At 72.6% G+C, this 114080-nt stretch carries 100 protein-coding genes and 1 pseudogene (1 of these 101 cut by a window edge); 56 read left to right on the top strand and 45 right to left on the bottom strand.

Features of this window, described 5'->3' with window-relative positions; all coding sequences use genetic code 11:
- Together ACZ6S0_RS22290 and ACZ6S0_RS22295 are read right to left on the bottom strand one after the other, a co-directional pair.
- On the bottom strand, window positions 1-224 hold the 5' end (the start) of the coding sequence (locus ACZ6S0_RS22290; RefSeq protein ID WP_465920713.1) for a UDP-N-acetylmuramoyl-tripeptide--D-alanyl-D-alanine ligase. The gene continues 1162 nt to the left of window position 1, outside the view; the window shows 224 of its 1386 coding nt (coding positions 1-224); the start codon lies at window positions 222-224; the stop codon falls past the left edge of the window.
- Window positions 221-1177: a D-alanine--D-alanine ligase family protein gene (locus ACZ6S0_RS22295; RefSeq protein ID WP_465921176.1), complete on the bottom strand. Its 957-nt coding sequence runs from the start codon at window positions 1175-1177 to the stop codon at window positions 221-223. Before ACZ6S0_RS22295 ends, ACZ6S0_RS22290 begins: the two co-directional genes overlap by 4 nt.
- A gap of 191 nt (window positions 1178-1368) precedes the next feature.
- On the opposite strand from ACZ6S0_RS22295, the gene hemC reads away from it, so the two are divergent.
- The gene (gene hemC / locus ACZ6S0_RS22300) at window positions 1369-2304 is read left to right on the top strand and encodes a hydroxymethylbilane synthase (protein WP_465920715.1); all 936 of its coding nucleotides are present in this window, start codon (window positions 1369-1371) and stop codon (window positions 2302-2304) included.
- 108 nt (window positions 2305-2412) lie between these two features.
- Here the strand turns inward: hemC and ACZ6S0_RS22305 are convergent, their stop codons facing one another.
- The 7 genes from ACZ6S0_RS22305 to ACZ6S0_RS22335 all read right to left on the bottom strand — a co-directional run bounded on the left by ACZ6S0_RS22305 (window position 2413) and on the right by ACZ6S0_RS22335 (window position 8780).
- Window positions 2413-3180, bottom strand: coding sequence for a class I SAM-dependent methyltransferase (locus ACZ6S0_RS22305; protein ID WP_465920718.1), 768 nt, complete (start codon window positions 3178-3180; stop codon window positions 2413-2415).
- A 28-nt stretch (window positions 3181-3208) separates the two neighbouring features.
- The gene (locus tag ACZ6S0_RS22310) at window positions 3209-4381 is read right to left on the bottom strand and encodes an RNA polymerase sigma factor (RefSeq protein ID WP_465920721.1); all 1173 of its coding nucleotides are present in this window, start codon (window positions 4379-4381) and stop codon (window positions 3209-3211) included.
- Window positions 4378-4785 (bottom strand): YciI family protein, encoded by a 408-nt coding sequence (locus ACZ6S0_RS22315; RefSeq protein WP_344885727.1) that lies wholly within the window; start codon window positions 4783-4785, stop codon window positions 4378-4380. The genes ACZ6S0_RS22310 and ACZ6S0_RS22315 overlap by 4 nt, the downstream gene beginning before the upstream one ends.
- Before the next feature lie 229 nt (window positions 4786-5014).
- Window positions 5015-5380, bottom strand: a complete 366-nt coding sequence (locus ACZ6S0_RS22320; RefSeq protein WP_465920724.1) for a hypothetical protein — start codon at window positions 5378-5380, stop codon at window positions 5015-5017.
- A 295-nt stretch (window positions 5381-5675) separates the two neighbouring features.
- Window positions 5676-6632, bottom strand: a complete 957-nt coding sequence (locus ACZ6S0_RS22325; protein ID WP_465920726.1) for an endonuclease/exonuclease/phosphatase family protein — start codon at window positions 6630-6632, stop codon at window positions 5676-5678.
- Window positions 6633-6702: 70 nt separating this feature from the next.
- Complete coding sequence (locus ACZ6S0_RS22330) at window positions 6703-7983, bottom strand: MFS transporter (RefSeq protein WP_465920728.1); 1281 nt, start codon at window positions 7981-7983, stop codon at window positions 6703-6705.
- A gap of 338 nt (window positions 7984-8321) precedes the next feature.
- Entirely contained in the window at window positions 8322-8780 is a 459-nt protein-coding gene (locus tag ACZ6S0_RS22335; protein WP_465920732.1) for a MarR family winged helix-turn-helix transcriptional regulator, read from the bottom strand.
- A 57-nt stretch (window positions 8781-8837) separates the two neighbouring features.
- Between ACZ6S0_RS22335 and ACZ6S0_RS22340 the strand changes: the two genes are divergently transcribed.
- Together ACZ6S0_RS22340 and ACZ6S0_RS22345 are read left to right on the top strand one after the other, a co-directional pair.
- Window positions 8838-9617 (top strand): alpha/beta fold hydrolase, encoded by a 780-nt coding sequence (locus ACZ6S0_RS22340; RefSeq protein ID WP_465920733.1) that lies wholly within the window; start codon window positions 8838-8840, stop codon window positions 9615-9617.
- A gap of 225 nt (window positions 9618-9842) precedes the next feature.
- On the top strand, window positions 9843-10604 hold the full coding sequence (locus ACZ6S0_RS22345) for a TSUP family transporter (RefSeq protein ID WP_465920737.1): 762 nt from the start codon (window positions 9843-9845) through the stop codon (window positions 10602-10604).
- On the opposite strand, the gene ACZ6S0_RS22350 is transcribed toward ACZ6S0_RS22345, so the two are convergent.
- Both ACZ6S0_RS22350 and ACZ6S0_RS22355 read right to left on the bottom strand, forming a co-directional pair.
- Window positions 10551-11804, bottom strand: a complete 1254-nt coding sequence (locus tag ACZ6S0_RS22350) for an MFS transporter (protein WP_465920739.1) — start codon at window positions 11802-11804, stop codon at window positions 10551-10553. The two genes, ACZ6S0_RS22345 and ACZ6S0_RS22350, sit on opposite strands and share 54 nt — an antisense overlap.
- Window positions 11801-12553 carry a DeoR/GlpR family DNA-binding transcription regulator gene (locus ACZ6S0_RS22355; RefSeq protein WP_465920741.1) on the bottom strand — a complete coding sequence of 251 codons (753 nt, stop codon included), beginning with the start codon at window positions 12551-12553 and terminating at the stop codon, window positions 11801-11803. The genes ACZ6S0_RS22350 and ACZ6S0_RS22355 overlap by 4 nt, the downstream gene beginning before the upstream one ends.
- A gap of 44 nt (window positions 12554-12597) precedes the next feature.
- Between ACZ6S0_RS22355 and ACZ6S0_RS22360 the strand changes: the two genes are divergently transcribed.
- The 3 genes from ACZ6S0_RS22360 to ACZ6S0_RS22370 all read left to right on the top strand — a co-directional run bounded on the left by ACZ6S0_RS22360 (window position 12598) and on the right by ACZ6S0_RS22370 (window position 14569).
- The gene (locus ACZ6S0_RS22360; protein ID WP_465920743.1) at window positions 12598-13569 is read left to right on the top strand and encodes a helix-turn-helix transcriptional regulator; all 972 of its coding nucleotides are present in this window, start codon (window positions 12598-12600) and stop codon (window positions 13567-13569) included.
- 93 nt (window positions 13570-13662) lie between these two features.
- Entirely contained in the window at window positions 13663-14292 is a 630-nt protein-coding gene (locus ACZ6S0_RS22365) for a LysE family translocator (RefSeq protein ID WP_465920745.1), read from the top strand.
- Between the two features lie 64 nt (window positions 14293-14356).
- Complete coding sequence (locus tag ACZ6S0_RS22370; protein ID WP_080040151.1) at window positions 14357-14569, top strand: hypothetical protein; 213 nt, start codon at window positions 14357-14359, stop codon at window positions 14567-14569.
- Window positions 14570-14597: 28 nt separating this feature from the next.
- Here ACZ6S0_RS22370 and ACZ6S0_RS22375 read toward each other — a convergent pair whose 3' ends face one another.
- Window positions 14598-15830, bottom strand: coding sequence for an aminotransferase class I/II-fold pyridoxal phosphate-dependent enzyme (locus ACZ6S0_RS22375; RefSeq protein WP_465920748.1), 1233 nt, complete (start codon window positions 15828-15830; stop codon window positions 14598-14600).
- Window positions 15831-16055: 225 nt separating this feature from the next.
- Between ACZ6S0_RS22375 and ACZ6S0_RS22380 the strand changes: the two genes are divergently transcribed.
- From ACZ6S0_RS22380 to ACZ6S0_RS22395, 4 genes are read left to right on the top strand one after another with little or no spacing between them, the layout of a single operon-like run.
- Complete coding sequence (locus ACZ6S0_RS22380) at window positions 16056-16304, top strand: acyl carrier protein (protein WP_465920751.1); 249 nt, start codon at window positions 16056-16058, stop codon at window positions 16302-16304.
- On the top strand, window positions 16304-17530 hold the full coding sequence (locus tag ACZ6S0_RS22385; protein WP_465920753.1) for a beta-ketoacyl-[acyl-carrier-protein] synthase family protein: 1227 nt from the start codon (window positions 16304-16306) through the stop codon (window positions 17528-17530). Before ACZ6S0_RS22380 ends, ACZ6S0_RS22385 begins: the two co-directional genes overlap by 1 nt.
- Window positions 17502-18653: a hypothetical protein gene (locus ACZ6S0_RS22390; RefSeq protein WP_465920756.1), complete on the top strand. Its 1152-nt coding sequence runs from the start codon at window positions 17502-17504 to the stop codon at window positions 18651-18653. Before ACZ6S0_RS22385 ends, ACZ6S0_RS22390 begins: the two co-directional genes overlap by 29 nt.
- A 31-nt stretch (window positions 18654-18684) precedes the next feature.
- A complete protein-coding gene (locus ACZ6S0_RS22395; protein WP_465920758.1) occupies window positions 18685-19641 on the top strand; it encodes an NAD-dependent epimerase/dehydratase family protein in 957 nt (318 codons plus the stop codon).
- Here ACZ6S0_RS22395 and ACZ6S0_RS22400 read toward each other — a convergent pair.
- Complete coding sequence (locus ACZ6S0_RS22400) at window positions 19601-20413, bottom strand: phosphatase PAP2 family protein (RefSeq protein WP_465920762.1); 813 nt, start codon at window positions 20411-20413, stop codon at window positions 19601-19603. The genes ACZ6S0_RS22395 and ACZ6S0_RS22400 overlap by 41 nt on opposite strands.
- A gap of 177 nt (window positions 20414-20590) precedes the next feature.
- Here ACZ6S0_RS22400 and ACZ6S0_RS22405 point away from each other — a divergent pair, with 177 nt between their 5' ends.
- The gene (locus ACZ6S0_RS22405; protein WP_465920763.1) at window positions 20591-22066 is read left to right on the top strand and encodes a wax ester/triacylglycerol synthase domain-containing protein; all 1476 of its coding nucleotides are present in this window, start codon (window positions 20591-20593) and stop codon (window positions 22064-22066) included.
- On the opposite strand, the gene ACZ6S0_RS22410 is transcribed toward ACZ6S0_RS22405, so the two are convergent.
- The 3 genes from ACZ6S0_RS22410 to ACZ6S0_RS22420 form a co-directional block, all read right to left on the bottom strand.
- Complete coding sequence (locus ACZ6S0_RS22410; protein WP_465920764.1) at window positions 22035-24062, bottom strand: MMPL family transporter; 2028 nt, start codon at window positions 24060-24062, stop codon at window positions 22035-22037. The two genes, ACZ6S0_RS22405 and ACZ6S0_RS22410, sit on opposite strands and share 32 nt — an antisense overlap.
- 177 nt (window positions 24063-24239) lie before the next feature.
- A complete protein-coding gene (locus tag ACZ6S0_RS22415) occupies window positions 24240-26609 on the bottom strand; it encodes an ABC transporter permease (RefSeq protein WP_465920766.1) in 2370 nt (789 codons plus the stop codon).
- Entirely contained in the window at window positions 26606-27316 is a 711-nt protein-coding gene (locus ACZ6S0_RS22420; protein WP_465920769.1) for an ABC transporter ATP-binding protein, read from the bottom strand. The genes ACZ6S0_RS22415 and ACZ6S0_RS22420 overlap by 4 nt, the downstream gene beginning before the upstream one ends.
- Window positions 27317-27444: 128 nt before the next feature.
- On the opposite strand from ACZ6S0_RS22420, the gene ACZ6S0_RS22425 reads away from it, so the two are divergent.
- Together ACZ6S0_RS22425 and ACZ6S0_RS22430 are read left to right on the top strand one after the other, a co-directional pair.
- On the top strand, window positions 27445-28284 hold the full coding sequence (locus ACZ6S0_RS22425) for a sensor histidine kinase (protein WP_465920771.1): 840 nt from the start codon (window positions 27445-27447) through the stop codon (window positions 28282-28284).
- 65 nt (window positions 28285-28349) lie between these two features.
- The gene (locus ACZ6S0_RS22430; RefSeq protein ID WP_465920775.1) at window positions 28350-29009 is read left to right on the top strand and encodes a response regulator; all 660 of its coding nucleotides are present in this window, start codon (window positions 28350-28352) and stop codon (window positions 29007-29009) included.
- A gap of 91 nt (window positions 29010-29100) precedes the next feature.
- Here the strand turns inward: ACZ6S0_RS22430 and ACZ6S0_RS22435 are convergent, their stop codons facing one another.
- Complete coding sequence (locus ACZ6S0_RS22435; protein WP_465920776.1) at window positions 29101-30678, bottom strand: alpha/beta fold hydrolase; 1578 nt, start codon at window positions 30676-30678, stop codon at window positions 29101-29103.
- A gap of 150 nt (window positions 30679-30828) precedes the next feature.
- On the opposite strand from ACZ6S0_RS22435, the gene ACZ6S0_RS22440 reads away from it, so the two are divergent.
- The 3 genes from ACZ6S0_RS22440 to ACZ6S0_RS22450 all read left to right on the top strand — a co-directional run bounded on the left by ACZ6S0_RS22440 (window position 30829) and on the right by ACZ6S0_RS22450 (window position 34757).
- The gene (locus ACZ6S0_RS22440; protein WP_465920779.1) at window positions 30829-31332 is read left to right on the top strand and encodes a MarR family winged helix-turn-helix transcriptional regulator; all 504 of its coding nucleotides are present in this window, start codon (window positions 30829-30831) and stop codon (window positions 31330-31332) included.
- A 198-nt stretch (window positions 31333-31530) separates the two neighbouring features.
- Entirely contained in the window at window positions 31531-32448 is a 918-nt protein-coding gene (locus ACZ6S0_RS22445) for an LLM class flavin-dependent oxidoreductase (protein WP_465920780.1), read from the top strand.
- A complete protein-coding gene (locus tag ACZ6S0_RS22450) occupies window positions 32445-34757 on the top strand; it encodes an LLM class flavin-dependent oxidoreductase (RefSeq protein ID WP_465920783.1) in 2313 nt (770 codons plus the stop codon). The genes ACZ6S0_RS22445 and ACZ6S0_RS22450 overlap by 4 nt, the downstream gene beginning before the upstream one ends.
- Window positions 34758-34875: 118 nt before the next feature.
- Here ACZ6S0_RS22450 and ACZ6S0_RS22455 read toward each other — a convergent pair whose 3' ends face one another.
- Complete coding sequence (locus tag ACZ6S0_RS22455; protein ID WP_465920787.1) at window positions 34876-42219, bottom strand: LamG-like jellyroll fold domain-containing protein; 7344 nt, start codon at window positions 42217-42219, stop codon at window positions 34876-34878.
- 280 nt (window positions 42220-42499) lie between these two features.
- Here ACZ6S0_RS22455 and ACZ6S0_RS22460 point away from each other — a divergent pair, with 280 nt between their 5' ends.
- Entirely contained in the window at window positions 42500-43678 is a 1179-nt protein-coding gene (locus ACZ6S0_RS22460) for a cytochrome P450 (RefSeq protein ID WP_465920790.1), read from the top strand.
- A gap of 107 nt (window positions 43679-43785) precedes the next feature.
- On the opposite strand, the gene ACZ6S0_RS22465 is transcribed toward ACZ6S0_RS22460, so the two are convergent.
- Window positions 43786-44532 carry an SAM-dependent methyltransferase gene (locus tag ACZ6S0_RS22465; protein ID WP_465920792.1) on the bottom strand — a complete coding sequence of 249 codons (747 nt, stop codon included), beginning with the start codon at window positions 44530-44532 and terminating at the stop codon, window positions 43786-43788.
- A 257-nt stretch (window positions 44533-44789) separates the two neighbouring features.
- Between ACZ6S0_RS22465 and ACZ6S0_RS22470 the strand changes: the two genes are divergently transcribed.
- On the top strand, window positions 44790-46103 hold the full coding sequence (locus ACZ6S0_RS22470; RefSeq protein WP_465920795.1) for an FAD-binding oxidoreductase: 1314 nt from the start codon (window positions 44790-44792) through the stop codon (window positions 46101-46103).
- An 82-nt stretch (window positions 46104-46185) separates the two neighbouring features.
- On the opposite strand, the gene ACZ6S0_RS22475 is transcribed toward ACZ6S0_RS22470, so the two are convergent.
- Together ACZ6S0_RS22475 and ACZ6S0_RS22480 are read right to left on the bottom strand one after the other, a co-directional pair.
- Window positions 46186-47658: a catalase gene (locus ACZ6S0_RS22475; protein WP_465920797.1), complete on the bottom strand. Its 1473-nt coding sequence runs from the start codon at window positions 47656-47658 to the stop codon at window positions 46186-46188.
- A 44-nt stretch (window positions 47659-47702) separates the two neighbouring features.
- Window positions 47703-48017: a luciferase domain-containing protein gene (locus ACZ6S0_RS22480; protein WP_465921181.1), complete on the bottom strand. Its 315-nt coding sequence runs from the start codon at window positions 48015-48017 to the stop codon at window positions 47703-47705.
- A gap of 137 nt (window positions 48018-48154) precedes the next feature.
- On the opposite strand from ACZ6S0_RS22480, the gene ACZ6S0_RS22485 reads away from it, so the two are divergent.
- The 3 genes from ACZ6S0_RS22485 (at window position 48155) to ACZ6S0_RS22495 (ending at window position 50889) form a co-directional block, all read left to right on the top strand.
- Window positions 48155-48730: a TetR/AcrR family transcriptional regulator gene (locus ACZ6S0_RS22485; protein WP_465920798.1), complete on the top strand. Its 576-nt coding sequence runs from the start codon at window positions 48155-48157 to the stop codon at window positions 48728-48730.
- A gap of 74 nt (window positions 48731-48804) precedes the next feature.
- Complete coding sequence (locus ACZ6S0_RS22490; protein WP_465920800.1) at window positions 48805-49623, top strand: NAD(P)H-binding protein; 819 nt, start codon at window positions 48805-48807, stop codon at window positions 49621-49623.
- A gap of 36 nt (window positions 49624-49659) precedes the next feature.
- A complete protein-coding gene (locus ACZ6S0_RS22495; protein WP_465920803.1) occupies window positions 49660-50889 on the top strand; it encodes an epoxide hydrolase family protein in 1230 nt (409 codons plus the stop codon).
- A 629-nt stretch (window positions 50890-51518) separates the two neighbouring features.
- On the opposite strand, the gene ACZ6S0_RS22500 is transcribed toward ACZ6S0_RS22495, so the two are convergent.
- Window positions 51519-51962, bottom strand: coding sequence for a winged helix-turn-helix transcriptional regulator (locus tag ACZ6S0_RS22500; RefSeq protein WP_465920805.1), 444 nt, complete (start codon window positions 51960-51962; stop codon window positions 51519-51521).
- A gap of 130 nt (window positions 51963-52092) precedes the next feature.
- On the opposite strand from ACZ6S0_RS22500, the gene ACZ6S0_RS22505 reads away from it, so the two are divergent.
- Entirely contained in the window at window positions 52093-52965 is an 873-nt protein-coding gene (locus ACZ6S0_RS22505; protein ID WP_465920808.1) for an aldo/keto reductase family oxidoreductase, read from the top strand.
- A gap of 54 nt (window positions 52966-53019) precedes the next feature.
- Window positions 53020-53205: pseudogene (locus ACZ6S0_RS22510) on the top strand (hypothetical protein); the annotation flags it as partial.
- 338 nt (window positions 53206-53543) lie between these two features.
- Here ACZ6S0_RS22510 and ACZ6S0_RS22515 read toward each other — a convergent pair.
- Both ACZ6S0_RS22515 and ACZ6S0_RS22520 read right to left on the bottom strand, forming a co-directional pair.
- Window positions 53544-56723: an ATP-binding protein gene (locus ACZ6S0_RS22515; protein WP_465920812.1), complete on the bottom strand. Its 3180-nt coding sequence runs from the start codon at window positions 56721-56723 to the stop codon at window positions 53544-53546.
- A 678-nt stretch (window positions 56724-57401) separates the two neighbouring features.
- Window positions 57402-57653 (bottom strand): hypothetical protein, encoded by a 252-nt coding sequence (locus tag ACZ6S0_RS22520; RefSeq protein ID WP_465920814.1) that lies wholly within the window; start codon window positions 57651-57653, stop codon window positions 57402-57404.
- Between the two features lie 430 nt (window positions 57654-58083).
- On the opposite strand from ACZ6S0_RS22520, the gene ACZ6S0_RS22525 reads away from it, so the two are divergent.
- Window positions 58084-59517, top strand: coding sequence for an FGGY-family carbohydrate kinase (locus tag ACZ6S0_RS22525; protein ID WP_465920816.1), 1434 nt, complete (start codon window positions 58084-58086; stop codon window positions 59515-59517).
- Window positions 59518-59625: 108 nt separating this feature from the next.
- Here the strand turns inward: ACZ6S0_RS22525 and ACZ6S0_RS22530 are convergent, their stop codons facing one another.
- Complete coding sequence (locus ACZ6S0_RS22530) at window positions 59626-60615, bottom strand: LacI family DNA-binding transcriptional regulator (RefSeq protein ID WP_465920818.1); 990 nt, start codon at window positions 60613-60615, stop codon at window positions 59626-59628.
- A gap of 323 nt (window positions 60616-60938) precedes the next feature.
- Entirely contained in the window at window positions 60939-61559 is a 621-nt protein-coding gene (locus ACZ6S0_RS22535) for a TetR/AcrR family transcriptional regulator (protein ID WP_465920820.1), read from the bottom strand.
- Window positions 61560-61650: 91 nt separating this feature from the next.
- Here ACZ6S0_RS22535 and ACZ6S0_RS22540 point away from each other — a divergent pair, with 91 nt between their 5' ends.
- Entirely contained in the window at window positions 61651-62385 is a 735-nt protein-coding gene (locus ACZ6S0_RS22540; protein WP_465920821.1) for an SDR family NAD(P)-dependent oxidoreductase, read from the top strand.
- 109 nt (window positions 62386-62494) lie between these two features.
- Here ACZ6S0_RS22540 and ACZ6S0_RS22545 read toward each other — a convergent pair whose 3' ends face one another.
- Window positions 62495-63256: a DinB family protein gene (locus ACZ6S0_RS22545; protein ID WP_465920823.1), complete on the bottom strand. Its 762-nt coding sequence runs from the start codon at window positions 63254-63256 to the stop codon at window positions 62495-62497.
- A 152-nt stretch (window positions 63257-63408) separates the two neighbouring features.
- Between ACZ6S0_RS22545 and ACZ6S0_RS22550 the strand changes: the two genes are divergently transcribed.
- On the top strand, window positions 63409-64461 hold the full coding sequence (locus ACZ6S0_RS22550; RefSeq protein ID WP_465920825.1) for a hypothetical protein: 1053 nt from the start codon (window positions 63409-63411) through the stop codon (window positions 64459-64461).
- Between the two features lie 139 nt (window positions 64462-64600).
- Window positions 64601-66631: an NHL repeat-containing protein gene (locus tag ACZ6S0_RS22555; protein WP_465920828.1), complete on the top strand. Its 2031-nt coding sequence runs from the start codon at window positions 64601-64603 to the stop codon at window positions 66629-66631.
- Here ACZ6S0_RS22555 and ACZ6S0_RS22560 read toward each other — a convergent pair.
- Complete coding sequence (locus tag ACZ6S0_RS22560) at window positions 66610-68607, bottom strand: ligand-binding sensor domain-containing protein (RefSeq protein ID WP_465920830.1); 1998 nt, start codon at window positions 68605-68607, stop codon at window positions 66610-66612. The genes ACZ6S0_RS22555 and ACZ6S0_RS22560 overlap by 22 nt on opposite strands.
- Window positions 68608-68846: 239 nt before the next feature.
- On the opposite strand from ACZ6S0_RS22560, the gene ACZ6S0_RS22565 reads away from it, so the two are divergent.
- From ACZ6S0_RS22565 to ACZ6S0_RS22575, 3 genes are all read left to right on the top strand, one after another.
- Window positions 68847-69731 (top strand): Gfo/Idh/MocA family protein, encoded by an 885-nt coding sequence (locus ACZ6S0_RS22565; RefSeq protein ID WP_465920831.1) that lies wholly within the window; start codon window positions 68847-68849, stop codon window positions 69729-69731.
- A gap of 78 nt (window positions 69732-69809) precedes the next feature.
- Window positions 69810-70841: an NAD-dependent epimerase/dehydratase family protein gene (locus tag ACZ6S0_RS22570; RefSeq protein WP_465920833.1), complete on the top strand. Its 1032-nt coding sequence runs from the start codon at window positions 69810-69812 to the stop codon at window positions 70839-70841.
- A 68-nt stretch (window positions 70842-70909) separates the two neighbouring features.
- A complete protein-coding gene (locus tag ACZ6S0_RS22575; protein ID WP_465920835.1) occupies window positions 70910-71932 on the top strand; it encodes a dihydrodipicolinate synthase family protein in 1023 nt (340 codons plus the stop codon).
- 123 nt (window positions 71933-72055) lie between these two features.
- Here ACZ6S0_RS22575 and ACZ6S0_RS22580 read toward each other — a convergent pair whose 3' ends face one another.
- Window positions 72056-73261 carry a hypothetical protein gene (locus ACZ6S0_RS22580; RefSeq protein WP_465920837.1) on the bottom strand — a complete coding sequence of 402 codons (1206 nt, stop codon included), beginning with the start codon at window positions 73259-73261 and terminating at the stop codon, window positions 72056-72058.
- Window positions 73262-73320: 59 nt separating this feature from the next.
- Here ACZ6S0_RS22580 and ACZ6S0_RS22585 point away from each other — a divergent pair, with 59 nt between their 5' ends.
- From ACZ6S0_RS22585 to ACZ6S0_RS22605, 5 genes are all read left to right on the top strand, one after another.
- Window positions 73321-74472: a DegT/DnrJ/EryC1/StrS family aminotransferase gene (locus ACZ6S0_RS22585; protein WP_465920840.1), complete on the top strand. Its 1152-nt coding sequence runs from the start codon at window positions 73321-73323 to the stop codon at window positions 74470-74472.
- An 89-nt stretch (window positions 74473-74561) separates the two neighbouring features.
- On the top strand, window positions 74562-75809 hold the full coding sequence (locus ACZ6S0_RS22590; RefSeq protein WP_465920842.1) for an ABC transporter substrate-binding protein: 1248 nt from the start codon (window positions 74562-74564) through the stop codon (window positions 75807-75809).
- 20 nt (window positions 75810-75829) lie between these two features.
- Window positions 75830-76696, top strand: coding sequence for a carbohydrate ABC transporter permease (locus ACZ6S0_RS22595; protein WP_465920843.1), 867 nt, complete (start codon window positions 75830-75832; stop codon window positions 76694-76696).
- Window positions 76693-77559 (top strand): carbohydrate ABC transporter permease, encoded by an 867-nt coding sequence (locus tag ACZ6S0_RS22600; protein ID WP_465920844.1) that lies wholly within the window; start codon window positions 76693-76695, stop codon window positions 77557-77559. Before ACZ6S0_RS22595 ends, ACZ6S0_RS22600 begins: the two co-directional genes overlap by 4 nt.
- Before the next feature lie 10 nt (window positions 77560-77569).
- A complete protein-coding gene (locus tag ACZ6S0_RS22605; RefSeq protein ID WP_465920846.1) occupies window positions 77570-78475 on the top strand; it encodes a dihydrodipicolinate synthase family protein in 906 nt (301 codons plus the stop codon).
- Between the two features lie 12 nt (window positions 78476-78487).
- On the opposite strand, the gene ACZ6S0_RS22610 is transcribed toward ACZ6S0_RS22605, so the two are convergent.
- From ACZ6S0_RS22610 to ACZ6S0_RS22620, 3 genes are read right to left on the bottom strand one after another with little or no spacing between them, the layout of a single operon-like run.
- On the bottom strand, window positions 78488-80470 hold the full coding sequence (locus ACZ6S0_RS22610) for a PQQ-binding-like beta-propeller repeat protein (protein WP_465920847.1): 1983 nt from the start codon (window positions 80468-80470) through the stop codon (window positions 78488-78490).
- Between the two features lie 43 nt (window positions 80471-80513).
- On the bottom strand, window positions 80514-81251 hold the full coding sequence (locus ACZ6S0_RS22615) for an amidohydrolase family protein (RefSeq protein ID WP_465920849.1): 738 nt from the start codon (window positions 81249-81251) through the stop codon (window positions 80514-80516).
- Window positions 81248-82174: an amidohydrolase family protein gene (locus ACZ6S0_RS22620; protein WP_465920851.1), complete on the bottom strand. Its 927-nt coding sequence runs from the start codon at window positions 82172-82174 to the stop codon at window positions 81248-81250. Before ACZ6S0_RS22620 ends, ACZ6S0_RS22615 begins: the two co-directional genes overlap by 4 nt.
- Before the next feature lie 86 nt (window positions 82175-82260).
- On the opposite strand from ACZ6S0_RS22620, the gene ACZ6S0_RS22625 reads away from it, so the two are divergent.
- From ACZ6S0_RS22625 to ACZ6S0_RS22640, 4 genes are read left to right on the top strand one after another with little or no spacing between them, the layout of a single operon-like run.
- Window positions 82261-84225, top strand: a complete 1965-nt coding sequence (locus ACZ6S0_RS22625; RefSeq protein ID WP_465920853.1) for a PQQ-binding-like beta-propeller repeat protein — start codon at window positions 82261-82263, stop codon at window positions 84223-84225.
- 17 nt (window positions 84226-84242) lie between these two features.
- A complete protein-coding gene (locus ACZ6S0_RS22630) occupies window positions 84243-84914 on the top strand; it encodes an amidohydrolase family protein (RefSeq protein ID WP_465920854.1) in 672 nt (223 codons plus the stop codon).
- Complete coding sequence (locus ACZ6S0_RS22635; protein ID WP_465920856.1) at window positions 84911-85738, top strand: amidohydrolase family protein; 828 nt, start codon at window positions 84911-84913, stop codon at window positions 85736-85738. The genes ACZ6S0_RS22630 and ACZ6S0_RS22635 overlap by 4 nt, the downstream gene beginning before the upstream one ends.
- On the top strand, window positions 85735-86913 hold the full coding sequence (locus tag ACZ6S0_RS22640; RefSeq protein ID WP_465920858.1) for a DegT/DnrJ/EryC1/StrS family aminotransferase: 1179 nt from the start codon (window positions 85735-85737) through the stop codon (window positions 86911-86913). Before ACZ6S0_RS22635 ends, ACZ6S0_RS22640 begins: the two co-directional genes overlap by 4 nt.
- Window positions 86914-87008: 95 nt before the next feature.
- On the opposite strand, the gene ACZ6S0_RS22645 is transcribed toward ACZ6S0_RS22640, so the two are convergent.
- Entirely contained in the window at window positions 87009-88028 is a 1020-nt protein-coding gene (locus tag ACZ6S0_RS22645; RefSeq protein WP_465920861.1) for an aminotransferase class V-fold PLP-dependent enzyme, read from the bottom strand.
- Window positions 88029-88153: 125 nt separating this feature from the next.
- Here ACZ6S0_RS22645 and ACZ6S0_RS22650 point away from each other — a divergent pair, with 125 nt between their 5' ends.
- The 7 genes from ACZ6S0_RS22650 to ACZ6S0_RS22680 all read left to right on the top strand — a co-directional run bounded on the left by ACZ6S0_RS22650 (window position 88154) and on the right by ACZ6S0_RS22680 (window position 95053).
- On the top strand, window positions 88154-88888 hold the full coding sequence (locus tag ACZ6S0_RS22650; protein ID WP_465920862.1) for a GntR family transcriptional regulator: 735 nt from the start codon (window positions 88154-88156) through the stop codon (window positions 88886-88888).
- Window positions 88889-89043: 155 nt separating this feature from the next.
- Window positions 89044-90096, top strand: coding sequence for an ABC transporter substrate-binding protein (locus tag ACZ6S0_RS22655; RefSeq protein WP_465920864.1), 1053 nt, complete (start codon window positions 89044-89046; stop codon window positions 90094-90096).
- A complete protein-coding gene (locus tag ACZ6S0_RS22660; protein ID WP_465920866.1) occupies window positions 90093-91124 on the top strand; it encodes an ABC transporter substrate-binding protein in 1032 nt (343 codons plus the stop codon). The genes ACZ6S0_RS22655 and ACZ6S0_RS22660 overlap by 4 nt, the downstream gene beginning before the upstream one ends.
- Window positions 91121-92239, top strand: coding sequence for an ABC transporter ATP-binding protein (locus ACZ6S0_RS22665; protein ID WP_465920868.1), 1119 nt, complete (start codon window positions 91121-91123; stop codon window positions 92237-92239). Before ACZ6S0_RS22660 ends, ACZ6S0_RS22665 begins: the two co-directional genes overlap by 4 nt.
- Window positions 92203-93093 (top strand): ABC transporter permease, encoded by an 891-nt coding sequence (locus ACZ6S0_RS22670; protein ID WP_465920871.1) that lies wholly within the window; start codon window positions 92203-92205, stop codon window positions 93091-93093. Before ACZ6S0_RS22665 ends, ACZ6S0_RS22670 begins: the two co-directional genes overlap by 37 nt.
- Window positions 93090-93899, top strand: coding sequence for an ABC transporter permease (locus ACZ6S0_RS22675; protein ID WP_465920872.1), 810 nt, complete (start codon window positions 93090-93092; stop codon window positions 93897-93899). Before ACZ6S0_RS22670 ends, ACZ6S0_RS22675 begins: the two co-directional genes overlap by 4 nt.
- Window positions 93900-93910: 11 nt before the next feature.
- On the top strand, window positions 93911-95053 hold the full coding sequence (locus ACZ6S0_RS22680) for an NAD(P)/FAD-dependent oxidoreductase (RefSeq protein WP_465920874.1): 1143 nt from the start codon (window positions 93911-93913) through the stop codon (window positions 95051-95053).
- A 43-nt stretch (window positions 95054-95096) separates the two neighbouring features.
- Here the strand turns inward: ACZ6S0_RS22680 and ACZ6S0_RS22685 are convergent, their stop codons facing one another.
- From ACZ6S0_RS22685 to ACZ6S0_RS22700, 4 genes are all read right to left on the bottom strand, one after another.
- Complete coding sequence (locus tag ACZ6S0_RS22685) at window positions 95097-95534, bottom strand: glutaredoxin domain-containing protein (protein ID WP_465920877.1); 438 nt, start codon at window positions 95532-95534, stop codon at window positions 95097-95099.
- Window positions 95535-95623: 89 nt separating this feature from the next.
- Complete coding sequence (locus ACZ6S0_RS22690) at window positions 95624-96682, bottom strand: aldo/keto reductase (RefSeq protein WP_465920879.1); 1059 nt, start codon at window positions 96680-96682, stop codon at window positions 95624-95626.
- Between the two features lie 73 nt (window positions 96683-96755).
- Complete coding sequence (locus ACZ6S0_RS22695) at window positions 96756-98039, bottom strand: PP2C family protein-serine/threonine phosphatase (protein ID WP_465920881.1); 1284 nt, start codon at window positions 98037-98039, stop codon at window positions 96756-96758.
- Window positions 98040-98106: 67 nt separating this feature from the next.
- Window positions 98107-98742: a TetR/AcrR family transcriptional regulator gene (locus ACZ6S0_RS22700; protein ID WP_465920883.1), complete on the bottom strand. Its 636-nt coding sequence runs from the start codon at window positions 98740-98742 to the stop codon at window positions 98107-98109.
- Between the two features lie 105 nt (window positions 98743-98847).
- Between ACZ6S0_RS22700 and ACZ6S0_RS22705 the strand changes: the two genes are divergently transcribed.
- Window positions 98848-99774 (top strand): zinc-binding dehydrogenase, encoded by a 927-nt coding sequence (locus tag ACZ6S0_RS22705; RefSeq protein WP_465920886.1) that lies wholly within the window; start codon window positions 98848-98850, stop codon window positions 99772-99774.
- A gap of 15 nt (window positions 99775-99789) precedes the next feature.
- Here the strand turns inward: ACZ6S0_RS22705 and ACZ6S0_RS22710 are convergent, their stop codons facing one another.
- The 3 genes from ACZ6S0_RS22710 to ACZ6S0_RS22720 all read right to left on the bottom strand — a co-directional run bounded on the left by ACZ6S0_RS22710 (window position 99790) and on the right by ACZ6S0_RS22720 (window position 101852).
- A complete protein-coding gene (locus ACZ6S0_RS22710; RefSeq protein ID WP_465920889.1) occupies window positions 99790-100431 on the bottom strand; it encodes a class I SAM-dependent methyltransferase in 642 nt (213 codons plus the stop codon).
- A gap of 108 nt (window positions 100432-100539) precedes the next feature.
- Window positions 100540-100944, bottom strand: coding sequence for a YybH family protein (locus ACZ6S0_RS22715; protein ID WP_465920891.1), 405 nt, complete (start codon window positions 100942-100944; stop codon window positions 100540-100542).
- 335 nt (window positions 100945-101279) lie between these two features.
- Window positions 101280-101852: a TetR/AcrR family transcriptional regulator gene (locus ACZ6S0_RS22720; RefSeq protein WP_465920894.1), complete on the bottom strand. Its 573-nt coding sequence runs from the start codon at window positions 101850-101852 to the stop codon at window positions 101280-101282.
- 145 nt (window positions 101853-101997) lie between these two features.
- Here ACZ6S0_RS22720 and ACZ6S0_RS22725 point away from each other — a divergent pair, with 145 nt between their 5' ends.
- Window positions 101998-102831, top strand: coding sequence for an alpha/beta fold hydrolase (locus tag ACZ6S0_RS22725; protein ID WP_465920898.1), 834 nt, complete (start codon window positions 101998-102000; stop codon window positions 102829-102831).
- A 69-nt stretch (window positions 102832-102900) separates the two neighbouring features.
- Here the strand turns inward: ACZ6S0_RS22725 and ACZ6S0_RS22730 are convergent, their stop codons facing one another.
- Window positions 102901-103377, bottom strand: a complete 477-nt coding sequence (locus ACZ6S0_RS22730) for a VOC family protein (protein WP_465920901.1) — start codon at window positions 103375-103377, stop codon at window positions 102901-102903.
- Window positions 103378-103491: 114 nt separating this feature from the next.
- Complete coding sequence (locus ACZ6S0_RS22735) at window positions 103492-104415, bottom strand: AEC family transporter (protein ID WP_465920904.1); 924 nt, start codon at window positions 104413-104415, stop codon at window positions 103492-103494.
- 256 nt (window positions 104416-104671) lie between these two features.
- On the opposite strand from ACZ6S0_RS22735, the gene ctaD reads away from it, so the two are divergent.
- The 5 genes from ctaD (at window position 104672) to ACZ6S0_RS22760 (ending at window position 108745) form a co-directional block, all read left to right on the top strand.
- Window positions 104672-106336 (top strand): aa3-type cytochrome oxidase subunit I, encoded by a 1665-nt coding sequence (gene ctaD / locus ACZ6S0_RS22740; RefSeq protein WP_465921185.1) that lies wholly within the window; start codon window positions 104672-104674, stop codon window positions 106334-106336.
- Window positions 106333-106569: a DUF3040 domain-containing protein gene (locus tag ACZ6S0_RS22745; RefSeq protein WP_344887449.1), complete on the top strand. Its 237-nt coding sequence runs from the start codon at window positions 106333-106335 to the stop codon at window positions 106567-106569. Before ctaD ends, ACZ6S0_RS22745 begins: the two co-directional genes overlap by 4 nt.
- A gap of 66 nt (window positions 106570-106635) precedes the next feature.
- Complete coding sequence (locus tag ACZ6S0_RS22750; protein WP_465920909.1) at window positions 106636-107715, top strand: protein kinase family protein; 1080 nt, start codon at window positions 106636-106638, stop codon at window positions 107713-107715.
- A gap of 16 nt (window positions 107716-107731) precedes the next feature.
- On the top strand, window positions 107732-108064 hold the full coding sequence (locus tag ACZ6S0_RS22755) for a YnfA family protein (RefSeq protein WP_465920912.1): 333 nt from the start codon (window positions 107732-107734) through the stop codon (window positions 108062-108064).
- 117 nt (window positions 108065-108181) lie between these two features.
- The gene (locus tag ACZ6S0_RS22760; RefSeq protein ID WP_465920915.1) at window positions 108182-108745 is read left to right on the top strand and encodes a dihydrofolate reductase family protein; all 564 of its coding nucleotides are present in this window, start codon (window positions 108182-108184) and stop codon (window positions 108743-108745) included.
- 17 nt (window positions 108746-108762) lie between these two features.
- Here the strand turns inward: ACZ6S0_RS22760 and ACZ6S0_RS22765 are convergent, their stop codons facing one another.
- From ACZ6S0_RS22765 to ACZ6S0_RS22775, 3 genes are all read right to left on the bottom strand, one after another.
- Window positions 108763-109665: a hypothetical protein gene (locus ACZ6S0_RS22765; protein ID WP_465920917.1), complete on the bottom strand. Its 903-nt coding sequence runs from the start codon at window positions 109663-109665 to the stop codon at window positions 108763-108765.
- A 254-nt stretch (window positions 109666-109919) separates the two neighbouring features.
- Window positions 109920-110246 (bottom strand): STAS domain-containing protein, encoded by a 327-nt coding sequence (locus ACZ6S0_RS22770; protein WP_465920919.1) that lies wholly within the window; start codon window positions 110244-110246, stop codon window positions 109920-109922.
- Entirely contained in the window at window positions 110243-110782 is a 540-nt protein-coding gene (locus ACZ6S0_RS22775) for a DUF5994 family protein (RefSeq protein ID WP_465920921.1), read from the bottom strand. The genes ACZ6S0_RS22770 and ACZ6S0_RS22775 overlap by 4 nt, the downstream gene beginning before the upstream one ends.
- 905 nt (window positions 110783-111687) lie before the next feature.
- On the opposite strand from ACZ6S0_RS22775, the gene ACZ6S0_RS22780 reads away from it, so the two are divergent.
- The 3 genes from ACZ6S0_RS22780 (at window position 111688) to ACZ6S0_RS22790 (ending at window position 113960) form a co-directional block, all read left to right on the top strand.
- Complete coding sequence (locus ACZ6S0_RS22780; RefSeq protein WP_344887594.1) at window positions 111688-111894, top strand: cold-shock protein; 207 nt, start codon at window positions 111688-111690, stop codon at window positions 111892-111894.
- A 266-nt stretch (window positions 111895-112160) separates the two neighbouring features.
- Window positions 112161-113402, top strand: coding sequence for a DUF5994 family protein (locus tag ACZ6S0_RS22785; protein WP_465920923.1), 1242 nt, complete (start codon window positions 112161-112163; stop codon window positions 113400-113402).
- A 324-nt stretch (window positions 113403-113726) separates the two neighbouring features.
- The gene (locus ACZ6S0_RS22790) at window positions 113727-113960 is read left to right on the top strand and encodes a hypothetical protein (protein ID WP_465920925.1); all 234 of its coding nucleotides are present in this window, start codon (window positions 113727-113729) and stop codon (window positions 113958-113960) included.
- The last annotated feature ends 120 nt before the right edge of the window (window positions 113961-114080 follow it).

A 114080-nucleotide genomic window follows, 5' to 3' on the forward strand; every position in this document is an offset into this window, starting at 1 on the left:
ACGGGCCGCGTGGCCAGCACGGCGACGGCGCCGTCCGCGACGGCACGGGCCGCGTAGTCGTGACCGTCGACGCGGGCGCCGGCCGTCGCGGCGAACAGGCCGCCGGGCGTCACCTCGCGGGAGTCGACCGCCGAGGGCGCCGTCACCAGCGCCTGCGGGTCGCGCACGTCGCACAGGTTTGCGCCGAGGACCTGCGCGATCTCGTTCAGCGTCATGGGGATCATGAGCCGCTCCTGGTGAAGGCGAGGTCGATGAGGCGGCGCAGCAGGTCCGGGTACGGGATGCCGCTCGCGGCCCAGGCCCTGGCGTAGACGGAACGGGGGGTGAAGCCGGGCATGGTGTTGATCTCCAGCACGTACAGGCGTCCGGTGTCCTCCTCGTAGAGGAAGTCGGCGCGGGACAGGCCGTAGCCGCCGATCGCCCGGAAGGCGCGCAGGGACAGCTCGCGCACGTCCTCGGCGACCCGTTCCGGCAGGACGGCGGGGATGGTGGCGATCTCGGCCCGGCTGAGGTACTTGGCCTCGTAGTCGAGCCAGTCGCCGGGCACGATCAGCTCGCCGGGCACCGAGGCGTCCGGGGTGTCGTGGCCGCCGAGCACGCCGCAGATGATCTCGCGGGCGGTCACGCCCTGCTCGACGACGACCATCCGGTCGTGGGCCAGCGCCAGCTCCACGCCGGCGCGCAGCTCCTCCATGGAGGTGACCCGGGAGATGCCGATGGAGGAGCCCAGGCCGGCCGGTTTGACGTACATCGGCCAGTCGAGCGACTTCACCAGACCCCAGTGGTCGGTGGTGGTGCGCCATTCGTGCTCGGTGAACCACACATGCGGGGTGACCGGAATGTCCTCCGCCAGGAACGCGCGCCGCATCGCGACCTTGTTCATGGCCACGGCGGAGGCCAGGACGCCGCAGCCCACGTACGGGATGCCCAGCGTCTCCAGGTGACCCTGGACGACGCCGTCCTCGCCGAACGGCCCGTGCAGCACGGGGAAGACCACGTCCGCCAGATCGCGTCGCAACTCCACCGGCCACCTGCCCTGCCGGTCGATGATGACGGCGACGGGCTCGTACAGATCCCTCGGCAGAGCGTCGAGCACGGCCTGCGCCGACTGCAGCGACACCTCATGCTCGGCGGACGGCCCACCCGCCAGCACGGCCACGCGTACGCGTTCAGTCACGATCAATGAGCCTTCCTCGGTGGCACGGCGTTCGCCGTCGCAGGACGAGCCTGCCGAGTGTCGGCTCTCCGGCTGACCGGTTCCCAGGCCATTCGCTGTCCACTTCCTGACCGAGGCGCATTGCTCAACGTCTGCGGCAGGCATCGGGATTACTCACCGAGGTGGTGCGGTGACGGTCTACGATGCCAGGCATGGCCGTCCCCGAGCTGATCCGCATCGTCACCCGTTCCTCGCCCATGGCGCTCGCCCAGGTCGAGCGGGTCCGCCACGAGCTGGCCGGGCTGCACCCCGGCATCCGGACGGAAGTCGTCCCGGTCACGACCTCGGGCGACAGGTGGCAGGGCGCCCTGTCGGCGCTCGGCGGGAAGGGCGCCTTCACCAAGGAGGTCGATGAGGCGCTGCTCGCGGGGCAGGCCGACGTGGCCGTGCACTGCATGAAGGACGTGCCGGCCGACCGGCCGCTGCCCGCCGGGACGGTCTTCGCCGCCTACCTCAAGCGCGACGACCTGCGCGACGCCCTGGTCCACCCCGGCGGGCTCACGCTGGACGAGCTGCAGGAAGGGACCCGGGTCGGCACCTCGTCGGTCCGGCGCATCGCCCAGCTCGCCTCCTCCCATCCGCACCTGCGGTGCGTGCCGATGCGCGGCAACGCCAACCGCCGCCTGGACAAGCTCGACGACGGCCAGGCCGACGCGCTCCTGCTGGCCGTGTCCGGGCTGGAGCGGATCGGCATGCGGGGCCGGATCAGCGAGGCGCTGTCGCTGGAGACGATGTGCCCGCCCATCGGCGCCGGCGTGCTCGCCCTGCAGTGCAGGCAGGACGACGCGGCGACCATCGACGCCGTGGCCGGGCTGGGGCACGCCGACACCTGGCGCGAGGTCACGTCCGAGAGGATGCTGCTGCACGTCCTCCAGGGGCACTGCAACAGCCCGATCGCCGGATACGCCCGCGCGGAGCGCGACGGCCGCCTGTCGCTGCGGGCCCGCGTCTTCACGCCGGACGGCAAGACGGTCCTGGACGCCCACGAATGGGCGGGCCCGCTCGACCCGGCGACCCTGGGCACGTCGGTGGCCGTCGCCCTGCTGCGCCAGGGCGCGCGGGACCTCATCGACGCCATCCCCCACTGATCGCCGCCGACGTCGCACGCCCCGAGCCGGAGAGAGCGGCCGAGCCGGGGAGAGCGGCCGAGCCGGGGAGAGCGGCCGGGCCGGGCTGGGTCCGGGCCCGGCCGGGTGTCACCGTTCCCGGCCTCGGCGCGCCAGATGGACGATGACGTCGGCGGAGATCTCGACCGTCGCGGGCAGCACCCGCCCGATCCGGCCGAACACCTGCTCCCGCGCCAAGGGCGGCAACATGAGATAGGCCGAGACGGTCGAGAGATGGCCGAGGTAGTCGCGGGCGCTCATCGTCAGGCGCCGCTCGATCGCGCACTGCCGGACGTCGGCGAACCATTCCGCTCGCTGGAGCTCCGTACCCGGCCACTGCATGGCCCGCTCCGGGGGCGTCCCGTCCGGGGACGGGATCTCGTCACTGGCCAGGAACGGCGACCGCGCCGCCCGGACAGCCTCCGCCACGGCCGGGTCGGCGAGCTGGAACGGCCCGCCGAACGAGGCGAACACCCCGCCCGGCTCCAGCAGCGCGGCCATGCGGGACCACCGTTCCTCCGGGCTCGTCCAGTGCAACGCCGCGGCCGCGTAGACCAGCCCGTACCGCTCGCCGGGTCGCAGGTCCTCGAACGCGGCCCGCACGGTCCTGACGTCCGCAGGGACGTGCTTGCGCAGCTCGGCGAGCATGGCCCCATCGGGCTCGGTCGCGGTGACCGCGACCCCTCGCCGGGCGAACAGCCGGGTTGCCTTTCCCGTCCCGGCGCCGATCTCCAGAGCGGTCCGTACGGGCTGGGCCGCGTAGGCCGTCACCACGTCGAACAGCTCGTCGGGATAGCCTGGCCGGAACCGTTCGTAGGCTTCCGCGATCTCTCCGAAGCTCAGCGCGCGACTGGACATGCCGAGCATCCTGACACGATCCGCACCGTCAGCGCTCGGTCCGCCGTGACGGCCCGCTCAAGGGTGCGGCTTGCCGTACGCGGGCGGCCTCCCGGGTGAGGTGGTCGCGTTCAGGAACGCTGGTGGCGGCGCCGGCGGCCGCGGCGTACAGTTCGGCGGCGCGTTCGAGGTCGCCGGCGCGCTCGCGCAGGTACGCCGTCACCGCCGCGTGCCGGGGCACGTCGGGGGGCACGTCGGCCAGCGCCGCCAGACCGGCCTGCGGCCCGTCGGCCTCGCCGACCGCCACCGCGCGGTTGAGCCGTACCACTGGGCTGCCGTTGAGGCGCAGCAGTTCGTCGTACCACTCCACGATCTGCACCCAGTCCGTCTCGCAGGTCGTACGGGCGTCCGCGTGCAGGGCGGCGATCGCGGCCTGCGCCTGGTACTCGCCCAGCCGGTCACGGGCCAGCGCGCCCTGCAGAATCGCCACCCCCTCGGCGATCAGGCCGGTGTCCCAGAGCGACCGGTCCTGCTCGGCGAGCGGCACCAGGCGGCCACCCGGCCCGGTACGTGACGCGCGGCGCGCATGGTGCAGCAGCATGAGCGCGAGCAGCCCCGCGACCTCGGGCTCGCCGGTCAGGGCGACGAGCTGGCGGGTCAGGCGGATCGCCTCGGCCGCCAGGTCGACGTTTCCGCCGTACCCCTCGTTGAAGACGAGGTAGAGCACGCGCAGCACCGTCCCGAGATCGCCGGGCTGGTCGAGCGGCAGCCCCGCGATCCGCCGCTTGGCCCGGCTGATCCGCTGCGCCATGGTCGCCTCGGGGACGAGGTACGCCGTCGCGATCTGCCGCGTCGTCAGGCCGCCCACCGCGCGCAGCGTCAGGGCGACGGCCGCGGCCTGCGGCAGGGTGGGGTGCGCGCACAGGAAGTACAGCCGCAGCGTGTCATCCGCGGCGGGCGCGGGACCGGCGGGCGGCTCGGCCTCCACGGCGAGTTCCCGGCCCCGCCGCGACGCCTCTGCACGGGCGGCGTCGAGGAACTTGCGCCACGCGACCGCGACGAGCCAGCCCTTCGGATCGCGCGGTGGGTCGTCGGGCCAGGTGTCCACCGCCCGGATCAGGGCCTCCTGCACGGCGTCCTCGGCCGACGCGAAATCGGCGCCGCGCCGGACGAGGACACCGATCACCGCGGGTACCAGCTCCCGCAGCAGCGAGTCGTTCAATCGGTCACCGTGTGCGACTCGGTGAGGAACGGCCGGACCTCGAGCCACTCGTGGATCGGCTCGCCCCCGGCCCCCGGAGCCGCGGACAGCTCCCCAGCCAGTTGGACCGCGCGATCCCAGGACTCCACGTCGATGATCATCCAGCCGGCGATCAGGTCTTTGGTCTCGGCGAACGGGCCGTCGGTCACCGGCGGCCGCCCTTCGCCGTCATAGCGGACGAACGCGCCGCCGGGCGCCAGCGCCTGACTGTCGACGAACTCGCCCGTCTCCTCCAGCCGGGCCGCGAAGTCACGCATGTACTGCATGTGCGCGTCGACCTCCTCCGGCGTCCACCGGTCCATCGGCGCCCAGTCGGAAGCGGGGGCCGGGGCGCCTCGGTAGTGCTTCAGCAGCAGGTATTTCATGGTCGTTCTCCCTTTCGCCGTGCGGCCCGTCGTGGCCGCTCGTGTCCCTGGGACGGAGCCGGCGCCGCGTTCTCGACACCGTCTGGGACACTCGACGAAATTTCTCAGCGTGCTCCCGCCTCGGTCTGGTCCCCGAGGCTTCTCCGCGCGGTCAAAGCCGACCGTATCGGATCGCCCCCCGCGACGCGGCCCCCGCGCGGTCGGGCGGCGGGGGCCGGTCAGGCGGTGGTCAGTCGGCGCAGATGGCGAAGACGCTGATGCCGACGTCGTTGTAGCCGATCTGGCGGCCGATGCCGATCCAGCCGCGTCCGTCGTCGGTGGGGAACGACCCCACCAGGATGGCCCCGTTGCCGCGCGCCTCCGCGCCGCCGCCGAGGACGCGCTTGGAGCCGGGGCAGAAGAGCGTGCGGCGTTGGAAGTTGGGGACGTTGGCGTTGGGCAGGGTGACGAGCTGGTAGCCGGGAGGCAGGGTCGCCGCTTGGTGAGCGGCTGCCGCGACCGGGGTGGACGCCTGGGCGGCGACGACGGCGCCCGTCACGCACGCCGCCGTCGCGAGAGCGGTGATGGACAGGATCAGGGACTTCTTGGACTGCATGATTTCTCCTTCTGTCCTGTTCCCTGGCGGGCACGGCTTCCGGACAGCAGGCGGCACGTGGGAGGGTGCGTGTGCTGGGGGCGACGTGAACTCAGGGAGTATGAGCCTGACACGCTGAGTATCTGGTCAGTTGCACTCCGTGTCCATAGGTCGCCGAGTCAAATGACGCGAACCGACTCCGGGGCGGGGATCAGTGGCGGCCGGGGCGCGCGGGGGCCACGACCGCACGGCGGCGGTGCGGGCCGTGGCGTGGCGTGCGCGGGCTCCCCCTCGGGTGGAGGCGGGAGCCCGCGGTTTACTGGCCCGCCACCGTCACTGTGGCGAAGGCGTTGACGATGCGGTGGTCGGAGCAGGCCCGGTCGCGGTTGGCGCCGCAGATGTGCCCGATCGGCTGGGAGTCCTCCCGGTAGCCGGTGAGCTTGTCGGCCTCGGCGAACACGAGGTCCACCTTGCCCGGCTGGCCGCACGAGCCCGGGGTTCCGCCCTCCGTGGTCTGCTCTCCCCAGCCGGGGCAGATCGGGTCCTGGTCGTCGAGTTCGTGATAGCGGCCGTGGTTGCCGGTGTTGTTCACGGTGTCGACCGTGGGGGAGTACCAGTCGTCGAGCAGCGGGCTGTGCGGCTGGAGGTTGAAGTCCCCGGCGATCAGCACCGTGTCGCCCTGGGCGCGGTAGCGCTCTATGACGTCGTGCACGTAGGCGAGCTGCGCCGCCTGGGCGTCCTTGACGTACGTGAGGTGGGTGGTGCAGAAGCGCAGGTGCGGCTGGGCGGCGACGGGCGCGCACAGCAGCTTGCGCTGTTTGTCCTCGGCGGCCTGCGGAAGCGTGAACCGGTCGGTGGGGCCGAGGGCGAAGCGGCTGAAGATCGCGACACCGTAGCCCGTTCCCGCGCAGTACTTCGGGTCGTCGGCGGGGGTCACACGTTCGTAGCGGGCGAAGTTGAGCGGGTTCTGCGGCCAGCCGATCCGCTGCAGATAGTCGATCACCGCGCCGTACTGGTTGTGGCACATCTCGTTGACCGACACGAAGTCGGGCTTGCGGGCGCTGATCGAGCCGCCGATCGCCTGGATGATGCCGTTGGTCGTGGAGCCGAGATGGGTGCCGTGGCCGCCGATGTTCCAGTGCCAGATCTGGTACGTCGTGGCCGTGCTCGTGCGGGCGTGGGACGGTGTCGTCGTCGTCACGGCGATCGTGACCGCCATCGCGATCATCATCCACAGCCGTCGCGAGGCGCCTCGCGATAAACCGATCTTCATATGATCAATGTGCACCACTTCTCCTGTCATGACACCTGTCAGGTGACCGGTCCGCCGAAAACCGGCGGGCTCAGTGCGGCCCGGCGGGGCCGTCCGCCGTACCGGGCAGGTTCCGGCCCAGGCGGGCGAGCGGGGACGTGGCCATGAAGAGCGGGGACAGCGCCAGCGCGACGGCCGTCAGCAGCAGGCTCGTCCGCGGCCCGGCCACGCCGGCCAGATGGCCGCCCAGAAGGGAGCCGAGCGGGGTCAGGCCCATGCCGAGGAAGTTGACCGTCGCGACGACCCGGCCCTGGAGGGGGATGGGGGTGATGGCCTGGCGTACCGTCACGACGGTGACGTCCACCACCTGGCTGAAGACGCCGAACAGGAAGTTCACGGCCATGAGCGCGGCGATCGTGAGCGTGGACGAGCCGTGCAGCGCGGGGACGCACAGCATCACGCCGTCGGCCAGCACCGCGGCGGACACCATCACGACGCCGTAGCCGTACCGCGCGGGCAGTGTGGCCGCCAGCACGGAGCCCACCAGCGCGCCCGGCCCCATCGCCGCCAGCACCAGCCCGACGGCGACGCCGGGCAGGTGCAGCGTACGCGGCAGGAAGAGCAGGTAGACGGTCATGAACGCGGCGAAGGAGAACTGGAAGAGCGCCGAGGAGATGCCCACCGCCCGCAACGAGGCGTTGCCGGCGACGAGGCGCAGCCCTTCGTGGATCTGAAGCCACACGCCTGGCGCAGAGGGTCCGGAGGGCGGCTCGGGCATCGGCTCGGGACGGCGGATCCGCTGGATCGACAGGAACGACAGCGTGAAGCAGAACGCGCTCGCCGCGAGCGCGATAGGCGCGGTGAGCAGCGACACCAGCGCGCCGCCGAGCGCGGGCGCCGCGATCCGGGCCGCGGAGCCGCTGCCTTCGAGCACGCTGTTGCCCTGGGCGAGCTGCCCGCGTCCGACCAGACGTACGAGGCAGGCGTGGTAGGCCACGTCGAAGTACACGGTGAGGACGCCGACGAGGAACGCGACCAGGAGCAGCAGCGGAACGTCCAGCAGACCGAGGAGGTACGCGGCGGGGACGACCGCCAGCACCACGGCCCGGCCGGAGTCGGCCAGCACCATCACGGTGCGGGAGCGCCGGCGGTCCACCCAGGCGCCGACGAGGAGCGAGAGCAGCAGGATCGGCGCCTGCTGGACGGCGCGCAGGGCGCCGGTCTGCTGGGGGTCGGCATTGAGCGCGACCACGGCGACGAGCGGCAGGATGACCTGGCAGGCGTGAGCCCCCAGTTGGGAGGTGGTCTGGCCGGCCCAGAGCCGGCGGAAGTCGTCATCGCGCCACAGGCTCGGCGGGCGCGGGTCGTTCATCGACGGCCTCGCACGGGCGGGCGCGCGGGCACGTCAGGGGGAGCGAACGGCACAGGGGTTCCTCGAAGTCGGGGAGAACGATGCCCGCCGAGGGGAGCGCGGGCAGGGGAAGGCTGCTGTGCCGCAGGTCGGATGCGGCACGCGGTGACAGGTCAGGAATTGCCTGAGGACGTCAGCGCGTGCTCGGTTGGCCGGGCATCTCCGCTCCTCCATGGATCGTTCGCTGTCCGGAGCCTAACCGCCGGGCATCGCGGCGTACAAGGCGATAATTCCCCTGCCCTGCCCCGCGACCGCACCGAGGCCCGCCCGCCCGCTCGCCGGACGGCGGGAAGCCCTGATCAGTCCATGTCGATGGCGTCGAGGTGCCGGAGCAGGCGCGAGAGAACGCGCACGCAGGCGTCGATCTCGGTGTCCGTGAGGCCCTCGCCGACCTGGCGCAGCACCGCGCGCTCGCGGTCGATCACCGCGGTGATGGCGGCCCGGCCCTCCCCGGTCAGCCGGATGAGCGAGGACCTCTTGTGGGCCGGATTGGGCGCGAACTCCACCAGCCCCCGCGCGGCCGCGTCGTTGATCATGCGCTGGACGAACTGGCGGCTCAACGCCTGCGCCCGGCCCATCCGCGGGACCGTCATGGGCCCGTGCCGGAGGAGGAGGTTGAGCACCGCCCGCACTCCCACCGACAGCCCCTCGATGGGCGCGTCCTGCTCCACCTGGCGATAGGCCCGCCGATACAGCGGCCCCACCAGGTCGAACACCTCGGAGAGCCGGTCGGCCGGCTCGGGGTCCTTCTCGTTCACCCCACCATGATGACACCTGGGTTGTCATGTTCAAGCGAAAATGACACCCTGGTTGTCATGAAGGACCTCTTCTGGATCGACACCGGCACCGGCCGGCCCCTCGTCCTCCTGCACGGCGGCTTCGTGGACCACCGCATGTGGGACGCCCAGATTCCGATCCTCGCCTCGCGATACCGGGTGATCGCCCCCGACGCCCGCGGCCACGTCCGCTCCGCCAACCCCACCGGGCCGTACCGGCTCGCCGACGACCTCGCCGCGCTGCTGCGCCATCTGGACGCCGGGCCCGCGGTCCTGGCCGGGGTGTCCATGGGGGCGGGCATCGCGGTCGACACCGCGCTGGAGCACCCGGAGCTGGTGGCCGCCGTGGTCGTCAGCGGCGCGGGGACCAGCCAGCCCTCCTTCTCCGACCCCTGGACCACCCGGGCCCTGGCCACGTGGCACGCGGCGATGGCCGCCGGTGACCTGGACGCCTCGGTCGAGGGGTTCATGCTCTTCGCCGCGGGGCCGTACCGGACCCTGGACGACCTCGACCCGGAGTTCGCCGGACGCCTGCGCCGGATGGCCAGGGACACCATGTCCAAGCACACCGTCGGCGAGCCCCAGCACCTCGTCCCGGTGCTCGACACCTGGGACCGCATCGCCAAGATCGACGTCCCGGTGCTGGCCGTCAACGGCGCTCTCGACTCGCCCGACCACCTCGGCATGGCCGAACGCCTCGCCAGAACCGTCGCCGACGGCCGCACGGTCTCGATCGACGGCACCGCCCACTACCCCAACATGGAACGCCCGGACCGCTTCAACGACCTCCTCGAAGACTTCCTGCACACCCTTTCCTGAGGACGGCGGGCAGGCACCGACCTTCCCGGGGCGGAGATCAGGGGCGCCGTGGGTGCGGTCTCCGCGATCGCCGAGACCAGGGACGGGACCTCCGTCCTGTGCCGATAGACCGGCATCCTGTGCGGACGGGCCGGGCCCTCGACGGGGGGCAGGGGGCGGCCGGGCGGCTGAGATCCAGGCTTGTACACTCTTGTCGTTTCTCGGGGGATTTCGGGGGAGTGGCGCGTGCCGCTGGAGCAGGTCCTGGTGTTGCTGACCGCGGCGGCCGGAGCGGGGTGGGTCGACGCCGTCGTGGGCGGCGGCGGACTGTTGCAGCTCCCCGCCATCCTGATGACCGGCATGCCGACGGTCGAGGCGATGGCCACCAACAAACTGTCGTCGGTGTTCGGCACCGCCTCGGCCGCCGTGACGTACACGCGCTCGACCAAGGTGGACCGCCAGGTGGCGATCCCGGGTGCGGCGCTGGCCGTGGTGAGCGCCGGGCTGGGCGCGTGGGCGGCGGCGGCGATCTCGGCCGACGTGCTGCGGCCCGCCGTCATGGTGGTGCTGCTGGCGGTGGCCGCGTTCGTGACGTTACGCCCGGCGATGGGCGCCGTGCCCGTCCCGCACCTGCGTACCGGGCCCAGGGTGGGGGTGGCGGTGGCGACGGCGGGCGTGGGCATCGCCTTCTACGACGGCATCATGGGGCCGGGCACCGGGACGTTCCTCATCATCGCCTTCACCACCATCCTCGGGCTGGACTTCGTCTCGGCGTCGGCCTCCGCGAAGATCATCAACGTCGGGACCAACGTCGGGGCGCTGGTGGTGTTCGGGGCGCAGGGGCACGTGCAGTGGGCGCTCGGGCTCGGCATGGCGGTGTGCAACGTGGCCGGGGCCCAGCTCGGCGCGCGGATGGCGCTCAAGCGGGGCGCCTCGTTCGTACGGATCGTGCTGCTATGCGTGGTGGTGGCGATGGTGGTCAGGCTCGGCTGGCAGCAGTTCGCCTGAGCCCGAGCCCGAGCCCGAGCCCGAGCCCGAACCTGAGCCGGAGCCCGAGCCCGACCCCGAACCTGCGCCCGAGCCGCCCCGCGCACGCAGCGCCGTCGCCGTCAGGGCGACGAACGCGGCCAGCAGCGCCGGGATGGCCAGCGCCCGCGGCAGCCCCGCCAGCTCAGCGACCCCCCCGATGAACACCGGCCCGCTCAGAAAGCCCAGGTAGCCGATCGAGGCCACCCGGGCTAACGCGCGCCCGGCGAAGGCCGGATCACGGTGCCCGGCCGCCGAGAACACCTGCGGCACGATGCACGACAGCCCCGCCCCGAAGCAGGCGAACCCGAGCACGCCCGCCACCGGATTCCCGCCCAGCAGCGCCAGCCCCAGCCCGGCCGCCGCGAGCAGCCCGCAGCAGCGCACCAGCGCCACCGGCCCGAACCGGGCGGCCAGCCGATCGCCCGCCAGCCGCCCCGCGGTCATCATGATCGAGAACGCCGCGTAACCGGCGGCGGCGAAGCCCGGCGAGGCCGCCAGGTCCTCCCGCAGGTAGACCGAGCTCCAGTCGGCCGAGGCCCCCTCGCCCACCATGCACGAGAACGCCAGCACGCCGAGGAACAGCGTCCCCTTCGGAAGCCGGGCCCGCCCACCGGCCGTGGGCGCCGGAGCGGGGGAGGAGCGCAGGGCCCAGCGCGCGCCCCACACGGCCAGCACCGCGATCACCGCGCCCGCCGACCAGAACGTGACCGCCGGAGTCAGCTCCTGGTGCGCGAACAGCCCGCCTGCCGTCGCCCCGGCGAACCCGCCGACGCTGAAGACGGCATGGAACGACGACATGATCGGCCGTCCGTGTGCCCGCTCCACCTCCACGGCGTTGGCGTTCATCGCCACGTCGAGCACGCCGTGCACGATCCCGAACACCAGCAGCGCCGCCGCCAGCGTCCCGAGGTCCCCGGCGTAGGCGGGCGGCACCAGCACCACGCCCTGCAGCAGGGCCGCCGGGACCAGGACGCGGTTGCTGCCATAGCGGTCGACCAGCCGGCCCACCGCCGTCATCCCCGCCATCGCCCCGGCCGCGATGGCCAGCAGCGCCAGGCTCAGCTCGCCGTCGCCGAGCCCCAGGCTCTCCTTGACGGCCGGGATGCGCGCCGTCCACGTGCCCACGGCCGCGCCGGACAGGAAGAACAGCAGGCTGACGGCGACGCGCTCGCGTCTCACCCGGCCTCCCTGACCAGCACTCCGGCCGCCACCAGCGCGTCGCGCTCCTCCGGGGGGATGCCGGGGTCGGTCACCACCACGTCGAGCCGGTCGATCGGGCACACCGCGCCGAACGCCGTACGGGTGAACTTGCCCGAGTCGCACGCCACGACCACCCGCCGCGCCGCGCCGATGGCCGCCTGCTTGACCGCCACCTCGGGCAGGTCGTGCGCGGTCAGGCCGTGCTCGGCGGACAGGCCGCAACAGCCGATCACCGCCGTGTCGAAGCGCAGCGCCCTGATCGAACTCTCGGCGAGCGGGCCCATCACGTTCAGCTCGCCCTTGCGCACCTCGCCGCCGGGCAGCACCAGCCGGACGCGTGGCGCGGCGGCCAGCACCCGTACGGCCTGCAGCGCCAGCGGCAGCACGGTCACGCGCCGGTCGACCAGGGCACGGGCGACCTCCAGCACGGTGGTGCCGCCGTCGAGCACCACCGCCTCGCCGTCGGCGATCAACGCGGCCACCTCCGCGCCGATGCGCCGCTTGGCCTCGACGGCCTCCTGCTCGCGCACGCCGAACGGCGGCTCCTCGCCGCGCAGCAGCAGCGACAGCGCGCCGCCCCTGACCCGGCGCACCACCCCCTGCTGGGCCAGCTCGTCGAGGTCGCGCCTGATCGTCATCTCCGAGACGCCGTGCTCGACGGCCAACTCGGCCACGGACACGCTGTCGTGCGTACGCAAGGTGTTCATGATGGCTCGCACACGATCCATGTGTTCATACAAACACAAGGTATGTGCGGAATACAATGAGGGTCATGCGCGCCAGCCGCCTGCTCTCGCTGCTCCTGCTCCTGCAGACGCGCGGCCACATGACCGCGCCCGAGCTGGCGGCCGAGCTGGAGGTGTCGGTACGCACCGTCTACCGCGACGTCGAGGCGCTGTCGGCGGCCGGGGTCCCCGTCTACGCCGACCGTGGCCCCGCGGGCGGCTACCGGCTGCTCGACGGCTACCGCACCCGGCTCAACGGGCTGACGGCCGAGGAGGCGTCCTCGCTGTTCCTGGCCGGGCTGCCGGGCCCGGCGGCCGAGCTGGGCCTGGCCGAGGTGGCGGCCAACGCGGAGCTAAAGCTGCTGGCCGCGCTGCCGCCCGAGCCGCGCTCCCACGCCGCCCGGATGCGCGAGCGCTTCCTGCTGGACGTGCCCGGCTGGTACCGCTCGGCCGACGACGTGCCGCACCTGAGCGAGGTGGCCGAGGCGGTGTGGGACCAGCGGCCGCTGCACATGACCTACCGGCGCTGGGGCCGTAAGGAGGTGGACCGGGTGGTCCACCCGTACGGGCTGGTGCTCAAGGGCGGCTCCTGGTACCTGGTGGCCGCGCCGCCCGACGGCTCGCCGCGTACGTACCGGGTGGCGCGCATCCTCACGCTGGAGACGTTGCCGGGGCGGTTCACGCCGCCGGAGGGGTTCGACCTGGGGGAGTTCTGGCGGGCGTACGCCAAGGAGTTCCGCGAGCGGATGTACACCGCCGAGGCCGTCATCAAGCTCGCACCCGGGCGGGGCGACCTGCTGGCGTACACCATGGGCGCGGACGTGGTCGGCGCCGCGCTGGCCGCCGCCGGGGAGCCCGACCAGGAGGGCTGGCTCACGCTCACCGTGCCGGTCGAGTCGATCACGCACGCGCGCTGGCTGCTGCTGCGCATGGGCGCGGACGTCGAGGTGCTCGGCCCGCCGGAGCTGCGGGCCCTGATGAGCGAGGCGGTCACGGAGCTGGGCAAGCTCTACGGCTGACGGTGGGGTGCGGCGGTGGGGCGCGGCGCTGGATGGCGATGGCGGCGCGGTAAATCGGGCGATTTCTGGACGCCGGTCTGTCAGCATCCCGGCATGTACCTTCTCGCTTTCGTCGGCGCGTGCGTCCTGGTGGCCATGGCGCCCGGGGTCAGTACGGCCATCATCCTGCGCCAGACCGTCCGCGCGGGCCGCGGCTCGGGGCTGGCCGCCACCCTCGGCAACGAGACCGGCATCCTGCTGTGGGGCCTGGCCGCCGCGTTCGGGCTGTCGGCCCTGCTCGTGGCCTCGCAGCTCGCGTACGACATCATGCGCGTGACCGGCGCCGCCGTGCTCGTCGTGATGGGCGCCCAGGCGCTGTGGCAGGCCCGCAAGGGCGCGCACGCGGCGAACGCGGACCCGGCGGCCGAGGGGGAGGCGCTGCCGGGCCTGCGCGCCCCGTTCCTGGCCGGTCTGGGGACGTGCCTGGCCAACCCGAAGGCGGCGGTGTTCGCGATGTCGTTCCTGCCGCAGTTCGTCCCGGCCGGGCAGAACGTGACGGCGACGCTCGTGACGCTGGCTGTGGTCTGGGTGGCGGTGGACCTGGTCTGGTACGGCCTGCTCGTCTGGGCGGTGGCCAAGGCCAGGGAGTGGCTGGGCCGGCCCGTCGTCAAGCGGCGGCTGGAGCAGGTCTCCGGCGTCGTGCTGATCGGGCTGGGCGTGCGGATGGCGGCCGAGAGCAGGTGACGATCCGTCCACGGCACTGGCGACAGAGGAGGTCCAGGGGCGGTCGCTGGATTACCTTTGGTGCATGACGAACGACCTGGCGACCCTCATGAGACAGGCTCAGGACGACGATCCGCTGCTCGCCCTGCACGCCACCACCGCGTTGCGCCGGGAGATCGAACGTCTGGAGGCGGTCCAGGTGCGGCGGGCCCGCGTGGCGGGGCTGGCCTGGGCGCAGATCGCCGACGCGATCGGCGTGAGCAAACAGGCCGTGCACAAGAAGTACGGCCGCCGCTGACCCCCGGCCATGAGGGCCGCGTGATGCCCTAGGCGGGCACCGGCGCCGAGCCGCCCCCGACGCCGCCCCCGACACCGCCCCCCAAGCCGAGGCGGCGGGTCACCGTGGCGACCGCCTCCAGCATCCGGTCGACCTGGGTGGAGGTGTGCGCGGCGGTGACGCTCAGGCGGATCAGCGCCGACCCCTCGGGCACGCCGGGCGGCAGCATCACGTTGGCCAGCACCCCCTCCGCCAGCAGCCCCGCCCAGAACCGGCAGGCCGCCAGCGCGTCGCCCACCCGCAGGGACACGGTGGGCGTGCCGCCCGGCGGGATCGCGAACCCCATCGCGACCAGCCCTGACCTCAGGCGCTCCGCGGCCGACAACGCGGCCCGGCGGCGCTGCGGCTCCGTACGGATGATGTCGAGCGCGGCCAGCGCCGCCGCCGTGCAGGCCGGCGGCAGCGACGCCGAGAACAGCGCCGAGCGCGCCGTGTGCCGCAGGTAGTCGATGACGTGCCGGGGCCCGGCCACGGCCCCGCCCAGCGTGCCGAAGCACTTGGAGAAGGTCACCGTCTGCACGTCGACCGCCGCGCCCAGGCCGTAGTGCTCGGCGGCGCCCCGCCCCCCGGCCCCCAGCAGCCCCGCGTCGTGCGCGCTGTCGAGCACCACCCGAGCCCCGTGCCGGGCCGCGAGCTTGGCGATACCCGGCAGGTCGCACAGGTCGCCCCCGACCGAGAACATGCCCTCGGTCAGCACGAACACCCCCTCCTCCGGCCCCGCCTCCTCCAGCAGGGCGCCGAGCTGGGCCATGTCGTTGTGCCGGAAGCGCCGCAGGCGGGCCTGGCCGAGCCGGGCGGCGTCGAGCAGCGAGGCGTGCACGTGCCGGTCGGCCAGCAGCACGTCACGCGGCCCGAACAACGCGCTGAGCGCCAGGTTGGCCTGGTAGCCGGTGGAGACCACCATCGCCGCCGGCTGTCCGAGGAACTCCGCCAGCTCCCGCTCCAGCCGCTGGTGCAGGGCCAGCGTGCCGTTGAGGGCCCGCGAGCCGGAGTTGCCCGAGCCCAGCCGGCACAGCGCCGCCGTGCCCGCCTCCTTCAGCCGGGGATCGTCCGACAGCGCCAGATAGTCGTTGGACCCGGCCAGCAGCACCCGCCGCCCCTCCACCACGGCCTCGCCGCCGCCCGGCCGCTCCTCCACCGGCAGGTAGAAGGGGTAGAGGCCGGGGGCGGCCAGCGCCTCGATCTCCTGCGGGAGCCGGCATTTGACGAACGGGTCGGTCACGCGGCACTCACTTTCCGGCTCAGTCCGAAGCATTCCGGCGACTCACTCCGCATCGGACGATCGTAGCTGACAGTGTCCGAGCGTAAGGGTAGAGTAACCGCCGCCGGTCCGGACCGCGCATTCCGACCGCGCATTCCGGACCGGGCACTTTCGTGCCGGGCGGCGGCCTCGGCCCGCGCCCCGACCCCAGCCCGGCAACCCCTACATCCGACGAAGGACGTACGTATGACAGAGGAAGAGATCTTCCACCAGCTCCGCGCCATCTGCGCCCGGATCCTCTCGGTGGACCCGGCGCTCATCACCCCCGACACCGACCTGCGCGAGGAGCTGGAGGCCGACAGCCTCGACATGGCCGAGCTGGCCGCGGCCAGCGAAGACCGCTTCAAGCTCGTGGTCGACCTCGACACCGCCAAGCAGGCGCGCACCCTGGCCGACGTGACCACCCTGGTCCGCGCCGGGGCCCAGGCCGGCTGATGCGCGGACGGGTCCGCGTCGCCGTCACCGGCCTGGGGGTGCGCACCCCGGCCGGAAACGACCTGCGCACGTTCTGGGGCACGCTGGTCGACGGGCGCTCCACCGCGCGCACCATCACCTCCTTCGACGCCGGCGGCCTGCCCGTCGGCTTCGCCTGCCAGGTGCCCGACTTCGACGTCTCCCCCTACGTGAGCGGCAAGCAGGCCCGCCGCATGGACCGCGCGACGCTGCTGGCCGTGTGCGCGGCCGACGACGCGCTCGCCGACGCGGGCGGCGCGCACGTCCCGCCCGAGCGCCGCGCGGTCGTCACCGGCACCGCGCTGAGCGGCACCGAGACCACCGAGGCCACGCTGCTCGGCCACGCCGAGCCCGGCGACGTCCGGCCGACCGCCCTCTACATCCCGCGCACCATGCCCAACGCCGCCGCCGCCTTCGTCAGCATGCGCCACCGGATCCTGGGGCCCAGCCTGACCGTCTCCACCGCCTGCGCCTCCGGTGGCCACACGATCGGCGAGGGGCTGCGCCTGCTCCGCGACGGCTCGGCCGACCTGGTGGTGGCCGGCGGCACGGAGGCGTGCGTCACGCCCACGATCCTGCTCGCCTTCCACCGGTGCGGCGCGCTGTCGCAGCGCACCGCGGAGCCGGAGCGCGCCTCGCGCCCCTTCGACGCCGCCCGCGACGGCTTCGTGCTGGCCGAGGGCGCCGCGTTCGTGGTGCTGGAACGCCTCGACGACGCCGTACGCCGCGGCGCCCGCGTCTACGCCGAGCTGGCCGGCTACGGCCGTACCTCCGACGCCCACCACCTGACCATGCCCGACCCCAAGGGCGAGGGCGCGGAGCGGTGCGTACGCCAGGCGCTGGCCGACGCCGGCCTGCGGCCCGAGGAGGTGGCGCACGTGAACGCCCACGGCAGCGGCACCCCGCTCAACGACGTCACCGAGGCCCAGGTGATCGCCCGCCTGTTCGGCCCCGGGCAGGTGCCGGTCACCTCGACCAAGAGCGTCCTCGGCCACGCGATCGGCGCGGCGGGGGCGATCGAGGCCGTGGCCGGCGTGCTGACCGTGCACGAACGCCTCGTCCATCCCACCATCAACCTCGACGTCCTCGATCCGGAGTGCGAGATCGACGTGGTGCGCCGGCCGCGCCCGCTCGGGCCGGGCGCGGTCGTGTCCAACTCGTTCGCCTTCGGGGGCCACAATGCGAGCCTCGTCTTCGCCTCCGTCTAGCGCGCTCGCCGAGCCGGTACGCGGCCGGCGCGCGCTCAGGGAGTTCGTCGAGCTGCCCTACCTGCTGCACGGGCGCGACCCGCACTTCGTGCCGCCGCTGCGCGGTGAGTGCCGGCGGCTGCTCGACCGGCGGCGCAACCCGTTCTTCGCCTACGGTGACGTCGAGCTGTTCACCGTGCGGCGGGGCGGGCGCGTCGCGGGCCGGATCGCCGCCGTGCACAACCCCCGCCACAATGCCGTCCACGCCGCGAGCGACGGGTTCTTCGGCCAGTTCGCCTGCGCCGACGACCCCTCGGTCGCGCGCGAGCTGGTGACGGCGGCGGCGGGATGGCTGCGCGGGCGCGGGCTGGAGACGATGCTGGGGCCGGTCAACTTCACCACGAACGACGAGTGCGGGGTGCTGGTGGAGGGGTTCGGGGCGCCGCCGAGCGTGATGATGCCCTACAACCCGGCCTACTATCCGGCGTTGCTGGAGTCGTCCGGGCTGGCCAAGGCGAAGGACCTGTGGTCGTGGGAGCTGCGCGGCGGGCCGGTGGAGGAGCGGCTGCTGGGCGTGGCGCGGCGGGCCGAGCGGCGTCACGGGCTCACCGTGCGCGCCCTCGACCCGGCCGCCTTCGAGGCCGACATGCTGCGGGTGAAACGGGTCTTCGACCGGGCCTGGCGCGGCAACTGGGGGTTCACGCCGATGACGGACGCCGAGTTCGAGGTGGTGGCGCGGCGGCTGCGCAGGGCCATGCGGCCGCAGCTCGTCCAGCTCGCCGAGGTGGCGGGCGAGCCGGTCGCGGTGGCCCTCGTGCTGCCCGACCTCAACCAGGCGCTGCCGGCCGCGCGGGGGCGGCTGAGCCGGTTCGGCCTGCCCACCGGGCTGGTACGGCTGTCGCTGGCGGCGCGGCGCATCGACCGGGTGCGGGGGGTGCTGTTCGGCGTCGTCCCGCATCTGCACGGCCGGGGTGTCGAGAGCGTGCTGTTCGCCCGCGCGGTGGAGGCCATCGCCGCCTGCGGCTACCACGGGGGCGCCGAGCTGGGCTGGACGCTGGAGGACAACCGGGCGGTCAACCGCTACCTGGCCGGGGCGGGCTGCACGCGCGCCAAGACGTACCGCGTCTACGGGTGCGCCCTGTGACGGGCGTCTGCGGCCCGCCGATCGGGCGCGCGTGGTGAGCCGCGTCCGCTATCTGGTCACGGGCGCGACCGGGTTCGTCGGGTGGCGGCTCACCCGCCTGATCCTCGCGCGCGGCGGCGCCGTCACCGCGCTGGCCCGGCCCTCGCCCCGTGCCGAGGCGCTGCGGGCGGCGGGCGTCGAGGTGGTGCACGGCGACCTCGCCACCGGCTGGGGCATCCCCGAGGCGGTGCGCGACGCCGACCGGGTGATCCATCTCGCGGCCGTGCTGCGGGCGCGCGGCCCCGCCGGGTTCCGCGCGGTCAACCGCGATGGCGTGGCCCGGCTGGTGCGCGCCCTGGCCGCGCTGCGCCGCCCGCCGCGCCTGGTGCTGTGCTCGTCGCTGGCCGCCGGTCCGGCGATCTCCCTGTACGGCGCCAGCAAACGCGAGGGCGAGCAGATCGTCAGGGACCACGCGGGCCAGGTCCCCTCGGTCATCGTGCGCCCCGCCATCGTCTACGGCCCGGGGGAGCCCGCGCTGCTCCCGTCGCTGCTGCCCATGGTGCGGCGCGGCCTGGTCGTCAAGCCCGGGTACGGCCCCCGCCGCTACGGCCTGGTCTACGTCGACGACCTGTGCGCCGCCCTGCTGGCCGCGGCCGAGCGCGGCCCCGTGCTGCGGCCCGATGACACCCGCGCCGGGACATATCCGATCAGCGACGGCAACGCCTACGAGTGGGCCGACATCTGCCGCGCCCTCGCGGGGGCCGCCGGTTGCCGCGAGCCGCTCGTGCTGCCGCTGCCGGTGCCCGTCGTGGGCGCCGTGGCGGCCGTGGCCGAGTTCGCCGCCGAGCTGGCCGCCGGGGCGGTGCCGGTGCTCAACCGGGACAAGGCGCGCGAGATGCGCCGGGCCGACTGGACCTGCGTGCCCGACGACGCCGTACGCGAGCTGGGGTTCGCGCCCGCCACCACGCTCAGGCAGGGGTTCGAGGCCGCGCTGCGTACCGTACGGTGAGGGCGTACACGGCCAGCGCCACCGCCAGCCCGGCGATCGCGTCCACGAAGTAGTGGTACCAGTTGTACACGACGGCCACCGTCAGCCCCGCGGTCAGCGTCCACAGCAGCAGGCGGACGTTCCTGGAGACGTGGCGGCGCAGGCAGAGCAGCGTGATCCAGGCGCCGGCCACGTGGGCCGACGGGAAGCAGGCGCCGGGCGGGTCGAAGGCGGCCATGATCTCGTTCTGCACGGCGGTGATCAGGTAGCCGGAGGGCCGGTGGGCGGCGAACGACTCGGGCGCGGCCAGCGCCGGTCCGGCCAGCGGGACGGCCATGAACCCGATGTAGCAGATCAGCAGCGCGGTCACCGCGGCGAACAGGTACCGCTCGGCCAGGTGACGTCGCCCGCGCGCGTACAGGATGACGGGGATCAGGAAGCAGCCGTAGAAGGAGAAGTAGCAGAACGTCAGCACCTCGGTCACCAGCGGCGTGCCCAGGGTGGCGACGGCGGCGTTGGGCGCGAAGCCGAACGCCGCCCGCTCCCAGGCGTGCACGGCGTCGTCGACGAAGCGGCCGTGCAGGACGGTGGCCGTGCGGGCGGCGGCGCCGTACGCGAGCGGGAGCACGAGCAGCGGCACGACGAAGCGCAGGAACGAGACCGCCCGGTGGCCGGGGAACCGTTGCGCGGCGCGGGCGAGGGCGAACAGGAGCACGATGGCGAGGACGTATCCGGCGAGCAGCGCGGGGCGGTCGGGCAGGCGGTGGTCGGCCTCGGGTGCAAACCATGACACGACCCCGATAATCGCCATAAGACCGAAATAGGCCAACAATAGTATTTCAACCTTGCGAAATTTCACCATACCCCGCACGTATCCGCCGCCGTTCCGCCGGCGGCCCAATATAGCCGCGCCCCCGGCGTACGCGTTCCCGTTCGACCGGCGGATAGCGGGAAGATAACGTGGGCGAGGATGAACGGTGAATTCGGCGGCGGTGCGATTCCCCTGACGTTCGGCGACCATTATGCGATCCGGCTCGGGGCGGGGGCCGTTCACGACTCCCGCATGCACTACGGGGTCGCCGTGCGCAGGCCCGGCCCGCCGCCGACGCCGGAGGAGCTGTGCGAGCTGGTGGCGGAGCGGGTGGCCGTGCAGGCTCCCGCGCTCGGCTACCGGCTGGCCGGGAGGGGGCGGTGGGCGCGATGGGAGCCGGATCCCGGCTTCGACCCCGCCTGCCACGTCGAGTTCCACCGGCTGCCGCCGGGAGCCGGGGTGCACCAGGCGGTGCTGGAGGCCATGCGGGTCCGGCCGCTGTCGTGGGACCGGCCGCTGTGGAGCCTCATGGTGCTGCACGCGGACTCCTGGCCGGAGCATGTGCTGTGCTACCGGGCGCACCACGTGTTCCAGGACGGGATGGGGATCGCGGGCGCGGCGCGGGCGCTGCTGGGCGGGGAGACGTTGCCCGCACCCGGGGGCGGGGCGGCGTACTGGAGGTCGCCGGGCCCGGCCCGCCGGGCACTGGCCGACCTGCGACGCCTGGCGGCCGCCTCACCGCCCTGGTTCACGGCGCGCGACAGCACCTGCGACGGCGCGCGCGAGAGGGTACGTGATGGCGCGTGCGGCAGGGCATGTGACGATGCGCGCGACGGCGCGTGCAAGAGCGCCTGTGACAGCGCGTGTGATGGGGCTGATGGCAAGGTGCATGACAGGGTGGGTGGAAGGGGGCGCGACGGGGCGGGTGACAGCCTGGGCGACAGGGCGGCGGGGGATCTGCGGCTGGAGGTCGTCAGCCTCGACCTCGGGCCGTTCCGCGCCATCGCCCGCGCGACCGGCGCCAGCGTCGCGCAGATCGGCCTCGCCCTGGTGGCCGGCGCCCTGCGCGCCTGGAACGCGCCCGCATCCAACCCGCCTGCATCCAACGCGCCCGCATCCAACGCGCCCGCATCCGGCCCGCCTGGGCCGGTGGTCGCCTTGCCGGTCGGGCTGTGCGGGCACCGGCAGCACACCGGCCTGGGCAACCACACCGGCCTGCTGCCCATGGCCCTGCCCTGCGCCGAGCCGTCCCCGCTGGCCCGGCTGGCCCGGGTGGCCGAGCAGACCACGATCAGGCGCATCGGGCGCGCCCGCCAGGCCGCCCATACGCTCTACGACCTGCCCGCCGGGCTCGCGGTGCCGCTGCTGCGGCTGCTGTCACCGCTGTTCAGGAAGGCCACGCCGAGCCGGCTCAGCGTGACAGCCGTCCCCCTGCCGAAGGAGCTGGCCGCGCAGGGTGAGGTGTTCGCGGTGCCGGGGCTGCCACCCGGCCTCGCCGGGATGGTGGTGATCGTGCCCGCGGGGCCGTCGGTGACGTTCTCGGCGGTGTTCGACCCCCGGGTGTCACGTTCAGAAGAGCTGCTCGGCCTCCTGCGGAAGGAGCTCACGGAGCTGCACGCGCAGGCCACCAGATGAACCGCCCCAGGTGGTGGGCGAGGGCCGGCACCAGGAACGAGCGCACCACCACCGTGTCGATGACCACCCCGACCGCCACCAGCAGCCCGAGCTGGACGACCGGCACCAGCGGCAGCACGGTCAGCACGAAGAACGCCGCCGCCAGCACGACCCCGGCGGCCGTGATCACCCCGCCCGTCGCCCGCAGCGCGTGCAGCGTGGCCTCGCGCGTGTCGAGCCGCATCGCCTCCTCCCGGACCCGGGCCATCAGGAAGATGTTGTAGTCGATGCCGAAGGCGACGAGGAAGACGAACGCGTAGAGCGCGAACGACGCGTCGATGACGGGATAGCCCAGGAACTGGGTGAACACGGCCGAGCACAGCCCCAGCGTGGCGGCGAACGACAGCACGACCGTGCCCATCAGCAGCAGCGGCGCCACCAGCGAGCGCAGCAGCACCACCAGGATCAGCCCCACGACCAGCAGGATCAGCGGCACGACGAGGACGGCGTCGTCGAGGGCGGCGTCGCGGACGTCGAGCAGCTCGCTGGTGAACCCGCCGAGCAGCACCGCGCCCCCGGCGACGGCGCGCACGTCGTGGCGCAGGCCCTCCACCAGCCGCTGGGCGTCGGGCGTGTTGGGCTCGGCGGCCAGCACCACGTCGTACGTGCGCCACGGCGCGGGCGGGCCGGGCCGCACCGACACCACCCCCTCGGCCCGCCGCACGGCCCGCGCCACGGCGGCGGCCACGTCCTGCCTGGCCAGCACCACGACCGGGGCGCTGGCCGGATAGTGCCGCCGCAGCGCGTCGTTGCCGGCCACCGAGTCGGTACGCATCGTGAAGAGCGCCGACGGCGGGATGCCGGAGGCGTCGAGCGTGGTCAGCCCCACGCACGACAGGACGAGCAGCAGGGCCGAGCCCGCCCACGAGGCCAGGGGACGCCGGCCGACGAACCCCGCCACGCCCCGCCACAGCCCGTCGCGGGCAGTCTCTCCGGGGAGCGGCGTGCTCGGCCAGAAGGCCCGCCGTCCGCCCAGCAGCATCAGGGCGGGCAGCAACGTCACCATCACCGCCATCGTGATCAGGATCCCGACGGCGGCCGCCGCGCCGATCGAGCGCAGCGCGTTGGTGTCGGCCACCACGAGGCAGCCGACGCCGCCCGCGACGGTGAGCGCGGAGGCGACGACCGTGCGCAGGCCGCCCGGCAGCGAGTCCCTCAGCGCCTGCGCCGCGTCGGCCGTCGTCCGCAGCCGCTCCCGGTAGCGGGCCACGAGCAGCAGCGCGTAGTCGGTGGCCACGCCGAACACCAGCACCGTGAACACCTCGGGCGTGGCCGCGCGCAACGTCATCAGCCCCGAACGCGCGAGCGCGTAGACGGCCGCGGCAGAGCAGAGGTAGGCCACCACCACGGCCAGCATGGGGATCACCCACAGGACGGGGCTGCGGTAGACGGCCACCAGGACCAGGAAGACCACGCCCACGCTGAGCGCGAGCAGCGTGCCGTCGACCTGGCGGAAGGAGTCGACGTAGTCGGCGGCGGCCCCGCCCGCGCCGCTCACGTGGCTGACCAGCCCCGGCGGGCTGCCCTCGGCGGCGATCTGGCGCAGCCGTTCGACCAGCGGGCTGATGAGCACGCCCGGCTTGCCGGACAGCAGCACCGTCACCTGCAGCGCCTGCCCGTCGAGGCTGGGCACGGGAGCGGAGGCGGTGCCCACCACGTCGGGGACGGTGGTGAACTGCCGCAGGTCGCGGCGGGCCGCCTTGAGGTCACCGGGCTGGAGCGGCCCGGAGCGCTCGTAGACGACCAGCGCGGGCACCACCCGGCCGGACTGCTCGGCCAGCAGGTCGAGGACGCGGGCCGACTCGGCGTCTCTGGCCAGCATGGAGGTGCCGCTGGTGATGCGTACGTCGTCGAGGGGGCCGCTCGCGAGCACGGCCGCCACGCTGAGCGCCACCCACCCGAACACCACGCCCGCCGCGATTCTCCGCGCGACCGCCGAACCAAACAGAACCGACAACTGCCCGCCCACCCCCGGCCTTTGCGTGACGGCCTTTGTGGGAAAGTGCCGGCCGGCACGTAGACCCTAAATTCCCGGTCCCGCTTAAACAAGTTTATGCAGGTGTCTTATATTTGCGTCATCAAGCCCATTAATACCCTGATGCCCGGCCGCGCCGAATGTGATGGCGAGGGCCGTTCACTCGTTGTGCAGGACGCGCGCGATCGTGAGCCGGGCCGCCGAGCGGGCGGGCACGTACGCGCCCAGCACCGCGATCAGCACCCCCGCCGGCATCAGCAGCGCGAGCATCGGCAGCCGCCAGACGTCCAGCATGAACGCGGGCAGCATCAGGTCCGCCGCGTCGGCCATGGCGGGGACGATCAGGCGGTGCGCCGCCACCCCGATCGGGATCCCGAGCAGCCCGCCCGCCGCGCCCACCGCAGCCATCGACGTCACCATCATCACCGTGACCTGCCGCGGCGTCATCCCGATGGACTTCAGCACGCCGATGTCCCTGCGCCGCTCCCGGGTGTCGAGCACGACGGTGTTGAACACGCCCAGCGCGGAGACCGCGGCCAGCAGCACCGTGAGCACGGTCGCGAAGCCGGTCACGGCCAGAGCGGTCCCGTCGCTCCGGCTCTTGGCCGCCGGGTAGAGGCCGGGGGCGGCCGCCCTGACGGCGGCGTGGTAGGAGTCGACGCCGGTGCCGGGGGAGAGACGGACCTCGTACTGGTTGGCCTTCGTGCCGGGCGCGAGCGTCGTCAGCGTCCGCCAGTCGGCCTGGACGAGGTCGGGGGAGCCGTCCATGGTGACGCCGACCACCGTGGCCAGGGCCCGCCCCGCGCCCAGGGAGAGCGAGATCCGGTCGCCCACCGCCAGGCCGTGCCTGCCGAGGAACGCCGAGGTCACCACCGCTTCACCCGGCCCGCGCAGCCAGCGGCCCGCGACGACGGTCTCGCCCAGCGTCGCCGAGTTTCCGCGCAGGAACCTGCCCCTGATCGGCTCCGGGTAGCCGGTGAGGTGGAGGTCGATCCAGGCGACGGCGGTCACGTACCGGGTGCCGGGCAGGGCGCGCAGCAGCGCCTCGATCTCGGCGTCGCCGTGCCGGGGCGCGATCTGCCGTGAGCGCGGCTGACCCACGTGGACCACGGTGTCGACGTGGCCGACGCGCTGGGCCGCGGCCCCGTACGCGGTCATCGTGCCGGTCAGGCCGGTCGCCAGCGTCACGGTGGCGGCGCCGAGCACGACGGCCGCCATCGTCAGCACGGCCCGGCCCGGACGCGCGAACGGCAGCCCCAGCCCCAGGCTGACCGGCCGGGGCAGCCGCGCGCCCGCCAGCAGCCGCTGCGCCCGCCGCCCCCGCCCGGAGCGGGACGCGGCCCCGGCGCTGATCGCCCGCGCGGCGGTCAGCCGGTGCGCGCGCAGCGCGGGCACCAGGGCCGCCAGCACCACCACGGCCGGCATCCCGGACAGCGTGGCGGCGTACACCCAGGGGCCTACGGTGACGGTGAACATCCCCTCGCCGATGTCGCGCAACAGCGGCCGCACCGCCAGGCCGCCCGCCACCGTGCCGAGCGCGCCGCCCGCGGCGGCCGGGACCAGGACCATCGTCAGGTACACGGCCACGACCTGGTTCGGCGTGAACCCGAGGGCCTTGAGCACCCCGATGTGCCGCGCCCCGGCCACGACCGCGCCGCCGACCACGTTCGCCACGATGAGGACGGCCACCACCAGCCCGAGCCCCCCGAACCCGGCGAGGAACGGCAGGAACACCGAGGCCGTGCGGCCCGCGTCCCGCTTGACGGCCAGGTACGACCGCGAGCCCACCAGCGCACTCTCCGGCAGCCCCGCCGTGATCGCCGCCGTGCCCCGTCGCACCTCGGCGTCGGTGGCCGCGGCGTCGAGCCGGTAGAGCATCTGGTACGCGGACGGCCGCAGCGCGGCGGCCTGGCCCGGGGTCACCCACGACTCGGCGCTCCCGCTCACGCTGGAGGCCAGGCCCACCACGGTGAACGCCGGGCCCTCGGCCGTGGTGAACCGTACGCCGACGAGGTAGGAGAAGTGGGGGCCGGGCGGCCGGTTCAGCACGATCTCGCCGGCGCGGGCGGGCGGGCGTCCGGCCCACAGGTCCACCCGGTCCACCGGCCCACCGGGGACGGGACGGCCGACGAGCGCGAGCGGGCCCGGCGGCAGGTGCTCGACCGTGTCCGGGATCGTCACGACGGCCTGCGGGAACGGGCCCGCCGCCGCCTCCACCCCGGGCACCCGGGCCCCCGCCGCCAGCCGCGCCGCCGTGACCTCGGCCGAATCGTAGGAGGTCACGACGTGCGCGCCGTTCTGCTCCGCGAAGGCCCGGTCGAACGGCGCCGACACGCTCTCCAGCAGGCCCAGGGCCACCACGACGGCCACGGTGGAGCAGAAGACCACGACCCCGAGCACGAACGTCTGCACCCTGCGCCGCCGCACCGCCGCCCGCGTGACCCGCCACACCGCACCGGCGCCCAGGCCGGACGCGGCGCGTTCCGACGTCGGGTGACCGGGCGAGGACCTCGGGAGGGAGGTGGTCATGGGGTGCGCTCCAGACCGTGCTCGGCGACCACCAGGCCGTCGGCCAGCTCGACCAGGCGGCCGGCGCAGCGTTCTGCCAGGTCGGGGTCGTGGGTGACGATCAGCAGCGTCTGCCCGATCTGGTTGAGGTCGATCAGCAGGTCCATCACCTGCTCGCCGGACCTGCTGTCCAGCGCTCCGGTCGGCTCATCGGCCAGCAGCAGGGCAGGACGGTTCATCAGCGCCCTGGCCACGGCCACGCGCTGGCGCTCCCCGCCGCTGAGCGCCGCCGGGTAGACGTCCGCGCGCCCGGCGATGCCCAGCTCCTCGAACAGCTCCATCGCGCGGTCGCGGGCCCGGCGCGCGGGCGTCCCGGTGAGCTGGGCGGTCAGCGCGGCGTTGTCCAGTGCGGGCAGGTCGTCGATGAGGTTGAAGAACTGGAAGACCATCCCGACGTGGCGGCGGCGGAACAGCGCCAGCTCCGTCTCGTTCATCGCGCCCAGGTCCTGCCCGCCCACCTGGACCGTCCCCCGCGTCGGACGGTCCAGGCCGGCGACCAGGTTGAGCAGCGTGGACTTCCCGCAGCCCGACGGCCCCATCACGGCGACCGCGTCCCCGGCGTCGATCCGCAGCGACACGCCGCCGAGGGCCCTGGCCGCGCCGTACTCCTTGTGGACGTCGTCGAGCTGTACGACGGCGCGTCCACCGGGGTCGTGGTGTGTGTCCATGGCCCAGAACCTAGAGCGGGCGGCGCGTCAGGGCATCCCGCCGGGGATGTAGGCGTGACGGCCGTCATCCCGTGGATGTAGGGCCGGGGGAGGATGTGGGGGTTCGCGGGTGACGCGAAGATGGTCTCGTGTGGGAATGGCTGATCGCCGCCCTGGCGGTCGCGTGCGGTGTCGCGGGATGGCTGGCGGTGGCACTCGTACGGACGCGGCGCCGCTACCGAGCCGCGCTCGGCGAGCAGGGGCGGCTGCTGGAACGGGAGCGCGAACGGGCGGCCTGCGCGGCCGTCGACGCCGAGCGCGCCAGGATCGCCGCTGAGCTGCACGACATCGTCAGCCACAACGTCAGCCTCATGGTGGTCCAGGCCGGGGCCGCCAGGGAGGTGCTGCCCACGATGCCGGGCGAGGCCGAGACCGCGCTCAGGGCCGTCGAGTCCGCGGGGAGGGACGCGATGACCGAGCTGCGCCACCTGCTCGGGCTGCTGGCGCCGTCGCCCGACGGCGACGACGAAGGCGTCGGGGACGGGGCCGACGGGGGTGACCTCGCGCCGCAGCCGGGGCTGGGCCGGCTGGGGGCGCTGGCCGACCGGATCGCGTTCGCCGGGCTCCCGGTCGAGGTGCGCGTCTCCGGCCCGCCCCGCCCGCTGCCCGCCGGGATCGACGTGACCGCGTACCGGATCGTCCAGGAGGCGCTCACGAACGCGCTCAAGCACGGCGACGGCGCCAAGGCCGAGGTGAGCGTCCGCTACACCGACCAGTACCTGCGGGTCGAGGTGCTCAACACCGGGCCGAGCGTGCTCACGGGCGCGGCCGGGCGCGCGGACGACGGCGGACGGCCGGCGCACGGGGCCGGGCGCGGGCTGCTGGGGCTGCGCGAACGGGTCGCGATGTACGGCGGCGACCTCGACGCCCGGCGGCGGCTCGGCGGCGGCTACCGGGTCCGCGCCCGCATCCCCCTGGACCGCCCGTGACACACCCGGCCACGGAACCCGGCGGGGCTTCGGAACCGGGGCCCGTGCCGGGTGCGGGCCCGCGCGTGTTGATCGCCGATGACCAGGCGCTGGTACGGGTCGGGTTCCGGCTCATACTGACCGCGCGCGGCATCGACGTCGCGGGCGAGGCGGCAGACGGGGCCGAGGCGGTGGCCGAGGCGCACCGGCTCGCACCCGACGTGGTGCTGATGGACATCCGCATGCCCGGCATGGACGGCCTGGAGGCGGCCCGCCGGGTGCTCGCCCACGACCCGCGCTGCCGGGTGATCATGCTGACCACGTTCGACCTCGACCGGTACGTCTACGCCGCCCTGGCCATCGGCGCCAGCGGCTTCCTGCTCAAGGACGTCACCCCGGAACACCTGGCCGCCGCCGTACGCCTGGTCGGCACCGGTGACGCGCTGCTGGCCCCGTCGATCACCCGCCGTCTCGTCGAACGCTTCGCCGCCGCCGACCGCGCCCCCGGCGCCCCGCCCGTCGCCGTCCACGGCGATCTGGCCACCCTGACGCCGCGCGAGCTGGAGGTCCTGACGCTCATGGGCAGGGGCCTGTCGAACGCCGAGCTGGCGTACGCGCTGACGCTCAGCGAGGCCACCGTGAAGACGCACGTCGCCCGCATCTTCGCCAAGCTCGCGCTGCGCGACCGCGCCCAGGCGGTGGTGCTCGCCTACGAGACGGGCCTGGTCAAGCCGGGCGGCGAGTAGCCGCGGGCCGGTTCCGGCGAGCACGGGGGCCCGGCCGGTGGCCTCGCGGGCCGTGCCCGCGAGGCCACCGGGATCCGGTGGCGGGATCTCGTTACGACCGCGCGAAGGTCCAGCCGGGCATCCCCGGCACCGGACCGGGCAGCGGCCTGGTACGCAGCGGGCCCACCTCGGCGGGCGGCACCGCCTCACACCGCGCACCCTTGGCGGGCGCCTTCAGCGAGACGAGGTAGTCGTCGATGGCCGTGGTCGGGCACTCGCCGCGGCCGTAGATGCCGTGTCCCCACCCCTCGTACGTCAGCAGCCGGGCCTCCCGCCCGATCTGCTTCGCCGCGTTGACCGCCCACGGGTAGGCGGTGGCGGGGTCGTGCAGGGCGTTGCCCAGCAGCAGCGTGGGCGTGCCCGACACGTCCAGGCGGTGCTGCGGGTTCGGGATCGGGGCGGACGTGCCCAGGCAGGCGACGGAGATCCCGTGGCCCGCGGAGCTGATCAGCATGTCGGGCGCGATGGCGGCCGACCTGCGGATGTGGCGCTCGTACTCACGGTAGTCGCGGATCGGCAGCAGGTAGTCCTGGCAGAACACCTGCGTGGCGTCGTTGATCACCTGCTCCGAGCGGGTGGCGAGGGGCGTCAGGATCGCCTTCGCCTCCGACGGGGTCCCCTCGGCCAGCGCCTCCAGGAAGTCGGCCAGCTCCTTGAACGCCGGGCCGTAGAACGCGCCGAACGCCTGCCCGATGAGGCCCACCTTGGTCAGCTTGACGCCCGGGAAGCCGGGAACCTCCAGCTCGCCCCGGTCGGCGCGGGCCAGCAGGTCCCGCCAGACGGCGCGTACGTCCTGCCCGTGCAGGGCGCAGGAGGCGGTCTTGCCGCACCAGGCGACGAACTCGTCGAAGGAGTCCTGGGCGGTCCACGACTCGGTGTCGAGGAAGGCCCTCGTGCCCAGGCTGTGGTCCATGTTGCTGTCGAGGGTGAGCGCGCGCACGCGGCCGGGGAACTGCTCGGCGTAGAGCTGGCCGATCAGCGTGCCGTACGAGACGCCGTAGTAGGTGAGCTTGTCGTCGCCGAGCGCGGCGCGCAGGGCGTCGAGGTCGCGTACGACGTTGCCGGTGTGCACCTGGTCGAACAGCGGGCCGGTGCGCTGGCGGCAGTCCTGGCGGTAGCGTTCGTTGTGCGCGAGCAGGGCCTCGAAGTCGGCCTGGCTCTTGATCGACAGCGGGTCGGGCGCCTGCACGGCGAGGTCGAGCGAGCAGAGGATGGGGTGGCTGCGCGCCACGCCGCGCGGGTCGAAGCCGACGACGTCGAAGCGGCTGGTCAGCTCGGAGCTGAAGCCGAGCCCGCCGCCGAGCACGGCCGCCACGCCGGAGCCGCCGGGGCCGCCGGGGTTGATCACGAGGGAGCCGATGCGGGCGGCGGGGTCGGTGGCCTTGCGGCGGGCCAGCGCGAGCTCGAACTTCTCGCCGTCCGGCTTGGCGTAGTCGACGGGCACGGTCAGCGTGCCGCACTCGACCGCGGCGTTCTCCGCGCACGGCGCCCAGGCGATCGACTGCGCGGACGCCGGGGTGGTCGCCCCGCTCACCGGTCCGGCGGAGGCGGTGGCGGAGGCGGAGGCCACGGGCACGAGGGGTGCGGTCAGCGCCGCTAAGAGGCCGAGGGACAGGACGGTTCTTCGCATATCACATCCAAACGTCGGGGAGTCCGATCATGGACCCTGCCCTCGACAAGGTCATCCACCTTGAGTAGGAGGTCGTGTCATCTTTTCGGCGTCGGATGTGCGGTGGCGCAGATCATCTGAACGCCATGCATCGGAGATAGGATGGCCCGCATGAGCGGCGCGCGGCACGACCAGCTCTCCGGCGAGGACAACCTGGGCTGGACCCTCGGCGTGCTGCTGCGGGCCTACCACGGTTCGGTGATCACGGTGATCGGCGACCTGCCGCACGGCCCGCGCGGCTACCAGACGCTGGCCGCCGTGGTGGGCGGTGACCATCCGACCCAGCTCGCCCTGGCCGCGCATCTGGGCATCGACCGCACGGTGATGACGTACCTGCTCGACGACCTCGTCAAGGCGGGGCTGGTCGAGCGCCACCTCAACCCCGCCGACCGTCGGCAGCGCCGGATCGTGGCCACGGCGGAGGGCGTACGCGTGTTCAAGGACCTCGCGCGGCGTGTGCGCGACGCGGAGGACGAGCTGCTCGGGGCGCTCGACGCGACAGAGCGCGACACGTTCCGCGGGCTGCTGTGGCGGGTGGCCTGCGACGTACGCGACCTCGAACCGGTCAGAGATCCGTGCGACGTGGCCGAGGAGATGCTCTCCGACGGCGCCTGACCGTTCCCGCCCGTGCTGCTCCTCCTTCCGGTCGTCCGCCGGTCCTCTCCTGCGCTCTTCCCGCGCCTTTCGCGTCTCGTGTGGCGCGGGCCCGCGCCTGGAATGTCCGGGATCAACTAGCTGTTGTGCAACTCGTCTGGCACAGAGATAGTCTTCGGAGCAACACATCTGCCTCGCGCAGGCGGAGGAGGAGGGCACATGCCTGACTACGGGCACGACCTGACGTTCGGGTCCTTCATCACGCCGGGGAACGCCTCGCCGCAGGAGGTCGTCGCGCTGGCACAGGAGTCGGAGGCGGCCGGGCTCGACCTGGTGACCTTCCAGGACCACCCCTACCAGTCGGCCTTCCTCGACACCTGGACCTTGCTGTCCTACGTCGCCGCCAAGACCGAGCGCGTCCACCTGTCGGGCAACGTGATCAACCTGCCCCTGCGCCCGCCCGCCGTGCTCGCCAGGGCCGCGGCCGGGCTCGACCTGCTGAGCGGCGGCCGGTTCGAGCTGGGCCTGGGCGCGGGCGGCTTCTGGGACGCGATCGCGGCCATGGGCGGCCGGAGGCTGAGCCCCGGGCAGGCCGTGGACGCGCTCAGCGAGGCCATCGACATCATCCGCGGGCTGTGGGACGCGGGCAACCGTTCGCTGTTCCGGGTGGACGGGACGTACTACCGGGTCGACGGCGCCAAGCGCGGGCCCGCCCCGGCCCACGACATCGGCATCTGGCTGGGGGCGTACAAGCCGAGGATGCTTCGCCTGGTCGGCGCCAAGGCCGACGGGTGGCTGCCGTCGCTGCCGTACATGAAGAGCCTGGACGAGCTGGCCGCGGCCAACGCCACCATCGACGCGGCGGCCACCGAGGCGGGGCGCGACCCGTCCGCCGTCCGCCGCCTGATCAACATCGGCGGACGGCTCGGCGGCCAGCGCAGTGACCGGCTGCTGACCGGCCCGCCCGAGCAGTGGGCGGAGCAGCTCACCGCGCTCACCCTGGAGTGCCGCTTCTCCGGCTACATCGTCATGGCTGACGACCCCGGCACCATCCGGGCGTTCGGCCAGGAGGTCGCTCCCCTGGTGCGCGAACTCGTGGCGCGGGAGCGGGGCGTCGTCCCGGGGAACGCGCGATGAGCACCGGCCACGGTCACCCGCTGCGGTTCGGCGTGCTGCTCACGCCGGGCGGCTCCGAGCCGGAGGCGGCGGTCGAGCGGGCGCGGCTGGCGGAGGAGCTGGGTTACGACCTGGTGTCCTTCCTGGACGAGCCCGCGGGCACCGACCCATGGACGCTGCTGAGCTGGGTCGCGGCCCGCACGAGCCGCGTCCGCCTGGCCGCCCGGGTCGGCCCCGAGGCCGATCCCGCGGTGGCGGCGCGCGCGGCGGCCAGCCTCGACCTGCTCACCGACGGCCGCGTCGAGCTGGTGCTGAGCACGGACGGAGCGGACGGAGCAGACGGAGCGGACAGAGCGGACGGGGCGGACGGGGCGGACGGGAGGGTGGGTGACGTGGTCGGGCGGCTGGGTGAGGCGGTCGACGTCATCCGCGGCATCTGGGCGGCCCACCACCGCGCGCCGCTCACCTTCGACGGCGAGCACCACCGCCTGGACGGCGCGGAACGCGGCCCCGCCCCGGCGCACAACATCCCCCTGTGGGTGGCGGCCGAGCCACACCCCAGCCCTCTGAGCCCCAACCCCCTGAGCCCCGGCCCTCTGAGCCCCAGCCCCCTGAGCCCCGGCCTCCTGAGGCTGGCCGCCGCCAAGGCCGACGGTCTGCTTTTCGCACCCGGGGAATCCGAGACCGCGATCGACGCGGCGGCGGACGGCCCGTCCCCCACACCCGGTGGGCCAGGAGCGGAGATCGACGCGGCGGCGGAGGCGGCCGGGCGTGACCCCCGGGAGCTGCGCCGCCTGGCCCGCATCGCGCCCCGGTCCGGCCCGGCCGGAGCGTGGGCGGCCGACCTCCTGGCCCTGATCCGGGCCGGAGGGCTCAGCACCCTCCTTCTCGCCACCGACGACCCCGGGATCCTGCGGCGCTTCGCCGAGGAGGTCGCCCCCGCGTTGCGCGCGGCGTCCTGGGAGGAGCCGAGCCAGGTCAAGAGCGTGTTCGTCCGCAGGCACCGGCGTGACGGCATCGACTACGACGCCGTCCCCGCCGCCCTCGCCCCGACGGCCGTCGAACCCGGCGACGCCGGTTACGCCCGCGTCCGCTCCACGTACCTGCGCGGCGGCTCACCCGGCCTGGTCCTGCGCCCCGGCACGCCCGCGGAGGTGGGGCAGGCGGTGGTGTTCGCGCGCACGCAGCCGGTGAAGCTGTCGATCCGCAGCGGCGGCCACGGCATCAGCGGGCGTTCGACCAACAACGGCGGCATCGTCATCGACCTGTCGCGCCTCAACGCGATCGAGATCCTCGACAAGGCGGCCCGCCGCGTCCGCGTCGGACCGGGCGCGCGCTGGAGCGACGTGGCCGCCGCGCTCGCCCCGCACGGCTGGGCGCTCAGCTCCGGCGACTACGGCGGCGTGGGCGTCGGCGGCCTGGCCACCTCGGGCGGCATCGGCTGGTTCGTCCGCGAGCACGGGCTGACCATCGACCACCTGCGCGCCGTGGACCTCGTGCTCGCCGACGGCAGCCAGGTGCGCGCCGACGAGGAGGAGAACGCCGAGCTGTTCTGGGGCGTACGCGGCGCGGGCGCCAACTTCGGCATCGCCACGTCGTTCGAGTTCGAGGTGGACGAGGCGGGCGACGTCGGCTTCGCGCAGTTGGTCGTGGACGCCTCCGACACGGCCGGCCTCCTCGAACGCTGGGGAGCCGCCATGGAGGCCGCCCCGCGCGACCTGACCAGCTCCCTGATCATCGGCCGGGCCCAGCTCGGGCAGCCGCTGATCGGGCAGATCATGGCGGTCGTCGACTCCGACGACGCCGAGACGATCGTCAACCGGCTCCAGCCCGTCGCCGCCGCGGCGCCGCTGCTCGACTACTCCATCCAGGTGCTGCCGTACGAGGAGGTCATGCGGGTCGGGCACGGCCCGCACGACGGCCAGGGGGAGCCGGTGACCAGGGCCGCGCTCGCCGACCACCTCACGCCCGAGCTGTCGGCGGCGGCGGCGCGGCTGGTGGCGGGCGGGCAGACGTACTTCTTCCAGGTCCGCGCGGTCGGGGGCGCGGCGTCGGACGTCGCCGCCGACGCCACCGCCTACGCGGGCCGCTCGGCCAACTTCCAGCTCGTCGCCTTCGGCCCCAGCCGCCGGGGCCTGGACGCCGCCTGGGACGGCCTGCTCCACCACTTCAACGGCCTCTACATCAACTTCGAGACCGACCTGCGCCCCGAACGCCTCCACGACGCCTACCCCGAGCCCACGTTACGACGGCTGCGCGCGCTCAAACGCCGCTACGACCCGGACAACGTCTTCCGCGACAACTTCAACGTCACCCCCACCGAGCCCTGAACGACCCAGGACAAGCGCTCGTCAGGTGTCCCGGGGGCCTGGCCGCCACACACCGGGTGGGCCGCGTCTGATCCGGCCCGCTGGAGGCCGGTGACGGCACCGGCCTCCAGCGGGTTCGCTAGGAATACTTGGTCTTGGCGCTGCACCTGGCGTTACGCAGATAGCCGAAGATGAATCCGCCCACCCATCCCAGCATCCTGGCCGCCCCCGGATAGCCCTTGGCACTCGACCAGTTGCCCAAGGCGTTGGAGAACATGGTGCCGAACACCTCGCCGCAGTTGAGGCCGTTCTTGACCCGGGAGTACTGCGACAGGCGGGAGAGCGCCCCGATGACCCAGGCGATGGCCCGCCCGATGTACTTGACGACCTTCTGCCCGACCCATTTCAGCGCCCGCAGGCACCAGTTCTTGCTGACCCGGCAGGCCGTCCACGCCAGCCGCGCGGCGCCGAGGATCGCCAGGATGATCGCCGGGATCGCCCTGCCGTCCAGGTCGGTACGGTTGACCGGGTCGGCGCAGGCGTACTCGTAGGCGTTGCAACTGCCGTCCACCATCGGGTCCGACTGCAGGAACCGCCCCAGGTCCGGCGAGTAGAGGCGCACCCCCATCAGGAGGTTGCCGCCCATCGCCTCCCCGGAGCGCAGCTTGCCGCCGAGCCAGCCGTAGCGCTGGCCGCTCTGCCCGCCGGCCGGCTCGCCGAACTCCTGGTAGTCGAACAGCTCCGGCTCGCTCAGGGCGCGGTCGACGGTCGCGGCCACGTCCCCGTGCAGGTTCGTCAGTTGCAGCAGCACGCTGCCGTCGGCGGAGGACGTCGCCACCAGGTCGTTGTCCGGCCCGGCGATGATCCGGGTACGGGCGCCGTTCTCGTCCTCGGCGATCCAGGTCGGCTCGTCGCTGTCGTCACCGTAGTGGTTGACCTTCGCCGCGGTGTTCGTCCAGGTGCCGTCCACCTGCGTCTGGGCGCGGGACGTCCGCGACCGGTGCATCGGGTCGAGCGTCCAGGTCTGCCGGGCGTCGCCGGCCTCCTGGCTCTGGACGAGATCGTTGGCGAAGTACCCGTTGGCCACCCCGTCCGGCGTCCTGGTCGTCCGGCCGAACGCGTCATAGACGTATCCCGCCCTGGTCAGCCGGTCGGCGGAGTCGTAGCCGTAGCTCTCCGACGAGTCGGCCTCCGCCGTGTCGCACGAGCCGTCCGCCGCCGGTTCGAAGACGGACCGGCCGGTCCGGTTGGAGCGGGTGTCGTAGGCGTACGTACGGGTGACGCAGCCGGCCGTGCCGGCGCCGCTGTGCGACACGGCGGTCAGCCGGCCGATCCGGTCGTAGGAGTAACGCTTGGCGCCGCCGGTGTACTCGTGGGAGATCCACTGGCCGGCGCTGTTCTTGACCACCGACTCCGAGAAGACGACCGCCCCGTCGCTGTCGCGGGTGTAGGTGCGCGACACCGGCTGGAGGTTGGCGTCGAGCCGGTCCGTACGGGTCAGCCCACCGGGATAGGTGAGCTTGACCAGTTGCCCGTCCGGCGAGTACGCGGCCGAGAACGTGCCCGCGATGTTGTCGGTGTACCCGGTCACCAGGCCGCGCGGCTCGGCCTCCCGGTCATAGGTGAAGGTGCCGGAACCGGTCGGGTCGGTCACCTTGGTCCGCCTGCCGAACCGGTCGTACTCGGTGACCGTGGCGGAGCCGTCGGCGTCGGTGTAGCCGACCAGCCTGCCCAGCACGTCGTACTCCCGGACGACGGCGGCGCCGTCCGCGACGGTGCGGGCGACCCGGCCGCCGGCGGGGTCGTAGGTGGTGGTCGTCGCGGGCACGGCCGCGCCCAGGTCGGACGTGATGGTCCTGCCCGTGACGCGGGCGGCGGCGTCGAACGTCGTCGTCGTGGTTCTCGTGCTGCCACCGGAGGTCTCCTTCACCTCCGCCTCGTCCAGGTAACGGCTGTAGGCGCTGACCCGACGGACGGGCAGCTCGTCGGTCATCCGTGCCGGGTCGTGCCCGGTGACCTCTCCGGCGGCCCTGGTCAGGCAGACCTGACCGGCCCACTCCGGCCGGTCGCCGCAGGCGGCCTCCGCCGCGTTGGCCCCGGCCGTGTAGTAGACCACCGCCAGCGTACGGGCGTCGGAGCCGTCGGCGCCGACACCCAGCGACTTCACCACCCGGCCGGCGTCGTCGTAGACCCGGTAGGAGGTGAGGTCCGCGCCACCGGCGTCGGTGACGGTCCTGGTCGGCAGGCGCAGCGCCCAGCCTGACGTCCCGCCGTGCTCGGGGGCGTACCCCTTCCTGGTGACCCGCAGGCCGAGCGCTGGGTAGCCGTCGATCCTGGCCCCCTGGGTCTCGGTCGTGACCAGGTGGTAGCGGGTTCCGTCGGGTTTGTCCTCGTCGTAGGCCATGGTCACGCTCGGCCGGCCGATGACCGTGGACCCGGCCTCGATCGCGCCCAGAGGCCCGCCGCCGTCAGGGTCGGCGACCTGGCGTTCCATCACCATCGTCACCGTCGGCCCGACCGCCTCCAGCAGGTTCACCCCGTCGGTGCTGTAGGCGTTCGTCGTGGACAGCGCGTACGCGCGGCTGGCGGTGTCGGAGTCCAGCAGACCGAGCGCGGCGAGGTCGGTGCCCGCGTTCGGCAGCAGGCCGAGCGCGAGCGAGCGGTCGGTGGCCTCCAGGGACCGGACCACGTTGCCGAACCTGTCGTACTCCTGGGTGTCGACGGCGCCGCCCGGACTGGCCACGTTGACCGCCTGACCGTGCGGGTTCAGGTAGTAGACGGTCGCGAACCGGTACCCGGAGGTGCCCGGCACCGAACCGGTGGCGCTGTTGCGGCCCGGGATGTCCTCCGGCCCGAAGACGGCGACCGCCTCGGTCGGCACGTCCGACTGTCCCCAGGTGGCCGCGGCGGCGGCGTTCAGATCGTACGGCCCGCCCGCCGCCTTGGTCAGCGGCGTGTTGTAGACCAGGTTGACGGCGGTCTCCCCGTCGGTGGCGGTCTTCGAGCCCGGCTGCAGCGCGGCCCGCCGCACCCGCAGCAGCTTGCCCGGGTCCTCGTCACCGGCCAGGTCGGCGATCTGGTCCGCGGTCAGCGCCCGCCCGTAGATCCGTACGTCGTCGATGCCGCCGTGCCACAGGTTCGCGGCGGCGCCCGCCCACTTGGCCCGGCCGATCACGTAGTTGCCGGACGCGTTCCAGCCGCCGGCGGCCGCGGTGGCCGACTGCGCCACCCCGTTGACGTAGAGGGTCATCCGGCCGGTGGCCGGGTCGTGGACGCCGGTCAGGTGGGTCCACTGGCCCAGCGTGGGCGCGACGTTCGAGGTGGCGCGCACCGCGGACGAGCTTTCACTGTCGGCGGTGACCCGTGAGAACGCCCACCGGTCGGTCGCGGCCACGTAGTTGAGGAAGAACCCGCTGGTGGACGAGCCGTCCTTGGAGACGATCGTCCGGTTGACCGACTTGTCGGTCAGGCGGGCCCAGGCGGAGACGGTGTAGGCCGAGGTGTTCGGCAGCGCGGCCCCGGCCACCTGGACCTGCGCCCCCGCCGTGCCGCCGAACGTGAGCGCGCGGTCCTCGGCCCGGCCGGGGTCGTTGCCCTGGCCCCAGCCCACACCCGCGGCGATCGTGCCGTTCCGGCCGCTGCCGGACGAGTCGGCCGCCGAGGTCCCGGAGCCGGCGTCCAGGTCCCAGCGCAGCGCGGCCGTGTCCACGTCCGGGTTGCCGTGGTCGAACATCCACGGCAGCTCACCCGGCGGGGTCGCCTTGGTGACCCGGCCCGCGGCGTCGTACTCGTAGGAGGTCTTCAGCGCGGGGCTGACGCGCGGGTCCCACACCTGGCGCAGCCGGCCCAGGTGGTCGTAGGCGTAGCGGGCGACCTCCTCGCCGGTGGTGGCGGAGGCCGCCGGGTCCCAGGCCCAGAGCTTCACCGCGACGACCCGGTCCGCGTGGTCGCCGAACACGGTGTCGCTCAGGCCCGGCGCGGTGGCCGCGGCGTAGACGTACTCGAGGGCCTGGCAGCCGCGTGGCAGGGTGGCACCGGAGCACTTGCCCGCGTCGTCCACGCCGGGCTGGAGCGGGTTGACCACCCGCTTGAGCAGCATGCGCCCGCCCGAGGTGTCGTAGCCGTAGCGCGTGGTGGAGGTCCCCGCCGCCGTCCACGTCGAGGCGAGCGCCCAGACCCCGCCCTGCCGGGTGAACTCGGAAACCGTCCCGTCGCTGTCGGACAGCCGGTACGTGTCCGCGCCCGCCTGCGCGAGCGTCAGCTCTTCCACCCCCGGCTCCGGTGTGAACGTCGACCCGTCCGCGTTGCGGGAGAACGTGAGCCAGCCTCCGTCGGTCGTGTTCACCTGCGCCACCGACGGCTCGGGGAAGGCCAGCGTCGTGTACGTGGCCGCGGCCGGCCCGCCGACGATCCCGGTCGACCAGGACGGCCCGAACGGCGCCACAATCTCGGTGAACGACAGGTTGTCCCAGTAGACCTTCTTGCCGGAGCCGCCCTGCGCGCCGTTGTAGAGGCGGAAGAACGCCTCGGTGGCGCCCGCCGGCACGGTGAGATCGACCGACAGCTCCTGCCAGCCGTCGGTGTACCCGGCCATCGGCGAGGCCACCTCGCGGTAGACGCCTCCCACCCGCGTGAAGCCGACGATGCGCAGGCCGCGCGAGTCGAACGCGGGCGTCAGCCCGGTCGCCGCCGGCACGTGGATCCAGCCGGTCATCCGGTAGGTCCGGCCCGCCTGCATGCCCAGCCGCAGGCCGCCGGTGTCGCCGCCCACCGCGACGAACGTGTCGTTGCTGGTCGTGGCCACCGGAGTGATCTCCAGCGAGTCCACCGGGTCCTCCTCGCCCTGGCCGTACGCCGTGGAGCGGGTGGCGGCGGACGTCCCTGCCGCGGTGAACCCCGTCAGGTCGGAGACCTGCTGCTGGGCGACGGTCAGGCGCTCCGGCATCGCCACGTGGCCGGCGGACGTGCCCCGCGACGCCGCCGTCCGGGTCACCGTCAGCCCCAGCTCGTCCACGTCGGTCGCGGACTGGCCGTGGTCGCCGTTCAGCAGGTTGACCATCCCGGGGCCGATCTCCTCGTCGGCGCCGTGGTCGCCGTTGGTGTCGACGGTGACCCGCACCCAGGGTGTGTCGTAGACCGGAGTGGTCGAGGTCGCGGTGTAGATCCGGGCGCGGACCTCAACCACGCCGCCGACCTGCCCGAGGGTGTGGGTGGCCGACCAGACGGCGTGCCCGCCGAGCGCGCTGAAGGGCACCGGGCTCGCGGCCGTGGCGATGATCGGCGCGCCGGCCGCCGAGGTGAGGTTCGCCGAGGGGACCGGCCGTGCGGGAGCGCCGGGCCCGCGCCGGTACTCGAAGTAGGCGCGGGTGTAGCCGGCCACTGGCGTGGTGATCTGCAACTTGGTGCGGCGGACGACGTTCGCGCCCGCCAGCGGCTGGGCGAGTGCCGCGTTGCCCGCCGAGAAGGTGTAGTTGTTCGGCTCCGACAGGTTGCCTGCCCGGTCCTTGGCCTGCACGGTCAGCGTGCGCTGGCCGTCCTGGGGCCGGAGCGTCACACTGGCGGCGCCGGTCGTGGCCACCGTCGTCGTGTCGCTGTCGGTGTCCATCCGGTAGATGAACCCGGCCAGGTCGGCGGTGTCCGAGGCGGGCGTGAAGGTGAACGCGTCCGGCGCCCCGGCTCCGCCGTGCGGCTGGCCGTCGTCCTTGTAGACGGTCGCGGACACGAACGGCACGCCCGGCCGGCCGGAGTCGACGGTCAGGTCCGACCACCCGGTCCACGGGCCGTACCCGTGCTGGTCCTTCGCCCTGACCCGCCACTGGTACGTACGGCCGCTCTCCAGGGCCGCGCTCACCTTCCACGACGCGGTCGACCCGTTGGACCAGGCCGGACTGCCGGAACGCGGCCCGGAGGCGGCCACCGAGGCGCCGGTGGCCTTGTCACGCACCTCGAACTCGGCCTGCAGCGCCTGGCCCGCGTTGCCGTCGTTCAGCTTCGCCGACAGCGTCGGCTGGGTCGCCGACGTCCACGCGTCCGCCTCGCAGGCCGTGTAACACGGCGACACCGAGGCGGCCGACGGCACGGCGGGCACCGCGTTGTAGGTGATGGAGATCGATGGCGGGTTGGCGCCCTCGGCGGAGTGGAACCGCTTCCAGGACAGGTGGTTCGTCTCGCTGGTGCCGCGCAGCATCAGGCTCACGTCGTTCCAGTGCGAGGCGGCCGCGCTCTGCAGCGCCTTGGCCACGTCGATGGTCACCCAGCCGTCGCCGCAGGCGGTGTTGTACCCCTTGGTCTGCGTCGACGTGCCGACCTTCTCCCGCGCCACCGGCTGGCTGCCGATCCGTACGGAGGCGTCCACCCGGTCCGTGCGCCACGCCTCCCAGCTCGCGGTCGAGCAGGACCACGAGTGGTAGTTCCACAGCCGCAACTGGGCCCCGATGATCTGCGTGTCCCAGATGCCCGTGGTGGCGAACCGCAGGAACGACCGCGCCACGAACGACCCTCCGTCGTCGGAGTAGCCGAGCTTGAGATCGGCGGACCCCGACTGGTCGGAGGTGTATCCGGTCTGCACGAAGGTGTCGAACGCCACCGGCAGCGATGACGGTGGGTCGATGGTGACCGGGAAGCGCAGGTCCGCGCGCTCCAGGAAGGCGGCGTCCGGGGTGAGCGTCATCGTCGCGCGCCCGGCGCCCCGCGGCTCGGTGGTCAGCTCGACCCGGCCCCGGTTGCGGTGCTCCAGCGTGAGCGGCGACACCTCGGCGTCCCACATCTCCGGGGTCTGCGCACGCGACACCGTGCGCCCGGCCTGGTCCTTGAACAGCAGGCCGCCCATGCCGTCCGGCGCGGCCGACAGCCGCCCGGTGCGGATCGGCAGCGTGAGCCGCCGAACCCGGGACAGGGCGGCCCGGTCCTTGGCCACGAAGAACTGCTGGTAGCCGGTGGCGTGGGCCTCCAGCACCAGGTCCACGCCGGGCATGATCCCGGGGTAGGTGGCGACCCGCCCGGATAGCACGGGCTCGGGGAGCGGGCCGGTCCACGAGACGCTGGTCCGCTCCTCTCCCTCGCCCAGCCAGACCACCTCGTGCTCGCCCACCTCGGCCGCCGCCCCGGCGAAGCGCAGGCCCCGCGGGTGCGCCTTCGGGGCCACCGTCCCGTCTGCCTGGCGCTGCAGGGTCAGGTCGACGGGGACCCACTTGCCGCCCTGCTTGACCCGTACGGGCGCCAGCGACTGTTCGCGGGTCACGGTGCCGTCGGGGTTGGCGAACACCTGGGTGGTCTCGGTGCGCTCGCCGGCGATCTCCACCCGGCCGTCGCACAGTCGCGCGGCGACGGCGGCGGAGGTGGCGTCGGCCCGCTCGGCCGGGCACCCGCCCGGCTCGCGCGCGGCCTGCTTCGACGTGACCCGTTGCGGCGCCGCCACCGAGGCGGCCGCCTGCGCGGGCGGGGCCGGGATTTCGGACAAAGTAAAGGCCATGACTACCGCCATGGCCGAACAGATGATGGGGGTCCACCGCAGTCGTGATCTGCGGTGGGGGGATAACGCGCGCGGCCGGGCCTTTGGCATGGAGCACATCCTGGGGGGTGAAAGATCCGCTGGGAGCCTTCAGAGTAGGCGACAGTTTGGGCGGCTTCCATACCTTTGGTAACCCGAGTGTGCACGGCGTGCGACGGACCGTGTCCCACGGATCGTCCGGGCTTGACCTTGACGTAGCGGGAACGTTTTGACTGGCGGCAGGCCAGCGACTCCCGTGAGAAAGGCGTGCACGATGACGACCCTGCCGTTCGACCGACCCGGCCCCCTCGTACCCCCTCCCGAGTACGCGCGCCTGCGCGAGACGGAGCCCGTGGCCCCGGTGCGCACCCCCGACGGCCGGACGGCGTGGCTGGTCACCTCGTACGAGGCCGTCGCCGCCGTGCTCTCCGACCGGAGGTTCGGGCTCGCGCCGCCCGGCGTGCCGCACGAGGGCAACGACACGTTGTTCCAGGACGGCGAGGCGCACGCGCGGCTGCGGCGGCTGGTGTCGAAGGCGTTCGGCCCGCGCGCCGTGGACGGGCTGCGCGCCCGCGTCGAGCGGCTGGCGGACGACCACGTGGCGGCGCTGGCCGAGACCGGCCCGCCCGCCGACCTGGTGGCCGGGCTGGCGGCGCCGATGTCGATCACCGCGATCAGCGAGCTGCTCGGCGTCGAGATCGGCGACCGCGAACGGTTCCACGCCATCGCCGGGGGCACGGGCGGGGCCGACTTCGTGTTCGGCGCCCCGGACGAGCTGGCCCAGGCCGCCCAGGCGTGGGAGGAACTGGCCGGGTACGCCGCCACGCTGGTCGAGGCCAGGCGGGCGGCCCCGGGGGACGACCTGCTCAGCTCGCTCATCGCCGTACGGGACGCCGACGACGGACGGCTGAGCGACGGCGAGCTGGTCGCCATGGCCGCCACCATCGTCTCCGCCGGCTACCTGTCGGCCCGCAACGCCATCTCGACCGCCGCCCTCCACCTCCTCGCCGAGGATCGGCTGCCGGACGCCGCCGACCCCGGGCGGCTGGCCGCGACCGTCGAGGAGGTGCTGCGCCTGCAGTCGGGGCGGACCGGCGAGCCGTTCCCCCGCTACGCCCAGGCCGATCTCGACCTGGCCGGGGCCCGGATCGCGGCCGGTGACCTGGTGCTGGTACGGCTGGAGGCCGCGCACCGCGACCCCCGGCAGTTCGACGAGCCCGACGCCTTCCGGCCGGAGCGGCACTCCGGCTCCGGTCCCGGCCCGTCGCTGGTGTTCGGGCACGGCCTGCACTACTGCCTCGGCGCGCCGCTGGCCCGGCTGGAGGTGGCCGCCGCCCTCGGCGCGCTGGCCCGGCGGCTGCCCGGCCTGCGGCTGCGGGATCCGGTCGACCAGATCGTCTGGGCCCACGACGGCGTCGACGTCGGCCCGGCGGAGCTGCACGTCACCTGGTGATCGGGGCTTGGCCCGTGGGGTGCCTCTGCTGAGCGGATGTCGGCCCGTGCTGGGCTCGACCTGGTGATCGGGCCTCTGCTCGTGCCGTGCGTTCGTGGTGATCGGCGTCAGTCCGTGCGTTGGAGCAGGAGCGTGACGAAGCCCAGGGTGTCCCGGTAGCCGGTGAGCCACAGCTCGCGGTGTTCGCGGGCGGCGGAGAGGGCGGCGTCGCCGTCCGGGCCCGGGTGGGCGAGCGCCCAGCGGGTCAGCGTGCCGGTCCACGACCACTCGTACTCGTCCCATTCCGCCCTTGAGCTGGTGTGACCGTGGACGGTGGCGAAACCGGCGCGCTCCATGCGCTCCACCGTGCCGGCCAGGTCGGCGTACTCGTCGGGCTCGGCGTCCAGCCGGGTGAGCAGGTCGGGGGTGGGCGGCCGTTCCCAGAAGCCCTCGCCGACCAGGGCGAGCCCGGAGGAGGGACGCAGGTGGGCGCGTACGGCGGTGAGCGTGGCGGCGAGCCCGCCGAACGCGTGGGTGGCGCCGACGCACAACACCAGGTCGTACGGCCCGTCGGCGGCGAAGGCGGTCGCCGGGACACGGTGCAGCCGCAGCCGGTCGGACACACCGCGGCTGTCGGCGTCCCTGGCGGCGGCGGTCAGCGCGGGCTCGGACACGTCGACCCCGTCGGCCGTCGCGTCCGGGTAGAGCGCGAGCGCCCTCGTCAGCCACGCCCCCTCGCCACAGCCCAGGTCGAGGATGCGAGCCTTCGGCGGCAGCTTCGCCCGGGTGAGCAGGCGCTCGAGGCCCTCCTCGCTGATGGGGCCGGAGATGGGGTGGTCGGCGTGGGCGAGGTGGCTGAGCTGTTCGCGTTCCATTCGAGGGACTATGGCGGATCGGCGGACGGAGTGCCAAGCGAGAAACTGTGGCGGGTCGCGGGGGCGTCGGCGGGCGAGCGGAATTTGTCGGTGCCGGGCGGCATCCTTGGCGTGCGGCGTCACTGCCAGGGCGCGGGAGTCATGGGCGGCGTGCGAGGTTCTTCCGCCGCCCGGTCACGTTTCCGCCCTCGCGTCCGTCATAGCGGTGACGCACGACGGCCACCGGCCGACGAACGACACAGGAGCTGAGGACGAACATGACGAACACCGATCTGCGCGGCGCGGTGGAGGGCCGGGTGCTGCTGCCCGGCGACGACGGGTTCGAGGAGACGGCCAAACCGTGGAACCTCGCGGTCCGACAACCCGTCGCCGCCATCGTCGAGGCCCGCGACGCGGCCGACGTCGCGGCCGTGGTCCGCTACGCGGGCCGCGCCGGGCTCACGGTGAGCGCCCAGGCGGGCGGCCACGGGGCCTCCGGTGACACCGAGGGGGTCATCCTGCTGCGTACCGGGCTGCTGGGCGGCGTCGAGGTGCGGGCCGGGGAGCGGGTGGCCCGCGTGGGCGCGGGCGTGAAGTGGGGTGAGGTACTGGCCGCGGCCGGGCCGCTGGGGCTGACCGGGCTGGCGGGCAGCAGCCCCATCGTGAGCGTGACCGGCTTCACCCTGGGTGGCGGGCTGAGCTGGTTCGGCCGCAGGTACGGCTTCGCCGCCGACAGCGTGCGCTCGTTCGACGTCGTACAGGCCGACGGCGAGCCCGCGACGGTGACGGCCGACTCCGACCCCGACCTGTTCTGGGCGCTGCGCGGCGGAGGCGGCGACTTCGCGGTGGTCACGGCGGTCGAGTTCGAACTGCATCCGGCGCCCGCCCTCTACGGGGGCCGGACGATCTGGCCTGGTCATCGGGCCCGCGAGGTGTTCGACGCCTTCCGCGAGATCACCTTCCAGGCCCCCGACGAGCTGAGCCTGTGGTTCAACCGGGTCCAGCTCCCGCAGGCGCCGCCCATGGTCACCGTGGACGCCGCCTTCCTCGGCGACGAGACCGACGGGCGCGCGCTGCTCGGCAGCCTCGACAAGATCGACGATGTGATCGCCGACCAGCGGCGTCCGATGGCCGTGGCCGACCTGGGCGACATCTGCGCCGACCCCACCGACCCGTCACCCGGGCGCTCGCGCGGCGAACTGCTGACCGCACTCGACGACACGGCGGCCGGGATCCTGCTCGACGCCCCGATGGAGCCGCTGCTCGGCGTGCAGCTCAGACACCTGGGCGGGGCGCTGGCCGCCGCGCGGCCGGACGCGGGGCCGAGCGGTCCCCTCGCCGAGCCGTACCTGCTCTCCCTGCTGGGGCTCGCGCCCACCCCCGAGATGGCGCGGGCCGCGAGCATCCGGCAGGAGCAGTTCGCCGAAGTGCTCGGCGGGCTGGTGAGCGGGCGCAAGCCGTACACGATGCTGGGGAGCGGCGAGCGGGCCTCGGCGGCCTTCACCGAGGCGGACCTGGCCCGGCTGCGGGAGATCAAGCGGGCCCGCGACCCGCACGGGGTGCTGCGCGCCAACTTCCCCGTCCTGGCGTGACCCCACCCCTCGGGGTTGCGCGGATCGTGAGTGCCGCAGCGGCCGGTGCCTGGGCGGGAGGTCCCGCCCAGGCACCGGTCCGCTACCGTACGGGTGACGCCAGGCCCAGGCCCTGCGCGATCCGCATGCCCAGCTCGCGGTCGACCTTGTTCCAGTACTCCTTGACGGCGCGCTCCTGGATGAAGCGCTCCACGCCCTGGCTGAGATGCCAGACGACGTTCTCGACCAGATGGTCCCGGTCGGTCGGCGTCATCACCTGGCGGTAGAGCATGCCGGGCTGGACGAAGTCGTCGTCCTCGCGGTGCTTGACGTAGGCCGTACGCATGATCTCCCCGGCCGCCACGGGCCAGGTGAGATCGTGGTAGCGCTCCGGATCGGCGCGCGGCCCGCCGTAGCTGTTGGGCGCGTAGACGGGCTGGCCGTCGTTGTGGCGGTAGCACATGGGGCCGTCTTTGTTGTAGCTGTGCACCTCGCTGATCGGCCGGTTGACCGGCAACTGGTTGTAGTTCGTCCCGGTACGGTAGCGGCTGGAGTCGCCGTAGGCGTGCAGCCGTCCCAGCACCATCCGGTCCGGGCTGGGCCCGATGCCCGGGACGAAGTTCGCCACCTCGAACCCCACCTGGGTGATCTCGGCGAAGAAGTTCGCCGGGTTGCGGTCGAGGACCATGCGGCCGATGGGGATCATCGGGTAGTCCCCGTGCGGCCACACCTTGGTGATGTCGAACGGGTTGAAGCGGTAGTCGGCCGCCTCCTCGAACGGCATGATCTGCATGTCCAGGCGCCAGGCCGGGTACTCCCCGCGGGTGATCGACTCGAACAGGTCGCGCCGGTGGTAGTCGAGGTCCTGGGCGCGCATCGCCCGGGACTCGGCGTCGGTGAAGTTGGAGATGCCCTGCTCGGTCTTGAAGTGGTACTTGACCCAGAACTTCTCGCCCCCGGCGTTCTCCCACAGGTACGTGCTGCTGGCGAAGCCGTCCATGTGCCGCCAGGTGCGCGGGGTGCCCCGGTCGCTCATCAGGATCGTGACCTGGTGGGCCGATTCGGGGGAGAGCGTCCAGAAGTCCCACTGCATGTTGTTGCTGCGCAGGCCGCTGTCGGGCAGGCGCTCCTGCGAATGGATGAAGTCCGGGAACTTCATCGGGTCGCGGATGAAGAAGACCGGCGTGTTGTTGCCGACGATGTCGTAGTTGCCCTCTTCGGTGTAGAACTTGATGGCGAAGCCGCGCACGTCGCGGTCGGTGTCGGGGTAGCCCTCCTCGGCGGCGACCGCCGAGAAGCGCACGATCAGCGGGGTGCGCTTGCCGACCTTGTTGAGGAAGGCCGCCTTGGTCCACGGGGAGACGTCCGCCGTCACCTCGAAATAGCCGAACGCGCCGCCGCCCTTGACGTGGTACACGCGATCGGGGACACGCTCGCGGACGAAGTGGGCCAGCTTCTCGTTCAGGTAGACGTCCTGGAGCAGCACGGGTCCGGCGGGGCCGGCCGTGAGCGAGAGTTCGTCGCTGGGGAGTGGACTGCCGGCGTCCGTGGTGGTGTTCGGTGGTTGATATTTCATTGTTTTCCCCCCTTTCCCTGCCCCTTCCCTCCGCTCCCTCCTGCTCACCTGAGCCCGGCTCGGTGGCTCGGCGAGCGGGTACGGCAAGCGGCTGCGGCGGGCGGGTGCGGCAGGCGGCGAGCGGCTGCGGGGCCGGGCGGGGACAGCATGACCAGGGTGGGCGGGCAGCGTCCCTCGTGGACGAGCGGGTGCGGCTCGGCCCAGCCCGTGTCCACCGCCTCGGCCGCGTCGCCCTCGGGCAGCAGCAGGTGCAGGCTCCCGTCGGACAGGCCGTGCAGATGGGCGATCTCGGTGCTGTCGCGGACGAACGCCGAAGCGGGGGCCCAGCGCGTGCTCGGACAGTTCTGTCTCTTTAGTATTCACCATTAGTTATCATACAAATACCCTCCGAAGTGATTGGGTGGAGGTCCTCGACCCCTCGGGCGGGAGGAGCCGACAGGGAGGCACTCTCGTGTGCCTCAGGAGTTCCTACAAGCGTTGGCCTACACTTGTTGTCATGGCGTTCACCGAGAGATCGGCGACCACCAGGACCTCGATCCTCGCGGCCGCCAGAAAACTGCTCGTCGAGCGAGGCTACGAGGCCATGACGATCCGGGCCGTCGCCTCGATGGTGGGCGTGGACCCCTCGATGGTGATGCGCTACTACGGCAGCAAGGCCGGGCTCTTCCGCGCCGCCGTCGACGTGGACCTGCGGCTCGCGAGCGTCGACCGGCCGGCGCCGGAGCGGATGGGCGAGGTCCTCGTACGGCACTTCCTGGCCCGCTGGGAGGGCGAGCAGGCAGACGACGTGCTGGTCCTGCTGCTGCGCTCGGCCAGCACGAACCCGATGGCGGCCGAGCGCATGCGGGAGGTCTTCGAGACGCAGATCGCCTCCTTCGCGACCCGCGTGACGGGGTCGGACGACGCCGTGTACTGGGCCGGGCTGGTCAGCAGCCAACTGCTCGGCCTGGCCCTGACCCGTTACGTGCTGCGCTTCCCGCCGATGGCGGAGGCCGACGTCGACACGCTGGCCAGGGACATCGGGCCTGTGGTGCAGCACTACCTGATGGGCGCGCGGCTCGGTCGGGGCTGAGCCCGGCCGCGTGGCGGGCGCTACTTCGCGTGTAGCGCCCTCCTGTCGAGAACACCTCAACGACAGGAGACAGGATGACGATTCTCGTGACCGGGGCCACGGGGACGGTCGGCCGCCAGATCGTGGCGCAGCTCGTCGAACGGGGCGCCCACGTACGCGCCCTGACCAGGAACCCGTCCGCGGCCCGGCTGCCCGCCGGGGTCGAGGTGGCCTGCGGCGACCTGGCCGCCCCGCAGACGGTGGCGCCCGCGCTGGAGGGGGTCACCGGCCTGCACCTGATCACGTTCGGCGGCGACGACTACGCGCCGCTGGAGAACGGGCCCGAACTCGTCGAGCTGGCCGCCAAGGCGGGCGTGCGCCGCGTCAGCGTGCTGAGTAGCTGGGACGAGACCTCCGTCGAAGCCGCCCTGCGGGCCGGCGAACTGGGCTGGACGCAGTTGCGCTGCGTCGAGTTCATGGCGAACGCCCTCGACTGGGTCGACTCCATCCGGGACGAGGGCGTGGTACGCGTCTTCGGCAACCACCCCGGCGCGGTGATCCACGAGGCGGACATCGCCGCCGTCGCCGTGACCGCGCTGGTGGCGGACGGGCATGCCGGGGAGACGTACGACCTGACCGGGCCGGAGACGCTCACCCCCGAGCAGCGGGTGCGCCTGATCGGCGCGGCGGCGGGGCGGGAGATCCGCTTCGAGGAGCTGACCGAGGACGGCTACCGCGCCTCGATGCTGGCGGCCGGGGTCGGCGAGGACATGATCGAGTTCGGGGTCCAGCTCGGCGCGAACCCGCCGGAGATGGGGCTGACCGTGCTGCCGACCGTGGAACGGGTCACGGGCCGTCCGGGGCACACGTTCGCCCAGTGGGCGGCCGAGCACGCCGGCGCCTTCCGCGTCTGACCGATCCCGCACCGCCCACAACGCTCAAGGAGAGACATGACCATCCGCCCGTTCCGCATCGAGATCCCGCAGCAGGACCTCGACGACCTGCGCGACCGCCTGGCCAGGACCCGCTGGCAGGACCAGCTCCCCGGCACCTCCTGGGAACGCGGAGTCCCGCTCGACTACCTCCGGGAACTGGCCGACCACTGGCGCACCGGCTACAACTGGCGCACCCACGAGGCCCGGCTCAACCAACTCCCCCAATACACCACCACCATCGACGGCCAGAACATCCACTTCATCCACATCCCCTCGGACAACCCCACGGCGCTGCCGCTCCTGCTGCTGCACGGCTGGCCGGGCTCGATCGTGGAGTTCCTGGACGTCATCGAGCCGCTCTCACGCGACTTCCACCTGGTCATCCCCTCGCTGCCCGGCTTCGGCTTCTCGATCCCGCTGTCCGGCACCGGCTGGGACGCCGCCCGCGCGGGCCGCGCGTTCACGGAGCTGATGTCGCTGCTCGGCTACGAACGGTACGGCGTGCAGGGCGGGGACGCCGGTGCCTTCATCGCGCCCGAGATGGGCAGGCACGCGCCCGATCGCGTGGTGGGGATCCACCTCAACGCCGCGATCACGTTCCCGATCGGGCAGGAGGGCGAGATGGACGCGCTGTCCGCGGAGGAACGGCGGCGCTGGGACGCCATGGAGAACTCCAAAGACGGCTACCTGCAGACCCAGTGGAAGCGGCCCCAGACCGTGTCGTACGGGCTGCACGACTCGCCGGTGGGGCAGCTCGCGTGGATCATGGAGAAGTTCAAGGAGCTGACCGAGCCCGTGGACGGGCTGCCCGAGGACACCCTCGACCGCGACCTCATGCTCACGAACGCCACCATCTACTGGCTGACGGGCACGGCCGGGACGTCGGCGCAGTGGTACTACGAGAACATGAGCGCCGCCGACTGGACCGCTGACGACGCGGGCGCCTGGGGCCAGGACGGCGACGCCTGGGCCACCGGCGACGACAACGCCTGGAGCTCCTCGGACGCGGACGCGGGGTCAGACGCAGGGTCGGGGGCGGGGGACTGGGCCGCCGCGGCGCGGGGCACGGTGCCGACAGGGGTGCTCGTGTCGACGGCCTGCGACGTCACGATCCGCACCTGGGCCGAGCGCGACCACAACATCGTGCACTGGGCCGAGTACGACCAGGGCGGCCACTTCTTCGCCGCCGAGCAGCCGGTCCTCTTCGCCGAGGACGTCACCACGTTCTTCGCCAAGCTCCGCTGACATCTGCCCCTTCCCTGCCCGCCCGTGCTGCCACCGCTCGGCACGGTCGGCCGGGTCGGCGCCACCCGGCCTGGACGGCGATCGGCGGGCGGGCTGGGACGGCGAGCCGCGGCACAGCTCAGCCGGAGACCGCCGCTCCGGCTGGCAGGTTCACCGCGAGCGCGGGGTGCGCGGCTACCACGAGATGCCCGGTCGCGCCGAGCATGACGGGGGCGGTTTGCGCCGCGTGTGACGAGGACGGCGCGTGACGGGGAGGTTTGCGCCGAACGTGACGAGGACGGCGGTGAGTGCGGGCGCGATCGTGTGGGCGTAGAACACCTCGACGCGGGTGATGCCAGCGGTCGCGCGGGCGGCGAGGTCGCCGAAGGGGAGCCGGTCGCGCGTCGTGGGCCGCCGGAGCGAGAATCGCGGCGACAGGCGCGGCTACGTCCCGCTGTTCGGCGATGCGGACTCCGAGAACAGTTGTCAGCCTGGAGTCACTCGCGGGGTCGTTCTCTGGCGGCAAGCGTCCGCGTCCGGTCGCGTGCAGCCCCGACGGCCGCATCCTCGCCTATGGAAGTGGCTCATCGCAATCGAGGGTGCGCCGCGTGAGAGCGTGGCGGTATCGGACGGTTGGTTGGGTCAGGTCATCAAGGAGTGCGGGCGTCGTGCTTCTCGCGGTTGGCGAGGACCTGGTCCATGTGGGTCTGTGCCCAGTGCCTGAGGTCGCGTGTCAGGTGGTGGAGCGAGAGGCCGAGGTCGGTCAGCTCGTAGGTGACGGTGACGGGGACGGTTGGCGTCACGGTGCGGGTGAGTAGACCGTCGCGTTCGAGTGCTCGTAGGGTTTGGGTCAGCATCTTCTGGCTGACTCCCGCCAGCAGGCGAGAGATCTCGGAGTAGCGCATCGTTCGTGCGGCATTCGATGTACCGGGCTGGTCGGACTTGTCTGCTGTGTCGCCGCCAAGCGCACAAAGGATCAGCACGACCCACTTGTCCGAGATTCGGTCGAGGAGCTGGCGGCTGGGGCATGCCGCCAGGAATGCGTTGTACGCCGCCTTGGCCTGCGCCCTCTGGGCGGCCTTCGTTGTCGTCACTGATCTTGCCTTTCACCTGTGGGTGAGTTACGCACTTCTGAGTGCCTACTTCCCCACGGGAAGTAGCTCTCCAATACTCGTCCAGGGAGGTCGAAGATGCCACCCACGGTGAGAAACGAAAGGCACAACGATGAACGCACCCACCACATCACTTCCCGGCGGCACCTGGACACTGGGCGACTCAACCATCACCCGGTTCGGCTACGGCGCGATGCAACTCGCCGGCCCGTGGGTCATAGGGCCTCCCGCCGACCATGACGGCGCCCTGGCCGTGTTGCGTGAGGCGGTCGCGGCCGGTATCACTCACGTTGACACCAGCGACGCGTACGGACCGCGCGTCACCAACGAGCTGATCCGTGAGGCTCTGCATCCCTACCCGGAGTCGCTGTTCATCGCCACCAAGGTGGGGGCGAACCGAGACGGGCAAGGCGGTTGGCCCACGGCCCGGCGACCCGAAGATCTGCGCAAGCAGGTCCACGAGAACCTTCAGTCCCTCGGGGTCGAAGCGCTCGATCTGGTCAACATGCGCATGGGCGATGCCGAGGGCCCCAAGCCTGGTTCGCTCGCTGAGGCGTTCGAGACGCTCGTCGAGCTCCAGCGAGAGGGTCTGATCCGTCACCTCGGGGTCAGCAACGTCACCACCGAGCAAGTCGCCGAGGCGCGAGGTATCGCGCCGATCGTGTGCGTGCAGAACATGTACAACGTCGCCCACCGCCACGACGACGACCTCGTCGACCGGCTCGCCGCCGATGGCATCGCCTACGTGCCGTTCTTCCCGCTGGGGGGCTTCACGCCGCTACAGTCCGAGGCGCTTTCGGGGGTCGCGGTCCGGCTTGGGGCGACGCCGATGTCGGTTGCGTTGGCCTGGCTGTTGCAGCGCTCACCGAACATCCTGCTCATCCCCGGCACATCATCGACAGCCCATCTGCGCGAGAACATCGTCGGCGCTGGGCTCTCCCTCTCCGAGGAGGACGTGGCCGACCTGGAGAGTATCGGCCACTGAACGACATGCAGGCCGTGCCCGAGTCCAGCGGACAGGCACGTCGCCACCCCTGGCGCGGGTTTCGCTTGCGCTGATCCGACTACTTTCTGCCGGCTCAACGAGTTCGGGCTCGCGGTGACGGGCCAACGCATTGAACTGGATCGAGCGGTCCTGGCTTGCCGGATGGTCGAGCGCGAGAGGTCGGACGAGCGGTGGTGTCGGCGTTGCGAGGAAGAAGTTCTGGATGGATCCGTACGCGATTTACGAGATCACTTCTGGCACCTGCTGACGCCCGCGATCGGTGGGAGCTGAGAATCAGGTGACCGGCGTCGCAGACGGTCCAGGGCGCGAGCCATGGAAGGGCGTCCTGACACCGCCAGCCGCAGCCACCGTGCAGGGGCGCCGGTGACTCCATGGGAGACTCCCTCGATGCCGAGCACCCGCAGCGGCTCCAGCCGCTCACGGGGCGTGGCCCAGGTTTCCCGCCCGGTGCTGCGGCGTGCAGACGGCAGAGGCGAAGCACGCGCGGATCGGTCACGGGGGGTCGGCAGGGCCTCCCAGCCGGAACCGAACCAGAACGTCATGCCCGTTCGTGCCGCTCAGAAGGTCCAGCGGACCTCCGAGTCCGGCCGGTAGCGGCAGGTCGCCCCTGTGGTGACGGAGGCGCGCAGGTGGGCGGCCAGCTCGGGGTGGCGGTGGTCGAGTTGGCGGAGGGTGTTGCGGATGCGGTTGGTGACCGCCTTGCGGGCGCGTTCGGCCTCGTCACCCAGGCGGCGCGGCCGGCCGCCCAGCCCGGCAGCGGTACGCAGCTCGTCGAGCAGCGCCTGCCGCTCCGCGTCGAACCCGGCCGCGCGCCGATCGTCGCCCAGCTCCACCGCGCGGTCGATCTCCTCGTCGAGCAGCTCCAGCCGCCTGCGGTAACGTGTCCGGGCCTCCGCGTCGAGCACCTCGTCGCCACCCAGGCCGCGCGCCGCGATCACGACCTCCCCGCCCGCCGGATTGAGCAGCTCGACCGCCGGCACCTCCCGCCCCGGCCGCCCGATCAGCATGCGCAGATCGGCCAGCCCCTTGGAGTCGGGCAGGTGCACGGACCGGCCGCCGAAGGTCAGCGTCCAGACCTCGCCGTCGAAGCGGAAGGCGTTGGCGCCGGGACGCGGGAGGCGTACGAGCATGCCCAGCTCGGCGGCCTCCCGCTCCACCTCCTCGATCAGCGCGGCCGCGTCGTCGCCTCTGGCCTGCAGCGCCTCGGCCAGACGCGCCCGTGACTCGACCGACCAAGGGCGGGCGCCCAGGAGATCGGCGGCCCGGTAGGCCGAGGTGAAACCGTCGATCGCGGCGTCCCACCGCCCCTGGGCCGCGTCGAGCACCGCCACCCAGTGCGCGTACGGGCCCTCGACGGCGACGGTGGCCGTCACCGCCCACTGCCCGACGTAGGGGGAGATCGCCGCTCTCGCGTGCTCGCAGAGCACGGGATCCTTCGACCGCGCCGCCGCCTGCGCCTGGAACCTCAGCCACAACGGCCCCATCCAGCGAAGGTACTGCTCGCCGGACGCCATGATCTCCGCCAGATGGCGTACGGCGGCCTCGCTCCCGTCGCCGCGCTGCACCGCCGTCACTGCGTGGAAGAGCGGGAAGTGCGGGCTGCCCGCGCCCTCCATCTCGGCGAGCACGTCGTCGGCCACGTCGAACCGTCCCCGGAGCAGCGCGGCCGACCAGCGTTGCAGCCAGCGCAGGTCGCCGCGGCCGATGCCCGGCTGCTCGCCCAGCTCGTAGGCGGCGTCGATGTGCGTCTCGGCCTCGTCGAAGCGGCCGGTCAGCGTGGCGAACATGGCCTTGAGCACGATCGCCTCGTGCCGATGGAGCGCCAGCTCGGAGCCCTCCGCCCTGGCGGCGAAGACCCGCTGCTCGGCCAGGCAACCGGGATCGCCCAGCTCCAGCAGCGCCCCGATGCGCCAGGACCGGGCCGTCAGGTCGAGCTGCCGATCGTGGCTGCGGCGGGCGACGGCCGCCAGCTCGTCGGTGATGGCCAGGCGCTCGGCGGTGGTGCCCGCTCCCCAGATGGCGCCTAGCCGGACCAGCAGGCTGTAACCGAGCGCCTCGTCGTCGTCGCCCTGCCGGGCCAGGTCGGCGGCGACCTCACTCAACTCGCGCGCCGCCGCATCCAGCCGCCCTCCGCCGTCACCCCGCATGGACGCCTGCCGCCGAACCTCCAGCAACAACTCCGCCCGAGCACCCCCGATCGTGTCAGCGCCCGCTCCTGGGCCCGCTCCTGGGCCCGCTCCTGGGCCCACGCCCATGCCGACGCCCGTGCCCACGCCCGTGCTCTGCGCGTCCGGCCGTGCGCCGGTCGCCGGGGTGAGCGGGGCGCCCAGGTGGGGCGGGGGGTCGTGCCGGGAAGCACCGGCGTGGACCAGCCGCTGGTGGGCCTCGTGGACGAAGTCGGTCCAGCGGTCCTGGCCCGCGTAGCAGAGGTCGTGCAGCTTCAGGGCCGCGATCGCGAGCAGGTCGGGCGCGTCCAGCCCGCGAGTGATCGCGATCGCCGCCTCCACCGTACGCACCCCCGCCGCCGCATCCCCCGCCCGGTGCTGGGCCACGCCGAGGTCGAACCCGATCGTGGCCCGTCGTCGCCGGTCAGCGGAGGGAGTGCGCTCCAGCGCGCGGCGGTAGTGCGTGACGGCCTCCTCGTCGGCCATCCGCCCCTCGGCGTCGCGGGCGGCGGCCAGGAGCAGATCGGGTGCTTCCGGGACGGCGGCCAGATAGGCATGGTGGGCGAGAGTGGCGGGCAACGGCGTGTCCAGAGCGCGCAGGGCGGCGGCGTGCAGGGTGCCGAGGACCGGCTCGTCGAGGTCGGCATAGAGGGTCTCGCGCACCAGATCGTGTACGAAGGCGTAGTGCCCGTCGCCGCCCGAGGTGACGAGCTTGGCGGAGACGGCCTGGTCGAGCTCCATCCGCACCGGCCTGGCCAGGGCCGTGGACACCGGCTCCTCCGCGAACTCCCGCCCGAGCACCGCCCCCATCCGCAGCACGTCGAGCACGTCGTCGGCCAGCCGGGACAACCGCCGCCGCACCGCCGCCTCCACGCCCGGCGGGATCGTGGCGAGCGGGCTGCCGCCCTGCCACAGCCGGGCGGTCTGCTCCACGAAGAACGGATTGCCCCCGGTGCGCCGGTGGATCTCCGAGATCAACTCGTCGGACGGCGGCACCCCCGTCGTACGCGCCACCAGCCGGCCCACACCCGCACGATCGAGGCCCGCCAAGGCCAGCGTCGTGGCCCTGGCCTCCAAAGGCAGGCTGAGCGCGCCCTCCACCTCCGCGTCACGATAGGTGCCGATGACCAGCAGCCGTTCGAACCAGGCATGCCCCACCACGAACTCCAGCAGCCTCAACGACGCCGCGTCCGCCCAGTGGAGGTCTTCGAGCACGACCACCACCGGCTGCTCCCGCGAGGCGCTCACCAGCAGGCCCGTCACGGCGTCGTAGAGCTCGAACGCCTCCCCGTCGCCCCGCGTCAGATCCTGGGGCGTGGCACCGGGCGAGAGCTGCCGGACCACCTGCACCCACGGCCAGTAGCCGGGCGCTCCCTCACCCTCCCAGCACGCCCCGGTGAGCACCCGGGCGCCGCCGCGCACGGCCTCCTCGGCCGCATCCGCCACCAGCGCGCTCTTGCCGACCCCCGCCTCGCCCGTGACGAGCACCAGCGCCCCGTGGCTGACCAGCGCACGCTCCACCTCGCCGCGCAGGATCGCGGCTGGTCGTTCCCGTCCGATGAGCATGGCCATGCGTGGCACCCTACGCGGCCGGACCGACAATTTCGCCCGCCGCTCGACTCGCGTCGGGACCGAACCCTTCAAGAAGCCCGCATCCCACGAACGACCACCGCTGTGGCACGACATCCCAGGTCAAGGGCCTTGTGTGCGGTGAGCGGGGCGACGAGGGCCGGAGCACGGACCGGACCCGGGCACCCGGCCAAGCTCGTGACTGGGTCGAAGGCAGAGAACGGGCGGGTCCGCAACGGATCGAGGGCGGGGGACGGGCGGGCCTGGGGACGGGTCGGGGCTCGGGGCGTGAACAGGTCGGGGCGGGCGCCGGGGTGAGGGGTCACGCGGCGCCCGCCGCGACGGTCGCGGTGCGGCGGCCCTCGGATGCTGGAACGCCGGCCGTGGCGTCCGAAGGACACCGCACCGCGAGAACGTGGCCGCGACCCCTCAACGGGACGGGATCACGGCTCTTCAAGGGGACAGGGCCGCGCGCCTCTCAGGAAGGACGCCGTGCAAGGACGTCCTTCCTGACCCGGTAGGCCCGCGGGCCGGTGGGTTCGGGGCCGGGAAGGCCTTGAGGCCCGGTGGACCTGTGGCCCGGTGGGTTCGTGCGGGCGGGCTCGCTGAGCGGCAAGGCCCACGAACGGGCCGACCCGTGAACGGGCAGGTCAGCGGCCCGCCAGCACGAAGGCGGGAGCGTCAGCGCTGGACGCAGCTCGCGTTCTGCGGCGAGGCGATCGGGACCTTCACCCCGACCCCTGCCGCCTCCAGACCCGGGACGCAGAACTTGGCGTTGTTGAGGACCCCCACGGTGCTTTCGATGCCGCTCGGGATGTGGGCGGACGCCGGAGCCGTGAGCGCGCCGAGGGCGAGGCCCCCGGCGGCGGCGGCGATGGTGAGCCTGCCCAGGAGCGAGAGGCGGAGTGGTGAGGTGCCGGTTGGAAGATGCATCGGGACTGCCTTTCTGGTTGCGGAGGGGGCCAATGTTTCCGTGGGGTGCTTTGCCGCCAGCGACAACTACGGAACGTGACTGTCGGTTACTGTGAGCTGTCAGTCGCGCAAGCACGACCTGTCCCGGCCCTCTCGCATCGGCGGCTCGGTGGCGGCCCGGCGCGCCGGAAATCGATTTTCCGAGTAATCGATTTCCAAGGATCAAGATCGTGCCATCCCTGAGACGAAGACCACGGCAGGCGCCCCAAGCCCCACATGACCGCAGACCGTGCGGGCACGCGGCTCGAACAGCACGCCACCCCGATCATGCGGCGACCGTCCAGCACTCTAATATCGATCTCGTGTACGGCCACGACCACCCGGCGGCGCAGCTCGCGGACGAGCGCCGCGACCAGCACGACCCGGCGGGGCGGGGCTGATGTTCCTCGGCGTGGACATCGGGACCTCCAGCTCGAAGGGGGTGCTGGTCGCGCCGGACGGGGTCGTGGTGGCCACCGCCGTACGCGAGCACCGCACCGCCACCCCGCACCCCGGCTGGTTCGAGCACGACGCCCTCGCCGTGTGGTGGGCGGACTTCACCGCCATCGTGGCCGAGCTGGCCCGTCCGGATCTCGCGCCGAGCATCGCCGCGGTCGCAGTGAGCGGCATCGGCCCGTGCCTGCTGCCGTGCACGGACGACGGCACGCCGCTGCGCCCCGCCATCCTGTACGGGGTCGACACCCGCGCCACCGCCGAGATCGCCGCCCAGACCGAACGCTTCGGGGCCGAGGCCGTCCTCGACCGCTGCGGCTCACCGCTCACCTCGCAGGCCGTCGGGCCCAAGCTGGAGTGGCTGCGCGCCAACGAGCCCGAGGTGTGGGCGCGGACCAGGCGCGTGTTCATGGCGCATTCGTGGCTGGTGCACCGGCTGACCGGCGCGTACGTGCTCGACCACCACGCGGCCAGCCAGTGCGCCCCCATGTACGACACCCGCGCCCGGGAGTGGATCACCGACTGGGAGATCGCGCCCGGCCTGGAACTGCCGTCGCTGCTGTGGAGCGGCGAGGTCGCGGGCACCGTCACCGCCTCCGCCGCGGCGGCCACCGGGCTGCCCGCCGGGATCCCCGTGGTTGCGGGCACCATCGACGCCTGGGCCGAGGCACTGAGCGCCGGAGTGCGCTCGCCAGGGGACGTCATGCTCATGTACGGCACCACGATGTTCCTCGTCGAGGTCCTGGCGGAGCGAGCCGTCTCGCCGCGGCTGTGGGGCACGGTGGGGGTGTCGCCGGGGACGTACAACCTGGCGGCCGGGATGGCGACCTCGGGGGCGATCACCGGCTGGCTGCGCGACCTGACGGGAGCCTCCTTCGAGGCTCTCACCGCCGCGGCGGCCCAGGTCGGGCGGGGCGCGGAGGGGCTGCTCATGCTGCCGTACTTCGCGGGGGAGCGTACGCCGCTCTTCGACCCGAAGGCGCGGGGCACGATCGTGGGGCTGACGCTGCGGCACGGGCCCGGCCACCTCTACCGCGCCGCCCTGGAGGCCACGGCGTTCGGCGTCCGGCACAACCTGTCGGCGATGCGCGCGGCGGGCGGGGCCGGGAGCAGGCTGGTGGCGGTCGGCGGCGGCACGCGGGGCGGCCTGTGGACGAAGATCGTCTCGGACGTCCTGCAACAGGAGCAGTACCTGCCCGCGCAGACCGTGGGAGCCGCCTACGGTGACGCGATGCTGGCGGCCGGGGGAGTGGGGTCGCCGGTCGACGGCTGGAACCCGGTCACCTCCGTCGTGTCGCCCGACCCGGCGGCGGCCGAGGAGTACGGGCGGTTGTACGAGCTGTATCTGGACCTCTACCGGTCCACGGCGCACATAGCGCACGCGCTCGCCTGACAAAGGCACAGAAGAGCGCAGAGCCCCAGCAGATGAGTCCTCGAGCGCCAGGACGCGAGCCGGGCGGAGTACGCGGGCCGGGCGTGGGGCCGGGCGTCGGGCTGGGGCTCAGGAGGCGGGGCTGGGGCGGGTGCTGCTCTGCCGGGGGCGTAGCTCGGCGGGGAGGACCACGGTGGCCGGCTTCGCGGACGGGGCGGCGATGCGGTCGACCAGGAGGCGGGCGGCCATGCGGCCCAGTTCGTACGTGGGTTGCGCCACGGTCGTCAGCGACGGGCGTACGAGGTCGGCCCACGGGATCTCGTCGAACCCGACCAGCCCCATCTCCCCGGGCACGTCGATCCCCCGGTCCGCCAGGCACCGCAGCGCCCCCACCGTCATCAGGTTGTTGGCCACGAACACCGCGTCGGGACGCGACGGCGACGCCAGCAGTGACGCCATCGCGTCGTAGCCACCCTGCTCGCGAAAGTCGGTACGCGCTACCACGGGCTCGGCCGTCAGCGCGTCGACGTAGCCGCTCAGGCGCAGGTCGGCGGTGCTCACGCCCTCGGGACCCGTGATGCACGCGACCCGTTCGTAGCCGGACTCCAGCAGGTGCCGGGTGGCGGTGCGGGCGCCCGCCTCGTTGTCGACCACGACGGTGTCGACCGTGCCGCGCGGCAGCACGCGATCGATGGCCACGACCGGGACGGGCGAGTCGAGCAGGGTCTTGGCCGCCTTGGCGCTGCCCGAGGAGGAGATGATCACTCCCGCCATCTGCTCGCTCAGCGCCGCCGTGACGTAGGTCTCCTCCTTGGCCGGGTTCTCGTCGCTGTTGCACAGGACGATCGAGTAGCCGGCCTGCTGGGCGACGTCCTCGATGCCGCGGACGGTCTCGGTGAAGAACGGGTTGCCGATGTCGGAGATGATCACCGCCCAGAGCGTCGTACGGCTGCGCCGCAGGTTGCGCGCCACCGCGTTGGGCCGGTAGTTCAGCTCGCGGACGGCGGTCAGCACCCTGGCCACCATGTCGGGATCGACGGTCCGCTGACCGTTGAGCACGCGGGAGACCGTGGCCGCGGAAACGCCCGCCTCGCGGGCGACGTCGTAGATCGTGGGCATCGCAAGACTTTCTACCATCGGCACGGTCCACTCTGCCCCGCGGGTCCTCGACGCGCGCGGACGCCTCTTCAAGGAATCGATTTCCCTTCAAGATTGTCGTGGCACGTTTCGACAGAATTTGAAGTATGCGCATTGTGATGTGCATTGTCGCGAGGGAAGTCAGGCCCGCGCGGCGGCTCGGCGCGCGGGCCGACTGGCAGTCGCCAGGGACTGGGAAATCGATTACCTATTTGGACAAAGTCCTGAGCATGAGTGGCGAACCTTTCCAGGACGCCGGGCATCGGACACCCCGCGAGCCCGCAAGCCGTCGTCGACCGCCGCTCTCAGCCCGGCCCCGCTCCGGGAGGCGGTGTCGCGGGAGTGGTCTCGGGCTCGGGACGGGCGCGGAGCCCGTCGAGGAAGAGCGTCAGGCAGCGTCGCCAGGTGTCGGGGGCGGTGTCGATCGTCTCCCGGATCACCTGCGAGACCGCCCACACCAGGGTGACCAGATCCTCGGCTTCGAAGTCGGCGCGCAGCCGGCCGGCGCGCTTGGCCCGTTCGAAGATCTCCATGGCCTGCTCGAAGCCGTTCTGGCAGACCCCCGACGCGTCGAGAGCGAGGCGGTACTCCCTGACCACGGCGTCGTTGAGGCCCCGGTCGCGAGCCTGGACCGCGAACAGCCCCGACAGGAACGACTCCAGGCCGTGCCACGGGTCGGCGTCGGCCAGCGCGGACTCGATGACCCGGTCGAGCGCGGCCAGCCGGTCGGGGAAGATCGCCTCGAAGAACGTGTCCCGGGTGGGGAAGTGGTTGTAGAGCGTGCCGATGCTGACCCCGGCCCGGCGTGCGATCTCCTCCAGCGGCGCGTCCAGGCCGCGTTCACCGAACACCTGGGTGGCGGCGGCGAGGAGTTTGTCGCGGTTGCGCGCGGCGTCGGCCCGCAGTGGCTTGGTTCCGGCTCCCATGTGCTCATCTTACGAACTTGAGGACGCTCTCAAGTTTCATGCTAGAGTCCGAGAAAAGTTGAGGGATCCCTCAGATTAAGGAGGTAGTGTCATGTCCGCTGTCGCTGGAACGCGCGGAACCGCCCTGGTCATCGGCGCCGGCCCCGGGCTCGGCATGTCGATCGCGCACCGCTTCGGGCGCGAGGGACACCGGATCGCGCTGGTCTCACGTACCGACACCCGGCACGCCCGCTACCTCGGCGAACTCGCCGAGGCGGGCATCGAGGCCACCGCGTACGCCGCCGACGTGCGCGACCGCGACCGGCTTCTCGCCGTCCTCGACACCGTCGCGGAGCAGAACGGGAGCATCGACGTCGTCTACTACGGCCCCGCCGCACCCGACTTCGGCCCCCGGCCCGGACCCATCGAGAGCATCGACGCCGAGAGCGTACGGGAGGCGATGGAGCTGTTGTACCCGGCCGTCGACGTGGTCCACCGGGTCCTGCCCGGGATGACCGCACGCGGCGCGGGCGGGCTGCTGTTCGCCGGAGGGGTCAGCGCGGTCATGCCCATGCCGTCCCTGGGCGCCCTCGCCGTGCTGTCGGCGGCGCTGCGCAACTACGCGGTGACCCTGCACGCCGCCCTCGCCGGGACCGGCGTCTACGCGGGCACCCTCACCATCGGCGGCCTCATCGAGCGCGGTGACATCCACGCCCTTGTCACCTCCCAGCCCGGCCAGTACGGCGACGTCGCCCACGCGACCCTCAACCCCGACGACCTCGCCGAGGGCGCCTGGGAGCTGTACACCAAGCGCGAGCACCCCGAGCGAACCTTCAGCAGCCTCTGAGCCGACGGGCACGACCTCGGCGCCACCGGGCCGCCCAGGCACGGCAGGCACGGCAGGCGCCGCAGGAGGTGGCCCGGCGGACGCCTCGCCCGGTCCACTGCGGCGGCCGTCAGTCGGGTCGGCGTGGTTCGAGTGCCGCGAGGTCGCGCACCGCGTAGCGGCGGTGTTCGCACTCCTCGTCCATCACCACGCGCAGGCATTCGCCGACCGAGCCCGGCTCCTCAGGATAGCCGGGTGCGGGGGCGCGCGTGCACGTCCGGGCGAGCCCGTTGTCGGTGAGGCCGCCGACGATGCCGCGCACCAGCGCCATCCGCTCGGCCCGCGCCTCCATCACCGCCGCGTACGAGGGGCGGGCGTCGAGGTCGAGGCCGAGTGCCGCCGCGTCCGCGGGCGGATAACCGGTGTGGGTCAGACCGAGCCGGTGGAACGGCGTCGGCTCGTCGAGGATCGTCCGGCTCGCCCAGGCGTCGGTGGCGAAGACCAGGTGGCGAAGCGTCTCGACGAACGACCACTCGCCGTCGACCCGTTCGTGGCGGGCCGCGTCCGGCAGCTTCTCCGCCCGGGCGACCGTTTCCGTCCAGAGCCGTTCGAGAGTGTCCCACATCGCGCGGAAGTCGTCGGCCGTCCGCATCGCACGCAGCCGCACGCGTTCGGGGTGCCGCCGGTCCAGCTCGGCCTCGACGAAGGGGGTGACGTCCACGTCGTTGACCAGGAAGTTACGTACCTCTCCCGACACGTTGACGTCCACGAGCAGGGAGTCGACGATCTTGATCCCGCGCAGGTCGCAGTCGCGGAATTTCGCGGTGGCGAAGGTGGCGCCGGTGAAGCTCGCGCCGCGGAAGGCGTCGGTGTTGTCGTACTGCGTCGTCATTCGCGCCATTGTGCCGGTACCGGCCTGACGGCACAGCTCGCCGCGTCAGGCCGGTACGGCATCCCGCGCCAATTTCGGTATAGACCGAAACGAGCCAAGGCTGGACAATCGCGGGTAGCTCGGCCATCGAACGGAAGTCTTCGGGAGGCCCCATGCGAACCTTTCTCGCCGTCCTTCTCGCCGCACTCGCCGCACTCGCCGCCGTGACCCTGCCCCCACCCGGCGCCGCCTCTTCCCGAGAGGCGGTCGCTGCCCCGGGCGGAAAGGCCAACTACGTGGTGACGCTCGGAAACCTCGCCGCCGCGTCCCGGGAGAACTGGGTGCGCCTGGGCACCTACCGGTTCACCGACGACGGGACCGTGACGGCGAGCACGTACCTGTGGTGGCAGCGCTACCCGGAGGCCCGGCAGGGCACCGGGACCGTCCCCGACTCCAGTTGCTCGACGACGTCCGGATCGTCCACCTCGCGGATACGCACCTGCGAGGTGCTCACCGCCGGCGGATTCACCGGAGCGCCGGACGAGACCCGCACCGGCACCTACAGCCTGGCCGGTGACGTGGTGCGCATCCGTTGGAACATCGCCCAGACCTGGAACGAGGAGTGGTACGTACGGCCGTCCGCCGACGGCGCCCTCGCCCGCCTGGACTTCAAGTACAACACCCTCGCCACCCACGGCTACGGCTACGGCAGCAACGCGGACCTCGGCACCCGCCGGGCGATGAGCACGGTCCAGGCGTTCCCCGGCGTGCTCAAGCAGGACCTGGTGAGCTGGTCGGGCGACAACGTCGGCACCTCCAACGGCCAGACCTTCGCCCACTCGTCCTTCCGCACCTGCGACACCACCACCTGGTGCCTGACGTACGTGCAGCCCTCGTCGGCGGGCGCCTGCCAGGCCGCGGGCGGGTGCCCCAACTACGGCGGGGGCACGGGCCCGAACGTCAGCTCCATCCAGTACTACCTCATGAAGATCACCAACGCCGACCGCCGCGACACCTTGTGGCACTGGTGCACCTGTCTGGCCATGGAACGCGGTGAGTTCTGCCACTCGGGCAACTCCCACGTCAAGCCGCTCATGCAGATCATCGACGACAACGGCGCGTTCCACGGCTGGGTGGGCGCCGAGGCCGCCTTCTACAACTCGGCCTCGGCGGACCCTCGCAGGTCTGACATGATCTCCGTCTTCCGGATCACCGACTTCCGCTGACCCGCCCGGCCCGTCCGGCCCGCCCGGCCGCGCAGGACGCGGGTGGAGACGCCACTTGAGGCTGGAATTCCGGACCCCACCGGAATTCCAGCCTCTATCCCCTTGACGGGAATCTTCCATCGTTCTTAGCTTTTCGGGCATGACCCTTATCAGAAGACTGGCGACCGTCGCTCTCGCGGTCACGCTCGCCTTACCCACGGCCAATGCGGCCGACGCGGCGCCGGGCGAAGCGGCGTCCGCCGGGAAGATCACCGACCTCGGCGTGCCCCTTCAGGACGTCCTGCTCATCGGCGGCGCGGTCGCCCCCGGCCCCGGCGGCAGGACCGTGCTGTGGTCCGCCTCCTCCGGCGCCCCGGCCAGGCTCAACGCCGTGGATCCCGGGACCGGCGCGGAGGTGGCCAGGTTCGACCTGCCGGGAGCCGGCGGCTCGTGGGCCGTGGACGCCACCCCCGACGGCAGCGTGTACGTCGGCAGCTACGGCGACGGCCGCCTCTACCGCTGGACCGAACAGGGCGGCGTCCAGGACCTCGGCCGCCCGATCGCCTCGGAGAACTTCATCTGGAGCGTCGCCCCCGGCGAGGGCGCGACCGTGTACGGCGGGACCTCGCCCGGCGGCAGGCTGTTCGCCTACGACCCGGCGACCGGCGTGCGCGACTACGGCAAGCTGTCACCGTCCCACGCCTACATCCGCAGCGTGTCGGCCGGCGGCGGCAAGATCTACGCCGGCACCGAGGACCCGGCGGCGCTGTTCGAGGTGGACGCCGCCAGCGGGGCCGTGAAGAGCATCCCGCTCCCCACGGGCCTCGACCCGGTCGGCAAGTGGGCCTACGACGTCAACGTGGCGGGCGGCCACCTGTACGTGCGCTTCGGCGGAGCCGGCCCAGGCCCGCTGCACGTCTGGGACATCGCGGCCGGCGCCTGGGCGGGCTCCCTGGACGCCGCGCACGGCCTCGACGTCTCGGCCCCCGACGAGCGGGGAGGCGTCTACCTGGTGAAGTCCGGCGAACTGGTCCGCTACGACCCGGGCACCGGGACCGTCACCGGCACCGGCGTACCGATCACCGGCAGGGTCGCCAACACGCGCGGCATCGGCTGGGCCGAACTCGGCCTGCCCGACTACCCGGGCAGGAGCGTGGTCGGCCTGCTCTGGCGCGGGCTGATGTTCCGCTACAACCCGCAGACCGGGGCCAAGTCGTTCGTCCAGACCGGGGTCAAGGGCGAGCCCATCGACATCACTGCCCTCTCCGAGGGCCCCGACCGGAGGATGTACGCGGGAGGCTTCCTCAACGGCGGTTTCGCCGCCATCGACCCCGAGACGGGCCGGCCGGAGGAGTTCCACACGTTCTCGCAGAGCGAGGGCATGACCAGCCACGACGGCAGGCTCTACGTCGGCGCCTACCCCGAGGCCCGGGTCTACTCCTACGACCCGGAGCTGCCCTGGAACAGCACGGAGTACTCCCCGAGCCCCGAACCGGGCCCGGCCGCCAACCCGGCCAGGCTCTTCGACCTCAGCGCCGACAAGCAGATCAGGCCCAGGGCGATGGTCTCGGCCGGTCGCTACCTCGCTGTGGGCACCATGCCCGACCTCGGCCACCTCGGCGGCGTGCTGGCCGTCTGGGACCCGAGGACCGGCGCGCTCAAGTCGGCGAAGCGCAACGTGGTCACCGACCAGTCGATCGTCTCCCTGGCCTACCGCGACGGCGTCGTCTACGGCGGCACCTCGATCTACAGCGGCCAGAGCGCCACGCCGCCCACCCAGCCGGAGGCCAAGCTGTTCGCCTGGTCGGTACGTGAGAACAGGCTGCTCTGGGAGCTGGTCCCGGCCCCGGGCAAGCCCGCGATCCCCGCCCTGACCTTCGACGACAGGGGCAGGCTCTGGGGCATCGCGGGTGGCGCCGTCTTCGCCGTCGACGTCGGATCGCGCGAGGTCGTCACGACCGTCACGCTGTCGGCGAGCACGAGCGCGAGCGGCAGGCTCGAGTTCAACCGGCGCGACCGCAAGCTCTACGGCGCGCACGCCGGATCCTCGCTCTTCCTGCTCGACCCGAGGTCGCGGCGGCACACCGTACTCAGGGAAGGACCTGTGCACCAACTGGCGGTGCACAGGTCCGGTGACGTGTACTTCGCGGAAGGGGCGACCCTCCTCCGCTATGAGCCGCAGATCCGGTAGGTGTAGAAGTTCTCGTTGCGTGACAGGTAGAGATGTCCGTCCGGCGCCTTCAGCATGAGGGACACCGGGCGGACGATCTGGGTGAACGCGAGGGTGTCCCGGTCGACCCGGTACGCCTTGCCCTGCGCCTTGGCCCAGATCGCGCCCGCGTGGAACTCGATGTTGGTGTCCAGCCAGACCTGCGTCTGGTTCGCCCACGGATAGTCCTGGTGCTTGGCGGTGCGCAGGGTCTGGCCGGTTGCCGGGTCCATCTCGAAGACGGCGTCCGGGGTCATGCCCCACAGCCTGCCCCGGTCGTCGAAGGTGATCGAGCCGAGTGACAGGTCGCCGGGCACGGGCGCGGTCTTCCACTTCACGGCGTCGGTGGCGATGTCGTAGGCGAAGACGTACGCCACGGTGTCCAGCGGCCGGCCGAGACCGCCGAACGCCGAGGTCGCGCCGTACACGACGCCGTCGCGGTAGGCCAGGCCGACGATGGAGTGGCCGGGGATGATGTTGCGCCTGATCACGGTGTCGCCGGTCGCCGGGTCGTACAGGCCGAGCGCGCCCCCGGCGGCGCCGCTCTTGGGTACGGTGCCGAAGGCCAGGTGGTCGCCCGCCGAGACCATGGCGAACGGCCGGTCCTGCTCCTGCTCTGACAGGGTGAGCAGTTGCCTGGGCGCGTCGCCGTCCCACTCGTAGATGCGCGCGCCGGGATAGACGCCCAGGTAGAGCTTGCCCTTGTGGGTGACCATGCCCTCGCTCTGGCCGACGTTGGGCCAGAACTGGGTCTCGCCGGTCGCGGTGTCGTAGGCGGCCAGCCCGCCGGTGAAGAACCCCCCGGCGTAGACCCGCCCGTCGGGGCCGATCCCCATCGACCTGACGCTGACCGGCTGGCCGTTCAGCGTGGTCTCGAACACCTCGCCCTGGCGGGTCCTGCTGGCGTAGTGCCAGATCTTGCCGGTGGAGGCGGTGCCGACCAGGGTGTCGCCGAGCCAGCCGAGCGGGCGGGCCGCGCCGTCGCCGTAGTCGGTGAAGCCGAGCCCGGTCGCCCGGCCCCGAGCGAGGTCGTATCTCGTGAGTTCGTCGCCCTGGAACAGGTAGACGTCATCGCCGCGCGCGCCGCCGCCCAGGGTGAGGCTGTCCACGTCGTCGACGACGTCCTTCCAGCGGCCCGTTCTCAGGTCGTACACGCCCATCGGGTTGGTGGCGGTGGTGGTGACGAAGCGGACGAGCAGGTACCTTCCGACGATGTCCACGTCGTAGGCCCAGCCGTCACCGGCGATCGGCGCGTCGATGACCTTCTTCACCCGGCCTTCCGGAGTGAGCGCGACGACCTTCATGGACGTGGCGCCCATGCCCGCGTAGATCGTGCCGTCCCCGCCGATGGCCAGGTCCCGCACGTACTGTTCGCCGGGCAGCGGGCTGCCCAGGTCGGTGAACCGGCCGCCGGCCACGTCGTAGCGGAACAGCTTGCCGCTCGGAGAGGTTCCGCCGTAGACGGATCTGCCGTCGCGGGAGGCGGCCACCGTCCAGATGAAGGTCTCGCCGGGGATGGCGATGCCCGCCTCGGTCACCGTGTCCGTCTCGGGGACGTAGCGGAACAGGCGGCCCATCGCGCCGGCGGTGGCATTGTAGGAGCCGACGTAGACCGAGTGGTCGGGCGCGACGGTGACCGCCCACGAGCCGAGTGCCAGCGGCAGCGGGCGTTCGGCGACGAGCGAGCCGTCGCGGGCGTCGCGGATGCCGAGCACAGCCGGTCCCGAGGCGCTGGAGGTGACCGAGTAGACGCGGGGACCTCGCCGGTACGTGGGGTCGAGCGCGGTGCCCGCCGTCGTCGCGCCGACGAGTGGCATCGTGCCGAGGTTCTGGAACCCGCAGCCGGTGGGCGGGGCCGCCTGCGCCGCCGCCGAGGCGGGCGAACTCGCCAGTGCGGGGGCCGGGACGAGCGGGACGAGGAGGAGGGCGGCGGCGAACGCCGCGAGTCGGACTTTCACAAAGCCTCCTAGGCAATTAACGGTCCCGACCGTATTTCGGTGATCAGGTTATGGCAAGAGCCGGGGGAGACCCTGCGGCGCGCGGGCGGGCGCTCGCCGGGCCGGACGGGCCGCCGGTGGACGGAAGCCGGTCGGGCTGGACAGGCCGCCGACGGCGGAAGCTGAACGGGCTGGACGGGCCGGACGGGCCGCCGGGCTGCCATGATGGTGCCCATTTCCGTCAGGAAGGGAAGACGATCGTGCGTGTTGCTCTCGCCGGGCTCGCCACCAGCCATCCGTACACCGACGCCCGCACCCTGGCCCGCCACGCCGAGCTGGTGGTGTGGGAGCAGGACCCCGAGCGGCTGCGGCGCTTCACCGAGGAGCACCCCGGGGCGAAGGTGGCCGGCAGCCTCGGCGAGGCGCTGGCCACCGGGCCCGACGGCGTGGTGCTGACCGTGCCCAACCCGCAGGTGCCCGGGGCGCTGGCGCGGGTGCTCGAGACCGGCGTGCCCTGTTTCGTCAACAAGCCGGCCGTCGCCACCAGGGCCCAGCTCGACGCGCTCGACCGGCTGGCGATCCACGAGCGGGTGCTGTCGACCTCGGTGCTGCGTTTCGCGCCCGCCTTCGCCGGCGCCAGGGTCGATCTCGGGGACGTGCTGGCCGTGCGGGCCACCGTACGCCACGACGTGGGCCTGTGGGCCGGCGGCTACAACGCCTGGCAGGACACCCCGGGCGAGGGGGGCGGGACCATGGTGACCATGGGGATCCACGGCGTGGAGCTGCTGGTCGCCCTGCTGGGGCCGGACGTGCGGCTGGTGGGCGCCGCCGGGGCCAGGCGGCACTACCAGGGGCTGCGCTCGGAGGACACCGGTGTGATCGCGCTGCGGTGGGGCAGCGGCGTCGTGGGGACGGTCGAGATCCTCGGCGTCTCGCGGGACGAGTCCTACGGCGTCACCCTGCACGGGCGCGACGGCTCCAGCGCCATCGTGATCGAGAGCGGCGACGACCCGGTCAGGCAGCTCGGGTACGAGGGCACCATCGACGCGTTCCTCTCCATGGTGCGCGGCGCGCCCAGCCCGGTGCGGTGGGAGGAGACCAGGGCCATCCTGGAAGTGCTGGTCCGCGCCCGCGAGAGCGCCTGACCGGGCCGTACCCGTTGACAGCCGAAGTCGGCCCCGGTTACGGTCTGGACCGTAACTGACCGATGGAGGAGAACCCGCGTGCGGACGACAGCGGAACTCGAGGAGCGGCTGGCGCGGCCCAGCGCCGGGCTCGTGGACGATCTGAGCAGGCTCGACGGCGACATCCTGATCCTGGGCGCCGGGGGCAAGCTGGGGCCGAGCCTGGTCCGGCTGGCGCTCAGAGCCAGCGGCGCGGCTTCCGGCGCGGCAGGGCGCCACGAGCGGCGGATCATCGCCGTGTCCCGCTTCTCCGAGCCGGGGCTCGCCGAGGCGCTCGCGGCGGAAGGGGCCACGGTGGTGCCCGCCGACGTGGCCGACGAGCGGGCGCTGCGCGACCTGCCCGACGCCGCGAACGTCGTCTTCCTGGTCGGCGCCAAGTTCGGCACGCAGGGGCGCGAGCACGCCACCTGGTTCACCAACGCCTACCTGCCCGGCCGGGTCGCCGACCGGTTCAGGGACAGCAGGATCGCCGCCCTGTCCACCGGGAACGTCTACCCGCTCGTCCCGGTCACCAGCGGCGGCTGCACCGAGGACGCGCCCGTGGGCCCCGTGGGCGACTACGCGATGAGCTGCCTCGGCCGCGAGCGGGTGCTGACGCACTTCGCCGAGAGGTACGGCACGGCGATGTCGCTGATCCGCCTCAACTACGCGGTCGAGCTGCGCTACGGCGTCCTCGTCGATCTGGCGCAGAAGGTCCTGGCCGGCGAGCCCGTGGACCTTTCGACCGGGCAGGTGAACGTGGTCTGGCAGGGGTACGCCAACGAGGTCACGCTCCGGTCCCTGGCGCTGGCCGCCACGCCGCCGTACGTGCTGAACGTGACGGGCCCCGAGCTGATCTCCGTACGGCAGGCCGCCCAGGCCCTCGGCGCCGCGCTCGGCAAGGAGCCCGTGTTCACCGGTGAGGAGGCGCCGACCGCGCTGCTGTCCAACGCGGGGCGCTGCCACCGGCTGTTCGGCTACCCGGAGCTGACCCCGGCCGAGCTGATCGAGCACACCGCGCGCTGGGTCGCGGGCGGCGGGCCGCTGCTCGGCAAGCCCACCAAGTTCGAGCGCCGCGACGGGCGCTTCTGACCCGCATGCCATCAACCTCAAAGGGGGACCTTCACGTGCTCAGCACGGCTCCAGAGGCGCAGACGTCTGTGCACGATCTGTTCAGGCGCGGCCTCGTGATCCCGGCGCACCCGCTCGCGCTCACCGAGGACAGAAAGCTGGACGAACGCCGCCAGCGGGCGCTGACCCGCTACTACGTCGAGGCCGGGGCGGGCGGCCTGGCGGTGGGGGTGCACACCACGCAGTTCGCCATCCACGGCACCGGCCTGCTGCCGCCCGTGCTCGAACTGGCGGCGCGGACCGCCGGGGAGTTCGAGCGCGAGGTGGTGCTGGTGGCCGGGGCGACCGGGCCCACCGCGCAGGCCGTGGCGGAGGCCGAGCTGGCCAGGCTGCACGGGTACCACATGGTGCTGCTCAGCCCGCACCGCGACCTCGACGAGAACGCGCTCATCGACCGGGCCAGGGCGGTGGGCGAGGTGCTGCCGGTGATCGGCTTCTATCTGCAGCCCGCGGTGGGCGGACGTCCCCTGTCCAGAAATTTCTGGACGCGTCTGGCTGCGGTGGAGTCCGTGGTCGGCATCAAGGTCGCCCCTTTCGACCGGTACCGGACGCTGGACGTCCTGCACGGCGTCGTACGGGCCGGGCGGGCCGGGGAGGTGGCCCTCTACACGGGCAACGACGACCACATCCTGGCCGACCTCGTCACCGGGCACCGGGTGGTGGTCGACGGGCGCGAGGTCGAGGTCGAGTTCGTCGGCGGGCTGCTCGGCCAGTGGGCCGTGTGGGTGCGGCGGGCCGTGGAACTGCTGGAGGAGGCCAAGCTCGCGCAGGGCGGCGACGACGCGGCGGTGCGGCGGCTGCTCACCCTCGACGGCCACCTGACCGACGCGAACGCCGCCATCTTCGACTCGGCCAACGGCTTCCGCGGCTGCATCCCGGGCATCCACGAGGTGCTGCGCCGTCAGGGGCTGCTGGAGGGACGCTGGTGCCTCGACCCGGACGAGGACCTGTCGCCGGGGCAGTTGGCGGAGATCGACCGGATCTGGGCCGCGTACCCGTGGCTCAGGGACGACGAGTTCGTCACCGATGGCCTGAGCCGCTGGCTGTCCTGAGCGATGAGCTGCTCCGGCCCCGCACCGGCCCGCCCCGCGCCACCGGCGGGGCGGTCAGGCGGTCCGTGGGGTCCGGGCGGTTCGTGGGCTTCGCGGTGGGGTTCGTGGTGGGCTTCATGGGGTTCAGAGGGTGAGGCGGTAGAGGGTCAGGGGGCGTCCGCTGGAGCCGCTGGTGAGGTTGCCCGTCCGCTCCGCCAGGCCCGCCAGCTCCAGGCGGTGGAGCATGCGGCGGGCCGTGCGCTGCTGGACGGCGAGCCGGTCGGCGATCTCGCGGGTGGTCAGCGGCTCGTTCCCCGCGGCGGCCCGCGCCTCCATGAGCTTCTCCAGCGTGGGCACCGACAGCCCGACCCGCCGGGCGATGACCGACAGGTTCTTGTCGCCCGCGGGCACGATCGGCGCCGACTCCAGGACGATGTCCGTGTCCACGCGCAGCGACAGGACCGCGGCGACCTCGCCGAGCCGCCGCGCCCTGGCCAGCGCGCGGCGGGCCAGGCTCTCCGCCTCCGCCGCGCTGCGGCCCAGGCCGAAACCGACGCGGACCACGTCGTTCTCGGCGGCCAGGCGGGCCAGCATGGGCAGCCCCGTGAAGCCGCCCGTGGCGTCGTGCAGCGGCCCTCGGGTCGTCACCAGCAGGTGCGTGCCGCCGCGGAAGGCCGCCAGCGTGCCGCCGAGCGCCGTCGCCTCGCGCAGCAGCCCCTCCTCGTTGGCCACCTCGATGAGCCCGAGCGCGATCTGCGCGTCCTCCTGCACCTGCCCCTCGGCGGTCAGCATGAGCTGGCGCAGCGCCGCGCGTACGGAGTGCACGGACGGCACCAGGCGCAGCACGTGCAACTCGTCACGCAGGGCCTCGTGCACGGAGCTGAGGCAGGTGATCACCGGGTGCGCGGGCCCCTTGCGGTGGAAGGCGATCGCCCGCTTGGAGGTCATCTCCGGCCGGTAGGGAAGCGTGCGCACCCCGCCGGTCGGCAGCCCGGCCTCGGCGAACGTCGCGTTGACGTCGGCGGCCGACAGCGTGTCGATCGACAGCCGGGTGATCTCCTGGCCCTGGTGCTGGAGGCGTACCAGGGCGTTGAGCAGTGTCGCGCCGAAGTAGTCGACGAACGCGGCCGGACGGGTGAGCGCCTCGGCGTCGCGGGAGAGCATGTACGGCACTATGCCGGTGAACAGCCACCCCTCGACGGCGGCGGCGTGCGCCTCGACGATCGCGGGCGCCTGCGACTCGTGGTCGTAGTCGAGGCGCAGCGTGCTGACGCCGGGCTGCTCCTCGCAGACGGCCGCGACGTCGTCGACCAGGTCATGCGGGCCGACGACACCGATGACGATTCCCACCCACGCCTCCCTCTTGCTCGTTTCGGTCTAGACCGCAATCATAACTTGTGAGGTGCCCCGTGAAGTTCCCGTCCATGGCCGAGAGCGACGGCCGTACGCTCGGCGACGAGGAGGTGGCCGCCGTCGAGCGGGTGATCCGCTCGGGCATGCTCAACTCCGTGTGGGGGACCGAGGCGCGCGCGCTGGAGCGCGAGATCGCGCACGTGTACGGCACCCGCCACGCGATCACCTGCAGCTCCGGCACCGCGGCCCTCCACTTGGCGGTCGTCGCGGCGGCGCCGGACCCTGGGGACGAGATCATCACGACACCGATCACGGACTTCGGGACTGTGGCCCCCATCTTGGCGCAAAACGCGGTCCCAATCTTCGCCGACGTCGATCCCTCCGACGGCAATCTCGACCCGGAGGCGGTGGCGGCGCGCATCGGCCCCCGTACGAAGGCGATCATGGCGGTGCACCTGTTCGGCGCGCCCGCCAGGATCGACGAGCTGCGCGCGCTCGCCGACGAGCGCGGCCTGGCGCTGATCGAGGACTGCGCGCAGGCGTGGCTGACCGGGCTCCCCGGCGGCCGGCTCGCGGGGACCGTGGGCCAGGTGGGCTGCCTCAGCCTGCAGCAGTGGAAGCACATCACCTGCGGGGACGGCGGGGTGGCGATCACCGACGACGACGAGCTGGCCAGGAGGATGCGGCTCTTCTCCGACAAGGGATGGGACCGCGCGGCGGGGCGGTCGCACGCCGCCTTCGGGCTCAACTACCGCATGACCGAGCTGCAGGCCGCCGTGGCCCGCGCCCAGTTCGCCAAGCTGCCCGGGGTGGTCGCCGCCCGCCGCCGCACCGCCGTACGGCTGCTCGAAGCCCTCGGGGACCTGCCGGGGATCCGGCTGCCGCGCCCCGGCGGCCACGCCTGGTGGCTCTTCCCCGTCGTGTGCCCGGACGGCGACGCGCCCGAGCGGGCCGCGCACCTGGCGGCGGCCGGGATCCCCGCACGGGCCGGTTACCTCGCCGAGCCGCTGAACAGGGCGCCGGTGTGGGACGGGGCCATCTACGGCGCCGCCCGCTACCCCCTCGACGGCTACCGGCCGAATCCGTGCCCGCGGGCCGAGGAACTGGTGGACCGTACGCTGCTGGTCATCGACTGGAACGAGAACTACACCCCGGAGCACGTGGAGCTGATCGCCCATGAAATGTCGAAATTTCGGGCTCGTCCGTAGTTACGGTCATGTATCAAGCATTGACCCCACCAAGAGCCGCTCACTAGGTTTCGGTCAGGACCGGTATTAGTTTGGAAAGGAAGCCGCCGATGAAAAAGGCAGCGGCAGTCGGCGTCGTGGCCGCCCTGAGCCTCGCGGCCACCGGGTGCGGATCATCCGGCAGCGGCTCGGACCGGAGCACGGTGACCCTGTGGATGTATCCCGTGATCGCGGACCAGGCGAAGAGCCAGGCGTTCTGGGGCAAGGTCGAGAAGGACTTCGAGACCGCGAACCCCACGATCGACGTCAAGATCGACCAACAGCCCTGGGAGGGACGGCAGGAGAAGGTCACCACCGCGCTGGTCTCGAAGACGGGCTTCGACCTCGTCGTGCTCGGTCCGGACCAGCTCCCGCAGTACGCCCAGCAGGGCACGATCGAGGCGGTCGACGACGTCGTCGCCCCCGCCAAGGCCGCCTACCTGCCCAACTCGCTGTCCGCCCTCAGCATCGACGGCAAGCTCTACGGCGTCCCCGTCTACCAGACGATCACCGCCCCCATCTACAACAAGAAGCTGTTCGCGGAGGCGGGCGTCGCCAAGGCCCCAGAGACGCTGGCCGAGCTGAAGGCGGCCGCGCCCAAGCTGGCCGCCAAGAAGGTCGCCGTGCTCGACTACCCCGGCAAGCCCGAGGTCAGCCTCAACCAGAGCTTCTACCCGATTCTGTGGGCCAACGGCGGCAGCGTCTTCGCCGCCGACGGCAAGTCGGTCGCGTTCAACGGCCCTGAGGGCGTGGAGAGCCTCCAGCTCCTGCTCGACCTGAAGGCCGCGGGCGGCCTGCCGGAGAACACCGCCAGCAAGGGCAACGACATCGAGGGCGGCCCGCTGGCGGCCGGCAAGACGGCCATGTACCACGCGGCGACGGCGCTGCAGGCCGACCAGCTCGGCACCGCCATCGGCGCCGAGAACGTCGGCATCGGCCTGCCCCTGGAGGCCAGCAAGCGGGTCGCGTTCGGCATCCCCGGCGCGCTGGTGCTGGCCAGGCACAGCGAGAACAAGGACGCCGCCAAGAAGCTCGCCACCTACCTGGCCTCGCCCGAGGTCTCCGCCGAGCTGGCGAAGGAGTCGGGGTTCTTCCCCGCGCGCACCGACGTGACCGTGCCCGGCCAGTCGGAGTCGTCCAAGGAGTTCGCCAAGTCCCTGCAGTACGCCTTCCCCGGCGACACCCACCCGAAGGCCCGCCAGGTGATGGGCGTGCTCGCCCCGCACATCCAGGCGGCGCTGCTCGGCAAGGAGGACGCCAGGACCGCGCTCGACGCGGCCGCCAAGGAGGCCGACCAGTTGCTCACCAGCGGCGGCTGAGCGAGGAAAGGAAACACCTGGTGCGTCAACGCTTGCGTGACCCGGTCACCGGCCTGCTGTTCGTGCTGCCCGTGCTCGTGCTGTTCCTGACCTTCCGGATCTTCCCGTCGCTGGCGGCGGCGGGGATGAGCCTGACGAACTGGAACATCGGCGGCGACTGGGAGCTGATCGGCGCGGACAACTACGCCCGGCTGCTCGACGACGTGAACTTCTGGTTGAGCCTGCGGGTCACGCTCGTCTACGTGGCGGTCTACGTGCCGCTCACCCTGCTCGTGGCGCTCGGCACGGCGTTGCTGCTCAACCAGGTCGTCTTCATGCGCGGGCTGTTCCGCGGGATGCTCTTCCTCCCGTACGTGACCAGCTTCGTGCTGGCGGGCATCATCTGGCGCTGGATCTACGAGTTCGACGGGCTGATCAACGGCCTGCTGGCCAAGGCCGACCTCGGCCCGGTGGCGTTCCTGGAGGAGTCGGCGGTGGTCCTGCCCGCGCTGGCCGTGGTGTCGGTGTGGAAGGGCTTCGGCTACTCGATGCTGATCCTGCTGGCCGGGCTGAAGTCGATCCCCGCCTCCTACCTCGAGGCGGCCAGGGTCGACGGGGCGAGCGCGTGGCAGCGCTTCCGCAGGATCACGCTGCCGCTGCTCAAGCCCACGATCTTCTTCGTGGTGGTGATCGAGACGATCAGCGGGTTCCAGACCTTCGACACCGTCTACGTGATGACCGGCGGCGGCCCGGCCAGGGCCACCTACACGCTCATCTACGGCATCTACGACCATGGCTTCAGGTCCTTCGACTTCGGCTACGCCGCCACCTGGGGCATGGTGCTGTTCGCGATCGTGCTGGTCGTGTCACTGATCCAGCGCCGCTTCCTGGATCGGGGCAACACATGACGATCACCGCGTCCCGCGCCGTCACCGGGGCCGAGCCCGCCCGCGCGGCCCGCCGCCCCTGGTGGCGGGGAAGGTGGCCGCTGGCGGCCCTGCTCGCCCTGCTCTCGGTGCTGACCGTCAGCCCGTTCGTGGCGATGGTCATCGTGGCGCTGTCGCCCGCGGGCCGGCCGACCGTGCCGGGGCAGTGGCCCGAGTCGCTCACGCTGGACAACATCACGCGGGTGCTGGAGTCGTCCGGGTTCGTCGCCTGGACGGTCAACTCGCTGGTCTACGCCGTGGTCTCCGTGGTGGTCATCCTGCTCACCGCGTCCATGGCCGGGTACGCCTTCGCCAAGAAGCGCTTCCCCGGCAGGGAGGCGATGTTCTGGACGTTCCTCGCGACCATGATGGTGCCGTTCCAGGCCACGCTCATCCCGACGTTCGTGCTGGTCAACAGCCTGAACGGGGTGGACACGTTCTGGGGGCTGATCGTGCCGACGCTGGCGAACTCGCAGGCCGTCTTCCTGATGCGGCAGTTCATCCTGGGGCTGCCGGACGAGCTGTTCGACGCGGCCAAGGTGGACGGGGCCTCCGAGTGGCGGGTCTACTGGACGATCGTGCTGCCGCTGACCAGGCCGATCCTGGCCACGCTCGGCGTGTTCGTGTTCCTGTGGCACTGGAACGACTTCCTGTGGCCGCTGGTCGTCGGGCAGAGCGACGCCACCCGCACGCTGACCGTGGGCCTGACCACGCTGCGTACCGAGGAGATGCAGTTGTCGGTGCTCATGGCGTCGGCGGCCGTGTCGGTGGTGCCGTGCCTGCTGGTGTTCTTCCTGCTGCAGCGGTACCTGGTGAACAGCATCGCGATGACCGGACTGAAATAAGCTCTCTCGGGTGGATATCTCGGCACAGAACCTCCGGGACCGGCTGCGGGGCGCGCTGATCGCCGCCGCGGCCACCCCCATGACGGCGTCCGGCGAGGTGGACCTCGACCTGGTCTCGCGTTACCTCGCCGGCCTGGTGGCCGACGGCGCGACCGGCCTGGCCGTGCTCGCCCACACCGGGCGCGGCCCGTATCTCACGCGGGAGGTGCGCGCCGCCGTCGTCGAGCGCGCCGTCGCCCTGGGCGTCCCGGTGCTGGTCGGCGTGGGCGGCGGCGCGGAGGCCGCCGGTGCGGCGGAGCAGGCGCGGGTGGCGGCCGGCCTGGGGGCGGACGGCGTGCTGGTGTTCCCGTCGGACGGCGACCGGGTGGCGCTGCACGAGGAGGTGTGGCGGGCGGCCCGCCTGCCGATGATCGCCTTCGACCTCTACACCAGCCCATGCCCTCCCGGGGCGATGCGCGAGATCCTGGAGCACCCCGGCGTGGCCGGTCTCAAGACGGCCCTGCTGTCGGACGCGATGGGCTGCCAGCGCGCGATCGCCCTGGCCAGGGAGGCGGGCAGGCTGGCGATCACCGGTGAGGACCGCATGTTCGGCCCGTCGCTGCTGTGGGGCGCGGAAGCGGCCCTGGTCGGGATCGCGGCGGCGAGCGTGGGCGTGACGGCCGCCGTGCTGGAGGCGTTCGAGGGGGCCGACCTGCGCGCGTTCGAGGCGGCGTCGGGGCGGCTCGACCGGCTGGCGCGGGCCACGTTCACCGAGCCCATGGAGGGCTACGTGCAGCGCATGCTCTGGCTGGCCGCGGCCGAGGGCCGGGTCCCCGAGTCGCACGCGCGAGACCCGTACGGCCCGCCCCTCCCGGAGGAGGAGCGGGCCGCGGTGGTTCTCGCCGGGGCCGTCGCCCCGATCACAGCGCCCCGATGACGGTGGTGCGGCTTATCGGCCGTCGATGGCGACGCGGACGAGGTCGCGTCCGCGCACCGCGTACAGCGCCCGCCCCGAGGGGTCGAGCGCCAGCTTCGGCTCGCCCCCGAACCACTGCCCGGCCAGCCCGGAGACGATCGGTTCGGCCGTGAACGCGGCCAGGTCGATCTTGTAGATCCGGTCGCCGTCCGTGCAGTACGCGACCCGGCCGGTGACGAACAGCTCCCCGCCCTTCGACCCGACCGCGAGCGTCCGGGTGACCTTCCTGCGCCGGAGATCGAACTCGAACACCTCACCCGTGTTCGCCAGGCCGTAGAGGAAGGTCCTGCCGAAGGACAGCGAGGAGATCTGGCGGACGCCGGGCATCGGCTCCACCTGCCAGAGCAGCCTCCGCCCGACCAGGTCGAACGCGGCCAGGCGGGCGGTCGTCGTGACCGGCGGCAGGCCGAGGCCCTCCTGGGTGTGGGTGCCGAGGTAGGCGACGCCGCGCCGGGCGGCGACCGAGTAGACGCTCTGGCGCTCCACCACCGGCCGGTACGTCGCGTACTCGCCGGTTCGGGGTGAGTAGAGGGAGAGCGCGCCGTTCATATGGCCTGGCTCCGGCTGGGTGGGCATCACGATCAGGCCCGTGCTGTCGTCGTGGGCCAGGTCCCGCGGGCGGTCCTGCTGGTTGCCGGTACGGGCGACCAGGTCGGCCTCGGCCGCGCCCGCGCGGTGCGCGTACAGGGCGGCCTGGGTGTAGACGCCCAGGTACGTGGTGCCGCCGACGGTGAGCAGGGTCTTCGGCTCGCCCGCGATGCCGAGCCTGGTGACCTCGCCGGTGGCGACGTCGTGCACGTCGGCGCCGCCCTTGCCGCCGACGTAGACGCGCCTGCCGTCGGAGTGCACCGACATCGGCTCCTCCGGGGCCGTCCTGAAGCCGCGCTGCACCAGGTTGAGGTAGTCGAGCGAGCCGGTCGCCGGGTCGTGGACGAAGACCGCGCTGTCCTGGACGCCGTAGATCCGGCCCTCGTGGGCCAGCAGTCGGTGGGTGGCCGCCTCGAAGTACGGGACGCCCAGTACCTCCAGCTTCCCCGAGGCCAGGTCGTAGCGGTAGAACGTGCCCGAGGGGCGGCCCGCGAAGTAGACGTGGCCGTCGTGGATCAGCACCGAGACGATGTACTTCTCGCCCGGGGCGGTGGCCTTGACGAGCCGGTGGCCGTGCGGCGCGGCCTTCTCCAGCACGAGCAGTTCGGCCTGCGAGTTCAGGCCGCAGGCCAGGTGGGTGTCCGACATGCTCATGCTGGCGACCCAGTCGCGGTCGGCCAGGGAAGCGGGGAGCAGCTCGCGCTTCTCGCCGGTCACGCGGTCGATCGCGATCAGGTGGGCGTTGGCGCCGACGCCCGCGTAGACGTGGGTCTCGTCGGCCTGGATGCTGCGGACGTACGCCTCGCCGGGGGCGGGCTCGCCCAGGTCGCGGCTCGTGCCGGTGGCGGGGTCGTACTCCCAGACGCGGCCCGGCTCCGAGGTGCCCAGGTAGACCTTGCCGTCGGGGGAGGAGGCCATGGTCCAGATGTAGCGGTCGGGGTACTCGGCGACCTTGGTGACCTGGTTCGTGGTGGTGTCGAGCCGGTACAGGTCGGATCTGGCGTGGGTGCCGATGTAGACGTCGGTGCCCGTCCGGCACATCGCCCAGATGCCGACGCCCGTCGGGATGTCGAAATGGGCCGTGACCGAATCCTGGGTGAGGTCGTACGCGCCGACCACGTTGGGCGAGAGGCCGCGCGAGCCCGCGTAGAGCACGCCGCCGACGAACTCGCCGTTGCCGAGCGGGCTGGCGACGCTCGCCGGGCCCAGGTCGGTGACGGTGCCTTCCGGCTGCGACGGTGCGGTCTGCTGGGCGGTCTGCTGGGTGGTCTGGCGGGTGCGGGCGCGGGCTTGGGCGGGCTGGGCCGTGAGGGTCGCGGCGGCCGTGGTCGCGGCGGCCGCGAGGAGGAATCGACGGCGGGGGATCATGCGCGGGACTCCCTTGTGAAGTTTCGCCGCACGCTATAACGGACTAGGCCGTAATGTCCAGGTCCTCGAGCTGGAAAAGCTCCGCGGCGTTGCGCCAGGCGACCCGCTCGGCGGCCTCGGCGGTCAGACCCGCCGCGGCGACCGCCCCGAACGCCGACGAGGGGTCGATCAGGGTCGCGTCGGTGCCGAAGAGCAGCCGGGCCGGATCCACGGCCGCCGCCACCTCGGCGATGCGGCCCGCGGGGGCGTGCGACCAGCAGGGCTCCAGGTAGAGGCGGTCGCAGGCGGCGGCGGCCGCGACGGCGTGCCTGAACCCGTCCGCGCCCATGTGCCCGGCGATCACCCGCAGGCCCGGGAGGTCCAGGCAGAGCGCGGCCAGGTCGAGCACCGAGGTGCCCCAGGTGTGCACGAGGGCCGGGCATCCCGCCTCGGCGACCAGCGTCAGCGCGTCGCGGAGCTGGGGGGAGGTGACGGGCGAGCCCGTGTAGTCGGTGTGGATCTTGACGCCGACGAACCTGCCGCCCGGCAGGTACGCGCGCAGGTCCCGCTCCGCCTCGCGCAGCCGGCGCGGGTTGACCGTCACGTAGCCGAGCAGGCGGTCCTGGCCCTCCAGGTGCGCGGCCAGGGCGCGGTTGCCCGCAGGGGCGTCGTAGATGACCGCCTCGGTGGCCGAGACGATCGCCCGGTCGATGCCGTAGCGGTCCATGGTGGCGAGGTTCGCCTCGGCGACGTCCATGGTGAAGAACCACGGGCCCCAGTGGGCGTGCACATCGATGATCACGACTGCGGCCTCCTCGCGGCCTCGGCGGACCCGGTGGGAGCGGACTCGGCAGGGCTCGGCGGGGTCGGCGGGGTCGGCGGGGGCTCGGGGGAGAGCAGCCTCCGGGCGTTGCCCCCGGCCACGGCGGCGATCTCCTCGGCCTTCAGCCCGCTGGTGGCCAGGCGCAGGAGGGGGACGAGGGGTTCGTAGTGGGGAGCGCGCGAGCCGTACAGCAGGCGGTCCGCGCCGAGGTGGGCGGCGGCGAGCTCCAGCGCGTCGGGGGAGTTGAGCAGGCGGGTGGAGGTGTGGAAGCCGGGCTCGTCCGCGGCGGCGACCAGGAAGTCGCCCAGGTGGTAGAAGTGCGTGTCGAGGAAGACCACCCTGGCGCCGAGCCCGGCGAACGGCTGCCAGAACCTGCGTACGTCGCCGCCGGTCAGCACCACCAGGCCCAGCCGCGCCGCCCGCCGGGCGACGTGCCGGACGGACGGGAACCCCGCCTCGACCCCCTGCTCGTCGGGGAACAACCGGACGGCCAGGACACCGGCCTCCGCCAGCCGGTCCAGCTCGCGGGCCGCGCCGATCGGGTCGCGCAGATCCAACCCTCCGACGGGAACGATCGGCGGCAGGGCGACGGGAGCGACCGGCGGCAGGGACGCGCCGTCACCCGGAACCGCCGTGGCCCCGGGCGCGAGCGGCGCGGCGGCCAGCGCGAGCAGCTCGTCGTTGCCCGAGCGCATGTCGAACAGCGCCGCCCGCAGGCTCGCCACCGCCGCCGCCCGGATCCGGTGGGCGTCGAGCGTCGCGAGCACCGAGCCGGGGGCGCCGGGCGGGCCGTCGCGGTCCGGGTACGCCCCGAACAGCACGTCCACGTCGAGCGCCACCTCCAGTCCGCCCACTGCCCGCCACGCGTCGAAGGGAATAGCGGGCTCATCCTTAATCACCATGTGGGACATCATGTCATTGACGAACAGCGCGGATGAATTTACGGTCTGGACCAAAACTGATCGAAATCGAATAGCGAGGTGGACCCATGATCCGCTCCTCCCTGGTCGTCCTGGCCGCGCTCTTACCCGCGCTCCTCACGGGACCGGCCGCTCAGGCGGCGGCCTGCGAGGCTCCGGCGGTGGAGCGGTTCGGCCCGGCGTCCGTCACCGGTGCGATCGTGGGCGCGGCCGTGCACGAGGGGCACGCCTACGTCGTCACCCGAGGGCTGAAACCGCCCGTGCTCGCCGACATCGACCTGGCCACCCGCAAGGTCGTCAGGAGCGTCCCGCTGCCGGACGGCCCGGCCGCGGGCGAGCCGGAGGGCGCGTGGGCGATGGCGGTGTCCGGCGGGAAGATCTATGTCGGCACCTACCCGGTGCCCGACCTGTATAGCTTCGACCCTGCCACGGGTGCCGTGGAGCATTTGCAGTCGTTCGGGAGGAACGGCGGGTTCGTGTGGAGCCTGGCCGCCGCTCCCGACGGCACCCTCTACGCGGGCACCTACCCCGACGGCCGGGTCAGGGAGTACGTGCCGGGCACGGGCGCGGTGCGCGACTTCGGCGTGCTGGCCCAGGGCGAGCGGTACGTGCGCGCGGTCGCCGCCGACGCCGCCCACGTCTACGCGGGCCTGCTCGACAAGGGCAAGCTCGTCCGCATCAGCCGCGCGGACGGCGCGGTGCGGGAGCTGGCGAGCGGCCCGACCGGCATCGGCGCCGTCGCCGAGCACGGCGACCGCGTGCTGGCGGCGAGCGGGTCCGTGCTGATCGACGTGCGCCAGGACGGCACCGACGAACGCCGCGCCACCCTGCCGGGCGGCACGATCGACACGCTGACCGTCGCCGCCGACGGCACCGTCTACGCCACCTCGCGCCCCGACGGCGCCGTCCACCGCTACCGCACGGGCGAGGCCGTCTTCACGAAGGTCGCCGACCCGCCCTCGCCGGGCGACGAGACCAGGCGGCTGCAACTCCTCGACGACGACACCCTGCTCGGCTTCGCCGGCAGCGGCGGCATGTGGTGGCTGGACCTGCGCACGGGCGCGTCCGCGTTCTCCGACCTGATCGACGCCGGTCTGCCCGCCGGCCCGGAACGGCCGCAGAGCATGCTCCTCGTGCCGAACCGCGCCGTCTACGTGGGCGGCCACTTCTCGATGGAGGTGCTCGACCTGCGTACCGGCGCCAAGCGCAGGTTCCGGATGCCGGGCGAGCCGAAGGACCTCGTCCGGCGCGGCGAGAAGATCTACGCCGCCATGTACCCCAGCGGCCAGATCGTCTCCGTCGACCTGCGCACCGACGAGGTGCGCGGCGTCGGCTTCCTCGGGCACGGCCAGCAGCGGCCCTGGGACATCGAGTACGACCCCGCCACCGGCAAGCTCGTGGTCGCCAGCGCCCCGCTCGGCGCCAGGCTGAACGGCGCCCTGTCCGTCGTGGACCCGGACACCGGGCGGATCGAGGTCTACGAGGGCGTCCTGCCGGACCAGAGCCTGATGAGCCTCTCGCTCGACCCCCGAGGCGGCGTCGTCTACCTGGGCGGCGACGTGCTCGGCGGCGGCGGGACCCCGCCGGTCAGGACGTCCGCGTCGGTCGCCGCCTTCGACCTGCGCACCCGCGAGCTGCTCTGGCAGGCGGACCCGATCCCGGGACACCGCACCTTCCAGGACGTCAAGGTCCACGACGGCCTGCTGTACGGCGTCTACAAGCGCGACTCGGGCACCTGGATCGCCCTCGACCTGGCGACCAGGACGGTGGTGCGGCAGGGCAAGCTCTCCGGGTACGGCGAGCTGACCACGCATCGGGGCAGGGTGTTCGCGTCCACGTTCTTCGGCGGCGGGAACGCCTACGAGCTGGGCGCCGAGGCGAGGCTCCTGGCCACCGGGCTCGGCGACGAGTGGTACACCAACCCGCAGGCGCACTTCGAGCCCGGCTCCTGGCGGGCCTGGACGCTCGCGGGCCGGGACCTCGCCAGGGTCAGGCTCGACCCGCGCTGCCCGCCCTTGACCGTCACCCCCTGACCCCCTAGTTTCGGTCTGTGCCGAAATATGTGATCGATGCCCACCGGCTCGTCGGCCCCGTGCCGTTCGACGACCTGCCGGCGGACCCGCGGGGCGAGATGGACCGGCTGGGCATCGAGCGGGCCTGCGTCACCCACACGCTCAGCCTCTACTCCGATCCGCAGGCGGGCAACGAGGCCCTGTCCGCGCTCGGCGACCCCCGGCTCGTCCCGGTGCCCGTGGTGGTGCCGGGGGAGACCAGGGACGAGCTGGACGGCGTACGGATGATCAGGCTGTGTCCGGAGCTGCACCGCTTCGACCTCACGGGGCCGTCCGCCCTGCGCCGCCTGGCCGCGATCGGCCTTCCTGTCGCGATCGACCTGGACGAGACCTCGCCCGCCCAGCTCCGCCACCTCGCGGAGCGCCTGCCCGGCCAGGCGATCCTCGTGCTCAACCCCGGCTACCGCAGGCTGCGCGCGCTGGCCGAGCTGATGGCCGAGGCGCCGAACGTACTTGCCGAGATCGGCACCGTCAACACGCAGGGCGGCGTCGAATGGCTGGCCGCGCGGTTCGGCGCGGGGCGGCTGGTGTTCGGCACCGGCGCGCCCGTCGCCGACGACTGCGGGCCGCGCTTCCTGCTCGACCACCTCGACCTGCCCCCGGACGACGTCGACCGGATCGCCGCCGGGACGCTGGAGGAGCTGCTGTGATCCTCGACGCCCACGGCCACGTGGGGACCTGGCCCGACTTCCTCATCCCCGAGCCCACCGCCGAGCACCTCGTGACCGTCATGGACCGGATCGGCGTCACCGCGATGGGCATCAGCCACCTGCTCGCCGTCGGCCCGGACGCCGTCCGTGGCAACGAGTCCGCCATGGAGATCGCCGCGCGCTTCCCCGGCAGGTTCGGGGTGTGGCAGGTCTACAACCCGCACCACCGCACCCCGCTGGCGGGCGACGGCGTGTGGGGGGTCAAGCTCCATCCCGACGTGCACCGGTGCCGCCTCGACGACCCCCTGTACGAGCCGGTGTGGCGGCTCGGCCTGCCCGTCCTGGCGCACGGGCAGACGGACTCGCCGTGGAGCGACCCGGCGCAGTTCGCCGCCGTCGCCGCCCGGCACCCGGACGTACGGCTGATCATGGGACACACCGGGCTCTGGTCGTACGGGTTCGGCCGCGCGGCCCGGCTCGTGGCCGACCACCCGAACGTCTTCCTCGAGACGTGCGGCTCGAAGATGACCGGCCGCTGGATCGCCCGGCTCGCCGCCCTCGCGGGGGCGGAGCGGGTGCTGTTCGGCTCGGACGCCTGCTTCCTCGACCTGCGCACGGGCTACGGCCGGGTCGCGCTGGCCCCGCTCAGCGAGGCCGACCGCGCCCTCGTCCAGGGCGGCAACCTGGCCCGGCTCCTCGGCCTCGACCCCGCCGGGCTCCCTGATCCCGGCCCCGCCCGGCTCGACGGCTCCGGCTCCGATTCCGACTCCGACTCCGGACCCGGCTCCGGCTCCGGCCCCGATGCGAAGGGACGCCTTTCGTGACGCTCGCCATCCACGGCGGCACTCCCGTCCGCTCGACCCCCTGGCCCGCCTGGCCGCCGCCCCCCGACTCCGCGCAGCGCGCGCTGGTCGCCGAGGTGCTGGAGAGCGGCCTCTGGGGCGCCGCCCAGGGCGGTTCGGTCGTCACGGACCTGGCCGCCGCGTTCGCCCGCCGCTCCGGCGTCCCGTACGGGGTCGCCTGCGGCAACGCGACGCTGGGCCTGTTCGCCGCGCTGCTCGGCCTGGGCGTCGGCAGGGGGGACGAGGTGATCGTCCCCGCGTACACGTTCGTGGCCTCGGCCACCGCGGTGCTGCTGGCCGGGGCCACCCCCGTGATCGTCGACGTCGACCCCGCCGACCTGCACCTGTCCACGGCGGCCGTGGCGGCGGCCGTGACCGGCAGGACATCGGCGATCATGCCCGTGCACCTCGCGGGCAGCCCCGCGGCCATGGACCCGCTGAACGACCTGGCCGCCCGCCACGGCCTGGCGGTCGTGGAGGACACGGCCCAGGCGCACGGCGCGACGTACAAGGACCGCCCGGTCGGCGGCCTGGGCGACGCGGGCGTCTACAGCTTCCAGTCGAGCAAGGCGATGACCGCCGGTGAGGGCGGCCTGATCGTCTGCCGCGACGAGGCCGTGCACGAGCGCGTCTGGTCGGTCTGCAACGTCGGACGCAGGCGGGGCGGCCAGTGGTACGGCCACCCGTCGGTCGGCTGGAACCTGCGCCTGACCGAGCTGCAGGCCGCCCTGCTGCTGCCCTGGCTGGACCGCCTCGACGAGGAGATCGACCGCAGGAACGCCTTCTGCGCGGCCCTGGAGCGGGAGCTGGCCGCGGTCCCCGAGGTCGGCGTGGTGCCCCGGCCCGAAGGCGTCACCCGCGACTCGCGCCACCTGCTCATGCTGCGGACGGACACCGGAGTGGACCGCGAGTTCCTGCTCGCCGCCATGGCCGCGGAGGGCGTGCCGCTGGACGCCGGATACCCGCCGCTCGGCACGATGGCCGCCCTCACCGCCGAGGGCGCCCGCGTCGAGCCGTGCCCGGCGACCGAGGAGGCCGCCAGGACCGTGGTGTGGGTCCGCCAGGCGATGCTCATGGACGAGCCCGCGGCCGCCGCCGACGTCGCCGAGGCCCTCGCGAAGGTCCTCTCGTGCGGTAGGGACACGTCACCGGCATAGCCCGGCACACTCGAACCTCAGGTCACGCCGTCACGCCGTCACGCCGTCGTGCCGTCAGGGCGTCCTACCGTCAGGGCATCGAGGGCGTCAGGGCGTCAGGGCGTCAGGGCGTCGAGGGCGCGGTCGACGTCGGCCTCCGTCGTGTAGACGTGGAAGCTCGCCCGCACCCGCCCCGCCCGCACCGCCGCGCGGATTCCGGCCGCCCGCAGCCGTTCGCCCGGGGCGTCCACCGAGACGATGGCCGAATCGGACGGCTCGAGCCCCAGCCCCGCCCGGAACCGGTTGGCCAGCGCGACGTCGTGGTCACGGACGCGCTCGACGCCGATCTCGTTCAGCAACTCCAGCGCGGGAGCCGCGCCGACGAAGGAGAACCACGCCGGGGACAGGTCGAACGCCCGCGCGTCGTCCCGCAGCCGCAGCGGCGGGCCGTAGTAGGAGCCGCCCTCGTCCGCGCCCGCGTACCAGTTGGCGGCCAGCGGGCGCATGCGTTCGCGCAGGCGCGGCGACAGGTACGCGAACGCCGCCCCCCGTGGCGCCATGAGCCACTTGTACGCCGCGCACGCCAGCGCGTCCACGCCCTCGACCGCCACGGGCAGCCAGCCGCAGGCTTGGGAGCCGTCGGCGAGGACCAGCGCGCCGTGGGCGCGGGCGGCGGCCACGATGTCGGCCAGCGGAGCCACCTCCCCGGTGGCCGACTGCACCAGGCTGAACGCCACCGCCGCGGTGCCGGGCGTGATCGCGTCGGCCAGGCGGTCGGCGGGCACCGTCACGACCTCGGCGGCCACGGCCCAGGGGAACAGGTTGCTGGTGAACTCGACCTCGGGCACGACGACCCTGGCGCCCGGCGGCAAAGCGGTGGCCACGACGGACATGATCTGCGAGACGGTCGAGCCCACGCTCACGTCGGCGACCGGAGCGCCGACCAGCCGGGCGAAGGCGGCGCGGGAACGCCCCACCGAGGCGTCCCACGGCTTCCAGTCGCCGCTGCCGTGCCTCCATTCGGTCAGCACGGCCTGCAACTCCTCGAAGGCGGGACGGGGCGGCAGACCGTAGGAGGCGGTGTTGAGCCAGCCCGGTTCGGCGTCCCAGAGCTTGGCTGTCGTGGCGAGATCCATGACCCCAGCCTAGGGACGGCCGTTCGCGAGGAGGACGGGCCGCCGGCCTCTCACCCCACTCAGCGGCGATAAGTCATGTCTAATCTTCTATTGACATAACTAATCGCTACAACCAGTATTTGGCCATGTCAGAACGTGACCTCCTGCTTCATGTGAAGATCCGCATGGCGCTGGAGGCACGTATCCGCTCCGGCCAATGGGGCCCCGGCACCCGGATGCCCACGGAGGCGGGGCTCTGCGAGGAGTTCGGGGTGTCGCGCATCACCGTGCGGCGGGCCCTGCGCGACCTCGCCGACGCCGGGCTCATCGTACGTTTCCGCAGGCGTGGCAGCTTCGTGGCGCAGGCGATCGGCCGGAACAACCTGCTGCGCTTCACCGGCCTGCTGATCCAGGGGCCGGAGCTGCCCGGCGACCACCTGGTCGTCTCGGCGCGGGTGCTGCCCGCGAGCGCGGCGCGGCTGCGGCTGCCGGGCGTGCCCGGTGCGGAGGCGGTCGTCCAGATGGAACGCCACAAGCTGAACGGTGACGGCAAGGTGGCCCACACCGAGGTGCAGGTCCTGCCCTTCCGGCTCGCCCCCGACCTGCTCGACCAGCCGTTAGAGCCGCTGACCACCCACGCCTACCTGCGCGACCGCGGGGTCGAGCTGGTACGCGCCAGGCTCTACGTGGAGCCGTACGTCCTGGGCGCGGCGCAGGCGGAGCTGTTCGGGCTGGCGGTGGGCCTGCCCGTGTTCCGCTGGACGCGCGAGACCTGGACGCGCCGCGGCGAGATCGCGGAACTGCTGGAGGCGATCGTCCCCGCCGGGTCCGAGCGCTTCTACGTGGAGACCGACCTGAGCGGCTCCGCCCACCACAACTGAACCCTCCCCCGTACGAGATCGGCTCACCCGGACGCCTTCACCCCTGACGGCCACGGCGTCAAGCTCGTCCCCGTCCTCGGTGACCCCGTCTTCTGTGACCCCGTCTTCGGTGACACCGGCCGTCTCGCACAGAATCGCCCCCTTCGGAGGTCGTCTTGACATCCAGATCTCTGACCGCCGTACTCGCAGCCGCTACGCTCGCGCTCGCCTCCTGCGGCGCCCCCACTCCATCGGCCGCCCCCGGCACGCTGGTCGTCGCCGGGTACGGCGGCTCGTACGAGGAGGCGTTCAAGGAGTCGGTCATCCCCGGCTTCGAGCAGTCGTGCTCCTGCCGGGTCACCTACGTCGCCGGCAGCTCCACCGACACCGTCGCCAAGCTGAAGGCGCAGCGGGACGCGCCGCGGATCGACGTCGCCCTCATCGACGACGGCGTGCAGAACCAGGCCGTCGAGGCCGGTCTGCTGGCCCCCCTCGACCCCGGGACCGTCACGAACCTGGCCCGCGTCATCGACCTCGCCCGGCTGCCCGGTGACGTGGGCGTCGGCTTCTCCCTGAACGCGACCGGCCTCGCCTACAACCCCGACTACTACGCCGAGCACGGCCTGCCCGCCCCCAGGAGGCTGGCCGACCTGGCCGATCCGAGGCTCGAGGGCAAGCTGGTGATGCCGTCGATCACGCAGACGTACGGACTGGGCGCGCTGCTCATCGCCGCCGAGGCCGGCGGCGGCTCCGAGCAGGAGATCGACCCCGGTTTCGCGGGCGTCGAGAAGGTCGCGGCCAACGCCGTCACGTTCGACACCACGGCCGACGTGTCCAATTACTTCCTCCAAGGGCAGGCCGTGGCCTCGATCTGGGGTAACTCCAGGGTGCAGATGCTGGCCGAGAAGGGATACCCGGTGCGGTTCGTCTATCCGGAGGAGGGCGCGTTGCCGCTCATCGCCACCGTCAACGTCGTGCAGCGGGCGCCGCACCCCGACCTGGCCCAGAAGTTCGTCAACGCGCTCCTGGAGCCGTCGGCGCAGCGGACGATGGCCGAGTCCAACTTCAACGGCCCGGTGGTCGAGGGCGTCGAGCTCGACCCCGCGCTGGCGGAGAAGGTCGTCGGCCAGGACCGGGCCGCGGGCCTGCGCAAGCTCGACTGGGCCGTGATCAACAAGAACCGGTCCGCCTGGACGGACCGCTGGAACAAGGAGATCGAGACCTCATGACCAGGCTGCTCGCCGCGGCGCTGGCCCTCACCGGCCTGGCGGCCTGCGCCCCGCCCAGCCCGACCGCCTCGACGGGCAAGCTCGTCGTGGCCGGGTACGGGGGCTCCTACCAGGAGGCGTTCGAACAGGCCGTGGTGCCGGAGTTCGAGAAGTCGTGCTCCTGCGAGGTCGTCTACATCGCCGGCAGCTCCACCGACACCGTGGCCAAGCTGAAGGCGCAGCAGGACGCCCCGCAGATCGACGTCGCGCTCATCGACGACGGGCCGCAGGCGCAGGCCGCCGAGGCGGGGCTGCTGGCCAAGCTCGACCCCGACGCCGTCACCCGCCTGGACAAGGTGGAGCGGGTGGCCAGGATCCCGGGTGACGTCGGCGTCGGGTTCGCGCTGACCGCGACCGGGCTGGCCTACAACACCAAGTGGTACGCCGAGAACGGCCTGCCCGCCCCCAGGAGGCTGGCCGACCTGGCCGACCCGAGGCTCAAGGGCAGGGTCGTGCTGCCGTCGATCACGAACACGTACGGCGTGGGCGCCCTCGTCCTGGCCGCCCGCGAGGGCGACGGCTCGATCGACTCCGGCTTCGCCGGGTTGGAGAAGGTGGCGGCCAACGCCTTCACCTTCGACGCCACGGCCGACGTGTCCAATTACTTCCTGCAAGGTCAGGCGGTCGCCACGGTCTGGGGCGGCTCGCGGGTGGAGACGCTGGCGGACAAGAGCTTCCCGATCTCGTTCGTGTATCCGGAGGAAGGGGCCATCCCACTGCTGGCCACCGCGAACGTGGTCAACCGGGCGCCGCACCCCGAGCTGGCGCAGCGGTTCGTCAACGCCCTGCTGGAGCCGGGCATCCAGGAGCGGCTGGCCGCCGAGGGCTACGACGGGCCCACCGTCACCGACGCCCACCTCGAGCCCGAGCTGGCCAAGCGGGTCGTCGGCTCCGAGCAGGCGGCGCACATGCAGCCGCTGGACTGGCGGGACGTCAACAGCCGGCGCGCTGCGTGGACCGACCGGTGGACGAAGGAGATCGAGCGGTGACGAGCACGACCGAGGCCCCCGCCGAGCCCACCGCCGCGCGGCGCGGGCGGCTGCGCCTGAACGGCGTGCGCAAGGCGCTGGGCGGCAAGGAGGTCGTCTCCTCCGTGGACCTGGAGACCGAGCCCGGTGAGTTCCTCACCCTGCTCGGCCCGTCCGGCTGCGGCAAGACGACGACACTCAACATGGTCGCGGGACACCTGACCGCCGACGGCGGCGTGATCGAGGTGGACGGCCGCGACGTGACCGCCGTGCCGCCGCACCGCCGTTCCATGGGCATGGTCTTCCAGTCGTACGCCCTCTTCCCGCACATGACGGTCGCCGACAACGTGGCCTTCGGCCTGCGGATGCGCAGGGTCCCGGCCGCGCGGCGCAGGAGGCAGGTCGCCGAGGTGCTGGAGATGGTGGGCCTGGACGGCCTGGCCGAGCGGCACCCGCGCCGGCTCTCCGGCGGCCAGCAGCAGCGCGCGGCCCTGGCCAGGGCGCTGGTCGTCCAGCCCGACCTGCTGCTGCTCGACGAGCCGTTCTCCAACCTCGACGCCCAGCTCCGGGTACGCCTGCGCGACGAGGTCGCCGCCCTGCAGCGCCGCATCGGCACCACCACGATCCTCGTCACCCACGACCAGGAGGAGGCGCTGGCCGTCTCCGACCGGATCGCGGTCATGGCCGACGGCGTCATCCAGCAGCTCGACCGGCCCAGGGAGATCTACCTGCGGCCCGCCACGGACTTCGTGGCCCGGTTCATCGGCGAGGTCAACGCCCTCGACGGCACCGCCCAGGGCCCCGCCGCCGACGGGTACGCCTGCCGGGTCGCGGGCCGGACCGTGGCCGCCACCCCGGCGGGCGAGCCTCCGGCCGAGGGCGCCGCCGTGCGCCTGTACGTGCGGCCGGAGGTCGTCCGCGTCGCCCCCGGAGGAGTCGGTACAGGGGGAGAGGGCGAGGGGCTGCGCGGCACCGTCAGGGAGACGCGATTCCTCGGCTCGCGCATCCGCTGCGTGGTCGCCACCCCGGCCGGTGAGGTGCGGGCGGCGCTGCCGTTCGACGCGCGGGTGCCCGCGCAGGGGGAGGAGGTGACCTGCTCGTGGCGGCCCTCGGACGCCTCGCTGACGACCCGGTGAAACGGCGGTCCGGCGCGGGCACGCCGCGCCGGCGTACGGGCCTGCTGCTCGCGCTGCCCGCCGTCGCGATCTTCGCGCTGCTGTTCGTGGCACCGCTGTTCACGCTGGTGGCCAACAGCTTCAGGACGCAGACCGGCGCCTTCACCCTCGACAACTACGCGCGCTTCCTCGGCGACCCCTTCTACCGGGGCGTCCTGTGGAACACGCTCAAGATCGCCGCCCTGACCACGGCCGGCTGCCTGCTCGTCGGCTACCCGTTCGCGCTCTACCTGCGCGGCCGCTCGCCGCGCGTGCGGAATTGGCTGGCGCTGCTCCTGCTGTCGCCGCTGCTGATCAGCATGGTCATCCGCGCGTACGGGTGGCTCGTGGTGCTCGGGCCGAACGGCCCCGTCGCCTCGGTCATCGCGTGGCTCGGGCTCACCCCGCCGCAACTCCTCTACAACGACACCGCCGTGCTCGTCGGCATGGTGCACGTGATGCTGGCGTACATGGTGCTGCCGCTCATGGGCAGCCTCGACCGGATCGACCCGACGCTCGTGCCCGCCGCCAAGGGGCTGGGCGCGGGCGGCTGGACCTGCTTCTGGCGGATCACGCTGCCGCTGTCGGCGCCCGGCATGCTGGCCGGGGCGATGATCGTGTTCAGCCTGACCGCCTCCAGCTTCGTCACCCCGGCCATCCTCGGCGGGCCGAAGGTCAAGCTCATGCCGTACTTCGTCTACACCCAGGCCACCACCACGCTCGACTGGCCGTACGCGGCGGCGATCGGGTTCGTGCTGGTGGTGGTCACGACGGGGCTGCTGCTGGGCTACTCGCGGCTGTTGCGGCGGGGGCGCGGGGAGGCGGTGTTCGGATGACGCGGCTGTCGCGCGTGCTCGGTGGCGCGTTCGCGGCGCTGGTCGGGCTGTTCCTGGTCGCGCCCGTGGCCGTCACCGTGGCCTCCTCGCTGACCGCCACCTCGTACGTGACGTTCCCGCCCCGGGGTATCACGCTGCGCTGGTACGCGGAGGTGTTCCAGAAGCCGGAGTTCCTGTCGTCGTTCGCGCTGAGCGCCGGGGTGGCGCTGGCCGCGGCGGCGGTCTCCGCGGTCGTGGGGCTGGCCGGCGGGCTGGCCATCCACCGTCACCGATTCCCCGGACGCGGCCTGCTGGAGGCCGTGCTGTCGAGCGCGTTCGCGGTGCCCACGATCGTGCTGGGCATCGGGCTGCTGCAGTGGTTCGCGCAGACGGGGCTGGCCTCCAGCCCGGTCACGCTGCTGCTGGCCCACCTGGTGCTCACCGTCCCGTACGCGGTGCGGCTGGTGCTGGCCGGGCTGGCGGGCCTCGACCGCTCGGCGGAGAAGGCGGCGGCCGGGCTGGGCGCGCCGCCGTTCCTGGTGTTCTGGCACGTCACGCTGCCGGCCGTGCGCGGGGCGCTGATCGGGGGCGCGTTCTTCGCCTTCATCACCTCCTTCGACGACCTGACGGTGGCGCTGTTCGTGGTCACCACCGACCTGCAGACGCTGCCCGTACGGATCTTCAACTACATGCAGTACGACTACGACCCCACGGTCACCGCCATCGGCACCCTCATGGTGCTGTTCGCCGCGGTCGCGGTCGTCGTCATCGAACGCTTCGTCGGCGTGGCCAAGCTCTTCGGCGCCGATCAGGAGGACAACAGATGAAGGGAGCCAGGGTGCGAGTCGTCGTCATCGGCGCGGGGGTGGTCGGATCCGCGGTCGCGGCCGGTCTCACCCGGCGCGGCGCCCAGGTCACGGTGCTGGAGGCGGACACCCCGGGAGCCGGTACGACGTCCACGTCGGTCGCGTGGGTCAACGCCAACAACAAGACCCCCAAGGAGTACTTCGACCTCAACCACGCCGGGGTCTGGGCGCACCACCAGCTTCCCGGCGACTGGTTCTTCCCCACCGGCAACCTGGAGTGCGCGGTCACCGACGAGCACAAGGAACTGCTCGAGGAGCGGGTCGGGCGGCTGCTCGCCCTGGGCTACCCGGTCGAGCGCGTCACCGCCGGACGGGCACTCGCCCTGGAACCCGACCTCGTGCCCCTGCCGCCGGACAGCGAGTACGTCTTCTTCCCCTGCGAGGCGTACGTCCAGCCGCTGCGCCTGCTCGGACGCCTGCTCGGCGAGGCCCGCGACGGCGGTGCCACGGTGGAGTGCGGGGCCGAGGTCACCGGCATCGAGACCGCGGGGCCGGGGGTGCGGGTGACGGTGGCCGACGGGCGCGTCTTCGCGGGCGACGTCGTCGTCACCTGCGCAGGCCGCTGGACGCAGCGGGTCGCCGCGCTGGCCGGGGCCACCGTCCCGATGCTGGACCCGGCCGAGTCCGGGACGCTCACCAACGGGTTCCTGGTCACCACGACGCCGGTGCCCGCCCGGCTGTCGCGGGTGCTGACGACGGCCGCGCTCAACCTGCGTCCCGACGGCGGGGGGCGGGTGCTGCTGCAGTCGCTGCCCCTGGACGGCCTGGCCGACCCCGCCGTCCCGGTGCCCGGCGAGGTGCCGGCCGAGATGCTGGCGCTGCTGTCCGGCGTGCTGCGCGCCACCGAGGGGGCCGCCGTGGAGCGGGCCGTCGTGGGGCAGCGCGCGATGCCGGGCGACGGGCTCACCGTGGCCGGGTTCGCGGACGCCGGCCGGCGGGTCTACACGGTGGCCACGCACAGCGGGGTCACGCTGGCGCCGCTGCTGATGCGGGAGGTCGCGGGCGAGGTGTTCGGGGAGGAGTCGGCCCTGCTGGGGCCGTTCCGCCCGGCGCGCTTCGCCGACGGGACCGCGGGCCCGGCCCCGTCCCCGGCCCGCCGCCCGGGACAGCAGTGACCGACCGGTCCCGCGCCACAGGCCGGTCGGGTGGGCAGGTCGGTCACGTGGGCGGTGCGAGCTGGGCTCGTACCCATCGGGGGTCGGGGTTGACGTGCGGCCGGCCCGCCACCACGACGGTCGGCACGGTCTCGTCGCCGTCGTTGGCCGCCCGCACCGTCGCCGCGCCGGCCGGGTCCCGCCAGATGTCGACCCAGTGCAGCCGGCGCGCGCTGCGGCCCAGGCGCAGCCGCAGCCGCAGGCAGTACTTGCAGCCCGGCCGCCAGTAGACGATCGGCCGGCCGTCGGCCGCGCTGCGGCGTCGCGCCTCTTCCGCGCCGATGGACCTGGGGAACACCAGCGGCGAGTACACCCCTGCGAGCAGCGCGAACAGCACCAGCGACGCCACGGCCGGGCCGGGAGCGCCCTCGGCGAACTGCGCCGCCGCGACCGCCGAGCCGCCTGCCATCAGCAGAGTCGGCAACATCCACGCGCGTTTCATGATGGCGGCAGGCTATCGGTGGTCGCGAACGCGGCGGCGCCCGCCCCGCCAAGCCCCCGGCGCGCTCAAGGGCGGGGAACGGCGGCCCTTCAGACGCGGCCGGCCGCGATGAGGCGTTCGATGGGCGGGTTGACGCGGGCGAACCCCTCCTGGATCCGGTACAGGTAGTGCGGGTAGGACGAGGTGACCGTGCTCGCCGCGTCCAGCCTGGCCACCTGGTCGGGGGTCAGGCTCCAGCCGACGGCGCCCAGGTTCTCGCGGAGCTGCTCCTCGTTGCGCGCGCCCACGATGACCGTGGCCACGGTCGGGCGGCGCAGCAGCCAGTTGAGCGCGACCTGGGGGACGCTCCTGCCGGTCTCGGCGGCGATCGCGTCGAGGGCGTCCACCACCGTGTAGAGGTGCTCGTCGTCCACGGGCGGGCCGTAGGAGGCCGTACGGTGCAGCCGGCTGCCCTCGGGCAGCGGCCGGCCGCGCCGGATCTTGCCGGTGAGGCGGCCCCAGCCGAGCGGGCTCCACACCACCGCGCCGACGCCCTGGTCGAGGCCGAGGGGCATCAGCTCCCACTCGTAGTCGCGGCCGACCAGCGAGTAGTAGACCTGGTGGGCCACGTAGCGGGGCAGGCCGTGCCGGTCGGCCGCCGCCAGCGACTTCATGAGCTGCCAGCCGGCGAAGTTGGAGGCGCCGACGTAGCGGAGCTTGCCGGCCGTCACCAGGTCGCCCAGCGTGGAGAGGGACTCCTCGACCGGCGTGCCCGCGTCGAAGGCGTGCAACTGGAACAGGTCGATGTGCTCGGTGCCGAGGCGGCGCAGGGCGTTGTCGACCGCCTCGATCAGGCGGGCCCGCGAGGCTCCGGCGCCGTTGGGGCCGTCGTGCAGGGGGAGCACGGCCTTGGTCGAGATGAGCACCCTGTCGCGCCGCCCCTTGATCGCCTGGCCGAGCACCTCCTCCGAGGCGCCGTCGGAGTACACGTCGGCGGTGTCGAACATCGTGAGGCCCGCGTCGAGCGCCACGTCCACCATGCGTGTGGCCTCCGCCACGTCGGTGTTGCCCCACGCGCTGAACAGCTCACCCTTGCCGCCGAACGTGCCCGCGCCGAAGCTCAGCGCGGGCACCTCGAGCCCGGACGCGCCCAGCCGTCGATAGTCCATGATTCCATCCTGCTCTCTAACGGGCCAGATTTACCGTTAAAAATCCTAGCACGCTAACGGTAGATGTGTTTCGTTAAGCCGCCGGCTCCGGCGGGATGCCGGACAGGGCCTCGACCTCTTCCCGGGGGAGAGGGCCGCCGGGCCACTCGACGAGGAGCACCGTGGCGTCGTCGCGCAACCGGTGATCGTGGTAACGGAGGTGATGGAGGATCAGGCGGCGCAGCGTCTCGGGCACGGGCAGCTCGTCGGCCTGGTGCCGGATGAGGAAGTCGGTGAACCGTTCCGTGCCGAACTCCTGGCCGCGGTGGTTGCGCGCCTCGGTGATGCCGTCGGTGTAGAGCAGGAGCCGGTCGCCCGGCTGCAACTGCGTACGCCACACGGTCACCTCCGGCAGCAGGCCGGTGCCCATGGGCAGGTCGGGCGCGCACTCCAGCTCGATGGTGGAACGCCTGCGGATGACGATCGGCGGATGGTGGCCGCAGTTGACCCAGGCGAGGTCGCCGCCGGGGATGTCGAGGGTGGCGATGACGCCGGTGGCGAACCGTTCGCCGCCGAACAGCTCCACGAGCGCCTCGTCGATGCGCGTCGCCGACGCGTCCGGCTCCGCGCCCTCGTGGCGGGCGTTGCGCAGGGTCGTCAGGGCGAGGTTGGCCGTCAGTCCCGCGGCGGTGTCGTGCCCCATGGCGTCGAAGATCGCCAGATGCGCGGTGGAGCCCCCGATGGCGTAGTCGTAGACGTCGCCGCTCACGTCGTAGGCGGGCTCCATCACCGCGCTGACGACCAGCCGCCCAGTCGCGAACGTACGCTGCGGCATGAGCCGCCACTCCATCTCGGCCGACACGCTCATGCGCCGCCGCCGGACGAGCCGGGCGTAGGTGTCGCTCAGCGGACGCTTCGAGACCACCAGCAGCGCCACCAGCCCGGCCAGCCGCTCCATGTCCAGCAGCGCCTCGCGGTCCGCGCCCGGAGCGGTGACCCGCAGGACGCCCAGCCGGTCGGTGTCGTCCACCAGCGGCACCCACCAGTGCTCGGTGTCGCGGACGGTGGCCGGCAGGATCCGGCCGTGCTGGAAGGCCCGGCCGGCCACGGTCCCGTCGATGCGCAGCTCCCCGCGCTCGCCCGCGCCGGCCGGCGCGGGCTCGGCGACCAGCGGCGAGAGCACCTCCTGCTGCAGGTCCGCCAGATAGATCAGCACGTCGCGCAGCCCCACCCGCCCGGCCTGCTCGGAGACCAGGCCGGGGACCTGCTCCAGCGTGCAGGCGTGGCTCGCGGAGATCAGCGCCCCGAACATCGCCGCCCGCGACGCCGCCAGCTCCTCCGCCGCTCTCCCGGTGCGGGACTCTCTGTGACTGGTCATGCGCTTACGGTAACCGTCGGGCGCGCGACGACCGGCGGCCGGGGTGCGACCTCAGGGGGCGCTGGCGTCACCGGTCCCTGGTCGCGGGCGGGGCGTCGGCCAGCAGTGCGGCGGCCATCCGCTGGATCGAGCGGGTGAAGTGGCGCGGGTCGCCGGGCGGGGTCAGGTGGCGGATCAGGTCGCCGTCGAAGACGGCCAGCAGCGCGTGGGCGAGGAAGGCGGCGTCGAGGTCGGGCCGGGCCTCGGTGAACAGCGCGCTGAGGTGGCGGTGCCAGGACAGGTAGCTCGGGTCGCCGTACCTGTCCTCGGCGCACGCCTGCTCGTGCGCCGACAGCAGGACGGCGTTGCCCTCGGCGATCGCGCCCAGCCCGTCGAGGAAGGCGTGCAGCCGCTCGCGGGCGGGCGCTCCCGGCCCGAGGGGCGGGGGCCCGTTCCGTACGGCCTCGCGCAGTTCGGCCGAACGCTCCTCCAGGAGCGCCTGGAGCAGCCCGGCCCGGCTGCCGAAGCGCCGGAACACCGTGCCCTTCCCGACCCCGGCGAGCGCGGCGACCCGGTCGAGCGACACATGGTCGCCCCCGCCCTCGGCCAGGAGCCGCTCGGTCGCCCTGAGCACCGCGCGGCGGTTGCGCGCCGCGTCGGCGCGTTCGGTGCGCTCGGCGCCCTGGGTGGCGGGTGCGGTGCCTCGGGTGTGCTGTTCGGTCATCGATCCCCTCGCCGATGCGGACTGTCGGTCCGTCTATGCTACCGTCCAGCCGTAACCGGACTCACGGTCCGCATATCACCTCATGCCTGTGAAGGAGTCCCCCTGATGGACATGCGCGCACTCGTCGTCGATCCCGGCGTCCCCGGCGCCCTGCGGCTCGGTACGGCTCCCGCGCCCGAGCCCGCGCCGCACCAGCTCCTGCTCGACGTCCGGCACATCTCGCTCAACCGCGGCGAGGTCGCCTTCGCCGGACGCCGCCCGGCCGGCACCGTGCACGGATACGACGCCGCCGGCGTCGTCGTACGCGCCGCAGCCGACGGGACGGGGCCCGCCGTGGGAGCCCGCGTCGCGGCCTTCGGCGCGGGGGCGTGGGCGCAGCGGATGGCCGTGGACACGACGGCGGTCGCCGAGGTCCCCGGCGAGGTCGAGCTGGCGCAGGCCGCCGCGCTGCCGATGGCCGGGGTGACCGCTCTGCGCACCCTGCGCTCCCGCCCGATCCTGGGCCGCACGGTGCTGGTCACGGGCGCGGCCGGCGGCGTCGGCCGGTACGCGGTCCAGCTCGCGGCCCTGGGCGGCGCCCACGTCATCGCCTCCGTCGGCTCTCCCGCCCGCGCAGAAGGGCTGGCCGAGCTGGGCGCCCACGCGGTGGTCGTCGGGCTGGAGGGCGTCGACCGGCCCGTCGACCTCGTCCTCGACAACGTGGGCGGGCCCCAGCTCGCCGCCGCCTGGGAGCTGCTCGCGCCGGGCGGCGGCGTGCAGAACATCGGGTGGGCCTCCGGCGAGCCGGCGGTGTTCGAGCCGTACTCGCTGTTCTCGGTGGGGCCCGCCAAGACGATGAGCACCTTCGGCGACGTCCACGGGTTCGGGCCCGACCTGGCGACGCTGCTGGCGTTCGTCGCGCAGGGCAGGCTGTCGCCGGAGGTGGACTGGCGCGGCACCTGGGACCGCGTCGAGGAGGCCGCCCGCGCGCTGCTGGACCGGCGCGTCGCGGGCAAGGCGGTCCTCGACGTGGACCCCGCGCCCGCCGCCTGAGCGTGCGGGCCGGGCTCAGGCCGTGGTGCGGCGGGCCAGCAGGTACGCCGTGGGGAATCCGCGCCTGGCGTCCTCCCCGGGCGCGACGACCAGGCGCGCGACCTCGGCGAACCCCGCCTCCAGCAGCAACCCGGCCACCCCGTCGGCCGCGTGGCGGTAGGCCGGGTACGTCATGTGGTCGAACGGCTCCGCCGGACCATCCGGCCCGTCGTACCCGGGGAAGCCGAGCAGCAGCAGGCCGCCGGGGGCGAGCACCCGGCCGAACTCGGCGAACGTCTCCGGCAGCAGCTCGGGCGGCAGGTGGATGATCGAGTGGTTGGCGACCACCCCGGCCAGGGTCGCGGCGGCCACGTCGAGCGCCCCCATCAGGCCGACCTCGAAGCGCAGCCCCGGGTGGTCGGCGCGGGCGCGGGCGACCATCTCCGGCGACAGGTCCACGCCGAACGCGTCCACGCCGAGGGCGTTCAGGTGCGCGGTGACGTGTCCGGGCCCGCAGCCGGCGTCCGCCACCGGCCCGCCGCCGCCCGCCAGGACCATGGCCGCGAAGACGGGGATCATCGCGTGGTGCAGCGGGGTCTCGTGGTAGCGGCCCGGGATGCACTCGGCGTAGCGGGCGGCCACGGCGTCGTAGGCGGCGGCGAGCGGGGCGTACGTCATCGGTGGCGGCTCCGAACCGGGGGACGGGGGCTGGGAAGGCACGCCACTGTAGCGCCGTCCTGCGGGGAGCGCGATCGAGGCCGAGCGGCCGGGGCCGCCGCCCGGGGGTCAGGCGGTGCCGTGGGGGTTGTCGATGACGTAGCGCCACCTGCCGTCCGCCCCGCGCCGTACGACGTCGGTGGCGGTGCCGCTCATGTCGATCTCGGTGCTGTCCCGGGCGGTGCCGCGCATCGACCAGTCGACGATGAGCAGGGCGATGTCACCGGCCACGTACGCGTGGCGAGGGCGGGCCTCGATCGGCAGGCCGAAGCTCTGCAGGTGCCGGTTGGCGGCCAGCCGGGCCTCCCCGGTGACGGGATGGCCGGGCACGGGGACGAGGACGGCGGCGTCCTCGTAGGCGTGGTCGAGTGCGCGGGGATCGCCGGTGTTCATGGCCGCGACGAAGAGGGCGGCGGCGCTGTCGGGGTCACCGGTGAGGATCATGCGAGGCGCTGACGAGTCATGACTGTTCATGACAAAATGATCATAACACGTTCCATGGGGTCAGTGCATGATCCCGGAATTGTCGTGGGCCTTCGTCAGGGTCCCGGGCCATGGTCGATGCGGGCGAGCCGGTGTTCACGGGCATGGGTCCCGCGGTCGCCGTTTGCGGTGGCCAGGAAGGGGTCGACCAGGCTGGTACAGGAGGCGCGGCGGCTGCTGCGACTCGTCGGCGCTCCCTGACCGTCCGGCGCGAGGAAGTCCGCCCACCTCCATCGTGGCGAGCGCCCTGCGCGCAGTCGGGTGACGTGCGCTCGCAGGTTCTCGCACGCCTGAGCCGGACGGTGGCGTCCGAGGCCGTACGGCGGTCAGGGGCGGCGGGTCCAGGTGTCGGCGGTGTCGGCCAGCTCGTCCAGCGCCGCCCGCACGCGGTCCTCGTCGCCGGTGGTCAGGTAGTCGATCTGCAGGCCCGCGTAGGCGGCGTTGAGCAGGGTGGCCTTGCGCAACGCGTCCTGCTCGGGCACCCCGTGGGCGCGCAGCACCTCCGCCACGTACTCGGCGCGGTCGCCGAGCATCTTGGGCACGTACGGGCCGGTGAGCCGGCCGGCGGCGGACAGGCCCTCGATCTCGTGCAGCAGCCGCACCATGGGCAGGTCCTCGCCGACGTGCCAGGCCCAGGAGGCGCGGACGACGTCGCCGAGACCGGTCTCCGGGGCGGGCAGGGCGGCGAGCCGGGCCTTCTGCCGCCGGTCGAGGTGGGCCAGGACGGCGCTGATCAGCTCGTCCTTCCCGGCGAAGTGATGGGTGAGGACGTACGTGCTGTGGCCGAGCGCCTTGGCGAGGGGGCGCAGGGAGAGCTGGGCGATGCCGTGCTCGGCGAGGTAGGCGACGATCGCGTCGAGCAGTTCGGTACGGCGTCGCGGGTCGCGGGGCCTGGCCACCTCGGCTCCTTCCTCCCGCGACGGCCGGGGCCGTCGGCCGGACGGGTGGGCAAGAGGTCACAGCCTATTCGCATGACGACCGTTTTGCCGAATAAGCATGACGGTCGTTATGCTAACGGCTCCAACGATCACGGAGGCGGCGGCGATGGCGAGCGCGGATACCCGCGGGGAGACGGTGCTGAGGGAGCACGTGGCGACCGTTCGCGGCGTCCGCCTGGCCTGGTTCGACGTCCGGCGGACCGGAGTGCCGGTGCTGGCGCTGCACGGGCACTTCGGGAGGGGGCGGGCGTTCGCGGCGCTGGCCGAGTCGCTGGCCCCGCGTCACCGCGTGATCGCCCTCGAGCAGCGCGGTCACGGGCACAGCGGACGGGGTGACGGCGACTTCGGCCCCGACGCCTACGTGGCCGACGCCGCCGGGTTCCTGCGCGGGCTCGGGCTGGGACCGGTCGTCGTGCTGGGGCACTCCATGGGCGGCGTCACCGCGTTCCGGCTGGCCGCCCGCCACCCCGACCTCGTCCGGGCCCTGATCGTCGAGGAGGGCGGCGCGTACAACCGGCGGCCCGACGTCCCGCACCCCGTCCTCGACGTACGGGGCTGGCCGCGCCGCGCCCCCACCCTGGCCGCGCTGCGCCGCGCCATCGAGGCCCAGGGCATCCCCGACGCCGGCTACTTCCTGGAGAGCGCCGTCGAGCACCCCGACGGCTGGGGGCTGCTGTTCGACCACGACGACATGATGGCCTCGCAGCAGGCCCTCGTCGGCGACTGGTGGGCCGACTGGCTCGGCTCGCGCTGCCCGGCGCTGCTCGTGCACGGCCTGGACAGCTTCGTCCTGCCCACCGCGATGGCCCGCGAGATGGCCGCGCGCCGCCCCGGCACCGTGCTGCGCGAGCTGCCCGGCTGCGGCCACTGGGTGCACGACGACGACCCGGCCGCCTTCGCCGCCGCCGTACGGGAGTTCCTGGACACGCTCGAGCCGTGACCCCGGCGCGGCGCACGCCGGCCCGTCGCGCCGCCGCCGGGTGCCGCCGGGCGTCACGGCCGAGGAGGGCTACGCCGACCCGGCCGCCTCGCGCAGCGCCTGGAGGTCGATCTTGTGCATGCCCAGCATGGCCTTCATGACCTGCTGCGCCTTGGCCGGGTCGGGGTGGCCCAGCAGCTCGGGCAACTGGCGGGGGATGATCTGCCAGGACAGCCCCCACCGGTCCTTCAGCCAGCCGCACTGCGACTCCTGGCCGCCGTCGGCGGTGAGCCTGGCCCACAGCTCGTCCACCTCCTCCTGCGTCTCGCAGTCCACGTAGAGGGAGATGGCCTCGGTGAAGGTGAACTCCGGCCCGCCGTTCAGCGCCACGAACCGCTGACCGGACAGCTCGAACGAGACCGTCATCGCCGTGCCGGCCGGCCCCGGCCCGGCCTCGCCGTAGCGCTGGACCTCCAGGATCCGCGAGTCGGCGAACAGCGAGGTGTAGAACGTGGCGGCCTCCTCGGCCTGGTTGTCGAACCAGAGGTACGTGGTGATCTTCTGCATGACCGGTCCCTTCATCGGGGTTGTCGTTGTCCGTCACCCAGGCGTCGAACGGGCCGGGCGCGGATCGACACGGATCGACCCGGATTCCGGGAAATCTTTTCCGGCGGACTCCGCTCAGCCCAGGACCGCCCCGATCGCGGTCATGATCGGGATGGACAGGCCCGTCGTCACCAGGACGGCGCCGCGGGCCAGGCGTCTGCCGGTGTCGTACGTGACGGCGTACACATAGATGTTCTGGGCGGTGGGGAGGGCCGCGAACAGGGTGGCGGCCAGGAGGTGCGTGCCGTCGAGGCCGAGGGCGAAGCGGGCGGTGACGTACGCGACGGCGGGCTGCGCGACGGCCTTGAGCGCCACGGCCAGGCCGAGGTCCTTGCCGACGCCGTCCTCCTCGGGGGCGGGGCCCGCGTGGCGCGAGCCGTACAGGCTCAGTCCGTACGCCAGCAGCGCGACGGGGACGGCCGCGCCGCTGAGCAGGTCGATCGGGCGCATCACCGGGACCGGCAGGGAGACCTCGCCGAGCGCGAGAGCGAGCCCGAGCAGGGAGCCGACCGTGAGCGGGTTGCGCAGCGGCAGCAGCAGGGCGGCGCGCGGCGAGCGCGAGCCCTTGTCGAGGATCAGGAAGGAGACGGGCGTCAGGACGAGGAGCTGGAAGAGCAGGATGGGGGCGATGAGGGCGGCGTCGCCCAGCACGTACAGGGAGATGGGCACGCCCAGGTTGCCGGCGTTGACGTAGGAGGAGGCCAGCGCGCCGATCGTGGCCTCCCGTGCGGTGCGCCGCCACGCGAGCTTGGCCACCAGCACGAACACGAGCTGCGTGAACGCCACCGAGATGACCGCGGTCAGCAGCACCGGCGACACCAGCGCGCCCAGGTCGGCCCGCGACACCGTGGCGAACATCAGCGCCGGCGTCGCCACGAAGAACGCCAGCCGCGACAGCACCAGCTCGTCGCTGGGCCGCAGCAGCCCGACGACGCCGATGACATAGCCGAGTACGGCGACCGACACCAAGGCGGCGAACGCCGCGACAACCCCCGACACGTCGTTTCCTCCAAAACCTGGACGTTCAGGAGGCTATCGGAGGCCCTCCGGCGGGGCCCGGCCGGTGCGGCGCCTTCCCCGGACCTCCCCGCCCTTCATCCCCGGCTTCCTCAGGGGATGAAGGGCGGCGGGATGAGGGCCGAGCATAGGTGCCAGTGGAGGGGGTAAGCCCGTCATAGCGGTACTGACCTGGAAAAACGCCATTCAGGCCGGGCGTCGCTAGCGCAACGGGGCAAATGGGGGGTCTCCGGTGGCCATAGACGAAGCGCGTACCGAAGAACCGTCGACCTCGCCGCCCGACCCGTCCAAGGGCCTCGGGCGGCGCCTGGCGAGCTGGCTGTCCACCACCGACCACAAGATCATCGGCTACCTGTACCTGATCGCCTCGTTCGCGTTCTTCCTGGGGGCGGGGGTCATGGCGATGATCCTGCGTGCCGAGCTGTTCAGCCCTGAGCTGGCGCTGGTGACCAACGAGCAGTACAACCAGCTCTTCACCATGCACGGCACGATCATGATGCTGCTGTTCGCCACCCCGTTGTTCGCCGGGTTCGCCAACGTCGTCATGCCCCTGCAGATCGGCGCGCCCGACGTGGCCTTCCCCCGCCTCAACGCCGTCAGCTTCTGGTTGTTCCTGTTCGGCGGGCTGATCGCGGTCAGCGGCTTCTTCACCTTCTCGGGCGCGGCCAGCTTCGGCTGGTTCGCGTACACGCCGCTGTCGGACGGGGTCTACTCGCACGGCCCGGGCGGCGACCTGTGGATTATGGGGTTGGCGCTGGCGGGCCTGGGCACGATCCTCGGCTCGGTCAACTTCATCACCACGATCATCTGCATGCGCGCGCCCGGCCTGACCATGTTCCGGATGCCCATCTTCACCTGGAACGTGCTGCTGACCAGCATGCTCGTGCTGATGGCGTTCCCCGTGCTGGCCGCCGCCCTGCTCGTGCTGGAGGCCGACCGCAAGCTCGGCACCCACGTGTACGACCCCGCCAACGGCGGGCCGATGCTGTGGCAGCACCTGTTCTGGTTCTTCGGCCACCCCGAGGTCTACATCATCGCGCTGCCGTTCTTCGGCATCATCACCGAGATCCTGCCCGTCTTCAGCCGCAAGCCCATCTTCGGCTACATCGGCCTGGTCGGCGCCACCATCGCCATCTCCGGGCTGTCGATGACCGTCTGGGCGCACCACATGTTCCCCACCGGGCAGGTGCTGCTGCCGTTCTTCTCCTTCTTCACCTTCCTCATCGCGGTGCCGACCGGCGTGAAGTTCTTCAACTGGACGGGCACGATCTGGCGCGGGCACCTGAGTTTCGAGTCGCCGATGCTGTTCTCGGTCGGCTTCCTGGTCACCTTCCTGCTGGGCGGGCTGACCGGGGTGATCCTGGGCTCACCGCCGCTCGACTTCCACGTCACCGACAGCTACTTCGTCGTGGCGCACTTCCACTACGTGGTCTTCGGCACCGTGGTGTTCGCCATGTTCGCCGGGTTCTACTTCTGGTGGCCGAAGATGACCGGCAAGATGCTGCACGACGGGCTCGGCAAGGTGCAGTTCTGGATGCTGTTCATCGGCTTCCACGCCACCTTCCTCGTCCAGCACTGGCTGGGCATGCTCGGCATGCCGCGCCGCTACGCCGACTACAGCGCCGTCGACGGCTTCACCGACCTGCACCGGATCTCCTCGATCGGGTCGTTCCTCCTGGGCGCCTCGGTGCTGCCGTTCCTCTACAACATCTGGTACACGCATCGGAAGGGGAAGAGGGTCACCCTCGACGACCCCTGGGGGTTCGGCAACTCGCTGGAGTGGGCCACCTCGTGCCCGCCGCCGCGGCACAACTTCACCAGCCTTCCCCGCATCCGTTCCGAACGGCCCGCCTTCGACCTGCACCATCCCCACGTCGGCGGACGTGCCATCGAGGCGGAGTGACGGCCGTGGAGGGCCTGTCACCCCAGGAGCGACTCATCCTGGAGGCGATCGAGGTGGAGCTGAAGAACAGCGGGCCGGGGCTGGCCCACCGGCTGGACGCGTTCAACGCCCAGGCCGCCCGGCAGGGGCCCCAGCGCTTCGCGGCGCACGTCAGCGGCTGGGAGGTGGCCGGGGTGCTGGCCATGGTCGTGCTCCTGTGCGTGATCATGACGTTGCTGGTCGTCTCCTGCTGACGCGCCCGAGCGGCGTGGCCGCTAGGCTGGCCGCCCGGCCGAGCCAGCAGATCACGGAGGACTCCGGTGGACGACGACCAGCCCAGGTCGCCCGAGCGTCGCCTGAACGGCTACGCCGCCGTCTCCACGTCCCTGGCCCTGCGCGGCGACCACGAGCTGGCCGAACTGCTGGCCGAGCGGGCGGTCCCGCTCGGCAGCGGCATCGGCGGCGCCTCCGCGCTGCTGGAGGTCGAGGGCACCCCCGTCTTCGTCAAGCGCGTGACCCTCACCGACCTCGAACGGCAGCCCGCCCACGCGCGCTCCACGGCCAACGTGTTCGGCCTGCCGCCCTTCTGCCAGTACGGCCTCGGCTCACCCGGCTTCGGCGCCTGGCGGGAGCTGGCGGCGCACACGATGACCACGGACTGGGTGCTGTCCGGGCAGTTCACCGGATTCCCGCTCATGTACCACTGGCGCGTGCTGCCGCAACCCGCGCCCGCCCTGCCCGAAGAGCTGGCCGACGAGGAACGGACCGTCGCCTACTGGGGCGGCGGCGAGGAGGTGCGCCGCCGGCTCCACGCGCTGCGCACCTCCTCGGCGGGCCTCACGTTGTTCCTCGAACACTTCCCGCAGGACCTGCACACCTGGCTGGCCGCCCAGGTGCGCTCCGACGGGGCGGAACGGGCCTGCGCGATGGTGGACCGGGGCCTGCGTGAGGGGGTGACGTTCATGAACGCGCGGGGGCTGCTGCACTTCGACGCCCACTTCGAGAACATCCTCACCGACGGCCACAGCCTCTACTTCACCGACTTCGGGCTCGCCACCTCCTCGCGCTTCGCCCTGTCGCCGGAGGAGAGCGCCTTCCTGCGGGTGCACGCCTCCTACGACCGCACGTACACGATGGCCCATTTCGTGGGCTGGCTGGCCTGGGCGCTGCACACGACCGACGCCGACGAGCGCGACGCGCTGGTGCGGGCCTGGGCCGACGGCGAACGGCCCGGCGGGGTGCCGGCCGGGGTGGCGGCGATCGTGACCCGGTACAGCCCGCTGGCCGCGGTGATGAGCGGCTTCTACCGCAGGTTGCAGCGCGAGAGCAGGCAGGCGCCGTACCCGCTGGAGGAGATCCGCCGTGTCGGCGAGCGGCACGGGCTGCCCGTCGGTGTCTGACCTGAGGTGAGGTTTTATGACCGTGTTGCGGTCCATCGTCCTGTTCGTCCTGGCGGCCCTGGCCGAGATCGGCGGCGCGTGGCTCGTCTGGCAGGGCTGGCGCGAAGGGCGCGGCGTGTGGTGGATCGGCGCGGGGGTGCTGGCGCTGGGCGCGTACGGGTTCGTCGCCACCTTCCAGCCCGACCAGAACTTCGGCCGCATCCTGGCCGCGTACGGCGGCGTCTTCGTGGCCGGGTCGCTGGCCTGGGGCATGGTGGCCGACGGGTTCCGCCCCGACCGCTGGGACGTGATCGGCGCGCTGATCTGCCTGGCCGGGGTGGCGGTCATCATGTACGCGCCACGTTCCTGACCGTCGCGCCGCGGACGGCTCCGGCTTACGGTCGGGCAGCGGCACACGGTAACCCTTTCGTAAGGGGTGTGCGCCACGCTGGGGGCACATGAAGCGCCGACCAGAAGGAAACACCCCATGCGCACGTTCAAGCTCCAGGTCCAGACCACCATCGACGGCTACATGGCCGGTCCCAAGGGCGAGATGGACTGGCTGACGTCCCCCTGGAGCGACGACCTCAACAACTACGTCGAAGCCCTGATGGAGTCGGTCGACCACATCGTGCTGGGCCGCAGGCTCGCCGAGGGGTTCATCCCCGCCTGGGCGGCCGGGCCCGAGGGCGAGACCAAGGAGGGCATCGCCTGGATGAACGACACCCCCAAGGTCGTCATCTCCGACAGCCTGACCGAGTCGCCCTGGCCCAACGCCACCGTGGCCGGGGGAGACCTGGCCGAGACCGTCAAGCGGCTCAAGTCCCAGCCCGGCGGCGACCTGATCGCCTACGGCGGCGGCACCCTGGTGTCGAGCCTGATCGCCCACGAACTGCTCGACGAGCTCCACCTGTTCGTCAACCCGGCCACGATCGGCACCGGCCTGCCCGTCTTCCCCGACCTGGCCGCCGCCCAGCGCTTCAGCCTCGTCACGGCCCGTCCGTTCGAGTGCGGGATCACCGTCCTGCACTACCAGCCGCAGCGCCCCTGAGCGGGCCCGCTTCTCGCTCAGCCGTGGTCGCGCATCCACAGCTCGGCCAGTTCGCCGGTGTCCGCGCTCTGGAACGCCACGCTCCGTTCCTGGTGGTCCACCTGGACGCCGACCGGGCGCAGGTCCGGCACCAGCCCGCTGCGCAGGGCGTCAGCCTCGGGCAGCTCTTCGTGGCGGCCGGGACGCCACCAGTAGACCTGCGGGGAGAGCGCCTTGTCACCCGTGTCGAACAGCCGCCGCGACAGGTCCTGCACGGCCTCCAACGCGGCGAACAGGTGCGCCTCGCCGCCGATCTCGTGGACCAGCACGTACTCGGGCAGCGGGAAGGAGACCAGCGCGCCGTACGGGGCCTGGCCGGTGTGGCGGCGCAGGACGTGCGCGTGCGCGCCGACGTAGCGGTGCGTGCCGCCGATGTGCGTCACCGGCACGCCCCCGACGTCGCTGGTGCTCGCGTAGTGCTCCTCGGCCAGCGAATGCGCCACGGCGGCCCCGAAGGCGGCGTCCTGCGGCGCGTCGCCGAGCCGGGCCCGGTCGAGCGGCATGATCGAGTCGGGGTAGTCGATGACCACGGTCTCGATCAGCCCGGGGGCCAGCCGCCTGGTCACCAGCGAGTCGCGCATCTCGCCGAGGGCGTCGTCGGTGTAGAGGCGCATGCGCAGATCCTGGTCCCGGATCCGCTCGGAGCCGCGGCCGAACGCCGTGACGGCCTGGGCGGCGTACCCGGCCGCGGCCTCCTGCAGCGCGCCGGGGCCCGCGTTCGCGGCGTGGTCGCGCCAGGCGCTGATGTCGGCGTTCGCGGTGCTGCCGTCGGGCAGCCGCACGCTGATGGTGCGCGGGTCGGGCAGAGCCGCTTCGTACCCCTGCTCGGCGAACGCGCGCAGCAGCGCCTGGCCGATGCCGTCCGGTGCGGTTTCTCTCATGGAACGCGCACCATACCGGGAAATGCCCGGCCACAACGGAATCGAGACGCCCCCGGCCGGGCGCGTACCCGGCGGCCCGCGCGAACCCGCTCGGCCGATGACCGCCGACGAGCTGCGCGAGGCCGTCATGCAGCCCGACGTGCGCGCGGGTCACATCGTGCAGGGCGCGCTGGCCGTGCGGATCGTCAGTGGCGCTCTCGGGCGTGTGGGAACGGCGATCGCACCAGGGCCTGCGGGGTCTGCGCGTACCCGGGTCAGGCCACCGCCACCGGCAAGCTGCGGCCCAGGCCGGTGAGGCGAAGCAGCCGGGACATGAACGGGCGGGGCCCGCTCAGGACCAAGGTGATGCCCATCGTCCGGGCGCGGTGGCGGATGCCCACCAGGACGGCCAAGCCGCCGGCGTCGCAGAACGACACCTGCGACAGGTCGATGACGAGCAGGCTCGTGCTGTTTTTCAGCGTGTTCAGCAACTGCTGCCGAAGCGCTGCGGTGGTGAAGATGTCGATCTCGCCCGACAGGCGGACGGTGGTCGGCCGCGAGGAGTCGGCCACGCCGAGTGGGGCGGTGTCGGTCACGGTCATGGAATGTCTCCTTCTTGGAGAAGCTGAGATGGGATGAGATGCCTGCTGACCAGAACGTCGGTCCGCCTGGAGCGCGCGAAGGTGACGATGTCCTCGGCTGTCAGGTCGGCGGTGTTCTGGGCGGTGAGCTTGAGCGCGGCCTCAGCGGGGCCGGCGGCGGTGTCCGGCGGGATGACCAGCAGGACGACCGGCTCGCCGGCGGCGAAGAACAGGGCGACCAGGCGCGGGTCGGCGTGGCGCAAGCAGCCCACACGGACCGGCCGCCCGCGTGCCGGGATCCGGCGCGGGATGCGCTGCCACGCGTCCCGGTACACGCCAACCAGTAGCGTGGTCCGCCCCAGCCGCTGGTCGACGGCGGCGATGAGGCCGGGCAACTCGGTGGCCGCGTCGCGGGAGAAGGGCCACCAGGCGCCATCCACCACGGCTCGCCGATCCGGCACCGGGAGGAGACTGAGTCGTAGCGCGGAATCGACCCGAGGAATCGCCGGCGAGACGGGACTGAGCGGTGCGGGCTGAGAAAGAAGTGCCGGCGTCATGGTCGTTGACCTGTCCGGGCCCCTTCGAAGGGGCCGGTGGTGGTTCGCCGGGGGCGACGCCGACCTGAATGCCAACGCTCGAAAAGTCCTCGGTATTTTTACCCTACCTCGTACTTCCGGAATTCCCTAATTCCGGAAGTAGCTTGTTTGGGCGACTCCCGGAAACAGGCCCTCAGCTCAGGGATCACGCAACCGGCCGGAGCAGCTTCAGGAAACACGCGTCCGACGCTCCTGGCCGGACGCTGCACGACGCTGCCTGCTCGCACCTGAACAGCCTCGAGCGGACGCTCAACCCCAACTGAACCTAAAGTCAAGGGCATGATTTCTGGTGATGGTCTCCGGTTTTGATTCCTCATTTAAGGTCGTCTCTGTAGATGGAAGTCCTGCTTTGGGTAGGGCGGGCCTGCCGTGCTCGGGTCACGGCTTGTCCGGGGAGTCCAGGGAGATCGGGGTGTGCGCGGTGGCGCGGGGGGATCGGCTGGAGAGTCGTGGAGGACGAGATGGCGAATGTGGACGTGTGGGTGTACGCGCTGTCCAGCGTGGAAGGCAAGGAGCAGCGGGTGACACTTCACCAAGGAGGAGTAGGCGGGTGGCGTCAACGGCGCCCCACTGGCTGCCGAGCGGACCTGATGGCCCGTGGGCAGCGGATCGGCGCCCCGGCGGCGCCACGTCCCAGTGCTGCGTGATCGCCTGCGGACGGTGCCGGTCCGGTGTTCCGAAAAGCTGTGGTAACCTCGAGAGCGTTGCAATGAGTTGACCCATAAAATGACTTGATACGCACCTGGCAGAGGTTATTTCCAGGTGCGTTTTTGTATCCGGTCATCTCCGGATGGGCTCTCATTGCGGCGACCCGGCGATTCGCGCGGTGCGAATTGCGTCCCGGTAAATCTCTGAAGGAGATCGTCATAGCATCCGGAACCGTCAAGTGGTTCAACGCCGAAAAGGGCTTCGGCTTCATCGAGCAGGACGGCGGCGGCCCCGACGTCTTCGCGCACTACTCCAACATCGTCGCCAACGGCGGCTACCGTGAGCTGCGCGAGGGTCAGAAGGTGTCCTTCGACATCACCCAGGGGCAGAAGGGCCCGCAGGCGGAGAACATCGTCGCCGCCTGACCTGGCGCGGTTCTGAGCCCCGGCCCGCGCCCGTGACCGGATGCGGGCCCGGATCCGGTTCGGGCCGTACCTTTGTATCCCCCGTGTGGGTTGACGGGGGAGCGGGGCCGGGGCGGCGTATGGTGAGTAGCCTGGGATTTTTCGCATGTCGGCAACCGCGTCGGCGTCGCCCCGGATACAGCCGGCCCGCAACGCCGGAGACAGGCGGCACACCGATGCCGAACCGAGATCCCTCAGTCACGCCCATCACCCTGCGTCCGGCCCGGGTGTCCCTCGAACCCACGCTGACCCGCGACGGAGCCCTCGACGGGGCCTGGTGGCCTCACTCCTGCGACCTTCACCGTGAGCTGCCCGTCCTCGTCCGCTTCCTGGAGCACCGGCTCGGTCCCATCCTGCGGGTCAGACTCGACACCGCCGCCTGGTACGACGTCCCGGCCCACCTGCTCGTCGACGGTCGTTTCGTCCGCGTCAGCGGCTTCTCGGCAACGCCGAACACCATCAGGGTGATTCGCGGCAGCCAGGACGGCTTCATGCTCCTGGTGATCCCGCCGCACACCGCCGGCCCCCTCGCGGCCGCCGCGATGAGAACCGCCGCGCGCACGGGCAATTCCCTGTCCGCGAGCGAGATCCTCGCCCCGTTCCACCTGCTCGCGCATCCATCCACGTCGGGGATGAGAATGCGCCGCTATCAGGACTCCAACAGAGAGGCGGTACTCGCCCTCGTCGACGCCGACCGACTGCCCGGCCAGCCGTCGTGCAGCTTCCACATGCTCGACCAGACGATGGCCGGAACGTCTCTTCCCGGTCAGGGTCCCTGCGACGACCTCGAACTTCCGCGAACCGACGTGCTGGTGAATTCGTACGGCCACGTTGCGGGAGCGGTGTCGTACGCGACACACCGCGATCGCCGCGCCGGACAGATCCTCTGGCTGCACGGGCACGAGATCCTGGACGTCGTGGCGGCCCTTGTCCGCCACGCGCTCCACCGGCTGGGCGGTGGCGCACCCGTGCACGCCTTCGCCACTGCCGTCGCGCCGGGCCTCGGCCTGGCCGGCCTGCCGACGGGACGCCGGCCCTTGACCCGGAAGGTCCTCGAAAACGCGGGCTTCGTCGCGCGGGACTCCTGGCGTTACCTGCGCCGTACGACACCTTGCGATCCCCGCGCCCTCGCGTGCCCGACGGTTGAGGTCGTCGCCAGCACCACCCCGCCGGGCTGGTGGCTGAAGGCCCGGGACGACGACGCCTCGGCCGCGCTGGTCGCCCAGGAGCCGAACGACGGCCTCGGCGTCCTGTGGTGGTTCGGCGCTGCCGCCGGCCACGCCGATGAGGAGTTCGAACGGGCGCTGCTGTTCCAGGCGGACGCCCTGCTACGCGAACACGCGGCCTCGGAGACGATCCTGTACGCCGCCGGTGACCCGGAACCATCCTGGGAGCTGTTCGAGGCCGCCGGTTTCGCGAAGATCGACCATCTCGTCTCCTTCACCCGGCCGAATGCCTCCGCCGACTGACCTAGCCCGAACGCCGTGCCTCTGCGGCTCTTTCATGCGAGACCCGGAGGCCGCGAGTTCCGGCCACGGCCGTCCGTACATGCCGCCGCAGCACCTCACCGAAGGAAAGAGATCATCGTTCCCCGCATCATCACCCCTTCCGAGCAGCCGGCACGACCAGTACGTCGCCACGTCAGCGAGGCGAAGCTGAACGCGCGCGGCCAACTGACCGAGGACGTCGTCCGGTGGACCTGCCCACACGGACTGCAGGCAGGCAAGGGCTGCGTCGCCTGCTACCACGCCTGCGCCGAGGCAGACCCGGCGTTGCCGCTTTGGAGGATCGCGGTGTGGTTCACTTCGGAGCGGCCGATGCCGATCAGGGCACTGAAAGACGTCCGCCGCCATGGCCGCCACCTCGCGCTCGACCAGCCGTCCACCCCTCTGGTGTACCTCCTCAGCGGACAGACGCGGGCCGCCACGGGCACCGAGGCGGTCGCGGGGCTGGTCGGGTTCCTCCTCGACAACCGGCACGTCGTTGACGCGTTCACCGTGACGGAGATCCGCGCGGTCCCCTCCTGACGAGCGCCGGGTCGAGCGCGTCGCCATCACCGTGGCAGGCGGTCGCGCGTCAGCCGTTCGTTCGTGGCGGAGTGGGCGCTTGGGCGGGATTCGCGCATGAACGGGGAGTGAAGGGCCGCT

It is taken from the genome of Nonomuraea sp. NPDC051298 (assembly GCF_055586305.1).

Bases quoted from the DNA above. Each gene is read 5' to 3' on its own strand.
- hemC (WP_465920715.1), top strand. From the start codon at position 1,369: ATGGCCGTCCCCGAGCTGATCCGCATCGTCACCCGTTCCTCGCCCATG.
- ACZ6S0_RS22305 (WP_465920718.1), bottom strand. From the start codon at position 3,180: ATGTCCAGTCGCGCGCTGAGCTTCGGAGAGATCGCGGAAGCCTACGAA.
- ACZ6S0_RS22315 (WP_344885727.1), bottom strand. From the start codon at position 4,785: ATGAAATACCTGCTGCTGAAGCACTACCGAGGCGCCCCGGCCCCCGCT.
- ACZ6S0_RS22320 (WP_465920724.1), bottom strand. From the start codon at position 5,380: ATGCAGTCCAAGAAGTCCCTGATCCTGTCCATCACCGCTCTCGCGACG.
- ACZ6S0_RS22325 (WP_465920726.1), bottom strand. From the start codon at position 6,632: ATGAAGATCGGTTTATCGCGAGGCGCCTCGCGACGGCTGTGGATGATG.
- ACZ6S0_RS22330 (WP_465920728.1), bottom strand. From the start codon at position 7,983: ATGAACGACCCGCGCCCGCCGAGCCTGTGGCGCGATGACGACTTCCGC.
- ACZ6S0_RS22340 (WP_465920733.1), top strand. From the start codon at position 8,838: ATGAAGGACCTCTTCTGGATCGACACCGGCACCGGCCGGCCCCTCGTC.
- ACZ6S0_RS22355 (WP_465920741.1), bottom strand. From the start codon at position 12,553: ATGGATCGTGTGCGAGCCATCATGAACACCTTGCGTACGCACGACAGC.
- ACZ6S0_RS22360 (WP_465920743.1), top strand. From the start codon at position 12,598: ATGCGCGCCAGCCGCCTGCTCTCGCTGCTCCTGCTCCTGCAGACGCGC.
- ACZ6S0_RS22365 (WP_465920745.1), top strand. From the start codon at position 13,663: ATGTACCTTCTCGCTTTCGTCGGCGCGTGCGTCCTGGTGGCCATGGCG.
- ACZ6S0_RS22370 (WP_080040151.1), top strand. From the start codon at position 14,357: ATGACGAACGACCTGGCGACCCTCATGAGACAGGCTCAGGACGACGAT.
- ACZ6S0_RS22380 (WP_465920751.1), top strand. From the start codon at position 16,056: ATGACAGAGGAAGAGATCTTCCACCAGCTCCGCGCCATCTGCGCCCGG.
- ACZ6S0_RS22385 (WP_465920753.1), top strand. From the start codon at position 16,304: ATGCGCGGACGGGTCCGCGTCGCCGTCACCGGCCTGGGGGTGCGCACC.
- ACZ6S0_RS22390 (WP_465920756.1), top strand. From the start codon at position 17,502: ATGCGAGCCTCGTCTTCGCCTCCGTCTAGCGCGCTCGCCGAGCCGGTA.
- ACZ6S0_RS22405 (WP_465920763.1), top strand. From the start codon at position 20,591: ATGAACGGTGAATTCGGCGGCGGTGCGATTCCCCTGACGTTCGGCGAC.
- ACZ6S0_RS22415 (WP_465920766.1), bottom strand. From the start codon at position 26,609: ATGACCACCTCCCTCCCGAGGTCCTCGCCCGGTCACCCGACGTCGGAA.
- ACZ6S0_RS22420 (WP_465920769.1), bottom strand. From the start codon at position 27,316: ATGGACACACACCACGACCCCGGTGGACGCGCCGTCGTACAGCTCGAC.
- ACZ6S0_RS22435 (WP_465920776.1), bottom strand. From the start codon at position 30,678: ATGCGAAGAACCGTCCTGTCCCTCGGCCTCTTAGCGGCGCTGACCGCA.
- ACZ6S0_RS22440 (WP_465920779.1), top strand. From the start codon at position 30,829: ATGAGCGGCGCGCGGCACGACCAGCTCTCCGGCGAGGACAACCTGGGC.
- ACZ6S0_RS22445 (WP_465920780.1), top strand. From the start codon at position 31,531: ATGCCTGACTACGGGCACGACCTGACGTTCGGGTCCTTCATCACGCCG.
- ACZ6S0_RS22450 (WP_465920783.1), top strand. From the start codon at position 32,445: ATGAGCACCGGCCACGGTCACCCGCTGCGGTTCGGCGTGCTGCTCACG.
- ACZ6S0_RS22455 (WP_465920787.1), bottom strand. From the start codon at position 42,219: ATGGCGGTAGTCATGGCCTTTACTTTGTCCGAAATCCCGGCCCCGCCC.
- ACZ6S0_RS22460 (WP_465920790.1), top strand. From the start codon at position 42,500: ATGACGACCCTGCCGTTCGACCGACCCGGCCCCCTCGTACCCCCTCCC.
- ACZ6S0_RS22465 (WP_465920792.1), bottom strand. From the start codon at position 44,532: ATGGAACGCGAACAGCTCAGCCACCTCGCCCACGCCGACCACCCCATC.
- ACZ6S0_RS22470 (WP_465920795.1), top strand. From the start codon at position 44,790: ATGACGAACACCGATCTGCGCGGCGCGGTGGAGGGCCGGGTGCTGCTG.
- ACZ6S0_RS22475 (WP_465920797.1), bottom strand. From the start codon at position 47,658: ATGAAATATCAACCACCGAACACCACCACGGACGCCGGCAGTCCACTC.
- ACZ6S0_RS22485 (WP_465920798.1), top strand. From the start codon at position 48,155: ATGGCGTTCACCGAGAGATCGGCGACCACCAGGACCTCGATCCTCGCG.
- ACZ6S0_RS22490 (WP_465920800.1), top strand. From the start codon at position 48,805: ATGACGATTCTCGTGACCGGGGCCACGGGGACGGTCGGCCGCCAGATC.
- ACZ6S0_RS22495 (WP_465920803.1), top strand. From the start codon at position 49,660: ATGACCATCCGCCCGTTCCGCATCGAGATCCCGCAGCAGGACCTCGAC.
- ACZ6S0_RS22505 (WP_465920808.1), top strand. From the start codon at position 52,093: ATGAACGCACCCACCACATCACTTCCCGGCGGCACCTGGACACTGGGC.
- ACZ6S0_RS22515 (WP_465920812.1), bottom strand. From the start codon at position 56,723: ATGGCCATGCTCATCGGACGGGAACGACCAGCCGCGATCCTGCGCGGC.
- ACZ6S0_RS22520 (WP_465920814.1), bottom strand. From the start codon at position 57,653: ATGCATCTTCCAACCGGCACCTCACCACTCCGCCTCTCGCTCCTGGGC.
- ACZ6S0_RS22530 (WP_465920818.1), bottom strand. From the start codon at position 60,615: ATGCCCACGATCTACGACGTCGCCCGCGAGGCGGGCGTTTCCGCGGCC.
- ACZ6S0_RS22535 (WP_465920820.1), bottom strand. From the start codon at position 61,559: ATGGGAGCCGGAACCAAGCCACTGCGGGCCGACGCCGCGCGCAACCGC.
- ACZ6S0_RS22540 (WP_465920821.1), top strand. From the start codon at position 61,651: ATGTCCGCTGTCGCTGGAACGCGCGGAACCGCCCTGGTCATCGGCGCC.
- ACZ6S0_RS22545 (WP_465920823.1), bottom strand. From the start codon at position 63,256: ATGACGACGCAGTACGACAACACCGACGCCTTCCGCGGCGCGAGCTTC.
- ACZ6S0_RS22550 (WP_465920825.1), top strand. From the start codon at position 63,409: ATGCGAACCTTTCTCGCCGTCCTTCTCGCCGCACTCGCCGCACTCGCC.
- ACZ6S0_RS22555 (WP_465920828.1), top strand. From the start codon at position 64,601: ATGACCCTTATCAGAAGACTGGCGACCGTCGCTCTCGCGGTCACGCTC.
- ACZ6S0_RS22590 (WP_465920842.1), top strand. From the start codon at position 74,562: ATGAAAAAGGCAGCGGCAGTCGGCGTCGTGGCCGCCCTGAGCCTCGCG.
- ACZ6S0_RS22600 (WP_465920844.1), top strand. From the start codon at position 76,693: ATGACGATCACCGCGTCCCGCGCCGTCACCGGGGCCGAGCCCGCCCGC.
- ACZ6S0_RS22610 (WP_465920847.1), bottom strand. From the start codon at position 80,470: ATGATCCCCCGCCGTCGATTCCTCCTCGCGGCCGCCGCGACCACGGCC.
- ACZ6S0_RS22620 (WP_465920851.1), bottom strand. From the start codon at position 82,174: ATGGTGATTAAGGATGAGCCCGCTATTCCCTTCGACGCGTGGCGGGCA.
- ACZ6S0_RS22625 (WP_465920853.1), top strand. From the start codon at position 82,261: ATGATCCGCTCCTCCCTGGTCGTCCTGGCCGCGCTCTTACCCGCGCTC.
- ACZ6S0_RS22645 (WP_465920861.1), bottom strand. From the start codon at position 88,028: ATGGATCTCGCCACGACAGCCAAGCTCTGGGACGCCGAACCGGGCTGG.
- ACZ6S0_RS22650 (WP_465920862.1), top strand. From the start codon at position 88,154: ATGTCAGAACGTGACCTCCTGCTTCATGTGAAGATCCGCATGGCGCTG.
- ACZ6S0_RS22660 (WP_465920866.1), top strand. From the start codon at position 90,093: ATGACCAGGCTGCTCGCCGCGGCGCTGGCCCTCACCGGCCTGGCGGCC.
- ACZ6S0_RS22675 (WP_465920872.1), top strand. From the start codon at position 93,090: ATGACGCGGCTGTCGCGCGTGCTCGGTGGCGCGTTCGCGGCGCTGGTC.
- ACZ6S0_RS22685 (WP_465920877.1), bottom strand. From the start codon at position 95,534: ATGAAACGCGCGTGGATGTTGCCGACTCTGCTGATGGCAGGCGGCTCG.
- ACZ6S0_RS22690 (WP_465920879.1), bottom strand. From the start codon at position 96,682: ATGGACTATCGACGGCTGGGCGCGTCCGGGCTCGAGGTGCCCGCGCTG.
- ACZ6S0_RS22695 (WP_465920881.1), bottom strand. From the start codon at position 98,039: ATGACCAGTCACAGAGAGTCCCGCACCGGGAGAGCGGCGGAGGAGCTG.
- ACZ6S0_RS22700 (WP_465920883.1), bottom strand. From the start codon at position 98,742: ATGACCGAACAGCACACCCGAGGCACCGCACCCGCCACCCAGGGCGCC.
- ACZ6S0_RS22705 (WP_465920886.1), top strand. From the start codon at position 98,848: ATGGACATGCGCGCACTCGTCGTCGATCCCGGCGTCCCCGGCGCCCTG.
- ACZ6S0_RS22710 (WP_465920889.1), bottom strand. From the start codon at position 100,431: ATGACGTACGCCCCGCTCGCCGCCGCCTACGACGCCGTGGCCGCCCGC.
- ACZ6S0_RS22715 (WP_465920891.1), bottom strand. From the start codon at position 100,944: ATGAACAGTCATGACTCGTCAGCGCCTCGCATGATCCTCACCGGTGAC.
- ACZ6S0_RS22725 (WP_465920898.1), top strand. From the start codon at position 101,998: ATGGCGAGCGCGGATACCCGCGGGGAGACGGTGCTGAGGGAGCACGTG.
- ACZ6S0_RS22730 (WP_465920901.1), bottom strand. From the start codon at position 103,377: ATGCAGAAGATCACCACGTACCTCTGGTTCGACAACCAGGCCGAGGAG.
- ACZ6S0_RS22755 (WP_465920912.1), top strand. From the start codon at position 107,732: ATGACCGTGTTGCGGTCCATCGTCCTGTTCGTCCTGGCGGCCCTGGCC.
- ACZ6S0_RS22760 (WP_465920915.1), top strand. From the start codon at position 108,182: ATGCGCACGTTCAAGCTCCAGGTCCAGACCACCATCGACGGCTACATG.
- ACZ6S0_RS22765 (WP_465920917.1), bottom strand. From the start codon at position 109,665: ATGAGAGAAACCGCACCGGACGGCATCGGCCAGGCGCTGCTGCGCGCG.
- ACZ6S0_RS22770 (WP_465920919.1), bottom strand. From the start codon at position 110,246: ATGACCGTGACCGACACCGCCCCACTCGGCGTGGCCGACTCCTCGCGG.
- ACZ6S0_RS22775 (WP_465920921.1), bottom strand. From the start codon at position 110,782: ATGACGCCGGCACTTCTTTCTCAGCCCGCACCGCTCAGTCCCGTCTCG.